99 protein-coding genes, 12 pseudogenes and 1 other annotated feature (1 of these 112 running past the window's edge) are annotated in these 115,343 nt (G+C 60.6%); of the genes and pseudogenes, 68 read left to right on the top strand and 43 right to left on the bottom strand.

Annotated elements, in window-relative coordinates:
* The 7 genes and pseudogenes from LB555_RS00540 to LB555_RS00510 form a co-directional block, all read right to left on the bottom strand.
* Positions 1-454: the 5' portion of an Lrp/AsnC family transcriptional regulator gene (locus tag LB555_RS00540; RefSeq protein ID WP_140876882.1), read on the bottom strand. It extends 23 nt beyond the left edge of the window; the window shows 454 of its 477 coding nt (coding positions 1-454); the start codon lies at positions 452-454; its stop codon lies beyond the left edge, outside the window.
* Between the two features lie 10 nt (positions 455-464).
* Positions 465-1,538 (bottom strand): tartrate dehydrogenase, encoded by a 1,074-nt coding sequence (locus LB555_RS00535; RefSeq protein WP_140876884.1) that lies wholly within the window; start codon positions 1,536-1,538, stop codon positions 465-467.
* A 76-nt stretch (positions 1,539-1,614) separates the two neighbouring features.
* Positions 1,615-2,940: pseudogene (locus LB555_RS00530) on the bottom strand (NAD(P)/FAD-dependent oxidoreductase).
* A 208-nt stretch (positions 2,941-3,148) separates the two neighbouring features.
* Entirely contained in the window at positions 3,149-3,310 is a 162-nt protein-coding gene (locus tag LB555_RS29440; protein WP_224682232.1) for a cupin domain-containing protein, read from the bottom strand.
* Positions 3,311-3,815: 505 nt separating this feature from the next.
* Positions 3,816-4,532: a hypothetical protein gene (locus LB555_RS00520; RefSeq protein ID WP_224682090.1), complete on the bottom strand. Its 717-nt coding sequence runs from the start codon at positions 4,530-4,532 to the stop codon at positions 3,816-3,818.
* 20 nt (positions 4,533-4,552) lie between these two features.
* Positions 4,553-5,545, bottom strand: a complete 993-nt coding sequence (gene pdxA, locus LB555_RS00515) for a 4-hydroxythreonine-4-phosphate dehydrogenase PdxA (RefSeq protein ID WP_140876886.1) — start codon at positions 5,543-5,545, stop codon at positions 4,553-4,555.
* Entirely contained in the window at positions 5,542-6,591 is a 1,050-nt protein-coding gene (locus LB555_RS00510; RefSeq protein ID WP_140876888.1) for a four-carbon acid sugar kinase family protein, read from the bottom strand. Before LB555_RS00510 ends, pdxA begins: the two co-directional genes overlap by 4 nt.
* On the opposite strand from LB555_RS00510, the gene LB555_RS00505 reads away from it, so the two are divergent.
* From LB555_RS00505 to tdh, 12 genes and pseudogenes are all read left to right on the top strand, one after another.
* Entirely contained in the window at positions 6,590-7,552 is a 963-nt protein-coding gene (locus LB555_RS00505; protein ID WP_224682089.1) for a LysR family transcriptional regulator, read from the top strand. The two genes, LB555_RS00510 and LB555_RS00505, sit on opposite strands and share 2 nt — an antisense overlap.
* Positions 7,553-7,644: 92 nt before the next feature.
* Positions 7,645-8,196, top strand: coding sequence for a hypothetical protein (locus LB555_RS00500; RefSeq protein ID WP_140876890.1), 552 nt, complete (start codon positions 7,645-7,647; stop codon positions 8,194-8,196).
* 145 nt (positions 8,197-8,341) lie between these two features.
* Positions 8,342-10,006, top strand: a complete 1,665-nt coding sequence (locus tag LB555_RS00495) for an ABC transporter ATP-binding protein (protein WP_140877679.1) — start codon at positions 8,342-8,344, stop codon at positions 10,004-10,006.
* A gap of 36 nt (positions 10,007-10,042) precedes the next feature.
* On the top strand, positions 10,043-11,713 hold the full coding sequence (locus LB555_RS00490; protein ID WP_140876892.1) for a peptide ABC transporter substrate-binding protein: 1,671 nt from the start codon (positions 10,043-10,045) through the stop codon (positions 11,711-11,713).
* A gap of 76 nt (positions 11,714-11,789) precedes the next feature.
* Positions 11,790-12,740 carry an ABC transporter permease gene (locus LB555_RS00485; RefSeq protein WP_140876894.1) on the top strand — a complete coding sequence of 317 codons (951 nt, stop codon included), beginning with the start codon at positions 11,790-11,792 and terminating at the stop codon, positions 12,738-12,740.
* A 32-nt stretch (positions 12,741-12,772) separates the two neighbouring features.
* On the top strand, positions 12,773-13,651 hold the full coding sequence (locus LB555_RS00480) for an ABC transporter permease (RefSeq protein ID WP_140876895.1): 879 nt from the start codon (positions 12,773-12,775) through the stop codon (positions 13,649-13,651).
* 115 nt (positions 13,652-13,766) lie between these two features.
* Positions 13,767-15,020 (top strand): NAD(P)/FAD-dependent oxidoreductase, encoded by a 1,254-nt coding sequence (locus LB555_RS00475; RefSeq protein ID WP_263488860.1) that lies wholly within the window; start codon positions 13,767-13,769, stop codon positions 15,018-15,020.
* 358 nt (positions 15,021-15,378) lie between these two features.
* The gene (locus LB555_RS00470) at positions 15,379-16,701 is read left to right on the top strand and encodes an NAD(P)/FAD-dependent oxidoreductase (protein ID WP_140876899.1); all 1,323 of its coding nucleotides are present in this window, start codon (positions 15,379-15,381) and stop codon (positions 16,699-16,701) included.
* A 168-nt stretch (positions 16,702-16,869) separates the two neighbouring features.
* Complete coding sequence (gene thrC / locus LB555_RS00465) at positions 16,870-18,297, top strand: threonine synthase (RefSeq protein ID WP_224682087.1); 1,428 nt, start codon at positions 16,870-16,872, stop codon at positions 18,295-18,297.
* A gap of 37 nt (positions 18,298-18,334) precedes the next feature.
* Positions 18,335-18,844, top strand: coding sequence for a phosphotransferase (locus LB555_RS29435; protein ID WP_210243710.1), 510 nt, complete (start codon positions 18,335-18,337; stop codon positions 18,842-18,844).
* Positions 18,845-19,346: 502 nt separating this feature from the next.
* A pseudogene (locus LB555_RS00455) lies at positions 19,347-20,498 on the top strand (glycine C-acetyltransferase).
* Positions 20,498-21,531 (top strand): annotated as a pseudogene (gene tdh, locus LB555_RS00450) (L-threonine 3-dehydrogenase). The pseudogenes LB555_RS00455 and tdh overlap by 1 nt, the downstream one beginning before the upstream one ends.
* Positions 21,532-21,748: 217 nt before the next feature.
* On the opposite strand, the gene LB555_RS00445 reads toward tdh, so the two are convergent.
* Positions 21,749-22,687 carry an ornithine cyclodeaminase family protein gene (locus tag LB555_RS00445; RefSeq protein ID WP_140876901.1) on the bottom strand — a complete coding sequence of 313 codons (939 nt, stop codon included), beginning with the start codon at positions 22,685-22,687 and terminating at the stop codon, positions 21,749-21,751.
* A 305-nt stretch (positions 22,688-22,992) separates the two neighbouring features.
* On the opposite strand from LB555_RS00445, the gene LB555_RS00440 reads away from it, so the two are divergent.
* From LB555_RS00440 to LB555_RS29425, 7 genes and pseudogenes are all read left to right on the top strand, one after another.
* On the top strand, positions 22,993-23,856 hold the full coding sequence (locus LB555_RS00440; protein ID WP_224682086.1) for a GNAT family N-acetyltransferase: 864 nt from the start codon (positions 22,993-22,995) through the stop codon (positions 23,854-23,856).
* 9 nt (positions 23,857-23,865) lie between these two features.
* Positions 23,866-25,044, top strand: a complete 1,179-nt coding sequence (locus LB555_RS00435) for an alanine racemase (protein ID WP_224682085.1) — start codon at positions 23,866-23,868, stop codon at positions 25,042-25,044.
* 56 nt (positions 25,045-25,100) lie between these two features.
* Entirely contained in the window at positions 25,101-25,292 is a 192-nt protein-coding gene (locus LB555_RS00430) for a hypothetical protein (protein ID WP_181174031.1), read from the top strand.
* Complete coding sequence (locus tag LB555_RS00425; RefSeq protein WP_140876905.1) at positions 25,289-26,743, top strand: aldehyde dehydrogenase family protein; 1,455 nt, start codon at positions 25,289-25,291, stop codon at positions 26,741-26,743. The genes LB555_RS00430 and LB555_RS00425 overlap by 4 nt, the downstream gene beginning before the upstream one ends.
* Positions 26,744-26,883: 140 nt before the next feature.
* Positions 26,884-27,684 (top strand): annotated as a pseudogene (locus LB555_RS00420) (phosphotransferase enzyme family protein); the annotation flags it as partial.
* A complete protein-coding gene (locus LB555_RS29430; RefSeq protein ID WP_411970734.1) occupies positions 27,675-28,193 on the top strand; it encodes an aminotransferase class III-fold pyridoxal phosphate-dependent enzyme in 519 nt (172 codons plus the stop codon). The pseudogene LB555_RS00420 and the gene LB555_RS29430, both read left to right, overlap by 10 nt.
* A 28-nt stretch (positions 28,194-28,221) precedes the next feature.
* Entirely contained in the window at positions 28,222-28,389 is a 168-nt protein-coding gene (locus LB555_RS29425; protein WP_411970733.1) for a hypothetical protein, read from the top strand.
* Positions 28,390-28,622: 233 nt separating this feature from the next.
* Here LB555_RS29425 and LB555_RS00410 read toward each other — a convergent pair whose 3' ends face one another.
* Positions 28,623-29,099, bottom strand: coding sequence for an Lrp/AsnC family transcriptional regulator (locus tag LB555_RS00410; RefSeq protein ID WP_140876909.1), 477 nt, complete (start codon positions 29,097-29,099; stop codon positions 28,623-28,625).
* A gap of 930 nt (positions 29,100-30,029) precedes the next feature.
* Between LB555_RS00410 and LB555_RS00405 the strand changes: the two genes are divergently transcribed.
* The 11 genes and pseudogenes from LB555_RS00405 to LB555_RS00355 all read left to right on the top strand — a co-directional run bounded on the left by LB555_RS00405 (position 30,030) and on the right by LB555_RS00355 (position 38,007).
* Positions 30,030-31,430 carry an aspartate aminotransferase family protein gene (locus LB555_RS00405; protein WP_140876911.1) on the top strand — a complete coding sequence of 467 codons (1,401 nt, stop codon included), beginning with the start codon at positions 30,030-30,032 and terminating at the stop codon, positions 31,428-31,430.
* 1 nt (position 31,431) lies between these two features.
* Positions 31,432-32,232, top strand: coding sequence for an amino acid ABC transporter ATP-binding protein (locus LB555_RS00400; RefSeq protein WP_140876913.1), 801 nt, complete (start codon positions 31,432-31,434; stop codon positions 32,230-32,232).
* A gap of 44 nt (positions 32,233-32,276) precedes the next feature.
* Complete coding sequence (locus LB555_RS00395; protein WP_140876915.1) at positions 32,277-33,095, top strand: transporter substrate-binding domain-containing protein; 819 nt, start codon at positions 32,277-32,279, stop codon at positions 33,093-33,095.
* Between the two features lie 59 nt (positions 33,096-33,154).
* The gene (locus LB555_RS00390) at positions 33,155-33,865 is read left to right on the top strand and encodes an ABC transporter permease subunit (protein WP_224682084.1); all 711 of its coding nucleotides are present in this window, start codon (positions 33,155-33,157) and stop codon (positions 33,863-33,865) included.
* A 1-nt stretch (position 33,866) separates the two neighbouring features.
* The gene (locus LB555_RS00385; RefSeq protein ID WP_224682083.1) at positions 33,867-34,547 is read left to right on the top strand and encodes an ABC transporter permease; all 681 of its coding nucleotides are present in this window, start codon (positions 33,867-33,869) and stop codon (positions 34,545-34,547) included.
* Positions 34,548-34,569: 22 nt separating this feature from the next.
* Positions 34,570-34,923, top strand: coding sequence for a cupin domain-containing protein (locus tag LB555_RS00380; protein WP_140876921.1), 354 nt, complete (start codon positions 34,570-34,572; stop codon positions 34,921-34,923).
* 146 nt (positions 34,924-35,069) lie between these two features.
* Positions 35,070-36,287: an NAD(P)/FAD-dependent oxidoreductase gene (locus tag LB555_RS00375; RefSeq protein ID WP_246678848.1), complete on the top strand. Its 1,218-nt coding sequence runs from the start codon at positions 35,070-35,072 to the stop codon at positions 36,285-36,287.
* 6 nt (positions 36,288-36,293) lie between these two features.
* Positions 36,294-36,506: a hypothetical protein gene (locus LB555_RS00370; protein ID WP_140876925.1), complete on the top strand. Its 213-nt coding sequence runs from the start codon at positions 36,294-36,296 to the stop codon at positions 36,504-36,506.
* A gap of 31 nt (positions 36,507-36,537) precedes the next feature.
* Positions 36,538-36,717: pseudogene (locus tag LB555_RS00365) on the top strand (Tn3 family transposase); the annotation flags it as partial.
* Positions 36,718-36,775: 58 nt separating this feature from the next.
* Positions 36,776-37,538: pseudogene (locus tag LB555_RS00360) on the top strand (IS1595 family transposase); the annotation flags it as partial.
* A 22-nt stretch (positions 37,539-37,560) separates the two neighbouring features.
* Positions 37,561-38,007, top strand: a complete 447-nt coding sequence (locus tag LB555_RS00355; protein WP_181174032.1) for a hypothetical protein — start codon at positions 37,561-37,563, stop codon at positions 38,005-38,007.
* A 183-nt stretch (positions 38,008-38,190) separates the two neighbouring features.
* Here LB555_RS00355 and LB555_RS00350 read toward each other — a convergent pair whose 3' ends face one another.
* Positions 38,191-39,168: a zinc-binding alcohol dehydrogenase family protein gene (locus tag LB555_RS00350; protein ID WP_181174033.1), complete on the bottom strand. Its 978-nt coding sequence runs from the start codon at positions 39,166-39,168 to the stop codon at positions 38,191-38,193.
* A gap of 30 nt (positions 39,169-39,198) precedes the next feature.
* Positions 39,199-40,848, bottom strand: coding sequence for an ABC transporter substrate-binding protein (locus LB555_RS00345; RefSeq protein WP_140876931.1), 1,650 nt, complete (start codon positions 40,846-40,848; stop codon positions 39,199-39,201).
* Between the two features lie 161 nt (positions 40,849-41,009).
* Here LB555_RS00345 and LB555_RS00340 point away from each other — a divergent pair, with 161 nt between their 5' ends.
* From LB555_RS00340 to LB555_RS00320, 5 genes are all read left to right on the top strand, one after another.
* The gene (locus LB555_RS00340) at positions 41,010-41,894 is read left to right on the top strand and encodes a LysR family transcriptional regulator (RefSeq protein WP_224682082.1); all 885 of its coding nucleotides are present in this window, start codon (positions 41,010-41,012) and stop codon (positions 41,892-41,894) included.
* 161 nt (positions 41,895-42,055) lie between these two features.
* Positions 42,056-42,469 (top strand): ester cyclase, encoded by a 414-nt coding sequence (locus tag LB555_RS00335; protein ID WP_140876935.1) that lies wholly within the window; start codon positions 42,056-42,058, stop codon positions 42,467-42,469.
* A 308-nt stretch (positions 42,470-42,777) separates the two neighbouring features.
* Positions 42,778-42,930 (top strand): hypothetical protein, encoded by a 153-nt coding sequence (locus LB555_RS00330; protein ID WP_181174034.1) that lies wholly within the window; start codon positions 42,778-42,780, stop codon positions 42,928-42,930.
* 339 nt (positions 42,931-43,269) lie between these two features.
* Complete coding sequence (locus LB555_RS00325) at positions 43,270-44,718, top strand: aldehyde dehydrogenase (protein ID WP_140876937.1); 1,449 nt, start codon at positions 43,270-43,272, stop codon at positions 44,716-44,718.
* Positions 44,719-44,908: 190 nt separating this feature from the next.
* Positions 44,909-46,627, top strand: a complete 1,719-nt coding sequence (locus LB555_RS00320; protein ID WP_224682081.1) for a GMC family oxidoreductase — start codon at positions 44,909-44,911, stop codon at positions 46,625-46,627.
* A gap of 122 nt (positions 46,628-46,749) precedes the next feature.
* Here LB555_RS00320 and LB555_RS00315 read toward each other — a convergent pair whose 3' ends face one another.
* The 5 genes from LB555_RS00315 to LB555_RS00295 form a co-directional block, all read right to left on the bottom strand.
* Positions 46,750-47,319, bottom strand: a complete 570-nt coding sequence (locus LB555_RS00315) for a maleylpyruvate isomerase N-terminal domain-containing protein (protein WP_140876941.1) — start codon at positions 47,317-47,319, stop codon at positions 46,750-46,752.
* On the bottom strand, positions 47,316-48,419 hold the full coding sequence (locus tag LB555_RS00310; RefSeq protein WP_140876943.1) for a cupin domain-containing protein: 1,104 nt from the start codon (positions 48,417-48,419) through the stop codon (positions 47,316-47,318). Before LB555_RS00310 ends, LB555_RS00315 begins: the two co-directional genes overlap by 4 nt.
* A 29-nt stretch (positions 48,420-48,448) precedes the next feature.
* Positions 48,449-49,093, bottom strand: coding sequence for a maleylacetoacetate isomerase (gene maiA, locus LB555_RS00305; protein ID WP_140876945.1), 645 nt, complete (start codon positions 49,091-49,093; stop codon positions 48,449-48,451).
* A 32-nt stretch (positions 49,094-49,125) separates the two neighbouring features.
* Positions 49,126-49,824 carry a fumarylacetoacetate hydrolase family protein gene (locus tag LB555_RS00300; protein WP_140876947.1) on the bottom strand — a complete coding sequence of 233 codons (699 nt, stop codon included), beginning with the start codon at positions 49,822-49,824 and terminating at the stop codon, positions 49,126-49,128.
* A 64-nt stretch (positions 49,825-49,888) separates the two neighbouring features.
* Complete coding sequence (locus tag LB555_RS00295; protein WP_224682080.1) at positions 49,889-52,630, bottom strand: benzoate-CoA ligase family protein; 2,742 nt, start codon at positions 52,628-52,630, stop codon at positions 49,889-49,891.
* A 95-nt stretch (positions 52,631-52,725) separates the two neighbouring features.
* Here LB555_RS00295 and LB555_RS00290 point away from each other — a divergent pair, with 95 nt between their 5' ends.
* Together LB555_RS00290 and LB555_RS00285 are read left to right on the top strand one after the other, a co-directional pair.
* On the top strand, positions 52,726-53,136 hold the full coding sequence (locus LB555_RS00290) for an acyl-CoA thioesterase (RefSeq protein WP_181174035.1): 411 nt from the start codon (positions 52,726-52,728) through the stop codon (positions 53,134-53,136).
* Positions 53,123-53,920 (top strand): IclR family transcriptional regulator, encoded by a 798-nt coding sequence (locus LB555_RS00285; RefSeq protein ID WP_224682079.1) that lies wholly within the window; start codon positions 53,123-53,125, stop codon positions 53,918-53,920. Before LB555_RS00290 ends, LB555_RS00285 begins: the two co-directional genes overlap by 14 nt.
* Positions 53,921-54,151: 231 nt before the next feature.
* Here the strand turns inward: LB555_RS00285 and LB555_RS00280 are convergent, their stop codons facing one another.
* The 3 genes from LB555_RS00280 to LB555_RS00270 all read right to left on the bottom strand — a co-directional run bounded on the left by LB555_RS00280 (position 54,152) and on the right by LB555_RS00270 (position 56,038).
* Positions 54,152-54,616 (bottom strand): LysR substrate-binding domain-containing protein, encoded by a 465-nt coding sequence (locus LB555_RS00280; protein WP_224682078.1) that lies wholly within the window; start codon positions 54,614-54,616, stop codon positions 54,152-54,154.
* 303 nt (positions 54,617-54,919) lie between these two features.
* Positions 54,920-55,378 (bottom strand): hypothetical protein, encoded by a 459-nt coding sequence (locus LB555_RS00275; RefSeq protein WP_140876957.1) that lies wholly within the window; start codon positions 55,376-55,378, stop codon positions 54,920-54,922.
* Positions 55,379-55,435: 57 nt separating this feature from the next.
* Positions 55,436-56,038: a hypothetical protein gene (locus LB555_RS00270; protein WP_140876959.1), complete on the bottom strand. Its 603-nt coding sequence runs from the start codon at positions 56,036-56,038 to the stop codon at positions 55,436-55,438.
* Positions 56,039-56,134: 96 nt separating this feature from the next.
* On the opposite strand from LB555_RS00270, the gene LB555_RS00265 reads away from it, so the two are divergent.
* A complete protein-coding gene (locus LB555_RS00265) occupies positions 56,135-56,707 on the top strand; it encodes a helix-turn-helix domain-containing protein (RefSeq protein WP_140876961.1) in 573 nt (190 codons plus the stop codon).
* A gap of 139 nt (positions 56,708-56,846) precedes the next feature.
* Here LB555_RS00265 and LB555_RS00260 read toward each other — a convergent pair whose 3' ends face one another.
* The gene (locus tag LB555_RS00260; protein WP_140876963.1) at positions 56,847-57,488 is read right to left on the bottom strand and encodes a sensor histidine kinase; all 642 of its coding nucleotides are present in this window, start codon (positions 57,486-57,488) and stop codon (positions 56,847-56,849) included.
* A gap of 165 nt (positions 57,489-57,653) precedes the next feature.
* On the opposite strand from LB555_RS00260, the gene LB555_RS00255 reads away from it, so the two are divergent.
* Positions 57,654-58,508: a hypothetical protein gene (locus LB555_RS00255; RefSeq protein WP_140876965.1), complete on the top strand. Its 855-nt coding sequence runs from the start codon at positions 57,654-57,656 to the stop codon at positions 58,506-58,508.
* On the opposite strand, the gene LB555_RS00250 is transcribed toward LB555_RS00255, so the two are convergent.
* From LB555_RS00250 to LB555_RS00240, 3 genes are all read right to left on the bottom strand, one after another.
* Complete coding sequence (locus LB555_RS00250; protein ID WP_181174036.1) at positions 58,500-58,871, bottom strand: hypothetical protein; 372 nt, start codon at positions 58,869-58,871, stop codon at positions 58,500-58,502. The two genes, LB555_RS00255 and LB555_RS00250, sit on opposite strands and share 9 nt — an antisense overlap.
* 188 nt (positions 58,872-59,059) lie before the next feature.
* Positions 59,060-59,356, bottom strand: a complete 297-nt coding sequence (locus tag LB555_RS00245; protein ID WP_140876967.1) for a hypothetical protein — start codon at positions 59,354-59,356, stop codon at positions 59,060-59,062.
* A gap of 578 nt (positions 59,357-59,934) precedes the next feature.
* Positions 59,935-60,492 (bottom strand): dihydrofolate reductase family protein, encoded by a 558-nt coding sequence (locus LB555_RS00240; protein WP_140876969.1) that lies wholly within the window; start codon positions 60,490-60,492, stop codon positions 59,935-59,937.
* 434 nt (positions 60,493-60,926) lie between these two features.
* Between LB555_RS00240 and LB555_RS00235 the strand changes: the two genes are divergently transcribed.
* A complete protein-coding gene (locus LB555_RS00235) occupies positions 60,927-61,145 on the top strand; it encodes a hypothetical protein (RefSeq protein WP_140876971.1) in 219 nt (72 codons plus the stop codon).
* A 109-nt stretch (positions 61,146-61,254) separates the two neighbouring features.
* Here LB555_RS00235 and LB555_RS29420 read toward each other — a convergent pair whose 3' ends face one another.
* Complete coding sequence (locus LB555_RS29420; protein WP_140876973.1) at positions 61,255-61,569, bottom strand: helix-turn-helix domain-containing protein; 315 nt, start codon at positions 61,567-61,569, stop codon at positions 61,255-61,257.
* A gap of 57 nt (positions 61,570-61,626) precedes the next feature.
* Here LB555_RS29420 and LB555_RS00225 point away from each other — a divergent pair.
* Positions 61,627-62,821: pseudogene (locus tag LB555_RS00225) on the top strand (IS3 family transposase).
* Positions 61,910-62,026: a sequence feature (AL1L pseudoknot), on the top strand. Its footprint overlaps the pseudogene before it by 117 nt.
* Before the next feature lie 1,015 nt (positions 62,822-63,836).
* Here the strand turns inward: LB555_RS00225 and LB555_RS29235 are convergent.
* The 7 genes from LB555_RS29235 to LB555_RS00195 all read right to left on the bottom strand — a co-directional run bounded on the left by LB555_RS29235 (position 63,837) and on the right by LB555_RS00195 (position 70,592).
* The gene (locus tag LB555_RS29235; RefSeq protein ID WP_263488819.1) at positions 63,837-64,313 is read right to left on the bottom strand and encodes an autotransporter outer membrane beta-barrel domain-containing protein; all 477 of its coding nucleotides are present in this window, start codon (positions 64,311-64,313) and stop codon (positions 63,837-63,839) included.
* On the bottom strand, positions 64,210-65,640 hold the full coding sequence (locus tag LB555_RS00220; RefSeq protein WP_140876977.1) for an autotransporter outer membrane beta-barrel domain-containing protein: 1,431 nt from the start codon (positions 65,638-65,640) through the stop codon (positions 64,210-64,212). Before LB555_RS00220 ends, LB555_RS29235 begins: the two co-directional genes overlap by 104 nt.
* Positions 65,641-65,669: 29 nt before the next feature.
* Positions 65,670-66,506: a hypothetical protein gene (locus LB555_RS00215; RefSeq protein WP_140876979.1), complete on the bottom strand. Its 837-nt coding sequence runs from the start codon at positions 66,504-66,506 to the stop codon at positions 65,670-65,672.
* Positions 66,507-66,553: 47 nt separating this feature from the next.
* On the bottom strand, positions 66,554-66,820 hold the full coding sequence (locus LB555_RS00210; RefSeq protein WP_140876980.1) for a hypothetical protein: 267 nt from the start codon (positions 66,818-66,820) through the stop codon (positions 66,554-66,556).
* A gap of 356 nt (positions 66,821-67,176) precedes the next feature.
* Positions 67,177-67,785, bottom strand: a complete 609-nt coding sequence (locus LB555_RS00205) for a hypothetical protein (protein ID WP_224682077.1) — start codon at positions 67,783-67,785, stop codon at positions 67,177-67,179.
* Between the two features lie 44 nt (positions 67,786-67,829).
* Complete coding sequence (locus LB555_RS00200) at positions 67,830-69,104, bottom strand: YadA-like family protein (RefSeq protein ID WP_140876982.1); 1,275 nt, start codon at positions 69,102-69,104, stop codon at positions 67,830-67,832.
* A gap of 375 nt (positions 69,105-69,479) precedes the next feature.
* Positions 69,480-70,592: a helix-turn-helix transcriptional regulator gene (locus tag LB555_RS00195; RefSeq protein WP_140876984.1), complete on the bottom strand. Its 1,113-nt coding sequence runs from the start codon at positions 70,590-70,592 to the stop codon at positions 69,480-69,482.
* A gap of 331 nt (positions 70,593-70,923) precedes the next feature.
* Here LB555_RS00195 and LB555_RS00190 point away from each other — a divergent pair.
* A pseudogene (locus LB555_RS00190) lies at positions 70,924-71,049 on the top strand (IS110 family transposase); the annotation flags it as partial.
* Positions 71,050-72,380: 1,331 nt separating this feature from the next.
* On the opposite strand, the gene LB555_RS00185 reads toward LB555_RS00190, so the two are convergent.
* Complete coding sequence (locus LB555_RS00185) at positions 72,381-73,004, bottom strand: TetR/AcrR family transcriptional regulator (RefSeq protein WP_140876988.1); 624 nt, start codon at positions 73,002-73,004, stop codon at positions 72,381-72,383.
* 90 nt (positions 73,005-73,094) lie between these two features.
* Here LB555_RS00185 and LB555_RS00180 point away from each other — a divergent pair, with 90 nt between their 5' ends.
* Positions 73,095-73,550: a hypothetical protein gene (locus LB555_RS00180; RefSeq protein ID WP_140876990.1), complete on the top strand. Its 456-nt coding sequence runs from the start codon at positions 73,095-73,097 to the stop codon at positions 73,548-73,550.
* A gap of 69 nt (positions 73,551-73,619) precedes the next feature.
* Positions 73,620-74,573: an alpha/beta fold hydrolase gene (locus tag LB555_RS00175; protein ID WP_140876992.1), complete on the top strand. Its 954-nt coding sequence runs from the start codon at positions 73,620-73,622 to the stop codon at positions 74,571-74,573.
* Between the two features lie 145 nt (positions 74,574-74,718).
* On the opposite strand, the gene LB555_RS00170 is transcribed toward LB555_RS00175, so the two are convergent.
* Entirely contained in the window at positions 74,719-75,171 is a 453-nt protein-coding gene (locus LB555_RS00170; RefSeq protein ID WP_140876994.1) for a GNAT family N-acetyltransferase, read from the bottom strand.
* A gap of 379 nt (positions 75,172-75,550) precedes the next feature.
* Between LB555_RS00170 and LB555_RS00165 the strand changes: the two genes are divergently transcribed.
* The 4 genes from LB555_RS00165 to LB555_RS00150 all read left to right on the top strand — a co-directional run bounded on the left by LB555_RS00165 (position 75,551) and on the right by LB555_RS00150 (position 79,127).
* Positions 75,551-76,024 (top strand): carboxymuconolactone decarboxylase family protein, encoded by a 474-nt coding sequence (locus tag LB555_RS00165; protein WP_140876996.1) that lies wholly within the window; start codon positions 75,551-75,553, stop codon positions 76,022-76,024.
* The gene (locus LB555_RS00160; protein ID WP_140876998.1) at positions 76,024-76,881 is read left to right on the top strand and encodes a sigma-70 family RNA polymerase sigma factor; all 858 of its coding nucleotides are present in this window, start codon (positions 76,024-76,026) and stop codon (positions 76,879-76,881) included. The genes LB555_RS00165 and LB555_RS00160 overlap by 1 nt, the downstream gene beginning before the upstream one ends.
* Before the next feature lie 210 nt (positions 76,882-77,091).
* Positions 77,092-78,570, top strand: a complete 1,479-nt coding sequence (locus tag LB555_RS00155; protein ID WP_224682229.1) for an FAD-dependent monooxygenase — start codon at positions 77,092-77,094, stop codon at positions 78,568-78,570.
* A gap of 170 nt (positions 78,571-78,740) precedes the next feature.
* A complete protein-coding gene (locus LB555_RS00150) occupies positions 78,741-79,127 on the top strand; it encodes a recombinase family protein (protein ID WP_224682228.1) in 387 nt (128 codons plus the stop codon).
* A 181-nt stretch (positions 79,128-79,308) separates the two neighbouring features.
* Here the strand turns inward: LB555_RS00150 and LB555_RS00145 are convergent, their stop codons facing one another.
* Positions 79,309-80,034 (bottom strand): GNAT family N-acetyltransferase, encoded by a 726-nt coding sequence (locus LB555_RS00145; RefSeq protein ID WP_210243711.1) that lies wholly within the window; start codon positions 80,032-80,034, stop codon positions 79,309-79,311.
* A 701-nt stretch (positions 80,035-80,735) separates the two neighbouring features.
* Between LB555_RS00145 and LB555_RS00140 the strand changes: the two genes are divergently transcribed.
* The 10 genes and pseudogenes from LB555_RS00140 to LB555_RS00100 all read left to right on the top strand — a co-directional run bounded on the left by LB555_RS00140 (position 80,736) and on the right by LB555_RS00100 (position 88,175).
* Positions 80,736-81,062 (top strand): DUF736 domain-containing protein, encoded by a 327-nt coding sequence (locus LB555_RS00140; protein WP_140877000.1) that lies wholly within the window; start codon positions 80,736-80,738, stop codon positions 81,060-81,062.
* A 292-nt stretch (positions 81,063-81,354) separates the two neighbouring features.
* On the top strand, positions 81,355-81,636 hold the full coding sequence (locus LB555_RS00135) for a helix-turn-helix transcriptional regulator (protein ID WP_140877002.1): 282 nt from the start codon (positions 81,355-81,357) through the stop codon (positions 81,634-81,636).
* Positions 81,637-81,653: 17 nt separating this feature from the next.
* A pseudogene (locus LB555_RS00130) lies at positions 81,654-82,193 on the top strand (replication initiator protein A); the annotation flags it as partial.
* Positions 82,191-82,475 carry a TrbG/VirB9 family P-type conjugative transfer protein gene (locus LB555_RS29230; RefSeq protein WP_318012979.1) on the top strand — a complete coding sequence of 95 codons (285 nt, stop codon included), beginning with the start codon at positions 82,191-82,193 and terminating at the stop codon, positions 82,473-82,475. The pseudogene LB555_RS00130 and the gene LB555_RS29230, both read left to right, overlap by 3 nt.
* Complete coding sequence (locus tag LB555_RS00125; RefSeq protein ID WP_140877004.1) at positions 82,472-83,605, top strand: TrbI/VirB10 family protein; 1,134 nt, start codon at positions 82,472-82,474, stop codon at positions 83,603-83,605. Before LB555_RS29230 ends, LB555_RS00125 begins: the two co-directional genes overlap by 4 nt.
* 1 nt (position 83,606) lies before the next feature.
* Complete coding sequence (locus LB555_RS00120) at positions 83,607-83,828, top strand: DUF2274 domain-containing protein (RefSeq protein ID WP_140877006.1); 222 nt, start codon at positions 83,607-83,609, stop codon at positions 83,826-83,828.
* A gap of 815 nt (positions 83,829-84,643) precedes the next feature.
* Positions 84,644-84,787 carry a DUF982 domain-containing protein gene (locus LB555_RS00115; protein WP_224682076.1) on the top strand — a complete coding sequence of 48 codons (144 nt, stop codon included), beginning with the start codon at positions 84,644-84,646 and terminating at the stop codon, positions 84,785-84,787.
* A 276-nt stretch (positions 84,788-85,063) separates the two neighbouring features.
* Positions 85,064-85,665 (top strand): annotated as a pseudogene (locus LB555_RS00110) (amino acid ABC transporter substrate-binding protein); the annotation flags it as partial.
* 768 nt (positions 85,666-86,433) lie between these two features.
* Positions 86,434-86,713: pseudogene (locus LB555_RS00105) on the top strand (DNA -binding domain-containing protein).
* A gap of 594 nt (positions 86,714-87,307) precedes the next feature.
* A pseudogene (locus LB555_RS00100) lies at positions 87,308-88,175 on the top strand (SDR family oxidoreductase).
* Positions 88,176-88,902: 727 nt separating this feature from the next.
* Here the strand turns inward: LB555_RS00100 and LB555_RS00095 are convergent.
* Positions 88,903-89,967, bottom strand: a complete 1,065-nt coding sequence (locus tag LB555_RS00095; RefSeq protein WP_140877008.1) for a TadE/TadG family type IV pilus assembly protein — start codon at positions 89,965-89,967, stop codon at positions 88,903-88,905.
* A 437-nt stretch (positions 89,968-90,404) separates the two neighbouring features.
* On the opposite strand from LB555_RS00095, the gene LB555_RS29415 reads away from it, so the two are divergent.
* Positions 90,405-90,770: an ArsR/SmtB family transcription factor gene (locus tag LB555_RS29415; RefSeq protein WP_140877010.1), complete on the top strand. Its 366-nt coding sequence runs from the start codon at positions 90,405-90,407 to the stop codon at positions 90,768-90,770.
* Between the two features lie 977 nt (positions 90,771-91,747).
* Here LB555_RS29415 and LB555_RS00085 read toward each other — a convergent pair.
* The 4 genes from LB555_RS00085 to LB555_RS00070 form a co-directional block, all read right to left on the bottom strand.
* The gene (locus LB555_RS00085) at positions 91,748-92,815 is read right to left on the bottom strand and encodes an NAD-dependent epimerase/dehydratase family protein (RefSeq protein ID WP_140877012.1); all 1,068 of its coding nucleotides are present in this window, start codon (positions 92,813-92,815) and stop codon (positions 91,748-91,750) included.
* A 69-nt stretch (positions 92,816-92,884) separates the two neighbouring features.
* Positions 92,885-93,988 carry a DegT/DnrJ/EryC1/StrS family aminotransferase gene (locus LB555_RS00080; protein ID WP_140877014.1) on the bottom strand — a complete coding sequence of 368 codons (1,104 nt, stop codon included), beginning with the start codon at positions 93,986-93,988 and terminating at the stop codon, positions 92,885-92,887.
* A gap of 1 nt (position 93,989) precedes the next feature.
* Positions 93,990-95,015 (bottom strand): Gfo/Idh/MocA family protein, encoded by a 1,026-nt coding sequence (locus LB555_RS00075; RefSeq protein ID WP_140793325.1) that lies wholly within the window; start codon positions 95,013-95,015, stop codon positions 93,990-93,992.
* A gap of 295 nt (positions 95,016-95,310) precedes the next feature.
* Positions 95,311-95,796 carry an acyltransferase gene (locus LB555_RS00070; protein WP_140793327.1) on the bottom strand — a complete coding sequence of 162 codons (486 nt, stop codon included), beginning with the start codon at positions 95,794-95,796 and terminating at the stop codon, positions 95,311-95,313.
* A gap of 239 nt (positions 95,797-96,035) precedes the next feature.
* Between LB555_RS00070 and LB555_RS00065 the strand changes: the two genes are divergently transcribed.
* The 4 genes from LB555_RS00065 (at position 96,036) to LB555_RS00050 (ending at position 100,760) form a co-directional block, all read left to right on the top strand.
* Positions 96,036-97,607: a glycosyltransferase family 4 protein gene (locus tag LB555_RS00065; RefSeq protein ID WP_140877016.1), complete on the top strand. Its 1,572-nt coding sequence runs from the start codon at positions 96,036-96,038 to the stop codon at positions 97,605-97,607.
* Between the two features lie 481 nt (positions 97,608-98,088).
* Positions 98,089-98,820 (top strand): polysaccharide deacetylase family protein, encoded by a 732-nt coding sequence (locus LB555_RS00060; protein WP_224682075.1) that lies wholly within the window; start codon positions 98,089-98,091, stop codon positions 98,818-98,820.
* Entirely contained in the window at positions 98,817-99,788 is a 972-nt protein-coding gene (locus LB555_RS00055) for a glycosyltransferase family 2 protein (protein ID WP_181174040.1), read from the top strand. The genes LB555_RS00060 and LB555_RS00055 overlap by 4 nt, the downstream gene beginning before the upstream one ends.
* Positions 99,789-100,760: a glycosyltransferase family 2 protein gene (locus LB555_RS00050; RefSeq protein WP_140877020.1), complete on the top strand. Its 972-nt coding sequence runs from the start codon at positions 99,789-99,791 to the stop codon at positions 100,758-100,760.
* A 5-nt stretch (positions 100,761-100,765) separates the two neighbouring features.
* On the opposite strand, the gene LB555_RS00045 is transcribed toward LB555_RS00050, so the two are convergent.
* Both LB555_RS00045 and LB555_RS00040 read right to left on the bottom strand, forming a co-directional pair.
* Positions 100,766-101,854, bottom strand: coding sequence for an acyltransferase family protein (locus LB555_RS00045; RefSeq protein WP_140877022.1), 1,089 nt, complete (start codon positions 101,852-101,854; stop codon positions 100,766-100,768).
* Between the two features lie 21 nt (positions 101,855-101,875).
* Positions 101,876-103,063 carry an acyltransferase family protein gene (locus tag LB555_RS00040; protein WP_140877024.1) on the bottom strand — a complete coding sequence of 396 codons (1,188 nt, stop codon included), beginning with the start codon at positions 103,061-103,063 and terminating at the stop codon, positions 101,876-101,878.
* Between the two features lie 1,365 nt (positions 103,064-104,428).
* On the opposite strand from LB555_RS00040, the gene LB555_RS00035 reads away from it, so the two are divergent.
* The 3 genes from LB555_RS00035 (at position 104,429) to LB555_RS00025 (ending at position 108,418) form a co-directional block, all read left to right on the top strand.
* Positions 104,429-105,568, top strand: a complete 1,140-nt coding sequence (locus tag LB555_RS00035) for a DegT/DnrJ/EryC1/StrS family aminotransferase (protein WP_140793339.1) — start codon at positions 104,429-104,431, stop codon at positions 105,566-105,568.
* 59 nt (positions 105,569-105,627) lie between these two features.
* Positions 105,628-107,172 carry an oligosaccharide flippase family protein gene (locus tag LB555_RS00030; protein ID WP_140793341.1) on the top strand — a complete coding sequence of 515 codons (1,545 nt, stop codon included), beginning with the start codon at positions 105,628-105,630 and terminating at the stop codon, positions 107,170-107,172.
* Between the two features lie 193 nt (positions 107,173-107,365).
* Positions 107,366-108,418, top strand: a complete 1,053-nt coding sequence (locus LB555_RS00025; protein ID WP_140877026.1) for a GNAT family N-acetyltransferase — start codon at positions 107,366-107,368, stop codon at positions 108,416-108,418.
* Positions 108,419-108,985: 567 nt separating this feature from the next.
* On the opposite strand, the gene LB555_RS00020 is transcribed toward LB555_RS00025, so the two are convergent.
* Both LB555_RS00020 and LB555_RS00015 read right to left on the bottom strand, forming a co-directional pair.
* Positions 108,986-109,837: a hypothetical protein gene (locus LB555_RS00020; protein WP_224682074.1), complete on the bottom strand. Its 852-nt coding sequence runs from the start codon at positions 109,835-109,837 to the stop codon at positions 108,986-108,988.
* A 156-nt stretch (positions 109,838-109,993) separates the two neighbouring features.
* Complete coding sequence (locus LB555_RS00015; RefSeq protein ID WP_224682073.1) at positions 109,994-112,018, bottom strand: tetratricopeptide repeat protein; 2,025 nt, start codon at positions 112,016-112,018, stop codon at positions 109,994-109,996.
* A gap of 888 nt (positions 112,019-112,906) precedes the next feature.
* Between LB555_RS00015 and LB555_RS00010 the strand changes: the two genes are divergently transcribed.
* A complete protein-coding gene (locus LB555_RS00010) occupies positions 112,907-113,767 on the top strand; it encodes a DUF4347 domain-containing protein (RefSeq protein ID WP_224682072.1) in 861 nt (286 codons plus the stop codon).
* A gap of 92 nt (positions 113,768-113,859) precedes the next feature.
* Positions 113,860-115,343 (top strand): DUF4347 domain-containing protein (locus LB555_RS00005; RefSeq protein WP_224682071.1); only part of this gene is annotated, 1,484 nt, incomplete at its 3' end.

Raw genomic sequence — 115,343 nt, 5'->3', positions numbered from 1 at the left:
GAGGCAAATGGGATTTTACGATCGGTGACTTCAGCACGACGAAGCTGAAATATTTGTCGATCCCGATATCCAACTCGAGCATGCGCTCCATGATCGTTTGATACTCGCTTATGCCCGCTGTCACGAATTTCACAAGGTAATCGTAGCCGCCCGAAATCAGATGGCATTCGATGACGGAATCTACTTTCTGAATGGCGGTGAGAAATCTCGCGAAGTCGTTCTGTTGATGGTGCTTGAGCGTAACTTCGGTGAAGATCGTTAGGGTCTGTCCGAGCTTGGACACATCGATCTGGGCGGAATAGCCGGTAATGAAGCCTTCCGCCTGAAGCTTTTTCACCCGCATCAGGCAAGGGCTTGGCGATAGATTGACCAGGTCGGCAAGCTCGACGTTGGTGACCCGCCCGTTCTTTTGCAGTTGGGATAAGATCTTGATGTCGATCTTGTCGAGCTTCATTGCATACCCGTCACACGTTAGAACCGCGGATCGTGCGGCAGACGGCGTCCGTCACGTCCTGCGTGGTCGCTGTGCCACCCACGTCCGGCGTCAGCACGCCCTCACTCGTCACTGTTTCCACAGCGCTCATCAACCGGACGGCGGCTGCGCTTTCGCCCAGATGTTCGAGCATCTGGGCAGCGGTCCAGAAGGTGGCGACTGGGTTGGCGATACCCTTGCCGGCGATGTCGAAGGCCGAGCCGTGAATTGGCTCGAACATAGAGGGATAGCGCCGCTCGGGATCGATGTTGGCGGTCGGTGCAACGCCGAGACTGCCCGCGAGCGCGCCTGCAAGGTCCGACAATATGTCGGCGTGAAGATTGGTGGCGACGATCGTGTCGAGGCTGCGAGGTTTGAGTGTCATGCGCACCGTCATAGCATCAACCAGCATCTTGTCCCACGCGACGTCAGGGAAGTCCTGCGCTACTTCGGCTGCGATTTCATCCCACATTACCATGCCGTGACGCTGCGCGTTGGATTTCGTAACAACAGTCAGTAGCTTTCGCGGCCGTGACCGCGCCAGCCGGAATGCATAGCGCATGATGCGGGTGACGCCGACGCGCGTAAAGATCGCGACTTCGGTTCCGACCTCCTCGGGGAGACCGCGGTGAGCACGGCCGCCATGGCCGGAATACTCGCCCTCGGAATTCTCGCGCACGATCACCCAATCCAGGTCGCCGGGGCCAACGCCCGCCAGCGGCGAAACGATGCCGGGCAATATCCTGGTCGGCCGCACGTTCGCGTACTGATCAAAGCCTTGGCAGATCGGCAGCCGGAGACCCCAGAGCGTGATGTCGTCAGGCAGATCGGGGGAGCCTACCGCGCCAAAGAAGATGGCATCGAAGCGCTTCAGTTGCGACACTCCATCTTCGGGCATCATCAGGCCATTGGCCTTGTAGTAGTCCGAGCCCCAGGCGAAGTGCTGGACGCGCAGCTTGAAGTCGCCGCAACGCTGCTGCAGCGCCTCAAGTGCCTGGAGACCGGCTGCGATCACCTCTGGGCCAATCCCGTCGGCAGGAATGGCGGCAATCTCGTATTCTCGCATCGTCTCTTCCCTGTTTCAGCACCGGCTGCTCGGGCCTCAATCTCGTCTGCGACCGATTGTACCTTGGCTGATCTTCTCAGAATTCAGCGACCTTGCCCCACGCACCGGTCTTCAGGCGTTCTGGCCTATAAGGACGCGGATCGACGATAGGCTCGCTGCCAGTGATGATGTCTGCGATCATATGCCCCGCGCCGAGGCCAATGCCGAAGCCGTGACCACTGAATCCCGCCGCCAGGATGAAACCCGGAATCCCTTCCACTTCGCCGATCGCTGGAATGCCGTCGGGTGTGCTGTCGATATAACCCGCCCAGGCATCGGAGATCGCGACGCGATTGAGTTCGGGGATCAATTCGCAGGCTCTTCGATATGTCAGCCGGATCTGTCCCATGTCGGGCTTCGGGTCGAGAATCCGGTTCCGTTACATTGGCGTAATATCGTCAAGGCCCCATTTGCGCAGGCTTTCATGTCCCTGACGCCAGCCCTCGAAGGCGCCCGGGGCGAGATTGCGCCAGCGGCGGGCGAACATCGGCAAAAACTCGCGGCTGAACCTGAATTGCTGCGGCGTCGGGTCGACGCGAGCCCGTCCGCTGATCGCCAGCGTGTATGCACCGTTGCTGCGCCGCGTCAGCGAGACGCTCGCTGTGTGCAGGGCATCGGGCAGGCCGATTGCGCCTGGCGCCACGGCTAGAATGGATTGACGCACGGCAGCTTGCGGGAAGCGCATACCAAGCTGGTTGCAAAAGGAGGAGGCCCACGCGCCTCCGGCCATGACCACGATCTTCGTACGGATGGTTCCCGCTTCCGTCACGACGCCGCTGACCCTGCCGGCGCTCAACTCCAGTCCACGCGCCGCGCAATGCTGATGCACGGTACCGCCCGCCGCCAAGATGCCGCGCGCGGCAACCGGCACTGCCTTGGAGGGATCCGCCGTTCCGTCAGTCGGTGAGAAAACGCCGCCCTTCCATTTGCGTCCGGTCGCCTTGCCCTTCTCGGTGGCTTCCTCAGCGCTCAGAACATGCGTCGTAACGCCTACCGTCCTGGCGAAGTCACGCCATTTCGCCCAGCCCGCGAGTTCATTTTCGTCCTGTGAGAGATAGAGGAGCCCGCAACGGCGAAATCCGGTATCCCCGCCAGTCTCCTGTGCCACCTTCTCCCAGAGATCGAGGCTCTTGGTTGCCATAGGCAACTCGCGCGCATCGCGGTTCTGCTGGCGGCACCAGCCCCAGTTTCGGCTGGACTGCTCGGCGGCCACGCGCCCTTTCTCTACCAGGGCGACGCTGACGCCGCGGCGCGCGAGATAATACGCCGTGAACACGCCCACGACGCCGCCGCCGATGACGACGACGTCCGCCTCGCGGGGGAGGGAAGGGCTGCACTCGATGTGCATTAGCGGCGCGGGCATCTGCGGAACTCCGGAAACTCTGAAGCATTCTAACTCGCGCCGAGAATAGGCAGGCTGCGGAGTTGTGTGCCTGGACGGAATGTCCTGCGGTTAGTGACCCTTAGGACGTGCAATTATTGCGTGAAAAGCTCGCTGGCGTCCCACCTCACAGAGGGAGGTAGGCTGAAGCCTAAAAGCCGCCAGGGGACATGATGGATCTCGCTCTACGTCAGGCCTGGACGCTTTGGACCACGAAAAACTTCGCCACGCGATCGTTGCTTTCCCATCCGATAGATGCGCCCTGGGGCACGAAAAGCGCATCTCCGGTGCCCGCCGACAGTACGCTGCCATCGAGCGCGGCGAATCGTACACTCCCGGCCAGCAGATGCATGAACTCGTTCTGGCGATGCGGGCGAAAGGCCAAGCAAAGCCTCGGCCGGTAGCGAAGCAGACGGCTTGAAGTCGGCGTCGGCGCGCAATGGGACAAGGCCGGGCTTCGTCGGTTTGTCGCAAGCGGCCGCGCAGAACGAAAACCGCACGCCTGATTCAGTCTGGATGCGAAGCGTGGTGCCGCATCCGATGACAGCACCCGCTTGCGGACCGAGCACCAGCGGGGCCGCGCCGGCCGCCGTCAGGATCAGCTCTCCTTCCACCACGACGATGGTTTCGATGTGGGGGAAGCTTGCGACTTCGAGCTCACCAACAAAGCTGGTTCGGCCCACGATCATCGAGTCCGGTCCTTCCCAGGCGATTTCGCGATCTCCCACAAAGGGATCATCCGTGCCGAACGCTGTCCTGCGGAAAGGGGTTGCAACGGGGGCGCCGTCGGCGCGATGCAGCACTATAGCCACGGTCATGATTGCTCCTGCGAATTGCGCCATGATGTCACTGAAAACTTAGCAGACGGCACCGTCGTGAATTGGCGAAAGGTGCTTGTTCAGGACAGCGACGTCGCGAATGATTGCGGTGAGTTGGCTTGTTAGGTCATTCCCATTGGCCGGGTATTTGCCATCCAAAGCCGCAGTCCCAATCGTAAAGCCAGCTGCGCCGGCGCTTTGCACAACTGCAATTCGTTCAGGGGTGTCGATCGAACCTGCAACGTAGACAGGCTTGGTGACTGCAGCGCAGACAGCCTTCATCAGCTCAGGCACGTTCTCCGCCGAACGGTATGCCAGCAGGTCCAGGCCATGCACTCCATCGTGCTCTGCAACCGTCTTGGCACTTTCGACAATTTCGTCGATGGCGCCTTCAAGCACGCTCGGATGACCTGCGATCCGACCCGGAAACGGGAAGTACTGGATGCCGGTGTCCTTGATGATCGGCAGCACATCGTCGACCCGCGTGCCACCAAGAAGAACGTTAACGCCGATTTCGGCAGCTGCCCTTGCCGAAGCAATTTCGCTTTTGCGGTCCAGTGACACGACTTCCAGATAGGAAGTTGCACCGCCCGCCCTGATGGCTGCACTGAGGCCTTTCAGCTGCTCGATCGGCAAGCCGATATCCTTGAACCCGATGTGCCGCACGCCGAGGCTGAGCGCAGTTTTTAGCTGCTGTGAGGCGTCCGGAACCGTTCGGTCGTTGCGCGTGAGCATGAAGATGAAGCGTAACCCCATTGGTGTGATTCCTTTCGTATCTAGTTCTTCTTGGTTTGCGCCAACACGAGGCGCTTGGCGTAGGCAAGTGCTGTTTCCAAGCTGGCGTGGTCTGCAATTCCACGGCCCGCGATATCGAACGCCGTGCCGTGATCTGGGCTGGTGCGGACGAACGGCAGGCCAAGCGTGATGTTCACGCCTTTTTCCAGCCCGAGATACTTCACAGGGATCAGCCCCTGATCGTGGTATTGTGCCACCACAAGATCGAATCGACCTTGACGTGCTTGCATGAAGACAGTGTCGCCAGGATAAGGGCCAGTGGCATCGATGCCCTCGGCTCGGGCCGCGTCGATTGCAGGTCGTATGATCCGGATCTCCTCGTCGCCGAAGAGGCCACCTTCACCTGCGTGCGGGTTGAGACCTGCTACGGCGATACGCGGGGTCGCGAAGCCGAGAGCTTTTCCACCCTCATGGGCAAGCCGGATAGCGGATAGCTGAGCGTCGAAATCGCCTTGTTCGATCGCCTTGCTCAGCGACGTGTGGATCGTGACGAGCACTGTGCGGATGTCATCGTTGGCAAGCATCATCGCCACGCGCTTGGCACCGCCGTAGTCGGCCAGAATTTCGGTATGGCCGGGGTATCTGATACCCGCGCTGGCCATCGCCTCTTTATTGATCGGCGCCGTGACGATGCCGCTTACCTCGCCGGACTTCGCTGCTGCGATCGCTGCAACGAGGGCGTCGAAGGCCGCCTGCCCGGAGATCGCGCTGATACTCCCGATTGGAGGAGGCTCAGTAATCCGGGTGGTGTCGATGACTTCAATTGCCTGCGGCGGGAACTGGGCTGCATCGGCCGCATTGATGCGTCGCACCTCGACGTTCAACCCGAGCCGCCGCACGATGTCCTGCATGACAACATAGCTGCCGAACACGACGACGCGTTCGCCGCCCTTCGCAAGCACCTTCGCCACGATCTCCGGCCCAATGCCGGAGGCGTCGCCCATTGTGAGAGCAAGCGGGGGAATGTTCTTCATTGGGTTGCTCCACGTATCCGCGCGACGGCGCGCTCCAGAGCGTCGTCACCGCCAAAGCCACCCGCCTTCATAGCGAGCAAGAGCGAGCGCCCATCGCCAAGCCTGGCGAGACCAAGCGGGAATCCGGGATCGAGTTCTTGCAGGATCTCGAACTCACGGACGTTGAGAAGGTCCAGGATCGCTTCCATCGTGTCGCCGCCGGTGGCGATCAAAGCGCCGAAGCGTAGGCTTTGAAGCTCTCGCGCTGCGTCTTGTGCGATACGGCGCAGCACCGCTGCCGAGTCCCCTTCGCGCGTTCTTGGTCCGCGCAGCAGCATAACGCCGCTAGCCTCCTGGAGTTGATCTGCCTGCTGATGACTGCGCAAATTTGCGCTCCCAATGACGACCAAGACATCGCTGCTGATGCCATCGAGCAATGGCAGTGGTAGGGTCTTCGCCGGCACAAAACGCCGCGATAGCGCTGTAGCCATTCCAGGAGAGCCAACCCAAAGGATCGACGCTGGATCCTCGATGGCAGCAATCTGTGAGTCGAGTTCTTCCTGCGTTTCAGCATCAAGCAGCGTGACATTCTTGATGCAGCTTGGGACCAGGTCGACTAGCGCGGAATGCCGCACGGGATGCACAGGGTCATGGCCATACGAACTTTCCGAGACCGGAATGCCGTCAACAAGCTGAATGCCCCTCACCGTCGTACGACCGGCCTGCGGGAACGCCGGTGCAAACACCAGTGCTTTGCGGCCGCTCGCCGCAAAACATGCTTCAAGCTCAGCCGTTATGTGACCGCGAAGTGTGGAGTCTACCGTTTTATACAGCACGGTATGGCTGGCAAGTCGGGCGGTCAATCGAGCGACCGCCTCGAACGCTTGCGATGGAGTAGCAGACCGCGAACCGCTATCGACTGCCATTACCGCTGCCGCTCGGCTCGGAAGCTGGCCCCTGCCGATCGACGCAGTCAAGCCGCGGGCGACGAAAGGTGCTGCGCCATCTGCCGCGCTGGTGAGGTCGTCGGCGAGGACCGCTATACTGGGTTGATGATTGGTGCGCATGCATCAATTAACAAAACTCCACCAACCACGAATAGCGATAGTTTCTGACGGGATCGGTGATATATTGTCACCGATGGATCGCTCAGACATACCATCGCTCGACGACCTGCGAGCGTTCGAAGCAACAGCGCGGCTGGGCTCGGTCCGGCTTGCAGCAGACTCGCTTGCACTCACGCACGGCGCCGTCAGTCGCCGTATCACCAAACTCGCCAATGACATCGGGGTCAGGTTGTTTGAAAAGAATGGGCGAGGCCTGCGGCTCACCCCGGCCGGCGAGACGCTCAACCTTACCCTCAGCAGGTTTTTCGGCGAGTTGGCCGCCACAGTGCAAAGCCTGCGTGCTGCCAATGCCGGGAGGAGTGCCCTGGTGCTCTCCTGCGAGCCTTCAGTTGCCATGCGTTGGCTCATTCCGCGGCTTGGGGCGCTTCAAGTGGCGCATCCGAACATGGCCCTCCACCTCTCCGTTGGTGGAGGGCTTGTGGACTTTCATAAGAAACAGGTCGATCTCGCTATTCGACGGCTGGACTTCGCTGTGCCTGAGACGTGGAACGTCCGGCCCCTTTTTCCCGAAAGGGTTGGGCCTGTCATGAGGCCGGAACTCGTGCCAGAGTTCGAACATGGCGACTATCTCGCTCTCGGGTCGAAGACCCGACCTGAGGCGTGGGCGCAATGGCTGAAGACCCATCCGTCGGCGCTTCGACCCACAGAAATCCGTTACTTCGACAATCACGCCCTGATTGTCGAAGCTGCATCTGCAGGCCTGGGTGTAGCCCTCAGTCCGCTCGTACTCGCGATTGACGATGTGGAACGAGGAAGCCTGGAGGCACCTGCTGGCTTTGATCCTGACGGCAGTCAGTACGGGTTGATATGGTTGGGCTCGACTGAACTACAAGGTGTGGAGTTTGAACTCGCAGAGTGGCTCCAGGCGCAGTTCAGCCGCCTGGGCCCAAATCACCTTTGAAAGAGCGCCCTGCGAGCTTCGCCCAGCTAAATGTGGTCGACCGGCATCGAAAAGCAGCAACCGAGCATCGATGGGCCGGGTAGAGTTTCCCGATGAGCGGCACAGTTTGCCGTGCTTGGTTCTGCACTACCTTTTATTGGTATCCAGATGAGGCATCGCATCGGCGCATCACGGGCTTCGTGCAGGTGGCGCCGGTTGTTGCCTGCCTTCAACGCCTGGATGGTCGCCAATCTATTTCAAATGCGGAAAATTCCGGCGCGGCGGATCCTTCAAATTTCCTGGGCAAGGAATGCCGTGCCCGCCTTGGACAGGTCGGCACGGCCGCTGGCGTCATTGCTCATTCATTTTCGGGCAATCACACTCAGACTCTCACCTATGCCACGCTACCATCATCCATGCCAAACAGAGTGAAATGCCAATTCGGACGTTTTTTTCAGAAGTTCATGCCGCCCGAGCGCCAACTTTCGAAGACTCTGCGGAAACAGAACAGTCACACTGGCTGGAACAACGGGGTACCCTTCCTTACGGCAGGCAAGCTCCCGAGGACCTCCGATAGGCAGAGCTGCCCGATTGGAGAGTTCTCCAAGAAAAGGGAACAATGTCCGGTACACGGCCGGATTTTCATAAGGGAGCCGCCAGGGTGAGCAGAATCCGTCTCTCGCAGCCTCAGGGCGCGAAGCGCCGAGATGGCCAGGCTACGGCTGCTACGGTGACGTGTTGCTGCTCAAGGGGCGATGATGCGGTCCGCAACAGGGTGGATACGCTTCGATGGAATGGGAGGTGATCCAGATGGTCGCAAGTATCCAGGCTGTAGCCTCTCACGATGTGGCGCTTTCGGTGCGCGACCTCACGGTGAATTTGCCGAAAGGCATGGAACGAACCTATGCGGTCGAGAACATTTCCTTCGATCTGAAACGTGGCCAGATCCTCTGCATCATAGGCGAGTCAGGATCAGGCAAGTCGGTCACGGCGAACGCGATCATGGGGCTCCTGCCCAAGGTGATCCGCGTCTCATCGGGTTCAATACAGTTGGAGGGGATGAACATCATCGGCATGTCGCCCGACAAGCTGCGCAATCTGCGTGGTCGGGTCGTGTCGATGATCTTTCAGGACCCGCTCTCGGCGCTCAACCCCTTGATGACGGTGGGTGCACAAATTGACGAGGTCATGGCCGCGCATGGCTTCGGCACATCACAAGCCTGTCGAAACCGCGCCATCGAACTGCTCACCGAAGTGGGCTTGCCAGATCCCGAACTCATGTATCACCAGTACCCTTTCCGGCTTTCGGGCGGGCAGCGGCAGCGCGTCATGATCGCCATGGCCCTGGCGCTCGAGCCGACGGTTCTGATCGCGGATGAACCGACGACAGCGCTCGACGTGACCACCCAGGCACAGATTCTGGAGCTGATCCGCGAAATTCAGCGCCGCAAGGGCATGAGCGTGATGTTCATCACCCACGATTTCGGTGTGGTGGCCGAGATCGCCGACAGTGTCGTGGTGATGGAAAAGGGTCACATCGTAGAGCAGGGCAGCGCCGAACAGGTGTTGAAGGCACCCAAGCATCCTTACACCCAGCGCCTGATCGCGGCCGTACCTCATCTGATCGGCGAGGATCGCCCTCGTGCGGAGCCTGCCAGCAAGGTGCCGATCCTGAAGGTCGAGGGTCTGGTGAAGACCTATCGTGGTGGCGGTGCGTTGTTCGGCGCGCAGCGAATTGTGAAAGCTGTGAACGAGGTTTCGTTCGAACTGGCGCCTGGCCGAACGCTGGGGGTCGTAGGCGAGAGCGGTTCAGGAAAATCCTCGCTGGGCCGGCTTCTGATCAAATTGCTGGACAGCGACGGCGGCGAGATTTTGTTCGAGGGATCTGACATAGCCAAGCTTTCCGAAGCGAAGTTCCGCCCACTTCGACCGCGGATCCAGATGATCTTCCAAGATCCCTTCGCTTCTCTGAACCCACGCTCGACGGTCGGCCACATCATCACGGTAGGCCCGGTGGCACACGGGATGCCTTATGCCCAGGCGCGCGAAGAAGCGCGGGTGCTTCTGGCCCATGTCGGTCTCGATGCCGGCGCCTTTGGCCGCTATCCGCACGAGTTTTCTGGTGGGCAACGCCAGCGCATCGGCATCGCCCGGGCTTTGATGTTCAAGCCGAAGCTTTTGATTGCTGACGAAGCGGTCTCCGCGCTCGACGTGTCGATCCAGGCGCAGATCCTGCAGCTTCTGGATCAGATCCAGCGCGAGACCGGCGTGTCGATGGTCTTCATCACGCACGACCTGCGTGTCGCCAGCCAGATCTGCGACGAAATCGCGGTGATGCAGAAGGGCCGGATCGTCGAGCGCGGACCGCCCTCGCAGATATTCCTGAACCCGCAAGCAGCCTACACGCGCCAACTCGTGGCGGCGATTCCAGGGGAGAGACCGGGCAATGCCCATCCAATTGCAGCAAACGCATGAAAAGTACGCGAAAATCGCCACAAGAGAGGAACTGCTATGACCAAGAATTCAACGACTCAATCCAACTACTCAAGACGCCAGGCGCTGCGACTGATGGCGCTAGGTGGAGCTGCAGGCTTGATCGCGCCCAATTTGTTTGGCAAGCCCGCTTTCGCCAAGACCCCTGCCGGAGGTCCGGCCGGCCGCGTCGTCGTCGGACTCTCGCAAGAGCCGACCGTGTTCAATCCGTTGATGGCGCATATCGAAGTCGATGACGCGGTCCATTTTTCGATTTTCGACGCTTTGGTCAGGATGGATGCCAAGGGAGTCTTTCAGCCGAATCTAGCGGCCGAGGTGCCAAGCCAGAAGAACGGCGGTATCTCAGCGGACGGCCTCAACTGGCGCATCCGGTTGCGTGACAATGCACGGTGGCACGACGGTGAGCCCTTCACGGCCGAGGACGTGAAATACACCCTTGAGCTCATCACGAACCCGAAGTTTCGCGCCTGGCGTACAAGCGGCCATTCGCTCGTGCAGGACATTACGGTGGTTTCGCCCACCGAGATCACATGGCGGATGAAGGAGCCTTTTGCACCCTATCTGTCGTTCCTGGCCGAGACCTTCATCGTGCCCAAGCATATTCTGGAGAAAGAGGCCGATCCGAATGCAGCCGCGTTCAACCAGGCGCCGGTCGGCACCGGCGCATTCAAATGGAGCCAGCGCGTCGCGGGCGATCATATCGAACTCGTCGCCAATCCAGACTACGCCGGCGAAGGTCCGTATATCGAACAGCTCATCTTCAAATACATTCCCGATATGACGGTGCTCTACACTCAGTTCAAGAGCGGCGACGTGGACCTTGTCGATCAGTCATACATCACTCCCGACCACTACACTGAAGCCCAGGAACTGCCAGACCGTCTGGTGACACTGGAGACCGGCGCATCGCTCGAGTCGTTCTACCTGAATATGGGCCGCCCGCAGTTCAAGGACCTGGCAGTGCGCCAGGCGCTCTACGCCGCCTTAGACAGGAAGGCGATTGTCGACACGATCTATTACGGCGTCGGCACCCTCACCGAGACCTTCATGCCGAAGGAGTCCTTCTACTACGACCCGAACCTGCCGGTTCAGGAGTTCAATCTGGACCGGGCGCGCCAAATCCTGGATGAGGCCGGCTGGAAGCCGGGGCCGGATGGAATCCGCGCCAAGGATGGAGTGCGGCTGGCCTTCTCCAACTCGACAACTTCTGGCAACAACCTGCGCGAGCAGACGCAGCAGTTCATGCAGCAGACGTTTGCGGAGATCGGCGTTGAGATGACGATCTCAAACTTGCCGGCTGCTGTCATGTGGGGGGATTTCTGGCTGAAGTCGCAATTTGACACCGCCATGTCCGGCGTCACCTATCTGATTGCCTCGGACCCCGACGCCACAAACCGGCTGCATACGAAGGCAATCGCCGCACAAGGCGGACACGGTTCGAACACCGCGCAATATTCCAACCCTGAGGTCGATGCCCTGCTCGACAAGGGGGCTCGCAGCTTCGATCCGGACGAGCGGCGTGGGATCTACAATCGCGTGCAGGAAATGGTGCGCCATGATCTGCCCTTCCTGCCGCTGTTCGCGTACACAACCGTCCTCGGGCGCAAGAAGGGCCTGGATGGCTTCGAGCCCAATGCCAACACGCGCACCGCGTCGTGGCATGCCGCAGCCTGGCAGTGGAAGGCCTGATCCACTCAGTTGCCGCCGCCCGATTTCAACGCGGCGGCAACAAACAAAAATCGCCAACCCACAACGGAGGACACGAATGCGCGGCTTCCTGCTCAATCGCCTCTCGCAGAGCCTGGTGATGCTTGTGATCGTTTCGATCATCGGCTTCGGGATTCTGAACCTTCTGCCGGGGGGCCCGCTGGCGCAATTCGGGCTCGACCCCGGCATGACCCAGCAGGATATCGAGCGCCTCAAGGGGCTGCTGGGCCTTGATCGCCCCATATGGATCCAATATCTGGACTGGGCTTGGCGGCTGCTGCAGGGCGACTGGGGTCACTCCTTCCGCGACGGAGCGCCGGTGTTGCAGATCATTGGCAGCCATCTCTTTGCCACCCTGCTGCTGATGGGATCCTCAACGGCGATTGCGATCTCCCTTGGCGCCTGGATTGGAATCCGGGGCGCCACGCGCCGCTACTCGCTATTCGACTATCTCGCAACTGTCGGTGCCATGGTTGCATTGTCGGTCCCTACCTTCTGGTTCGGCCTCGTCGGCATCTACATCTTTACCTTGAAGCTGGGCTGGCTGCCCGCGGGCAATATGTCCGAGATCGGCGATAGCTCGATCCTGGGCTATCTCCACCATCTGATCCTGCCAAGTGTCGTGCTGTCGCTGGTCCATGTCGCGATCTGGAGCCGCTACATGCGGACGGCGACCCTCGATGCCATCAGCCAGGACTTCGTCAAGACGGCTCGGGCCAAGGGGTTGAGTGAACGCCGGATTTTAATGAAGCACGTCGTCGGCAACGCGCTTTTGCCGATGATTACGTTGGCCGGGATGCAGCTTCCCAGCGTCCTGACCGGCGCGCTGGTGACCGAAACTGTCTTTACCTGGCCAGGAATGGGACGGTTGTTCCTCGATAGCCTTGGTTACAGCGACTATCCGGTTGTGATGGGGCTGCTGATGTTCTCCGCTATCCTCGTTCTGCTTGGAAACCTGATCGCCGACATTGTCGTCGCTATCGTCGATCCGCGCATTCGACTGGCTTGAGCGCGCAACTTCCCCGACAGGAGACAGCCGATATGACCGCTCTCACCGCAAATGCAGCTCCAAGCCGATGGACAAACAACCGGGCGGCCCTTCGTTTCATGCGGCATCGCCTGGCGCTGCTCGGCTTGGCGATGATCATCCTTCTCAGCCTCGCTTGCGCCGTCGGCCCGCATCTCTTGCCTTATGATTCATTGTATATCGATCTGCGGGCCCGCTTTGCTCCCCCGCTTACGGGGCACCACTTTCTGGGTACTGATCCACTCGGCCGTGACTTGGCGGCAAGGCTCTTGATGGCGGGACGAATCTCGTTGCTGGTGGGCTTCTTCGCCATGCTGTTGTCAACGCTGATCGGCACGCTCGTTGGGGTAATTGCTGGATACCGCGGCGGCTGGATAGGAGCCTCACTGATGCGCTTGGTAGACGGCTTTCTGGCCTTTCCGTCTATCTTCCTTGTGCTGGCCCTTGCCGCAGCCCTGAAACCCAGCCCAATAATGATTACCGTCGTCATCGCTGCGACCAGCTGGATGGAAGTAGCCCGAATTGTAGAGGCCGAGGTCCGCTCGCTCCGCGAGCGCGAATTCGTCCAGGCCGGGCGAATGCTGGGGCTGAGCGGCACACATATCATGTTCCGCGAGATACTGCCCAACGCGATGGGACCGATTATCGTTGCTTCCACTTTGACCGTCGCGCGCGCCATTCTCATGGAAGCTTACATCAGCTTCCTCGGCTACGGCATCCAGCCGCCACTGCCAAGCTGGGGCAACATGCTCAATGGCGCCCAGCAATATCTGGGCAGCGCACCTTGGTTGGCGATCATTCCCGGAGCGGCAATCACCATCGCGGTGACCAGTTTCAATTTCATTGGTGACGGACTGCGTGATGCTCTGGACGTGCGAGATGACCATATTTGAATACCGCGACCGGTAACGTTCCTAACCCCTGAAAGCGCCAAGAGAAGTCAGTCACGTGCAAGAGCCAAAAGTCGCCGAAAAGAACACGCCCTACTGGTGGGAAGCGGCGCCCGTCATGCCGCTGCCGCCGCTGCCCGTTGCAAAGAAGCTCGACGTGGTGATTGTCGGCGCGGGCTATGCCGGGCTTTCTGCCGGGCTTGTGCTGGCGCGCGAGGGGCGCTCCGTAGCCGCTTTTGATGCGATGCATCCGGGCGAGGGTGCTTCCACGCGCAACGGTGGAATTACCAGCGGGAGCATCCGGCCCAACTATGCCACGATCACACGGCGCTTCGGTGAACAGAAGGCCATGGCGATTGAAACCGAGGGCAAGGTCGCGCGCGAATTTCTCTATGAATTGATTAAGACGGAAGGGCTTGACTGCGATTTCCAGCTGGTCGGCCGGTTCATGGGTGCTCTCGGATACGACCAGTACGAGAAGATGGCACGCGGCGCCGAGGCGCTGGCGAAGAGGCTGGGGATCGAATCCTACGCTGTTCCGCGTGCCGAGCAGTGCAACTACATCGGCACCGACTTCTACCGCGGCGGCACGGTTCGGATGGACATCGGTGGGCTGCACCCGGCCAAGTTCCACGCCGAGCTCTTGCGGGTGGCGCTCGCCTCGGGTCTGACGGTGCATTCAAAAACGCCTGTGACCTCGATCGAGAGGGATGGGTCGGGGTTCCGCGTCGCCACTTCGGCCGGAACGGTGCAGGCGCGGCAGGTCCTGGTCTGCACGAACGGCTATACCGATGGGGCCAGTCCCTTCCTGCGCCGCCGCCTGGTTCCCGTCCGCAGCCGAATTATCGCCACCGAGGAACTTCCGCATGAATTGATGGCGCGGCTGATGCCGAAGCTGATGATGATGGGCGAGAACCGGGAGCTAGGCTTCTACTATCGTCCTTCGCCCGACGGCACGCGCATTCTGCTCGGTGGGCGAGACAGTTCCCGCGGCAACAGCGATCCGGCAGCCCCGACGCTCCGCCTGCGTAACGGTCTGGTAGAGCTTTTCCCGGAGCTGGAGAAGGTTCGCTTTTCGCACAGCTGGTTCGGCAACGTGGCCATGAACCGCGACATGTTGCCCCGCATCTTCGAAAAGGATGGCATCGTCTATGCCACGGGCTTTTGCGGTTCGGGTGTGGTCTGGGCACCGTGGGTCGGTACGCGTGCCGCCTCCAAGCTGATGGGTCGCGCGACGGAAGCCAGCACGGCTTTCGACTTCCGACCGCCGGCTTCCATCCCTTTCTATAGGGGCGACCCCTGGTTCTTGCCGGCGATCATCAAAGGCTATGGTCTGCAGGACAAGATCGCTTGGTGGCGCGCCCGCCGCTGACGGCCAAAGGTGACGGCCTTTTGACCGTTCGTCGCTGCGGACCGGCTGTAGGCACCGCGAAGCTTGAGGGCGCTGGCGAAGCGGTATGGAATCAACCAGAAGACGTTGCCGCCCATAACTTCGCATGCAGGCTCAAGACCCTCAAGCGCGAACCAACGGACTCGCGACCAGGCTGCGCCGCCCTGCGCCGAACTGGAACTCGGTCGGGCTTGAGCAGTTCGTATCGATCGGGGATCAAAAACCCGCACATCTGGCGAAGTCCTGGATGATTTCGGCACATTCTTTCGAGCGCACGATGCGATGAAGGGCTGATCGGAACTTTGCTTCCGCATTCTTGGCAGCCGAGGTTGGTTGGAACATGTCGCCCCGAGTCGAACGTATTCACAGCGATGAGCGTCTCCCGGCCGAAGTCGACGTCGTCATCGTCGGCGGCGGCATCCTCGGCTCTACGGCCGCCTATTTCCTGGCGAAGCGTGGCCTCTCTGTGGCTCTGCTCGAGAAGGGCCACGTCGCCTGTGAACAATCGAGCCGAAACTGGGGTTGGTGCCGCCAGCAGAACCGCGATCGGCGCGAACTGGCGCTCTCGGTGATCTCCATGCGACTGTGGGACGAACTGACGCGCGATATCAATCGCGACCTTGGATTTCGACGCTGCGGTCTGGTCTCTGCGACTCACGACGAGGCTGTACTCGCCGGCTGGGAAAGGTGGCGCGAGGTCGCCAGGGAATACGAGGTCGACACCCGCATGCTGAGCCGGGCGGAGGTGGCCGAGCGCGTCCCCGAAGCGCGCGACAAATGGGTCGGCGGGACCTATTCGGGCCGGGATGGCAAGGCCGAACCTGCGCTTGCCGCGCCGGCTATCGCCGAAGGGGCCAGAGCTCTGGGCGCCACCATCCATCAGGAATGCGCCGCGCGCGCGCTCGACTTGGCCAATGGCAAGATTGCGGGCGTGCACACGGAGAAGGGCTACATCAGAACCAGCGCGGTGCTGTGCGCCGCTGGCGCCTGGTCCTCGCGCTTCCTTAGGCCGCTCGGGATCAGTTTCCCCCAAGCGAGCATCCGGCAGACCGCGCTGCGTTCCACCCCGACAATCAACATAGGCGAGGCAATCTCCACACCCTACTGCACGATCACGCGCCGACTGGACGGCAGCTATACGCTTGCGATCAGCGGCAAGGCAAACCTCGAAATCACGCCCCAGGCTATCCGGTATAGCCGGGAATTCATGCCACAATTCTTGCGTCGCCTGAAGAACGTCAGGCTCGGCATCGGCCAATCGTTCGTTTCGGGGCCGGATTCAATGCCGGCGCTGCTGACCAACAACGATCGGATTTTCGAACAGAATCGCGTGCTGGATCCTCCGCCCTTGAAATGGCTGGTGAGCCAAGTTGTGGAGAGTGTCCGGAAAACCTTTCCCCAACTCGGCGATATAAAGATCGATAGCGCCTGGGGAGGCTTCGTCGATTGCACGCCGGACGCAGTGCCTGTGGTGTCGCAGGTGGACGGGGTGAAGGGCCTCGTCCTCGCGGCGGGCTGCTCGGGCCACGGCTTCGGTTTGGGTCCGGGGCTGGGCTATCTGGCTGCAGAGCTTGTCGTAAACGACACGCCTTGCGTCGATCCTACACCGCTCCGCCTGTCGCGTCTGGTCGACGGCTCGAAGCTGGACATCGCCGCTATCTGAAGATCAGCCGGAAGTCACGCCTGACGCGCACCAACAATCGTCGCTATGGCCTGCAGGACAAGATTGCCTGGTGGCGGGCCCGACGCTGACGGCTAGAGCTGGCGGCCCATCGACCATGGAGCACTGCGGCCCCGGCTGAACGATCGCGTCTACAAGGAAGAGCATCACATGCACTACATCTCGACGCGCGGCCACCCCGAACGCAGGAAGTTTTGCGAGATACTGCTTGAAGGTCTGGCCCCGGATGGCGGGCTCTATGTGCCCGAGACCTACCCGCGTGTGGATGACGCAATGCTGGATCGGTGGCGGAGGTTGTCCTATCCGGACCTCGCCTTCGAGATCCTGTCGCTCTACATCGACGATATTCCGCCCGCCGATCTGAAGGCTATCTGCGCGAAGACCTATACGTCCGAAATTTTCGGGACCGCCAGGATCGCGCCGGTGCGCGCGCTTGAGACTTGTCTCCACGTTGCGGAACTGTCGAACGGCCCCACGCTGGCGTTCAAGGACATGGCGATGCAGTTGCTTGGCAATCTGCTCGAGTATGAACTGGCGCGACGGGGTGAGGAGTTGAACATCCTCGGGGCGACCAGTGGCGACACGGGCAGCGCGGCGGAATATGCCATGCGCGGCAAGAAGGAGGTGCGGGTCTTCATGATGTCGCCGCACGGACGCATGAGCACCTTTCAGCAAGCCCAGATGTTCAGCCTGCAGGACGAAAACATCCATAACATCGCCATTGAAGGGGTGTTTGACGATTGCCAGGATATTGTGAAAGCCGTGTCCGGCGATGGTGATTTCAAGAGGCGCCACCGGATAGGCGCCGTCAATTCGATCAACTGGGCCCGGCTGGTGGCTCAGGTCGTCTACTATTTCTCCGCCTACTTCCAGGTCACTGCGGGGAACGCATCAGAGGTCGACTTCACTGTTCCTTCGGGCAACTTCGGAAACATCTGTGCTGGTCACGTTGCGCGCACGATGGGACTTCCCGTATCCCGTCTCGTCATTGCAACCAACGAGAACGATGTGCTCGATGAGTTTTTCCGCACCGGCGTATATCGCGTGCGGGGCCGGGCGGACACGTACGAAACATCAAGCCCATCGATGGACATTTCCAAGGCCTCCAATCTCGAGCGTTTCGTCTTCGACCTGCTCGGTCGCGATGCGAGCCGGACGAAATCAATCTTCGACGACCAACTCAGGGGACGAGGCTCGTTCGATCTCAGTGGGGATTCCGCCCTCGCGCAGGTGGCCGCTCGTTTTGGCTTCTGCAGCGGCAAGAGCACGCACGCCGACCGGTTGGAAACGATCCGTGACACTTGGCGCCGCTTCAACACGCTGGTCGACCCACACACAGCTGACGGCATCACGGTCGCACGCAGGCACTCCGTCCCGGAGGTGCCGATGATCGTGCTCGAGACGGCCCTGCCGGTCAAATTTGCGGAGATCATCAGGGAGGCTTTGGGCCACGAGCCAAGCCGTCCAAAACGGTTCGACGGAATAGAAGATTTGCCGAGGCGATTTAAGGTCCTTCCCGCCGATGGACAGACCGTAAAGACCTACGTCGCCGAAATTTTGCACGGTGCGGCCCGTTGAAGACCGGCTTGAGCAATCGGAGACCGCTATTTCCGCCATGGCTGTATATACGGAGCTATCAGTCGACGAAGTCGCAGCGTTCTTTGGGGCGCTGGGTCTAGGCTGGCCGCGTTCTGTTCGCGGCATCACGACCGGAATTGAGAACACGAACTACTTCGTAGATACCGAATCCGGAGAGTATGTGCTCACCTTGTTTGAGCGCCTCACATTCGAACAATTCCCTTTCTACCTCCATCTCATAAAACACCTTGCGGCGCGGCGAATGCCGGTCCCGAATCCGGTTGCCAACGCGAGGGGCGAAATCCTTCACTCGCTGAAAGGCCGGCCTGCTGTGGTCGTCAACAGGCTTCCTGGCGAAAGCTTGACAGCACCGACAGTATCGCATTGTCGCTCTATTGGGGACATCCTGGCGCAAATACACCTGGCGGAACCGATTACCCACGACACCAGGTCAATCTGCGGGGGCTCGAATGGTGGAACGAAGTGGTGCCGGTGGTCGGCCAATACGTGTCCGATGAACAACGGTCGCTGCTCACCAGCGAGTTGACCTTTCAAAACCGAATTGCTGTGTCCTCCGCCTACGAGCAACTCCCCAAGGGGCCGGTGCACGCTGATCTCTTCGTGACAACGTGTTGTTTGACGGTGGTCAGCTAACCGGCGTTTTGATTTCTACTTCGCCGGATGCGACGCCTTCCTATTCGATATTGCCGTGTGCCTCAACGACTGGTGTGTCGATGACTGCACCGGCCGCCAAGACGGTGAGCGGGCAGCCGCTTTCTTAGGCGCTTATGAATCCGTTCGAGCGCTTACTCCAGCCGAGCGCATATTGCTTCCCGCGATGCAACGCGCTGGAGCATTTCGCTTTTGGCTTTCGCGTCTCTGGGATCTTTACCAGCCCCGGGAAGCTGCAACCCTCAAAGCACACGATCCAAGCCACTTCGAGCGCATGTTACGCGTGCACAGGGAAGAAATCGTATGAGCAAGGCCGCGAAGATCACCAGTGGAAGCGAAGGCAGTATGGCACCACTCTCAAAGACCGCGTTCTCGAGCTGCTTTCGCAGATCGAGGCGGAGGGCCTGTACAAGCGCGAGGCGCGTCATCACTTCGCCCCAGTCGTCCCAGATCGAGGTTGGATGCCGCAAGCTGCTCAATTTCTGTGCCAACAACTATCTCGGCCTTGCCGACAGCGAAGAGCTGCGCGAGGCGGCGAAGGCGGCGCTCGACCAATACGGCTACGGCATGGCCTCGGTGCGCTTCATCTGCGGCACACAAGAGGAACACAAGCAGCTCGAGGCAAAGATATCGAGCTTCCTGGGTATGGAAGACGCGATCCTCTACGGTTCCAGCTTCGACGCCAACGGCGGCCTCTTCGAGACGCTGCTTTCCGAAGAGGATGCGATCATCTCCGACGCACTCAACCATGCCTCGATCATCGACGGCGTGCGGCTCTCCAAAGCGAAACGCTTCCGCTATGCCAACAACAATATGGAGAGCCTCGAGGAAGAACTGAAAAAGACTGAAGGCAGCCGCTTCAAGCTCATCGCAACCGACGGCGTCTTCTCGATGGACGGCATCATCGCGAATTTGGCGGGCGTCTGCGACCTCGCGGAAAAATATGATGCAATGGTGATGGTGGACGACAGCCACGCTGTCGGCTTCGTCGGTGAGCATGGCCGTGGCACGCCGGAATATTGCGGCGTCGAGGGCAGGGTGGACATCATCACCGGTACGCTGGGCAAGGCGTTGGGGGGTGCCTCCGGTGGCTATACGGCGGCGAGCACGCCGGTGGTTGACTGGCTGCGCCAGCGATCGCCTTACCTCTTCTCCAACACACTGATGCCAGCGATCGCGGCAGCATCGCTCAAGGTTTCGACATCATCGAGAGGGGCGACCGGCTGCGTGAAAGTCTCTACGAGAACGCGCAGCGCTTCCGCTCCGGCATGGAAAAGCTCGGCTTCACATTGGCCGGAGCTGATCACCCGATCATTCCGGTGATGATCGGCGATGCTGCGCTGGCTTCGCAGATGGCCGATATGCTGCTTGAGCGCGGCATCTATGTGATCGGCTTTTCCTTCCCGGTCGTGCCCAAGGGCCAAGCCCGGATCAGGACGCAGATGTCGGCGGCCCATTCGGCAGCCGATATCGACCGGGCAGTTGCAGCGTTCGGTGAGGTCGGCCGCGAACTCGGAGTGATTGGCTGATATCCAACATGATGCGCGCACTCGTCAAAACTCGCGCCGAACCGGGCATCTGGTTGGAAGAGGTGCCGGTGCCGGAGATCGGCCCCAACGATGTGCTGATCAAGGTCAGGAAAACCGCGATCTGCGGCACCGACGTGCACATCTACAATTGGGATCAGTGGGCACAGAAGACCGTGCCCGTGCCGATGGTGACCGGCCATGAATTCGTCGGCACGGTCGCCGATTTCGGCGCCGCGGTCACCGAATACAAGATCGGCCAGCGCGTCTCCGGCGAGGACCACATCGTCTGCGGTCATTGCCGCAACTGCCGCGCCGGGCGAGGGCATCTCTGCCGCAACACGCTGGGCGTCGGCGCCCATCGCCCCGGCGCCTTCGGCGAGTACCTGGCGATCCCGCAGCACAATGTGGTGCCGATCCCTGACGACGTCCCCGACGAGATCGCCGCCATCTTCGATCCCCTGGGCAATGCGGTCCACACGGCGCTGTCGTTTGATCTCGTCGGCGAGGACGTGCTGGTCACCGGCGCCGGGCCGATCGGCATCATGGGCGCGCTGGTGGCGCAATGCGTCGGAGCGCGCAAGGTCGTCATTACCGACATCAACCCGGTGCGGCTGTCGCTGGCCAAAAAACTCGGCGTCCAGCATGTCGTCGACGCCTCGAAGGAAAAGCTGCGCGATATCATGCCGGCGCTCGGCATGACCGAAGGTTTTGACGTCGGTCTCGAAACGTCTGGCGCCGCACCCGCCTTCCGCGACATGATCGACGCCATGAACAATGGCGGCAAGATCGCCATTCTAGGCATCGCGCCGACCGGCTTCGAGATCGACTGGGACAAGGTCATCTTCAAGATGCTGCATCTCAAGGGCATCTATGGCCGCGAGATGTTCGAGCCTGGTACAAGATGATCGCACTGGTGCAAGGCCCGCTCGACGTCACCGGCCTCATCACCCACCGCATCGGCATCGACGATTTCCAGACGGGGTTTGACGCGATGCGGAGCGGCAGTTCGGGCAAGGTGGTGATGGATTGGTAGCCGGCGGTCGGGACTAGCCTCGAGAGGCGCGATCTACCCATGAAATTCCGGAGCCCCGCGATTTCCGATTCCTGAGGTGTTCCACTCAGGGCTGCCTTGTGTGGTTGGCGGTAGGCCGGCGGATTTGCGCTCGCACCGGGCCGCGGAGCTCCGTCGTAAGGCTCTTTGTTCCAGTGCAGCCGCACCATCGAGGCGGGACTTGTCGGTGCGAAGCTGATCAGCGGCGGGGCGTCTTGGCGCTGATCAGCGCGTCAGCCATGTAGAGGTCCTGCAGGGAGATACCGGAGCTGTCGAAGACAGTGATTTCGGTGTCGGAGAGGCGTCCGGACACACGCTTGGCAATGACGTCGCCGACTGGTGCTACTGCAAGCACGCCGGCGTCGATCTCGTCGCGCACGTGTTGGAACTCGCCGATCTGAACGGACTGGGAAAGCAGATCGCAAAACAGACGCGCGTTGGGAAATAGTTCGCTCGGCAATTCGCGCTTGCCTGGGGCATCCGACCCCATGCTGACGATATGGGTTCCGGGTCCCACCCAGGCGGCATCGAACAGCGGTTCGCGTGAGGGGGTCGCAGTGACCACGATGTCGGCCGCGCGCACGGCTTCTTCGGGCAAGACGGCGCGCGCATCCAGGCCTTTTTCGCCGATCTGATCGACAAAAGCGTCGAGCCGCGGCGAAGGCCGCGCCACGACCAGCACGGTTTCGATTGGGCGGATGCGAGCCAGCGCCATCACTTCGAAGCCTGCCTGGTTGCCGGCACCGAATATCGCCAGGACCTTGGCTTGCTTGCGCGCAAGGAAATCCGCAGCAACCGCGTCGGCGGCGGCCGTCCTGTAGGCGTTGACCTTTCCGGCCTCGATTACAGCGCGGAGCCGTCCTGTATTCTGATCGAGCAGCACGATGGTGGAGTTGTGCCGGGGAAGGCCACGTGCGGGGTTGCCCGACCAGAAGGAGCCGATTTTCACTCCGGTCAGGTCGTCCGACGAGCCGGATTTGATAGAGAAGGTATTGCTCGCCTCCTGCGTGCGCCCGATGACAGCAGGGAAGACCCAACTCTGCCCCGAGGCTGCTGCCTCGAGAGCCTCCCGCGCCGCCTCGAAGGCAAGTTCATGCGTGACAAGGGCGGCTGACTCGTCTTCGCTGATGTAGATCATCCGAAATTCCTTCTGAGCATCAAGCGCTCATCGCTGAGACGTGTCCCGGCTATGCCATCGTGGAGGCTGAGAACACATCCGTTTTGGATGGGTGCGGAGGACACGCCGAGCGAGGGTAATCACAAACGGGGACTCAAGCTGCCCGATATTGTTCGCCCGATTTGTGCAACTTGGCGTGCCGAGGAACTGCCGAAAACGAATGATCTCGCTTATTTGAAAGGGCAAAACAGCAGAGAAATCTGCTGTTGGGGCGCAATTCTAAGGTCCGACTTCAATTCGACAGCGATCAAGAGACTGCACCTCCCATGGCCCCCCAACTCGAGCGAGACATCGTCATCCCTAGCGAGCTGATGAAATTGGAAACCCGTCATTTGCCGGGCGCACTGAAGCTGTCGCAGGAGATGGGCTGGCCCTATCGCCTGGAGGATTGGGAATTCGCCGCCGCTGTCGGCAGGGGCCTGGTTCTCGAGCAGGCAGGGCAGGTGATTGGCACCGCCATGTCGTGGATTTACGGCAAGGCTTTTGCCACCGTCGGCATGATCATCGTCACTGGCCCCGCGCAAGGCGGTGGCAACGGTTCGCGGCTGTTTGATGGATTGCTTGAGGCGGCGCAGGGTCGCAACGTGCTGCTCACGTCCACCGAAGAGGGGCTCGCGCTTTACAAGCGCCGCGGCTTCACTGCCTGGGGCACGGTGCTCCAGCACCAAGGCCTGCTGACCACTGCGGTGACGCGGGGGGGCGGTGACGGTGTGCGTCAGGCGACGCTCTCCGACCTCGCCGCGATCCAGGCGTTCGATGAACGGGCCACGGGCATGCCGCGACCATCGATGGGCGCGGCACTCGCCGATGTGGGCAAGGTCGTCGTAGTCGAACGCGACGGGCGGATTGCCGGCTACGCCATCAGCAGGAGGTTCGGCCGTGGCTATGTCATCGGCCCCTGTGCGGCCGAGTGTGACCAGGATGCGCGGCTTTTGATCTTGGCGCAGCTTTCTAAGCTTCATGATCAATTCGTTCGCATCGATATCTATGCCGAAGATAGATTGGGCGATTGGCTCGAGAGCCTCGGCCTCCAGCAGGTCAGCTCGGCGACCGCCATGGTCAAGGGCCAACGGCCTGTCTCCGAGGGCTCAGCCCATATGTACGCGCTGGCAAACCAGTCGTTCACCTAGGAAACGAGAATGAACAAGATGGCGGCAAACCTGGCAGCGAGCGAGACGACCGAGACGTTCGACGCCTTGATTACCCCAGCGCTGCTTTTGGATCGCGGACGGGTCGAACGCAACATTCAACGGCTGGCTGAGCGTGCCAAGAAGCTTGGCGTGGTGCTGCGCCCCCATATGAAGACGGCCAAAAGCATCGACGTCGCCCGATACGCGTTCCCTCGCGAGCCCGGTCCGATCACGGTCTCGACCATCGCCGAGACGGAATATTTCGCGGACCACGGCTTTCGCGACATCACTTATGCGGTTGGCATCTCGCCGGCTTCGGCCAGGCGCGCCATGGAGCTTTGTCGCCGTACCGGCGCTGATGTGAAGCTGTTGCTCGATACTGTGGAGCAGGCCGATGTCTTGGCCGACGCGCGCCAAGCCACCGGCATGGCGCCATCGGTGTTCATCGAACTGGACTGCGATGACCATCGCGGCGGATTGAAGCCGGACGACCCGAGATTGCCCGACGTGGCCAGCAGCGTCGTCGCTGCCGGTGCCAAGCTCGTCGGGGTGCTCGCTCATGCGGGCGAATCCTACGGCTTGAACACACCCGATGCACTGGTCAGGGCAGCAGAGAATGAGCGTTCAGCCACCGTGCGCGCAGCTGAAGTCTTGCGCGCCCATGGCCATGCCTGTCCGATCGTCAGCGTCGGCTCGACGCCAACCGCGCATTTCGCCCAGAATCTCGAGGGTGTCACGGAATTGCGCGCCGGGGTCTACATGTTCTTCGATCTCGTTCAGCACGGGGTTGGCGTCTGCGACCGCGACGATATCGCGATGTCCGTATTGGCCACGGTGATCGGCTCCAAGCCGGAAAAGGGATGGGTGCTGGTTGATGCCGGGTGGATGGCACTTTCGCGCGACCGGGGAACCGCAAACCAGCAGATCGACCAGGGTTACGGTGTGGTCTGCGACGAGAAGGGGCGGGTGCTTGAAGATGTGATCGTGGCCCAGGCCAGCCAAGAACACGGTATCCTCGCCATTCGTGCCGGCTCTCGAAAGTCCATGCCGGAGTTGCCGCTCGGGGCTCGGATCCGAATTCTGCCCAACCACGCATGTGCGATGGCCGCCCAGCATGATTTCTACAGCGTCGTTAACGGGGACAGCACCAGGATTGAAGCGCGTTGGGAGCGGATGCGCGGCTGGTAGGCGCGCAACTATGCCTCGGATTTCGCCCAATCAAATCAGCATTGGTGGTCAAGAAAATGAAGTTTACCTCTTACTGGCTGGATATGTCGACGCTGATAGGCAGCACCACGGCTGATGTTATGGATGGGCGCCCCGACTTGAATCCCTGGAAGGATTTCAACTGGCCGGCGATCCCCGGCTATTTGGGGCGTACCTTGTTCCTGCCGGTTCTCGGTGCCTATTACCGCATGAAGGACCTTATCGGGTGATGACGCCCCTCGAACACCTGTCGCGCAACGGCCACCTGGACAAGTTCTTCATCGAAGGTCGATGGGCCGAGCCGCGCGGCACCGCGCCGGGAGTCGTCATCAATCCCGCCACAGAAGAGGTCGTTAGCCAGTTTCCGCTCGGCAATAGCGAGGACGTGGACGCAGCCGTGTCAGCGGCTCGAAGGGCATTCGCCACCTGGAGCCGGACCACGCCAGAATACCGCGCGGGTCTGCTCGATAGCCTGCAAGAGTTGCTGGAGGCCCGCGGCGAACTGTTGGCTCAATGTCTCACCCTCGAAATGGGCGCGGCGATCGGCTATGCGCGCAGCGCTCAGGTGCCGCTGGCTATCGCGCATGTTAAGGTTGCGCGTGATGTGCTGACAGCCTTTCCCTTCGTCAAGCAGCGGGGGCAAACCGCCATCACCCACGAACCGATCGGTGTCTGCGCCTTGATCACTCCATGGAACTGGCCACTTTACCAGATCACCGCCAAGGTTTCGCCGGCTCTCGCTGCAGGCTGCACGGTCGTGTTGAAGCCGAGCGAGCTTTCCCCCCTGGACGCTCTTCTGTTCGCCGAGGCGATCGAGGAGGCCGGCTTCCCTGCCGGAGTTTTCAATCTGGTGCAAGGTGATGGTGCATGCGTGGGTGCTGGTCTGGCATCCCATCCGGATGTCGACATGATCTCCATTACCGGGTCCACCCGCGCGGGCATTGCGGTGGCCCAGGCGGCAGCGCCGACCGTCAAGCGTGTCGCGCAGGAACTGGGTGGCAAGTCCCCCAACGTGATCCTGCCTGACGCCGATCTCGACCGCGCCGTTTCCGTGGGCATAGCCGCCGCCTTCCGCAATCTCGGCCAGTCATGCAGCGCCCCGACGCGCATGATCGTGCCACGCGAGCGGCTGTCCGAGATCGAGGCAATCGCCAAGAGGGCCGCGGCCCAGGTCGTCGTCGGAGATCCTCTTTCGGAAGCCACAACTCATGGGGCAATTGCCAACCGTGCCCAATTCGAACGCATCCAAACCATGATCGGCGTCGGCATATCGGAAGGAGCCAAGCTCGTCATCGGCGGGCCGGGTCGTGCACACGATCTGAACGTCGGCCTCTTTGTGAAGCCGACGATCTTTTCGGACGTGCGCACTAGAATGCGCATTGCACAGGAAGAGGTTTTCGGTCCAGTTCTCTGCATCATCCCCTACGACACAGTCGAGGAGGCCGTAAGTATCGCCAACGATACGGTGTACGGCTTGGGAGCCCATGTGCAGGGCGAGGACTTGGATGTCGTCAGGGACGTCGCGTCGCGCATTCGCTCCGGCCAGGTTCATCTCAATTACCCGGCCTGGGATCCGCACGCCCCGTTTGGCGGTTTCAAGCAGTCCGGAAACGGACGTGAATATGGGATCGAGGGCATGTTGGAATATCTCGAGGTAAAATCCATCCTCGGATATTTCTAGGCGACAGCTTTGCCCGGTGCAGAGGCGCGCCGGCTGCGCCATCCATGCCAACAGGCGCCTTCAATGGGCACCCCGCATCCAGGGGCACTATCTTCGCATTCTTCCGTTGGCAGTGGTGGCGCTAAGGGACGGACGGCCGCCGATTAATCATGAGGACGTCGATGCGACCAGAGGCGGTCGACAGCTGTCGTTTTCAATCCGGCACCATAGCCGGATTGGAAGGGGCAAGAGGCTTTGTCGCACCCCAAGTGGTCCGCACGACCAACGGCGCATTGATGTTCGAGCAAGGGGGAGTATGCGGCTATCTGCAGACCCGAATTGAAGGGATGCCACTGCATCAGGCGATGCCCACCCGCGACCTGCTTTTTCGAACCGGCAGCGCTCTGGCCCAACTGGACCTAGCTCTTGATCGGGTCAGCGTGCCCGCGGCCCACCGTCCCGCTCTATGGCATGTCGGTTGCTGGTCGAGATTGAAGGAACTGCAGGAGTACCTGCCCTCCGGGACGGTCGCCGGCTGCGTTCGCGTCGCGATGGGCGAGTATACCGAGTTTGTTCAGCCGCAAATCTCGGATGTGGCGTGGCAGGTAACGCATAATGATCGCAGCCCGTCCAATATGATGGTGACCAAGCGGGGAATGGGTTTTATCGATTTCGGCGATGGCTGCTGGAGCCCCAGGATCCAGGATCTGGCGATCGCTGCAAGTCATGTTGTAAAGGATGCGACACTTCCTTTGGGTGGCGCCGAACATCTCATTGCTGGCTATGCCTCTGTCATTACCCTTTCGGCGCTGGAAGCAAGGCTGCTCGTCGGACTGATGCGGGCGCGACAAAGCGCACTGATCTTGATCAACTACTGGCGATCTCATCTCTTTCCGGTGTGCCGGAATCGCAGGCAGCGGACTTTTTCGAGGCGCAGATCCGTTCGGCCATTGTGGATCTGAACCCTCGCAGCATTGGCGTCGCGGCCCTGCTCATCGACAGTATTTTTTCCAGTGATGGCGTTTGGGTGGATCCTCCCCGCTTCATTGCCAGTGGCGTTGAGGCGGTGCGGGAGGCAGGTGGTCTCATCATCGCCGACGAGGTTCAACCGGGCTTCGGACGAACCGGGGCTCATATGTGGGGCTTCGAGCGGCACGAGATCGCTCCGGATCTGGTTACCCTCGGCAAGCCGATGGGCAATGGATTTCCAATTGGCGCTGTTGTTGGTCGCAGAGCACCGATGGAGCAATTTGGTGCCACATCTCGCTACTCGAACACTTTCGCCGGAAATACAGTTGGCATAGCGACGGCGGACGCCGTGCTGACAATCCTGCAGCGTGATCAGATCCCCAGAAAGCGCATGCCATGGGTCAGCGCCTTCGAGCCGGGCTGGAGAAAGTCGCGCAGCAGCCTTGCGGGGTTCGCGGAATCCGAAACGCTGGGCTTTTTTGGGCGTCGACATTGGGCCTGAGAGCGCGCCCTCGGCGGACCGGCGTGCAATGGCTTTGGATGTCGTGAACGCACTGCGCGACGACGGGGTGCTTGTCAGCACGACAGGCGCCAACGAGGATTCACTCAAAGTGCGGCCTCCGCTCGTCTGCGAAGCCGAGCATGTTGACCTTTTCCTTGCATCCATGAAACGCGCGCTGCTCAAGGTCACAGGCTAGAGGCGGGCGAGCCGTTAGGCATTCCCTGTCTGCCCGCCGTTCAGAAACCGGCCAGCGTGTGCTCGTACACCGTGACGACGGAGCTGCCGAAAACGGGCAGCTAGCGGGTGTCGATCAGCTTACGCGAGCCAGTCTTGATTACACAATGAGCGAAGCGTCCCCAGGCCGGTTCGGCGTCGTAAGCAAAATCCAGCACAAATTTCCTCAAGCCAAACAGCGCCCTTCATCCAAGATCATGAGAAATCATCGGGGTCGATCGGAACGGAAAAGCCGACTTTGACACGGTCCATGATCACCATTGTTTTAAACCCCTTAATATCTGGGTTCTCATAAAAAAACTTGCGGGTAAAACTCTCATAGTCTTCCATGCTTTTGGCCGTGACGATCAGCACGAAATCCGCATCGCCGGTTATATAATAGCCATTCATGACCTCCGGCGTGTGTCGAATGGACTGCTTGAAACGGTCGACTATATCCACACGCTCACGTTCGAGAGACACCAAAACCAGCATTGCGATCGGACGGCCGACGGCCTTGGGTTTTACGACGGAGATGTCGGCCTCGATCACTCCCTCATCCCGCAAGCGCTTGACGCGCCTTTGCACCGCAGTGGCGGAAAGGCCCACCATATCGCCGAGTTCCTCGCTCGTGTGGCGATTGTGTGTCTGCACCATTCTCAGCAGGCGTGCGTCAAGTTGGTCAAGCCGCATAAACATTCCCGCACATTTGATTTGTTGATCGCGATCACATGACCCCGAGAAAGCTGCAGATTGTCGTCCTCAGAATGCGAATCGCGGTGCCTTGGATGCGGGGTCGCTTCAGAACGAGGTCGAATAGATCCTTGGCAGTTACCGCCATTTGGAAATCGACAAGCGCGCCGCAGCACTCAAAGTCAGCGAGTTCGGCCTACGCGATCGATGTCCTTCGTTCCCATCAAACTGCCTTGTAGATCAAAGGTAGGCCCAACAGCATGGCAGAATGTGCCGCAATGCGTGCTCATTCCGCAGGACCTCGATCTGCCGGTCGCAAAAACCAGCACGAACTGCCGTCTCATTCGCCTCTTGAGCGAACCGGCCGAAAGTCGCTGTCCCTCTGTCTAGCTACAAAACGCCGTCGACATGGGGTCTGTTGAACCTGCCAGTTCGAGTGCTCTTTCACGTTTGGGTAAAATTCCAAGCCATGAGATATGTCGCTTGTGATTGGGCCGCCCCGTCGACGAAACCCAGCCTGCCCGAAGTCGGCGATTCATGGAGCTCTCCCAGAGAGCCCGCAACCATGACAGCGGGCGGACCGCAGACGGTCTTCGGCTTGCGAGGGTGATGTCCGCCGCGCTCGCCCCTGAGTCACGAGTGCTTGAGGCGCCTTAGCACCCCAGTGCCGGAAAGGCGTATCATGTGGCCGAGGCTTCGGTTGTGTGATGGTTGGGCGTCTGCGGGCGCCCATCAAACGGTCAATCCGCGTGACTGTCCTGCTGCGTGATTTCTGCATCCTGCGCAAAACAAGGCAGGAATCCTGCGTCATTGTTCCGGTTTCATCGCAAAATCAGCGCACTCGTTCCATTAGCCTTCACTCAACGAGTCGATATGTCGGAAGACGTGCCTCACGGCAGGCGCGGCGTGGCTGCGTAGGGACAATGGCGAATGGTAAATGTTGCTGAAATTGCGGAGATGGACCGCAGGACGGTGCTCCATCCCTTCACTTATCTGAAGGATTATGCATCCGGCGGGGTCGATCCTACGATCGTCGAGACAGGAAAGGGCGTCACGATTCAAGACGCCACCGGTCGGGAATATATCGACGGCTTTGCCGGCCTATATTGCGTCAACATCGGCTATGGCCGCACTGAGGTCGCGGAGGCGATTTCCCGGCAGGCCTACAAGCTCGCCTACTATCATTCCTATGCGGCGCACACGACGGAAGAACTTGCGCGGCTTTCGGACCGGCTGGTCAGGATGGCACCGGGCAACATGTCCAAAGTCTTCTACGGCCTGTCCGGCTCGGATGCGAATGAGACCCAGGCGAAGATCGTTTGGTATTACAATAACCTGCGGGGAAAAACGAAGAAGAAGAAAATCATCGCGCGGGAACGCGGATATCATGGATGTTCCGTCGTCTCTGGCTCGATGACGGGAATGAGTTTCTATCACGACCACATGGATCTGCCGGTCTCCGGCATTCTCCGCACCGGCGTCCCGCATTTCTATCGCGGTGCGCATCCGGGAGAAACCGAGCAGGACTTTTCGGCGCGGCGCGCCGATGAACTGGAGGCGCTCATCCTGGGTGAAGGCCCGGATACCGTGGGCGCGTTTATCGCCGAACCGGTGCTGGGGACCGGTGGCATCACGCCGCCGCCGATCGGATACTGGCCGAAAATCCAGGCTGTGCTACGCAAATACGACGTTCTGTTGATCGCCGACGAGGTGATCTGCGGCTTCGGGCGCACCGGTGCCATGTTCGGATCGGACCTCTACGGCATCGAGCCCGACCTGGTAACCGTCGCCAAGGGCCTGACATCGGGTTACGCGCCTCTTTCGGCGTCCATCGTGTCACAGAAAGTCTATGAGGTCATGGAGGAGGCAACGCCGCGCGTCGGCGCCTTCTCGCATGGCTATACCTATTCCGGACATCCCATCAGCGCTGCTGCGGCGAACGCCGTCCTCGACATCGTTGAACGCGAGGATCTTGCCGGTCAGTCGGCTCGGAAAGGTGCTTATCTTCTTGCCCGGTTGAAGGCGGAGTTCGTACAGAATCCTATCGTCGGCGAGGTTCGGGGCATTGGCATGCTGGCAGCCTTGGAGTTCGTCGCCGACCGCGGAACAAAAGCCACTTTCGATCCGGGGCTGAAGGTTGGCGCACGCATCTCGCAGGCAGCCCGCGACCGAGGCCTCATTGCTCGCGCCATGCCGCATGGAGACATCCTAGGCTTTGCGCCGCCGCTGGTCATGACGGAGGCGGAGATCGATGAGATGGTCAGTATTGCCAAGGCGGCTGTGGACAGCGTGCTCATAGACATGGATGCGCAAGGCGCGGTGGCCGGTTAACATGCTGCACCGCAAGATCTCACGTGCGGCCGAAGTCCTCAAGGTCAAAGATCTCGCTAAGGTATTCGGCGCCACGAAGGTGCTGGACGGAGTTAGCTTCACCGTAAGGCAGGGCGAGGTCGTCTCGCTGATCGGGTCGTCGGGGTGTGGGAAAAGCACCGCGCTTCGCTGCACCAATTTTTTGGAGACGCCGACTTCTGGGCAGATCGAATTCCTGGGAGAGGCCATCTCTGTGACCACCGACGCGCGCGGAGAGCCGAAGATTGTCAACGCAGCTGCGGTCAGAGGGCTTCGACGCCACGTGGGAATGGTTTTCCAGAACTTTAATCTCTGGCCGCACCGCACCGTTCTCGGCAACGTGACCGAGGCGCTCGTATGCGTACTCAGGCTGTCGCGGAAGGAAGCAGAAGAGACTGCGCTGTGGGCGTTGTCGAAGGTCGGCATGGAAACCTTCCGCGACCGCTACCCGCAACAGCTTTCGGGCGGCCAGCAACAGCGCGTCGCTTTCGCGCGCGTCCTGGCGATGCGCCCGAAATTGATGCTGTGCGATGAACCGACATCCGCGCTCGATCCGGAACTGGTCGGAGAGGTCTTGAAGATCATACGCAGGCTCGCGGAGGAGGGTGCGACAATTCTCCTCGTGACGCACGAAATGCGGTTCGCAAGGGAGCTGTCGAACCGAATGCTATTCCTGCAAAAGGGCCGCCTCGAGCAGGATGACACGCCGGAAGAACTGTTTCGAAACCCCGCGAGCGAAGCGGTGAAGCGGTTTCTTTCGAGCGTTATGCCGGCCAATGCCTGAAGACAGGCGCTGGGACAATCAAGAATCAAACAAGGGGAACTGAGATGAACATCAGCAAACTAATCAAGTCCGCATTCGCATCCGGCCTGCTGGTCGCCGGGGCGGCGACCATGGCCTCGGCCGAGGAAGGTGTTTTGCGAATCGGCACCGAAGGCGACGCGCCAAAGTTCAGCATGGCCGACCCAAGCGGCAACGTCACCGGCTTCGACGCTGACATCGCCAATGGGATCTGCGCCGAAATGAAGGTCCAGTGTAAGTTCGTCGTCCAGACGTTCAGTTCGCTTGTGCCCTCAATGGACAGCGACCGATTTGACGTCATCATCTCAGGTCTTGGCATTACGGCCGAGCGAGAAAAAAAGATCGACTATTCGATCCCCTACGCAACGACACCTCTTTACTTCGTCGTTGCGAAGGATTCGCCGCTGGCCGGCCTGAAAAGCCTTGATGAAATCAAGAAGGCGATCGTTGGCAAAAGTGTCGGTGTCCCCACAGGCACTACTTATGCCAGGTTCATAGAAAAGCGGATGACGGGCGTCGACCTGAAAACGTACGACGCCGTCACCCAGTTGACGGCCGACCTCGCTAGCGGTCGCATCGACGTAGCTTTCGGAGATTCACCGACCTGGGTCGACTTCCTGGCAACGCCGGACGGCGCGAACTTCGCGAAAGTCGACGTCAAGATAATTTCCACGGATGATCCGGAAGTCCTCGGCCGAGGCATGGGCGTCGGGATACGCAAAGGCAACACCGACCTCAAGGCGAAGATCGACGTGGCCCTGTGCAAGATGATTAACGACGGCACGGTCAAAAAAGCTTCCATGCAGTGGTTCCAGGACGACTACACCATTCCCTGCAAGCAGTGATCCTTCGATAGTAGCGGCCTGCCTTGGCGTCGCCCAAGGCAGGCGGATGGGGGGCCTCTATGCAGGATTTCTGGGTTCTGATGGTGGAGCATGGCTGGGCGCTGGCTCTCCTGCGGGGCAGTGCAGTGACCATAGCGATCGGGCTGCTCGGCATGCTTCTCGGTTTCGTGGTGGCGACTCCACTGGCCATCCTGCGCTGGCAGAAGGTCATGGTCGTCTCACAGATGGTGGATGCCTACAGCATCCTGATCCGCGGTATCCCAGGACTGCTGGTGATCTACCTGTTGTTCTACGGCTCCTTGGGCTGGGTGAGAACCGTCGCGGGGACGTTCGGCTACGAGCAGGCCGCCGAGAATGCCTATCCGATGATCGTCGGCGTCATAGCGATTGCCTCGATCTCCTGTGCCTACTCGATCGAGGTCATCCGCGGCGCTCTACAGGCCGTGCCCTCCGGCATGCTGGAAGCCGCTCGCTCCCTGGCGCTTCCGCCAATGGTGACCTTCTTTCGCGTTACGTTTCCGCTCGCCTTGCGGCTCGCGCTCGGCGGAATCAACAATGTGTGGCAGATGACGATCAAGGATACGTCGCTGATCTCGGTCGTCGGCCTGCAGGAATTGATGCGGACCGCTGCAATCGCCGCCGGCATCACCCGGTCGCCGCTATTTTTCTACTGCATTGCCGCAGCGCTGTTCTTCGCCATGACGCTCGCCAGCCAAACCGCATTCTCGAGGATCGAACGGGGCCTCAACCGCGGCTTCGGAGGGATGTGACATGGACTTGGGCATCATGGCCTACGCGTTCCCGTTTCTGCTCGAGGGCGTCAAGATAACGCTTATCATCTCAGTCTTCGGCATTGTTCTGGGTCTGCCGCTGGGAGTGCTGGTCGGCGTTGCGCGCGGATCGAAAAACCGGATGCTTCGCGGTTTTTGCGACGCCTATTGCGCGATATTTCGCGGCACGCCAATGCTGGTGCAGATCTTCGTGATCTACTACGGCTTGGCCCAGGTAAGTTTCATCCGGCACAACCCGGTTCTGTGGTGGATGATCGGCGATGGGCTCCATGCAGCCATCCTGGCCGTCGTCCTGAACTCGGGCGCTTACACCGCCGAGACCTTCCGCTCAGCCTTCAACTCGCTTCCCAAGGGGCTGATCGAAGCGGCGGAAGCTTGCGGCATGAAGCCATGGCACATTTTCCTTCGTATCAAGTTCCCGCTGGCGCTGCGACAGGCACTTCCCGCCTACAGCAGCGAGGTGGCCATCATTGTCAAGGAATCGAGCTTGGCTTCCGCGATCACGGTCCTGGAGATCACCGGCTACGCCAAGCGACTGATGAGCGAAACCTTCGCGGTGATGGATATCTTCGTCATAACCGCCGCCTTCTACCTCGTGATCAGCGTCATTGCGCTGATGGCGATGAAACTTCTTGAACGCCGTTTAGCCATCCCTGGCTAGAACAGTCCTGAAAGGAAAGACCATGTCCAACCTCACTTTCATCGACCAGAATAACCTGCCCAAACCCCGCGAAGGCAAGCCTGCTCCGGACAGGCTGATCGAAGGCGATCCGCGCTTTCTTAGTTGGGACATCGCACAGACCGCCGACGGAATAGTTCAGTCCGGAGTGTGGGAGGCGACGCCTGGAGCCTATCGCTCGATAAAGGGCAAGACTTTCGAGGTCTGCGTTATCCTGTCAGGCGTATCCGAACTGACAGAGGACGGGAAGGAGCCGCGTCGCATCACGGCCGGCGACGCCTTTGTCATGCATCCGGGTTTCACCGGCGTCTGGAAGGTCATCGAAACCACGCGCAAGCTCTGGGTTAGTCGCGACTAGTCGGCTCCCGAGCTTTCCTTTGCAACCAGCAGCAGTACCGGTTCATGACACAGACGCTTTCCAAAACGATTAAATCGACGCCATACTGGTGGGACGATTGTGCCTTTCCGCCTTTGCCTAGGCGCGAACTCGATCGGAGCTGCGACGTGGCGATCGTCGGCGGCGGTTATACTGGTCTCTCCGCCGCAATCGAGTTGGCGCGGGCAGGCAAGCACGTCCAGCTTTTCGATCGCCAGTCGCTCGGCCAGGCGGCTTCCAGCCGTAACGGTGGCATGGCAAGCGGCAGCATCAGGCCTAGCCGCAAGGAACTGATCCGTCGCTTCGGTTTGGATAGGGCGAACGGCATCCTGCTGGAAGGCCAGACCGCGCGGCAGGACCTTTGGCGGTTTCTCACCCCGGAGTGTATCGAGGCCAACTTCACGCTGTCCGGCTTATTCGAAGGGGCGATGACCGCCGAAGAGACAGAAGAGCTCCGGCGCCATGCGGGCTTTCTCCACGACAGCCTTGGCATCGAGACCTTCGCCGTCAAAGGATCGGACGTGCGGCAGTATATCGGAACCGACCTCTATGTTGGTGGCATGGTCCGCATGGACATCGGCGGCCTTCAGCCCGCGAAGTTGCTCGCCGGGATGATCCGGGTCGCGCGCGAGGCCGATGCCATACTGCACGAGAACACCGCTGTCCTGGGATCGGTCAGCGATACGGCAGGCGTGCGGGTCACCACCGAACGCGGCGATGTACTGGCAAAGAAGCTGCTTGTATGCACCGACGGATACACCGACGGGTTCGATCCATGGCTACGCCGCCGCTTGGTGCCGGTTCGCAGCCGAATCGTAGCCACCGAACCGCTAGACAAGCAGGTCATGGACCGGCTGATGCCCGCGCGCATGATGTACAGCGACATGCGCAAGCTGAGTTACTACTACCGCCCGTCGCCCGATGGGTCTCGCATCTTGTTCGGCGGACGCGACGGCACGACCGCAGGCGATCCGCTCACGCCGACCGTCAATCTGCGGACGGAGCTCGCCAGACTTTTCCCGGAACTAAAGAATATCGGCATTACGCATAGCTGGTTCGGGAATGTCGCCATGCACCGGGATATGATCCCCCGCATCTTTTCACGCGGCAACACCATTTACGCGACTGGCTATTGCGGTTCCGGCATCGTGTGGGCGCGGTGGCTCGGCAAGAAGGCGGCGCTCAAGATCCTCGAAGACGCCGAGCAGCCGCGCTCGGCTTTCGATTTCGATCAGGCTCCCAAGGCCGTACCGTTTTACCGCGGCCGACCATGGTTCATTCCGCTTGTGTACTGGATGTATGAGCGCCACGACCGGAAGACGCTACGTCGTCGCAAGGATGCGTGAGGCGGTATGGCGTTCCTGTTCCTCTGTGATGCAACCCGAGGGGCCGTGTTTGCCGAGGTGTTCTCGGAGCACCTGCCGGATGTTCGGTTCTGCATGGGCCCTGACGCCATCGGCGACGAGGACATCCGTTTCATCATGACCTGGAAAGTGCCGGAAAACCTTCGGCGGTATCCCAACCTTAAGGGGTCGGAACAAGAGCAGTGCGAAATCGTACGTTAACGGCGAACGAAGCGGGAACTCTAGGCAGCCCGCCGCAACCCACCTACGCAACGTGCGCCGCGAGATTCCGGATCACCTGCTCAAGCACATCTCGCCGCTGAGCTGGGAGCATATCAATCTGACAGGCATTTACACCTGGGATAGCGAGCAGCATCTGCCGGAAGGTTTCCGGTCGCTTCGCCTTCCAGTTGGGTTGCAGCGGGCTGCCTAGAGTTCCCGCCTAACGGCTGTTTAGTGCGATTCGTTGGCCTTATTCGAAGGAGGCCTGAATGCATGAGACCATGACCGAAATGCTTGCCAGGATCCGAACAATCGAAGAGATGGTCATGGCTTTCCGCGATGAGGAACATTGTCGGAGATTGTTGGAAGGCATGGTGTGGCCGGAAGGTCGAATTTGTCCCTCCTGCGGATATAAGCGCTCAATCGCCATAGCCGGTCGTGACATGGGCAAGCGGCGGGCTCGACCGGGACTATATCAGTGTTCGAGCGGTGACTGCCGGTTCCAGTTCACGGTTACAACGCACACGCCGCTGCACTCCACGAAGCTTCCCTTGCGTGTCTGGCTGAAGGCGATGTGGCTGATCCTGCAATCGGACAAGGGCTTGTCCTCGGTTCGGCTCGCTGAGAGCCTTGGAGTGAGCCAGCCGACGGCTTGGCGGATGGGACATGCTCTGCGTTTGATGATGGCGCGAGAACACATGCTCGATGGGACAGTCGAGATTGATCATTTCCATCTCGGTGGCCGCCAAAAGAAGCATCCAGACGATCCGCCGCCCGGGCGAGGCTCGGAAAGGTCAGGCGAATACGGAGAAAGCGCCGGTCCTGGCAATGGTGCAGCGGCCAAATGACATCACCCCTGGCATGTCTGCAGGTGACGCGCGCGCCACGATCGTGGCCGACCTCTCTTCGCGAGCAAGCGAACGCGTCATTGAAACGCGGATCGAATTGGGGGCTCATTTGATGAGTGACGAGTGGAAAGCATTCATGTCCATTGGCGAGAGCTTCGCCGAGCACGAGACCGTGAAGCAAGCACCGGCAGATGCTGCCGGAGGTCATGGCGCTCGCCCGCTCAATGGGCGTTGACAGGCAGGTCGACTATTGGGGCGACCTGAAGACGGAGGCAGACCTCTCCTGGATCCGCAAGGAGGTGGAACCACACGGCGTTCTTTTCATGGCCAAGGCCCGCCTCGACCATCCGGACGCCGACAGGCAACTCGACCTGTTGTTCAAGCTTTGCCCTGCCTTGTGCGAGATCTATTTCGATCGCCTGGACCAAGTAGCGGCACTCAAGGATAGATGCAGCGATGCCGGCATCGCCCTCTGGTACAATACGCGCGATCCGGTTTCCTGCGCCGGGTTCACCGACACGGCGGCGCTCAAGGATCCGGAAGCAATATGGGGCCGCCTTATCGATGCGGTCATCTCCGCCATTCAGACTGATCATGCAGAGCTCCTGAAGGCCTTTGTCGCCCACCGTGCGAAGAACACCGAAAGTCCTTGAGCGGCCCACCAGGATCGCAACCCTGTCAGCAGATGGTGGTCACTCGGCGATCAAAGTGGACCAGCGGCTCCGCTACTCCCTCCGTGACCGCGACATCGATTGCTTCGCCAACTAAGCGTCAAGACCAACGATCTCTCGCGCGAAAGTTAACCGGCGGGATCGCCGCGTCGGTATCGGCAGCCTTTAAGGGACCAGCAAAATACGCCCCTTGATCCCCCCCTGTTCGAGCGCGGCATGGGCACGGGAAGCATCAGAGAGTGGCATCGTTGTCCATTTGGGCGTCTGCATAGCTCGTTTGGCGGCGAGGCGTGCCAGCGTTGCGACGGCAACTTCAAGTGCCGTCCCGTCAAGGCTCTCTGATGAGTACCCAGTCAGCGATACCGGCCGGATCAGGTTCCAGAGATCGAACCGGACATCACTACCTCCTACCGCGCCAACAAGGGACAACGTCGCGCCAGGTTTCAGGGCGGAGAGCGATGTCTCAAAGACGGCAGCTCCCACCGTATCGAAAACGCCATCGACGCTTTCCGGCTCGACCAGAGACAGTTCACCGGCTTTTGAAGCCAGGACGCGTCCCGCCCCCAGCGAGCGAACATAATCAGCCTGCTCCGGCCGCGACACGATGGCCAGAACATGTGCGCCCAGTGCGGTGGCAAGTGAAACCGCCGCCGAGCCCACGCCGCCCGCCGCGCCGGTGACCATGACTTGCCGTCCCTTTAGAGGTCCAAGAGGGCGCAAACCCTCGTGCGCGGTGACGCCGGCCAGCCCAATCGCTGCCATAACCACCGGATCCGTGCCAACGGGCAGTTGAGCTGCCGCGTTGGCTTCGACTGTGACGAACTCGGCATAGCCCCCGGGCCGATCGGCCCGGACCCCGCCGAGGCCCTGCATCATCGTGATCACCTTTTGGCCGATAAGTGCGCGCGCCACCAGGCCTCCGGTCTCAACGACCTCGCCGACGACTTCAACGCCCGGCACGTATGGAAAGGGGTCTGGCTTGCGGATAGGCCAATTGCCCGCCCTTACCTCAAGGTCCGTGTGATTGACCGCGGCGGCGATGGTCCTGATCCTGATCTCCGACGCGCCTAGCGGAAGGACCGGAACGGCCTTCCACTCAAGGACGTCCGGACCGCCGTAGCGGCTGACGACGATCGATCGCATTTCGCTTTGCATAACGGGTGGTTCTCAGGTTCAGGTTTCGTCGAGCCAGACGTCGAAGTATTCATGTTCTTGCGTTGGATGGACCCGCACACCCTTGAGGGCGGGAACCCAGTGCTTGTAGAGTTTCCGCCAGTAGGGCTGGATCAGAATTCCAGCATCCTGCAGCATGGCCTCGATTTCTTTCATCGAACCTTTGCGCTTCTCGGCATCCGGAATGGCCAGTGCGGCATTGAGCTTGGAGTCGAATTCAGGATTTGACCACGCACTTTCGTTCCACGCCTCGCCCGTCCGGTACGCGACGGCAAGGACCTGTACGCCGAGTGGCCGCATGTTCCAAGTCGTCATTGAAAACGGGTACTTCGTCCAGTCGTTCCAGAAGGTTGAACCCGGCAGGACGGTCCGCTTGATCTTGATCTTCGCTTCACGCAATTGGGCCGCGATAGCGTCGCCTGTGTTGCGGTGAAAGTCCTCGTCGGCCGTGATCAGCTCGAACTCAAAGTCCGTGCAACCGGCCTCTTGAAGCAAGCGGGCGGCCTTGTCGATGTCACGGCCGACTGCGGGCAGTTCGACGTACTCGGGATGAATCGGCGAGACATGATAGTTGTGGGCCACGTCGCCGGCGCCGCCATAGCCAAGATCGAGCACAACCTTGTTGTCAACCGCCAACTGCAGCGCATTGCGTACCCGCTGATCGTCAAAAGGTTTATTGGTGACATTCATGCGAGCCAGCAGAGTCCCCGCGGTCGCCGCCTCACCTTTGACCAGCCCAAGTCCATCCAAGCCTGCCAGCTGGTCTATCGGGGACTCGTAATTCGTGTGAATCTCGTGCGCTTCGAACGCCCCAAAGGTTGCGTTCGGATCCGTCCCATAATCAATGAACTCGATGCCATCGAGGTGAGGCTCTCCACCCCACCAGTTTCCATGTGTACGACGTTTCAAGACAACGCGAACGCCGACGTCGTAGGAAATCAACTCAAACGGTCCGGTTCCGATCGGGCATGCGCTGAAAGTTGCCCCTTTTTCGTCGAAACTTTTGTGAACCAGCAATGCCGGGTAGTCGGCTAGGTTGGGAATGAATGTAATGTCCGGCCGCTGAAGCGTAATGCGCAGGGTCATGTCGTCGAGGCGTTCGATCGCTGTTTCGCGCAATTTGCCGGTCGACTGGTCGACGAGCGTGCCCATCCGCCCGGCCATGGAGTTGCCTGCGGCATCCCGCTCGCACCAACGCCGCAAATTGAAGATAACGTCATCGACCGTGAACGGGTCGCCATTGTTCCAGATCGCGCCGCGCCGGCAATGCAACACAAACTGCGTCGCATCGGCGTTGACCTCCCAGGATTCGAGCAGACGGCCTTCAAACGTGTAGTCGGCAGTGTATTTGACGAGCGGCTCGAGCGTCTGGCGCTGTGCATTGGCAATCTCCGACCAGTCCGCGGTCCTCGGGTCCTTCGGATCCTTTACGAACATCGCGACCTTTAAGGTGCCACCGCGTTTGGGCTCCGCCGCCAGGGCCGGCGTCAGCGACGCACCGATAAGCCCGTAAGCCATAGGCGCCGATGCGCCGAACGCACTAGCCAGTGCCAGGAATTCGCGACGATCCAACTGGCCATTCAGACAAGATGCCGCCGAGGCGAAGATGTGTTCAGGAACCTTGTCGGAATTGCTCGTAAACATTGGCATTTTGCTTCCTTAAAGCCACAGTCCCGCGCGCAACCGTCATGCGCCCGCGCGCGAACCGTCATGCGGGATCTCAAACCGAGTCCGGCCGCGACACTTCCATATGAAACGTATTCGAGATAAGTGGGCGTAAGAGAGCAACACTTGAAACGAATTGTGTTGAAATGGACCGCTTCGCCGGCATGACCGTCTTCGTTAAGGCTGTGGAGCTCGGCTCCTTTTCAGCCGCGGCGGAAGCCATGTCGACCTCGCCGCAGCTCGTCGGAAAATACGTTCGCGCGTTGGAAGACCATCTTGGTGTCCGCCTTCTAAACCGAACCACACGCCGGCAAAGCGTAACGGACTTCGGCCGCGGCTATTATGAGCGAGCCAAGCACATCCTCGCCGAAGTTGAGATGGCAGAGGGGTTAGCCGAGGAGACAAAGTCGGTTCCAACAGGCAGGCTGAGGATAAACGCACCGGTAAGCTTCGGGATACGCAGCCTAAGTCCTAGTCTGCCGGAATACCTGAAGGCCCATCCACAGATTTCTGTGGAATTGACGCTTTCCAATAGAGCGGTCGATGTTATCGACGAGGGATATGATGCGGTGTTTCGAACCGGCGAACTTGGCGATAGCGGCCTCATCGCCAGACCTTTGGCTGCTTACCGACTGGTTCTGTGCGCCTCTCCTGCATACCTTAAGACACATCCACCCATCAGGCACCCACTCGATCTCCAACAGCATGAGTGTCTTGGCTTTTCCTTCACCGAGTTGAGGACGCACTGGACGTTCGACGGCCCGGAGGGAAGGGTTGTGGTTCCGGTATCTGGCCGTGTGATGGCCGATCACGGCGAGCCCCTGCTATGCGCGGCTGTGGCGGGGATAGGCGTCTTGCTACAACCGAGCGAAATCGTGAGTGAGGCCCTGGCAAGCGGCGACCTAGTCGGGATTTTGCCGGACTATCGCCCGCCGACCCGACCGCTCAATGTGATCTACGCTCCCGATCGCCGCACAACCGCCAAGCTTCGGAGCTTTCTGGATTTCGCCGTAGCCAAATTTGGACGATAGTGCCTCGATCGCAAAACCCCTGCCTAAGGCCGCGCGGGGTGTAATTGGAGCGAATCTGTTGTAGGTCAGCAACCATTGGCGCGATTTATCCCGCCCTGTTTCAACCATACATCTCTCAGTATCGCCGCTACCGCGGCTGCAGCCAAATTGGGACGTTTGTTATGAGCAGCACCGCTACCTCTTTTATGGCCAGGTTCGTCGAATTCATCAACTCGGCGGATGAAAACCTGGCGAGCGAGCTCGTCTCACCGAATGCCATCTTCCATGTCCCTGGTAGGCCAGAGCCGATGACCGGCCCTGCCGGCTACATAGCGATCGTCGCAATGATGCGAGGAGGCTTTTCCGACATCCAATGGACCTTGGAAGAGGCGATCGCCGAGGAGAACAAGATCGCGGCCCGCTTTACGATGAGCGGCACCCATACCGGACCATTCATGGGCGTGCCGCCAACTCAAAAGACGATCCGCGTCCAGGCTCTGAACATTTATCACCTTGAGAATGGCAAGATCGTCAAAGAATACGGTCAGCCCGACATCCTCGGCCTCTTAATGCAGCTAGGCGCGTTTCCCTCCTAGCTTCAAGGGGAGACCAGACCATAGGCAGGCCGCGTTTTCGCCCTCCACCGTCGCGCGGTTGAAGGTAATAAAATCCTGGATTCGCGGCGCGATAAGCGGGGAGTCCCCAGTCGACTGCGGGTCGCCATCGCGACCTGTGCACCAACACGCCGCTCTCTCCTCGGGGAGGGCCGTTGGGTAAGCGCGTCTCGGCGCGCGTGGCGCTTGCTTTTCATTCCAGCTTCTGGATGCGCCCCTAGGCGGAACACGCCATCATTGCCGCCCTGGCGCTCCAAGTCGGTCAACTCCGCAACCTGGGCCAGTCGATCATGGTGATCGACAAGAACGTGAAGCGCCTCGCGACATTCGTCGACCAGTTCTACGTGGTGGAGAAGGGCTGCGTTGCGTGGAGCGGCAATGCACAGGAGGTCGTCGATGAAGAGGCGACGATCAATCCTTCATCAGCATGTGAGTGCTTGTAGCGCATCGCTTGCCGATAGGGGCGGGCGTTGCGTCAGCGCGCCGATGGCACGGTGGGAACGCCGGACCGGGACAGCTGCTTGCATTTTACGCGCAAAGGCACGAATACCTATAAAATGTTGCCATATCAGGTTGTTACAGAGCTTTCTATATGCCAGACGAGCTCACAATGTTTTCCGTATTATAAAAATCATTGCACAAAACAAAAAAAGATGTAGCGTATATGGAACGAGGGGGAGAGGTTTGGCGTCGGGAATTTGCACAGGACGCAAAGCGCCGGAAAGTGATCGTGCCTGGACACGGCCGCCTTGACCCAATGAACAAATGATTGGGAGGAAAAGTTGGATACTCATCTTTATATCGGGAATGAAGAACGGGGTTCGGAAACTGGTGCGACGTTCGAACGGCTGGGTCCGGCGTCTGATACGGTCGTCACGCGTGGCGCCGCCGCCAGCGTGAGGGATGCCAATGCCGCTGCGGATTCGGCTCAGGAAGCCTTTGTCGAATGGTCGAAGTCCGGTCCGTTTCAAAGGCGGATGCTGCTGCTCAAAGCCGCGGACGAGATCGAGAAGCGTGGTGATGATTTTGTCAACGCGATGAAGCTCGAAGTCGGCGCGAACGAACTTTGGGCCCGCTTCAACGTCTACCTTGCCGCCAACCTCTTCCGGGAGGCTGCGGGGCTTGCAACACAGCTGCAGGGCGAGACGATCCCAACGGATAAGCCCGGCACGCTGTCCATGACCATTCGCCAGCCGGTCGGTGTCATCCTCAGCATCGTGCCGTGGAACGGCGCCGTGGTTCTGGCGGCACGCGCTATCGCCTATCCCCTGGTCTGCGGCAACACCGTCGTCTTCCGCGCATCCGAGACCAGTCCCCGGACGCATGAAATCATGGCTCAGGCCGTGCATGCCGCAGGCTTCCCTGTCGGCGCGCTCAACTTCGTCACCAACGATCCCAAGGACGCGCCTGAGATCATCGACGCGCTCATCGCCCATCCGGCGGTGCGTCGTATCAATTTCACCGGATCCACGCATGTGGGCCGCATCATCGCGGAGAAGTCGGCAAAGCATCTCAAGCGCTGCATCCTTGAGCTCGGCGACAAGTCGCCGCTCGTCGTCCTGGACGACGCCAATGTCGATGATGCCGTATCCGCCGGCGTGTTCGGTGCTTTCCTCTATCAGGGTCAGATTTGCATGACCACGGAACGCATCATCGTCGACGAAAAAATTGCCGACGAGTATGTCGCCAAGTTCACCGAGCGGGCCAAGGTTCTGCCGGCGGGAGATCCGGCCCAGGGTGCCTGCGTTCTCGGCCCGGTCATCAGCAAGGACGCGGCCAAGCGTCTCAACGGCCTCTTGGATGATGCGCTGTCGAAGGGCGCGATCCTGCTTGCCGGCGGACGGTCCTCAGGCAACCTGATGCAGGCCACCGTGTTGGACGCCGTGACGCCCGCCATGCGCATCTATGGCGAGGAGACCTTCGGCCCCATCGTGTCGATCATCCGCGCCAAGGATACCGACGATGCCGTGCGGATTGCCAACGACACCGAATTCGGCCTGTCCGCCGGTGTGTTCGGCACCAACATCAGCCGCGCGATCGACGTGGCGCGCCGTATCGATACCGGCTCGGTCCACATCAATGGTTCGACCGTGCAGAACGAGGCGCAGGCGCCTTATGGCGGCACCAAGTCCAGTGGATTCGGCCGGTTCGACGGCCGCGCCGTGATCGACGAATTCACCGAGCTGAAGTGGCTGACGATTGAAAGCAGCGGTCAGGGCTATCCGTTCTGATCCTGTCATGTCTCCCCGGATGACCTCCGCGGGGATTTCAATGCAGGGCAATTTCAGGTCGATCGGGGCACGGGCTGATGCCCGTGTTCAGGCGAAGCGTGGTTGAGTCCGGCGATGCGAAGGGCTGCGCCCATCGCTGGGGAGTTGTCGTGCGCTCGCGCGCGCAGTGCGCCATATTGGGAGGACATAAATGGCAAATCAGAAAGACCGGCAGCTCGAGGCATTCGAGCACTCGCTCATCACGGGGCGAATCGGCCGCCGCACGTTCGTAAGGGGAGCGCTTGCAACAGGCGTGCTTGCGATTTCTGGGGTTCAGGCGCTCGCCGATGAACTCGACGCGATCCGCGCCAACCAGGACAAGCGGCGTGCTTCGTTGGGGAAAAGCTATGATTACATCGTGGTCGGCACGGGCAGCAGCGGTTGCTCGCTTGTCGGCGCGCTAGCCAAGAACAGTTCCGCCAAGATTCTGGTGATCGAAGCAGGCGATTGGGATACTGCGCCGTCCGTGCAGGATCCTCGCGTCTGGTTTACGAATCTCGGCACCGAGCGCGACTGGGGCGATGCTGCCATTCCGAGCGCTGGCGTCAACAGCCGGTCGATCCCGGAACACACGGGCAGGGTCGTTGGCGGCGGCAGCAGCATCAACGCGACGATCTGGGCGCGTCCATTCAAGGCTGACCTCGACCATTGGGCCTCGGAGAGCGGCGACGACAAATGGAGCTATGACCATGGTCTCGAAATCTTTAAGAGGGTCGAGAACTGGCAGGGCACACCGAACGAGAAGTTCCGTGGCAAGGGCGGTCCTGTCTGGGTGCAGCCGGCCGCCGACCCGCTGCCGCTCGCATCGAGCGTGCTCGAGGGTTGCCGCGAGGTAAACCTGCCCGTGGTCGACGACCTGAACGGCGATCGCGAGATCACCGGCAACGGCTTCGGCTACATGAACCAGATCATCAAGGATGGCCGCCGCCAGAACATGGCCCGAGCATTCCTCTACCCGGTGCTCGGCCAGGAGAATGTGACGCTTCTCATCAATACCCAGGTCAACAGGATCGTGCTCGATGGTGACCGCGCGGTCGCGGTCGAATGCGTCCATCAGGGCCAGCCGCTGACTGTCGCCGCGGATCGCGAGATCATTTTGGCTGCGGGTGGCTTCAACACGCCGAAGCTGCTGATGCTGAGTGGCATCGGCGATGAGGCCGATCTGAAAGCCGTCGATCTGAAGACCCTGGTGAGTTCGCCGGAGGTCGGCAAGAACGTTCAGGACCACATCCTCCACGGCGGCTGCCTGTATGAAGCGCCGGCGGCGTTCGAATACAAGAACAGCGCCGCCAATATCTCCGGCTATTACAAGACGGACTCATCGCTGGAACTGCCCGATGTCAGCATCGTGCAGATCGAAATCCCCTATGCTAGTGAGGTCATCGCCAAGCAATATGCCCCACCGCCGACCAGCTGGGCGCTCTGCGCGGGTCTCGTGACACCGAAGAGCCGCGGAACGGTCAAACTCAAGTCCAGCAATTCCGACGATCGCCCTGTTGTGGATATGCAGTTCCTGAGCCACCCCGACGACGTCAAGACGTTGTCCAACAGCATCGAGATCGCACGCTCGATCGCCAATTCCAGCGCCATGAAACCCTTCGTGGTCCGTGAAGTCGCGCCCGGCAAGAAGCTCGAAGGCGAAGCCCTTGCGACCTTCGTCAGAGACGGCGCCACGACGTATTTCCATTCATCCGGTGCCTGCCGCATGGGCAAGGACGACAAGGCGGTGGTGGACAGCCAACTGCGTGTAAACGGTGTCCGCAACCTGCGGATTGCCGACAGCACGATCATGCCGCGCATTGTCGCCGTACCGACGATGCCGGCCTGTGTGCTGATCGGCCAGCGCATGGCCGAAATCCTCGCGGCCTGATCGTCAACGATGCTGGCGCCTGTACCGTAGGCGCCAGCCGGAGATTCCACGGGTTCTCTCGAAAATTGTACGACAGGTTCAGGCATGCGGATAGAGCATCGCTGCCTTGGGAAGCCTATCAGTCAGGCGCTCGGAGCATCCCGCAACAAGGCCGGAATATCGGCAAGCCGTCCGCCGGCATCGAGCTCCAATGCGGTTCGCCAGAGCGCACGCGCTCGCAGCAGCGGCGTATCCGTAATGAGCATGGAGTTGCCCACTGCGTCGCGCACCTGCAACTGCCAACCATCATCGGTCAGGTCACGCCATTCGACGTTGAGGTGAACCTCGGAGTGCGCAAGGAGATTTCGCAATGCCTGGGCCGGCAGCGTGGCGGCGAGATCGATCTCGGCCGGGTCAACCGTCAGATGGAAGGGCAGGATGTCCAACGCCGTATTCGAGCGCGCCCAGCCGACGCTTTCGGCAAGCATGCGAGCCTGCAATCCGATCGAGGCAATGAGCCAGCGCCGGTTCTTCTCATCGATGCGGGACGAGCCACTAAGCGCCTCGTCGTCGAGATTGTTGACCAGCCGCGCGAAATAGGCCGTGCCGCGCCTGGCCAGGTCGAGTGACCTGGCGGGAGCACCCGGTGCATCATAGCGCGCGCCTGCGCCCTGGCGGGCACGCAGTTCCGCGCGTGCCTCCGCCTCGTTCACGGCCGCGCTCCCTCGACCAGCGTCCGCCCGAAATTCAGGCGCTCGACGATCGGCGCATCCGAGAAGCGGAACAGGTCGAATTGCGTTTCGGCCTGAAGCGACCACTGTACCCAGGATGGGATAACGAAAATGTCGCCGATGTCGAGTCCATGCTCGGTACCGTCGATCACCACGCCGCCGCGTCCCTCGAAAACCTGGAAGATCGTCGATCCGACTTCGCGGCGGGGCGCGGTTTGGGCGCCGGCGCGCAGGCGGTGGAACTCGCAACGGATCGTCGACATGACGTCACCGCCGGTGGTCGGATTGACGTAGCGTATCGCGGCATGGCCCTGTTCGACCGTTGCGGGCTGCCCCTCTTCCTCAAGCAGAAGCTGCTCGGTCAGTGCGCGGTCCGTGTGCTCCCAGCGATAGGCGCCGATGGGGGTATTGGCGGTATCCTGAAGCTTTGAAAGCGGGCGCAAACCGGGATGACACCAAAGGCGCTCGGAACGGGAAAAGCGCGGTGTTGCATAATCCGTCACGCGTTCGGCGCCGAATTCGAAGAAGCCGACATCGTTCTGGAATGAGAACGGGATGTCCAGGCCATCGATCCAGGCCATCGGATGATCGGTGTCGTTATGATGGCCATGGAAGTACCAGCCAGGCGTAAGAAGCAGATCGCCGCGGCTCATACGTACGGAATCGCCGTTGACCACGGTCCAGACGCCATCGCCCTCGACGACGAACCGGAAGGCGTTCTGCGAATGTCGATGTTCGGGTGCGGTCTCGCGCGGGCCAAGGTACTGGATCGCGCACCACAGGGTCGGGCTGATATAGGCGTGGCCGCCAAGGCCGGGATTGGCGAGGCCGAGCGCCCGCCGTTCGCCGCCACGCCCGACAGGAACGAGATCGCCCGAGCGCTGCGCCAGTGGCAAGAGGTTTGCCCATTTCCAGATATGGGGAACGGCCCGTGGCCTGGGATGCTTCGGCATCAGGTTGCCGATCTGCGTCCAGAGCGGCTTGATGTTTTCCCGCTCGAAGCCGGCATAAAGTTCGCGCAGTTCGGGCGTATCCTCAGGCTGCATGGAATGTGCCTTGGGCTTCGCTGCCGTGTCATCCATGAAAGTTCTCCTTCGTCGGGCTTGGCGGCCTATCTGGCATCCGGCTGAACCAACGGCGCGGCGTCTCTGAAAGCCGGAATCGCATCGAGCCGGGTGAAAATGCCGGCGATCGTGGGCCAGGCCTGGAGATCGATGTCGAAACGCTTGTTGTTCCAGACCTGTGCATAGAGGCAGATGTCGGCCAAGGTGGGCACCTCGCCGTGGCAAAAAATGCCGGTGGCCGCATCTTTCGACAAGGACGCCTCGAGCGCGTCGAAAGTCAACGTGACCCAACGCACGAACCAGGCCTTCTGGGCATCGTCGCCGGCGCCGAACGCGTCGCCCAGATATTGCAGTACACGCAGGTTGTTCAGCGGGTGCACCTCGCATGCGATCATGAAGGCAAGGGCACGGACCCTTGCCCGGGCATCTGGATCGGCGGGAAGCAGCGGCTTGTCGGGATATGTCTCGTCCAGCCATTCGATGATGGCAAGGGACTGGGTCATGAACGATCCGTCTTCGCGCTCCAGCACGGGAACAAGGCCGGCGGGGTTCATGGCGAGATAGTCGGCCGTACGGGTATCTCCACGCCTCAGCACATAGGGAATGTAGTCGTAGTCGAGACCCTTGAACTTCAGCGCCGCCCTGAGCCGGGTGGACGTCGAGGACCTGAAGAAATTGTGCAGCTTGAACATATCACGCCGCCTTGGGGCCGATCGTGAACATATCACGCCGCCTTGGAGCCGATCGTGGTGGAAATGCTGCCGAGACCATAGATCGCCACCACGCAGGTATCGCCCGGAGAAAGGGCGCCGACGCCGGCGGGCGTGCCCGTCATGATCAGGTCGCCTGGCTTGAGGGTGAAGGACTGCGACAGGATCGAGATGATCTCGGGAACCGACCAGATAAGCTCCTGGAGATCGGCGTCCTGCTTCGTCTCGCCATTGACGGTCAGCTTGATCGAGCCCGAGGACGGGTGACCGGCGGTCGCGACAGAATGGATCGGGCCGATGACGGCGGAATTGTCGAAGCCCTTGCCTTCATCCCAGGGCCGGCCCTTATCGCGGGCCTCGAGCTGGATGTCCCGGCGCGTCAGGTCGTTTCCGACCGCATAGCCCCATACGTGCTTGAGGGAATCTTCCACGTCGACATTGGTAGCCTCAACGCCGATCGCCACGACCAGCTCGGCCTCGTAATGGAAGTTGGATGTTCTCGGGGGATACGCCACGCTTACGCCGCTATCCACGGCGGCATCGGCCGGCTTGGCAAAGAAGAATGGCGCTTCCCGGTCTGGATCCTTTCCCATCTCTCTTGCATGCGCGGCATAATTCCTGCCGACGCAGAAAATCCTCCGCACCGGAAAGCGATCTTCTGAGCCCTGCACGGCAACGGACGGTTGGCGAGGAGGGGCAATAACGAATTTCACTGGATACTCCTTTAATCAGGCCGGGCGCGGGCGGGCATCGCGGCGTGGCCCCACATTCTGGTTTTCAGGCGGCCGAAGCATCCTGAAGCAGCGCTTGACGGTCGATCTTTCCCGTTCCTGTCTTGGGAATTTCCCGCACATACTCGATGATGCGGGGATATTTGTGCGGTTGCAGCCGGGCCTTGACGAAGTCGGCAAGCTCCCGGGAGCGTGTATCACCGGCAGCCAGCCCGGAACGGAGCTGGACGACTGCACGAAGTGTCATGCGCTGATCGGGAAGCTTATGCGCCATGACGGCGCACTCCTGCACATCCGGATGCTCGCTCAGGCACCGTTCCACCTCCAGTGGCCAGACCCATTGACCGGAGACCTTGATGAGATCATCGGCACGTCCCTGGAAGTAGTAGTAGCCGTCGGTCTCGATGAAGCGGTCGCCGGTATAGATCCAGTCCCCCCGCATCGTTTCACGGGTCTTGTCCGGCCTGTTCCAGTAGCAGGGCGTCGATGAATGGCCGCGCACGAACATCAGGCCCTCTTCGCCGGGCTGGGCCGGTTGGCCGTCCGGCGTTTGGAGCCGGATTTCGTAACCCGGCACCCGGCAGCCTGCCGAACCGATGCGATGATCGTCCTTCTTGTTGGAAAGATAGATATGCAGCATTTCGGTGGAGCCGAGCCCTTCCGTCGGCCCATGACCGGTCAGCTGTTTCCATGAAGTGTAGACTTCCTGAGACAGGATCTCGGCCGCGGACATAGACAGGCGAAGCGAGGACAGGTCGCGCTTCTCGACCTCCTTGCTGTGGACAAGTGCCGTGTAGAGTGTGGGGAGGCCGAAAATGACCGTCGGCCGGTATTTCTCAACTGCGTCGAGGACAGCTTCCGGCCGGGGCTGGCCCGCTAGCAGCAGGCTCGTCGCGCCCACCGCGAACGGAAACAGCAGCGAGTTGCCGAAGCCATAGGCAAAATAGGCCTTGGGCACGGAGAACCCGATGTCATCGACCTGCAGATCGAGCACGCGGGCGCCGAAGGTCTGCTGGCTATAGGCCATGTCATGATGAAGATGCACGATGCCCTTCGGACGTCCCGTCGAACCGGACGAATACATCCAGAACGCCATGTCGTCAGGCGTCGTCGGCGTGCATTCCAGTGTTTCCGAATGCCCCGCGAGAAAGGCGTCGGACCTTATCAGCCCAGGACCGTCGCATTCGCCGTTGACGATGACCGTCTGCTTCAGCAGCGAGCCCTCGACAGCCTGATCCGCGAACATTGTGGCGAAGGCCGCTTCGCAAACCGCGATCGTCGCCGATGTGTCCTTCAGGAAGAAGTTCAGGACATCCGGACGGGTCTGGATGTTGAGAAGCACGGGAACGAAGCCCGCACGCACGGCGCCGAAGAATGCCTCGGGGAAGGATGGTGTGTCGTCGAGGAAGAACGGTATTCTGTCGCCCTGCGCCAGGCCGGCCGCCTTGAATGCGTTGCCCCATCGTGCCGCTTCCGCGATGAGCTCCCGATAGGTCCGCGACCCCGCCGGTCCGATGACCGCGAGTTTTTCCGGATTGCGTTCGAGATTGTCCCAGAGGAACGAGGAGCAATTCGGATGGTCTGCCTTGCGGAAACCGATCTCCTCGGCACCCGACGTTCCGTCGCCGACGGGATCGATGATCGCGGCCGGCGTCGCCGCCTTTTCGCGCTCGTAACGCGCCACGAATTCCGGCGCGAGTCGCCGCATCCGATCCAAATCCATGCGGCCCGAACGCGACATGTAATCGAATGCGAAGTCGAGCGGCGGAAGCTCCATCTTCGATGCGAAATCTTCGTACCAGCGCGCGGATGTGTTGGCTGCATTGACGATTTTCTTGGCGATCGGCGGCCGCTCGGCCTGATAGGCGGCGAGAGCCTCATCGACATCGTCAATGGTCGACAGCTTGTCGACGAGAGCGATCGCGTCCTCCAGCGCCAGCCGGGTCCCCGATCCGATCGAGAAATGCGCGGTATGTGCAGCATCCCCCAGGAGGACGTGCCGGCCCGCGACCCACTTTTCGCACCATAGTTTCGGGAACTGGCGCCACATGGACTTATTGGTAACGAGTTGAGCGCCTTCCAGCACTTCCGAGAACAGACGCTCGCACATCTGTGCGCTCTCCTGCTCGCTCTTGGAAGCGAAACCATACCGCTGGAACGTTGCATCGTCACATTCCACGATGAACGTGCTTCTGTTCTTCTCGAACCGATAATGGTGGGCATTCAAGGCGCCGAGCTCAGCGTCTATGAAGGTCTGCGTGAGCGTTTCGAACGGCCGGTTCGTGCCGAACCACGCGAAGTGGTTGGTGAAGTGCTCGAGATTGGTCCCGAACTCGGTTTCGGAGCTTCGACGGATGAGGGAGTTCAGTCCATCTGCGCCGACGATCAACTCAGCATCGAGCTCGTCAAGGGTCATGACCTGATGCGAGAAACGGAGTTCGACGCCCATGGATTGCGCCTGTCGCCGCAGGATTTCGATAATCTCCAATCGCCCGATTGCCGAGAACCCTACTCCATCCAGGGTCACGTTGCCCTTCGGCAGATTGAGCGTCATGTTCTTCCAACGCTCCATATGTGGCGTGATCAGATCATATATCGCAGGATCGGAAGCCTTGAGGAAATCCAGAGCCTGGTCGGAGAAAACGACGCCGAAGCCAAAGGTCGCGCCCGAGGGATTTTGTTCGGTCACGCGCAACTTCACGTGCGGCATGAACCGGCGCATTAGGATGGCCGTGTAGAGACCCGCGGGACCTGCCCCAAGAATTTCGACGTTAGCAAGCCGTGCCATCTCTCCTCCTCTAAGATCGCTCGACAATCATTGCCGGCCAGATTAGTCTCATTTCCAGAATGTGCAATGAGTTTTTAATCGTGGAAAAATTGGACATGGAGCATCTGACCCGGGTCGAGGTGACATTCGGCGATTGCGATCCCGCTGGCATCGTATTTTATCCCAATATTTTCAGATGGTTGGACAAAACCTTCCATGATTGGCTGAAGACTGCGGGGGGGCATGCCGCCATCTGTGAACAACTGGATGCGATAGGTCTTGGCCTATTCGACACCAAGACCCAATTTCACAGGCCGCTGACTGATGGCGATATCCTCGAAGTGACGCTGGCCTTAAAAATATGGAACCGCAAGGCCATCGTCCTGGCCTATGAGGGAAAGGTCGACGGACAGTTGAGGTTCGCCGCACAGGAGACCAGGGGGCTTTTCAAGCGCAGCAGCGATGCTATGTTCGCGGCCGAAGTCGCACCATTCAGGGAGGTTATGGAAGCAGTTGGCCAAGGATGAGGGAGCCGCGAGGCAAAGCGCTGGAATTCAGTCCCTCGATGCAGCGCTGCGCGTTCTCAACACGGTCGTGGCCTTTCGTGAGCCTGTAACTCTTTCTGAGTTGGCTCGCACGTGCCGAATGCCGGTTAGCAAGGTGCATCGCTACTTGTCTTCCTTCATGAAGGTTGGGCTGGTCGCGCAAACTGGGAGGTCCGGAAAATATCTGCTTGGGCCCGGCGCACTTCAGCTTGGTCTGGCTGCCATTGGCCGGCATGATTTCGTCAACTTCGCGGCAGACGGTGTCGCCGAACTTTGCGCCGAAACGGGCATGACGGCGCTTCTTTCCGTGTGGGGCAACGGTGGTGCAACCGTTGTTCGCTGGGAGCGCGCAGAGTCCCCCACCGTTACGTCGATGGGACTCGGCACTACGCTGCCATTGTTGAATTCGGCCACGGGAAGAGCCTTTCTCGCCTGGGCTCCACCGGCGGCCATAAAGGCATCTTGTGACGCGGAACTGCGCCGCATCAAGAAGAACCCCTCTATAGCGCCCGATCTCGAACCCACCGTCAATGGGATCGAAAAGTTGAACAGGCTTACAAGGGAAAGGGGCTACGCCTTCGTTGAGGGTAAATTTATTCCGGGTCTGGTCGCCATTGCCGCGCCTATCTTAGACTGGCAGCATGAAGCCCAAGCAGTTATCACCCTGATCGGGACAGATACGGAAGCGATCAAGCCGGGCTCCTCGGAAGTTATAAGCCTCGTGGCATTCTGCGCGGAGAAATCCGTCGTGCCGCCGTCAATCTGAAATGATAGGTACGACAATCTTCGCGCGCGATGCAGGCACTGTTATTGGTCAATCAATTGATCTTTCACACTTAGCGACAATCAAGTAATCCGATAGTTACAGTCGGTTCCTGCCATTCACAATTACTATTGCATTTGCCCGGAAACGAAACGCGGGCACGAGGAAGTTTTATACTTCGTCGATTGGCTGATCGCCGAGGCCTCACTGATTCTGGGCTATCGTCACAACACGCTATTTCCTTAAAGTCCGAAAGTAGCTTCGCGGCATGGAATAGATAGGAGGGGTTACCAACCGCCCCTCGTCAAGATCTCGCGCGGAGATGATCTCATCGCTGAGGGCGACACCGAAACCGTCTCGAGCTGCCTGAAGAACGATTCCGAAGTCGTCGAAATAGACGTCGGTCAGGCCGACATGGCCGCCTCCAACCGCTCCCTGATAGCGCCGCCACTGCGAACCATCATCTTCATGCAGCAACCGGTGATAAGCTAGGTCGCTTGGCTGCCGAATAGCGGTCGGACCGCGCAGAAGTTGCGGGCTGCATACAGGGGTCATGTGGATTCCGTGAAGAAGCCGCCACCAAAATCCCGGCCATGGCGGGATGCCATATACAACCGCGACATCGGTTTTCTTCCAGTCCACGCCCTGAAACTGGCCGGACGTCGTCACGGTAAGCCTGAAGCGTGGGTTGTCGGCCATGAAGTTGAACAAGCGGCGTTAAGCTATTGAATTTCTAGTTCCATAAGATGATTATGCGACTTTCATCAGTAAAAGATAATACTTCTTAACATTTCAACGTATTTATAGCACCTTATTCCGCCTTGCCGATTGTAATCTACAGCATTACTATCAGTTTCCCTCAGATCGACAGATCGATGTTAAACGGCCCCCATCTCACCCTCAGATTAAAACTTGGTGGGCGACTATGGACTCTTCTTAACCGCCCGCGTCCCAAGTGGGACCCTATCGGCCTTCGCTCGCTCGCCTCCCCTCTCGGTGCACTCACTTGTGTGGCATGCAATAGACCCCCTTGGATTCCATCAGAACCGCGCCCCCCTTCAACTCGCTCAGTGCGCCGACCCACGCTTGCGAATAAGTGCGTCTGGCATCCACGGCCGTCAGCCAAAGAACGCGATTGTCGGACAGTTCAACTTTAACTTCCTGCTGCAAAGGGCTCCCCTGCACGGTCTGTTGATAGTGGCGTTTGATCCTGACATTGCCGGCCGGAAACTCGGCTTCGTTGCTGCCGTAGTTCAGCACAAATCCAGTGCGGTCCTCAGCCGCCGAGCAACTGCCATCACGCTCGCACACGATTTTGGTAGCTGTGTTGCAGTCCCATTTTAGTGAAGCGGGCCACATAGGATTGTCCACGTTTGATCGCGGCTTGTCGCTCTGACCAGCCGCTGTCAACACAGCGCCTGTGTTCAAAATCACAGTGGACAGGAGAAGCACCTTGAACACTACAAACCTCGCTGAATTGTGACCCCCATAGCGACCCGTCCTGAGTGATCGCCTTGCCTATGGCATGTTGAGGTTAAACCAGCTTTTCTGGCGTATGCCGTTCGCATCGTCATACTCGATGAACCAGGGTTTTTCTCGCATCGGTCGATAGATGGTGAAGTAGGTGGGACCATTTCCAGCGGAATGCCCACTATCGTTGCCCGTGCTCTGGATTTCTGCCGTCACCAACTTACCGTTGATTTCGATTTGGACCGGACGTGATCCGTCTCCATGATGCCCGCCGAGGGCGTTGTTTTTGAAATCAACGGGCCGGGAGAGCCTATCGGCAGCGATGCGGCAGATATTTCGTTCTTGACCTAAGCCCGGCCGATCGGATTCGGAGCTGCCAACTGCTTGCCAGCCAGACGGACAATCCTCATACTTCTCGAATCTCGCCGCGCTGGAGTTGGCTTGCGGACAGGTCGGCCAATTAAAACCCGGGGCTTCCATCGCTGCGATCAACTTGTAAATTGGAGGGTGGCACGAGGGGGTGCCTTGCCAGTCGCCGGAAAGACATAGGAGGACCTGACATCCCCATTCCGACGCTTTTGATTGGGATGGAAGAGCCGCTGTGCCCGCCAGCGCGACGGCACTCGCCAGAAGGAATTTGAGTATGGTCATAGCCTTTTCCTCGCTGCGGATTTGACAGTTTACTATGGATGATCCGCGCGAAAAAGGACAGATCGAAAAGGCAGGTTTGTGCGAGTACACCGATTTATGAAACGAGACGACGCGGGCGCGGTCAACAACCCGTTGCGCGCCAACATAGCCCTGGCGCTTGAGCGGGAGAGAGCCAAACGTGTCCTTTCCCATATGCACATGGCCGAGCTGTTTCGGACCGCCGAGGGCGAAAAACTGGCCTATCGAACCTACATCCAGACCGTGCGTCAGAAAAATAATGTCACATTAACGACGCTGCAGATCATGGCAAACGGCTTGCAAGTTTCTTTTGCAGGGCTGCTCGCCGGCGGCAAGAAAGTTCCGGAATGGGCGCATCGGTTAGACGACAATGCGATCCGCAAGAGGCTGGCACACATCATCGATTTTGAGCGACAACGACGTACTTTGCACCGCTATGAAATGGCCGAGCTCATCGGCGTGGCGGAGGCGACATACATGAAATTGGAACGCGCGAGCGGCAATATCAGCGTCGACACGATTGCCGCGATCGCCAAAGCGTTGAGGCTTGATCCAGCGACCTTCCTCTTTTCTGATAAAATTCCGCCAACAACTGATCCACCCGTTATTAATCCAGCCGGGCGCGCAGGTAGTCCTCTCAGTGAGACATGAGACACCTGCACAACCAATATCCGTCCCTGAGGCAACGACGGTAATGATCTAATCTTTGTTCTCGCGAACGGGTTCAGTTGACAAATGGAAACTGACCCTCGTCAGATGCAAAAGCAGTGTTGGTTCGGATCGGGCCACTCTACCCACGAGCTTCTTTTCGCCCGCGCCTGAGGAGCGACTGCCATGAAGTGGCGGCAGTCGAGTGCACTGGAATCCTGATTCCTACGGTTGTGCCGGCACCGGGTGCGCTGTTGATAATAAGTCTTCCTTTCAGCGTCGAGACCATCTGGGAACATGCGGTCAGTCCAAGGCCAGTATGATTTCCAGCCCGCGTTGAAAAGAATGGGGTCGTCGCTTTTGCAACGATTTCAGGTGGCATGCCTGTGCCTTTATCCGTCACTTCTAGCATGAGATAACTGCACGGGAGGAATGGGTGCCGCTTGAGTGTCGCGGAGATGAGAACTCGTTCGTTTTTGACGCTGAATAACGCGGCCAGAGCGTTTTCTATCAGCTCGTTGACCACCAACCGGAACGGCGCCGCCGGTACAGGGTGCAGGCGCGCTTTGGGATCGACCAAGACTTGCACCAAACTGCCGCGATCGCGCGTGATATCCTCGAGCAGTCGGCCGAGCGCCATGGTGCTTGAATCTTGTGGTGCATAGGCGATCTGAAGCACACCGTTGGTGATCGATTCCAGTTCGGCAGCAGCACTGCGCGCAGCCTCAAGCATTTCGCCGCTCGGCTGCTTGTCTGGTTGTGCGTGCTCAAGAAACAGCCTCAAGGCGCCACTCGAAATCGGTCAGGTCATATCGGCTCATGTCGAGCTTGAATCAGAATCCAGTGCAATATGAAAGACGTCAGTTGGAAAACGACGCATTGCAGACGTTGCGACAATTCAGTGGCAGCCGCTAACTCTTCCGCAATCGGCATCATGTAGAGGCGGGGAATGATACGACGCCCCTTGTCTTCGTTCGTTTTGGTCACTTGCCTCGTGATGGTTAGCAACAATTTGGCATCGTGCTCGCCCTCGCCAAAACATGTCTCGGATGCTGATATCGATTTTCTCGCCTCCGATGCTCATGTCGTTGTCGGCGACGTGCCTCTCGTCTTGCCCTTTATTGCGCTCACCGGTTATGTCGCCGCGAAACCGTCATTCTCGCTAAACAGACAGCAAGATCGCCATGCGGCGACAGATCGCTTGGAGGCGTTTCGCAAGGCTGCCACCAACCCCCAAGGCGCGGCGAAGATGGATCAGCTTGAGATTGAGGTATATGCGTATGGATGGAATGACCTCGACCCGCAGCCGTTCAAAAGGATCTGTGCTCGGCTTAGCCGGCAATGGTCCAAGTCCGTTTGCGATGACCCATGGGCGGCGCTTAAGCAGGCGATGCCGGAAAATCGCTTTTATGTCGTCGACGACAGGAAATTTGATGCGTTCGACAACCATTTCACCGTTGGCGGCGAACGCGTCTCCGACCAACTTCATTCGATGCAACTGAGGGTTAACGAAGCTTCTGTCGTTTGTGATCGGAACCTCAAGTCTTCCAAAACCAATTTTTGCACGGCAGCAATACCAATCAAACAGCATCTTGCTGCAGTATGGACGGTTTGGGATAGCACTGGTGAGAGCCATTCTCGGCAAGCTGAGCGCGAAGGCAAAGCCATCACGGCATTTGTGCGCCACGCTATTGGACCGTCCGAGGACTTCCCGGCTCTTTTCGCAGAGGCATGCCGACTGAGGAACCCCAAGAGCAGTATCGGGCCGGGTGGCAGCCTTTGCGGTGGTCCTATTTCAAAATAGCGCTAACTCCGCTTCAACCCCATCTCGGTCAATCCCATTTATGAGTTCACGGCCTAGCACTCTGGCGCGCTCGCGCGGCACGGGCGTTATGCCGTCGGGAAGCCTGATTGGTTCGTCGTTCATCTGCGGAAAGATGCCATGAGACCGCTTGACGGGCAAGGAATTTGTTCCTTTTCTGTTCTCATGGCGCAAGATCCGATCGACATGCTGGGGAAGGCGACTCGGCACAATATGCTTGTGAAGGTGGAATGCAGTTGCGGCAACGTCCGCTACTGCAGATCGGCCGATCTCATAATGGTCTATGGCGGCGGCGTTGATCCTTGAAGCTGAAATTCGACTGCAACCGGTGCAGCCATCGGTCAAGATCACGCTCCTCGAGGTCCACCCAAACACCTTCCCAAGAAGCTGATGATCCACAAGCCGATGAAGATGGACGGCAAGATCACCTGGTACACCGAAAGGTTTCGGGGATGAGCGGCCTTTCTCGGCGGCCCGAAGATGCCTGCCGCGTATCTCTACAACTAGCGATTTGGTTTCGCTTCCCCTTCGGGCTACCTCTGGTCGTTTGTCTGGCCCACCTGCCGGGCCAATTCCGAGAAGGGCGGCACCCCGGTCTCGTCCTGCGAAAGATTGGCGAGCTGCAGCAGCCTCAACGGGAAACAGATCGCATCCCTGTTGGCCGGCGACATGTCCTCGTAGACCCGCTCTTCCCCTATAACTGAAGCTTCAGCCTTGCGTAGCGCATCGTCGATTGCATCGATCGACAATATCCCATTGTGGACGAGCGCGTTGTTGATGGCCGCTACTGCCATCATCAGCCCCTCTAGTTGCAGGTTTGCGACGTTCATCGTTGCTCCGTTTGACGATGTAATCAACTCGATGCGCGTCAGGAGGTTCCTGCATGCGAACACTTGGCGCCAGGTGCTCCGGCAGAAGTGTCCGGAGCTGCCCGCTTCACATTGGCTCACCTCAGGGGCTCGCATCGATACGTGGCACGAGCAGCCGACGATGGAGAGGCAAAGCCTGAAGTCGTCAAAGGGCGCGAACGCTAGCAGCTCAGGTGGACGCATTGGCGACGCTGCCGGCCCTTGCCGGCCGCCAAAGTAAGGCCCTGAAGCTACACGCGTTGGCACGGTCCATCCATGACCAGGATCGCCAGTTGCCGCACTCGGTTTGAGCAACCAAAGCACGGCGCGCTGGGGCCTGGAAGCCCGCGCCCCTCGGCAGAAGAGCGCGGGCCGACCAAGTTTGCCCTTGGCCAGCAATGCGAAGGGATGCGCGACGTTGACCCTCGGATGAGAAGCCGCGATCGCCGACAACATCTCCAGCATCACCCTAGCTCCCATCAAAAGGAGGGACATGTCCCTGTGGAGAGGCGGCGTCCTGCGGCGCGCTGATCCGAGATCCAGCGCGACAAGCCGCTAGGTCAGCGCGCACGCCGGTAATGCATGGCGACCGCGCCGCTACGGAGCGGCTTGGCCGAGATCAGTTCGAGTCGTCGTGTGCTGGGCAGCCCGCCCTGGTAGAGGGTCGGTCCGTGGCCGGCGATCCTCGGGTGGACAAGGAATTTGTACTCGTCGATCAGGTCCAGTCGGCCCAACTCGGCCGCTAACTTGCCGCTGCCGAGGAGCACACCAGCAGGGGTTGCGTCCTTGAGCCCCTGGACCACCGTGCAAAGGTCGCCAGCGATACGGTGGCTGTTCGTCCAGGGGAAAGCCTCTCGCTTCGAGGACACTACGTACTTCGGCTTGGCCTCCAACTTAACCGCCCATTCCCATATCGCCGACGGCGCCTCCACCTCGCCGCGGGCGACCGCGGGCCAGTAGCTTTCCATCATTTCGTAGGTGACGCGACCCCACAGCATCGCCCCGGCCTCGTCCAGAAGGCGTGTGAAGAAGGCATGGGTCTCATCATCGGCTATACCCTCCTGATGGTCGACGCAGCCATCCAAGGTAACGTTTATGCTGAAGGTCAATACTCCCATGCAGCGACCCTAGCCAATACCATGCAGAACACCTACGCCCATTGCTTACGGCTCATGTTGAATTCGTCAAATGAGGTCGAAAGCCGTCGCTGAAATCGGAGCCCTTTAACGGCCGCATTTGATCCTCGACATCCGATAGCGGACCGGAGACCGCCCGTTGTAGCCATCCAATAAAGATGCTTGCGGGAAGAAACTGTCGCGTTCACTAGGCAGCGAGGCAGCGGGGCAGCAAGGTAGGCATCTTGTGAAGCAACGAGGCTGTGACAGTAGATTTTGAGAGACCGGACTGTAAGTGGCGGTGCTGTCACAGAGCTTAGCCAGCCCGTCGAGCCTCGATCACGCCAAAATTGATTGCGGAATTCACACTCTTGTCGCACTCTCCGAGCTTCGTAGCCTTTTGGAGGAAGGCTATGTTGTACCCCGGTCATGTTGTCATGGACGACGAGCTCGCCATGCTGACCCGCGTCTACAAGGCCATCTGCCTAGAGCGTGGGATTCCGTTTGACAGCCCGCGCCGGGAGAAAGTCGCGGCCCACATTTTCATGCTCTTCATGAACGGGTTCACCGACGAGGATGAACTGCTGTTCACCATGCGGAATCGCGGTCCGCTTGTGCCGCCTTACCAGACAGCCGACCTGGCGCAGGTTCGTTAGACAGCAATCAGCTTGCCGAGCATCTTGCGCTCTTCCACGTTGTGGCCGACAGCCAGACGCACAATTCGCGTCAAGGCCGCAAAGAGAAATATTAAAAACAACAGGCTATCTATCGGATCGCTCCCAGCCATTGACTTGCGCCCGCACCTCGGAACGATCGTCTCCATTGCGAAGGGCTGACGCCGAACCGATCTAGGAACTGCGTACGGAAAGTCACGGCACTACCGAACCCCGCGTCGAGTGCAATTTGCTCAAGGGAGCGGTTACTCGCCTCCAGATGATGCTGTGCCAGTGTTAGGCGCTGGTCACTCAGCCAAGAAATGAAGCTTGTTCCCATCGTCTCATGGAAATTTCTAGTGAAACTACGGCGGCTCATACCCAATCTACCGGCCACTGCACGCCGCGGTAAGGTGATTGCTATCATATCTCGATCTGAACCGCACCGGGTGGATCGGAGGCTCTAACTCCTGAAGGTGGAGCCATGACAAGCAAGACGACCAACAAGTTCTCTCCCGAGGTCCGAGCCCGTGCGGTGCGGCTGGTCCTGGATCACGGAGGCGAGGATGCCTCGCAGTGGGCGGCGGTGTCATCGATCGCCGCCACAATCGGCTGCACGGCGCAGACGCTGCATGAGTGGGTGAAGAAGGCCGAGCGCGACAGTGGCGTGCGAGCCGGTGTGCCACGGATGTGGCGACGAAACTCAAAGCTTTGGAGCGCGAGAACCGCGAGCTTCGCTAGGCCAACGAGATCCTTCGCAAGGCTTCCGCGTATTTGCCCAGGCGGAGCTCGACCGCCGGTTCAAGCCAATGATCGCGTTCATCGACGATCACCGCGAGGCGCATGGGGTCGAGCTGATCTGCAAGGTGCTGCCGATCGCCTCGTCGACCTACCACGACAATGTCGCCAAGCGCATCGATCCCTCCCGGTTCGGCTCGGGCGAAGCGGGACGAAGCTTTGAAGGATGAGGTCCGACGCGTGTTCGAGGCTAACGTCCGCGTCTACGGCCTTTGCAAGGTCTGGCGGCAGTGCAGCGCGAAGGCTTCGATGTCGCCCGCTGCACGGTTGCCCGCCTGATGAAAGCCATGGGCCTCGAAGGCATCATCCACGGCAGGCCGATCCGCACCACGGTGAGCGACAAGGCGGAACCTTGCCCTCTCGATCACGTCAATCGCCAGTTCCATGCCCCGGCGCCGAACATGCTGTGGGGCTCCGACTTCACCTACGTCGCGACTTGGACCGGCTTCGTCAATGTTGCCTTTGTCATTGACACTTATGCCCGTCGGGTCGTTGGCTGGCGGGCGAGCCGGACGGCGCATGCGAGCTTCGTCCTGGACGCTCTGGAACAGGCTCTCCACGATCGGCGGCCAATCAATTGCGGTGGGCTCGTGCACCATAGCGATAGAGGCAGCCAATACGTCAGCTTCGATACACCGAGCGTTGGCGGAGGCCGGCGTTGAGCCCCTCTGTGGGTAGCGTCGGCGACAGCTACGACAATGCTCTCGTCGAAACGATCAACGGTCTCTACAAGGCCGAGGTCATTCACCGACGCGGACCCCTGGCGCTCATTCGAGGCGGTTGAGTTCGCGACGCTCGAATGGGTCGACTGGTTCAACAATCGCCGGCTGCTGGAGCCCATCAGCAACATCCCGCCGGCCGAAGCCGAGGAGCGCTACTAGCCAGGGGGAGCTGTCGTTCTGGAAGAGCGGCGACCTCATGGCGACTGAAAAGTCTGCAATCTCGAAAGCGGTTCCGTGAGCGGCCGCCTCTCGGCGGGAAAGATGACCGCCGCCTACTGAAACTCTCGGTGTTGCGAGGCGACAGATTGCGGACGTTTGGACCTTGCATCTGTTAAGGGCTTGTCGGAGTTCGCAGTGTTCAACCTTAACCGAGTTAGAAAGGGGGTGATCCCAGATCGCTCAACTTTTGCGACGGCAAGTCTGCAAGCGTCAACGTTTACCCGCTGTCACAGCCGAAACCTCTTCCTTGATGACGGTCACAGAGCTCACCGGCTAATTGAAAATGTCTATCGTTACCACCCGCCCAATGCCGAATGGTGGCGGGCTTTTTATTGACACTCGTCCCGCAACTCGAACTGCTCGGTAGGGCAAGCTGGCGTACTGGATACTCGCCAGCTCCGGTAGTCTGTCACTTCAAGGAAATGATCAACTCATCTGGGAAGCGTCAGTGGGCGCCCTGTAGCTTGCTCGGCGGCTCTGAAAGAGGTGCTGGCCTCTATGTGATACTCGGCAAGCATTCGCCCCGACATCTCGCTGCTCGGGGACGAGGGCAAATCCTTCCAGGCGATCATGAAGGAGGGGGTTTTCTATAAGAACGAACTTTCCCACTAAGGGCGTTCGACAAGATGGAGGCTGTGGCGAGGGCGACGGGTCCTCGCGGTTTATGCCGGAGGCCGCGAGCGCCGCGCTGACGGCGGCTTCGTTATCGTACATGGCTGCCATATCGATAAGGCGGAAGCCGAGGGGGCAAGCCCGCTTTCGACCAACGAACGGGCGGCGTCGCCCGGCATCCGGAATGTACCGAGCCCCAAACGGGGAATACGACGCCTCGAGTTAATCCGACTCCATGATCGTTCCTTTGAATTGCGTGGGACGCGGCGGCAGACCCTCCCTGCTCAGCTGTTCGCGAACAGTTGCAAATGGAGGCGCTGAGAACATGCCTCGCAACGCCAGACTAGAATTTTACAATTAAATCGATCTTTGTCCCTTGATCAGCCACAGCCTCGCCAAACTGCCTGGAATAGGAAAGTCCGAGGGTGGCATTACGGGCGAGCCACAGGTCAAGACCAACTTCCAGCAGCGCTGCATCTTTGAGTATCTGCACGCCGGCAACGCCGAAGGGATCGCCACCAGCGAAGGCCACGGTCGACAGCGGCGTGATATCGCGAAAGGCGTGACGCCAGCCGAGCATGCCGCGCGCGGTGGCGTCAAGTGTGCCGAGCGCCAGGCCGGTCGTGCCGCGCAGGCCGAGCGTGGTGAAGGTGGCATCGGTGGTCGAGCCTGTGCTGGTCAGGGCCGCCGGACCACCCCTTTCGGTGAAGCCATAGCTATGTACTCTGACATAAGCGAGGTTGGCGAACGGCTCGAACTTGACGCCGCTTCCGGCATCGATCTTGTTCGAGTTCGCCAAAGACCTGCGCGGTGCCGGCATCGTAGTCGGCCGACAGGCCATCGGCAAAACCGGTGAAGGCAACGGAACGATGCGCCGAAAGACTGTTCCAGCTATAGGCGGCACCGCTGCGGATGGCGAGGGCACCCCAGTTGGTGCCGCCGTACAGGCCGAGATGATAGCTGTCGGCCTTGGCGGAAGAATTGCGATCGGCGGCATCGAGGGAGGAATGGCTGTAGCCACCGAGCAAACCGAGACGCCAGCCGCCCACCAGCGTGTCGGCGCCCGCCAGCACGCCGCCGCTTGAGCGATCGAGTGCGGCGGCGTTGCCGTCGGAATCCGCATTCCCCCACGCACCGAAGGTCTGGCCCCAGACGGCGAACCGGTCAGTGTCAGCGGCGGCCATTTCGGGACCACCTTCGCCATAGGCCATCACCGACAGCTCGGTTGCGTCGGGGTCACCGAAAGCGGCACGAATGCGGCTGGTCGCGGCATCGCGCAGGAAGCGGCTGTCCTCGACCAGCATGCCCTTGACCGATGAATGGATTTCGCCCGAAAGCTGGTCGAAGGCTGCCTGGGCCTGGGTATCGGTGGCGAGATCGGCGAGGGCGGTGAACAGCGGACCGGATTGCGGCATGCTGTCCAGCCCTTCGCCGGTGGCGATCTGATTGGGCGTCCGGCCCGCATCGCCGAAATCGCGCACCTTGGTCACGTCGAGATAGGCGTTGTTGATGTCATAACTGTCCGTCACCGACACGAATGCTGTGTTGGTGACCCCGGTAACGGAAGCGAACTCCGTTCCGCCAAGCCCGCTATCGGCGGTCAGCACCTTGAACTGACCAATGGCGAGGCCGTTTGTGCTGACCGCCAGCGTGGCCCCGCTCAGATCGGCGCTGCCGGTCACGCTGGCGAACGACGACGTGACAGGATCAACGAACACCTGGTAAGTGCCGTCGTTACAGCTGAGATTGCCGGCAACCGTGAGGGAGCTTCCCGGCCCGCCGGACCCTGGCGCCAACACACCACCGTCAACGATGGTGTCGCCGACCGCTCCCTTCCCCTTCAGTGTGCCGCCCGGCTTAATTGTGATCAGAGACGATGATGCGAGCGAGCCATTTACGACGAGTGTGCCGCCATCCACATTGGTCGCCCCCGTGAAGCCCGAACTGTCGGCGGTCAGGAAGGTCGTCCCGCTGTCATGGTTCAGAGTGTGAGTACCGGTACCGGTGCTGGCGAGGGCCGCGGAGAATTCGTAGGCCGTGCCAGTATGGTTGAAGACCAGGGTGCCGATGCCGTCGCCAAAATTCAGCTGCGCGGCATCCAGAGTTCCCGGCGCGGCGGCCGTAATGGTCGCCGCTGCACCGATCACAAGCGTGCCGGTGCTGGTAGCCTGGTCGCCTATCGAGACAGCGCCCGCGCCGCTGGTGCCGACGCAATCGTGCCGTCATCGGCGATAGCCAGTGCGCCGGTGCCGCCATCACCGACATGGAGCTCGACAGAATTCTCCCACAGCGCGCCAGCCCCGGAGACCGTTCCCGCACCATTGCCGGTACTGCTGTTGCCGATATAGCCATACTTGTTCGTGACGGTACCGCCCGCCCCGACATTGAGCGCGCCCGTTCCTGAAACGCCAACGATGAGGATATTGGAATTCTGCCACAGCGCGCCTGTTCCCGCGACCGTCACGGTGCCATTGCCGGTGATGGCCTGAGCAATATTGCCAAACGTACTCTTGACCGTGCCGCCCGCCCCGATATTGAGGGCGCCGTTGCCGGAATAGCCGACACGAAGGCCCAGGGAGTTGTCCCACAGCGCGCCTGCCCCCTCGATCGTCGCGGTGCCATTGCCGGCGCTGCTGGTGCCGATATAGCCGTCCGTGCTCTTGACCACGCCGCCGGCCCCGACACCAAGCACGCCGGCGCCGTTATTGCCAACGTTGAGAGCGAGAGAATTTTCCCATAACGCGCCTGTCCCGGCAACTGTTACCGTGCCATTGCCGGTCGAGCCCCAGCCGAGGTAGCCAGAAGTATTCTTGACGGTCCCACCCGCTCCGACATTGAGCCAGCCGGTGCCAGAATTGCCGATACTGAGTTCCTGCGAACTCTGCCAAAGCGCGCCAGCCCCTAAGACCGTCACGATACCATGGCCGGCGGTGCCCCAGCCGCTATAGCCATAGGTGTTCTTGACCGTGCCTTCGGCGTCCACATTGAGCGCACCGGTGCCGGAAATACCCACACTGAGTTCTTGGGAATTTTCCCACAGGGCGCCAGCCCCCGATACCGCTACGGTGCCGTTGCGGTGCTGCTGGTGCCGATATTGCCATACCCGTTCGTGACCGTGCCGCCAGCCACGACGGTGAGAGCCCCGACGCCTTGGGTGCCGACGAAAAGATCACCGGCGACGTGCAAGTCGGGTGGAACCGTCCGCGTCGTGCCGTCGATGATCATCTGGGCGATGGTGGGTGTTGGTGCGAGAGCCGCCCATGGTGCGGCCAACGTCAGCGCCAGAAGGAGGTTGCGATGGTGACGATTTCGGTCGCTGAAATTCATGTCCCGCCCTTGCCCAAATCCCGACAGCCGGCCTTCGGCACGATGCCGAGGTGGCCGTCGGTGCGTCCGATGCAATGGCTGATTGAATGCGGCCAACTTTCATAGTCGTCATATGACGAGGGTTGGTGCGTTTGTGGCGCGGCTACTGCCTTGCTGGAACCAATGGTTGCCGCCGGGATATACATTCATTTGCGCTAATCTTCAGCGACGCAGGATTGGGCAGCATCGCTGGATTCAGCAAAGGATTCTCGCCGGCTGCTCCGGGCGCGGTACATCGTGGATCTGTCAAAACGCTCCAATATCGACGCGCGGTTTCGGCTCGGTGAAGGCACGACCGCGTCGACCTACGCCACTCGCTATGGCTGGACCTTTTTCGGCTGGACGGCGATCGACGGCCCATCCGGTGGCGGGCCGCCAGCGGCTGGCTTCGACTGATCGGCAACAGGCGTCTCCGGTGCCTGCGGGCCGCCCGATGTGAGGTTGACCGATACGCCGTAGATTTTCCACTGCCTGTTCACAGCCTCGAATAGAAGCTCAAAATTGACCTGCAGCGGCACCGACGGAAAGAAGCCCGCCATGTGCAGCATGCCGCTTGGCTCAATCTGGGGCAGGAGCGTCAGTTGTGGCTCCAGCACAGCAATCGCACTGAAGTCGAGCCCCTGCTTGCGCTGGCTCGCAAAGATGTCGCCGAGCCCTGCCGCGCTGTTGGCCTGGAAGTTCGGCGAGCCAAGATCGCGCAGCACGGTATAATTGCCGGTCTTGTTGGCCTGGTCGAGTGCCAGCAAGGCACTCCGTGCCAAGATCAGCACGCCATTACGATCGATGTTGGCGGGATGAGCCGTCTTCTGTCCGACCCTCTTCTCTTTGGCCTGGGCATGAGCCGCGGACGGCGGCCCGACGATCGTCACCAGCGCCAGAATAGCACCGGCAACGATCGCCCCCCGCCGAAGACAGCCTTCCCGCACGCCGGTCCGCCGTGTGCCTGCGGTTACCGCTGTCCTTGCCCAGATCAATTAAGCGTCCATGAGGCGCCGAGGCTGACCCCGACATCGCCATGGTTGGTGGTTGCCGAAATAGCGCCGTTGAGGCGGAAATCCAGGCTGGGATTGTAGCCGAGTCCCAACGCGAGGCCCGATTGTCCCTTGAAATTGCCGAACCCGCCGGCGAGCGAAAGCTTGCCGGGACGATCATCGTAACGCAACCCCGCCGCGGCGAGGGCCAGCGCCGTGCCGGCACGCGCTTCAGTGCGGTTCTCGCTGATCTGCTCGCCGAGATCCTGGAAGCCGGATTCCAACGCACCGATGCGGCCGTCGAGTGCGGCGATGTTGGTGGTGTTGCTCGTCACTCTGGTATCGAGGTCGATGATCTGAGTGGTGTGCTCATTCAGCGTGTTGGTGTTACTGGTGATCCGGGTTTCTTGATCGGCGAGTTCGGTCGTGTTGGCCGCGATCTGCGTCGTGTTGTTGGTGATGCGTCTCTCGTGGTTGGCCAATTCGGTGGTGTTGGCCGTGATCTGCGTCGTATGATTGTTGACATTGGTGCTCAGGTTGGTGATGTCGGCGCTGTTCTGTGCGACCTGTGCTGGCAGGTTCTCAAGAGTCGCCAGATCGAAGGTGGAGGTGGCCATATTCCCGGCGTCATCGGAGGTCACCAGATAGGTTGTCCCGGATTGCGCGTCTTTGCTAGCCTGACGGTTGATGCCGGACATTGTATATGTCTGATTACCGTTGCCGATCCTGATCTGGTTGTCGCGATCCGTGACAACGCCGTTACCGATTGCGATTGATGCTTGGAAGTTTGCTTGCGCTCCATTGCCAAGTGCGACAGCGCTGCTTCCCCCCGCCTTGGACTGGTAACCCAGCGAGATTGCGGCATAGCCGTCTGCACCAGCCTGATTTCCCACCGCGATTGAGCCGTCCCCGGACGCCTGAGTTCCCGGCTGCAGCGCTTCAGGGAGGCTACCACCTATAGCGACCGAGCCTTCCCCCAGCGCTTTAGATCTGGATCCGATCGCGACATTGGCATACTTGCCAGACAAACCGGCTTGGGCATTGTATCCGACGGCAGTTCCTTCATGTCCCGCCTGGCTGGAACCGCCGATGCCAGTGCTCGCTCCTCCCGCCGCGTTCGAGGAGGATCCACAGGCGAAATCGCCTTGGTCATCTCCATCGCACCCGTCTTCGTCGCCTATTACCGCCTGGGCAAACGCCGGGCCTAAGGTCGCCAACGCCGACACCAGTACCGCGGCAACTACGTAGACGCCTCGAACTCTCCAATAGCTCATGTGCCGCTCCAAACCATCGTCTGCCTGCCCCCAGTTCCTGGTGTCCCCCGCCACGATTTTGGTCGGCCAGGACACGTGGGGCGAAATTGAAGGTCAGATGAGTGTTCGGACAGTCGGCAAATGACGACTGTCCGGCCATTTGTGATGCAGCTGGTGCCTTGTTGAGCGAGGCTGTTGCCGTCAGGTTACACATGCATTTTTGCTAATGATCGACGAAGCTGGCTTTATTCCAGCTCGTGCACGTTTCGATCTCGGCCAACCTTGAGAAGCAGACGGCCGGCGCCGATTTTGGGCAAATCGATTTGCAGGGAGGAGCCCGGCGGCGCTCAGCCCGCCGCATTTGGGCGTCAAGCGACAGCTGTATTGTTCTTGCCGTCATCCGCGGCTGGGCAGCTCCGCATTCCTCAGCAATGCCACAAGCTGGCTTTGCTGACGGGTTCCGGTCTTGGCGAAAATCCGCTCGAGATATGTGCGGCCGGTCTTTACCGTGATGCTCAAGTCGAACGCGGCGTCCTTCAAAGGCTGCCCCCGCGAAAGGGCTGCGGCAAGGCGCGCTTCGGCAGGCGTCAGGTCGAACAACCCCGCAAGCAGAGTCGGGGACGGCACGACCGAACTCGCACCGACGGCAGTGGCGGCAATCAGAATGTCGCCTCCCGAAAAGATCTCGTGCGCCGCGCGGCGCAGCGGCAAAAGATGAATGACCAACGCCGGTTGATCCTCTTTCGCAGGAATGGGAATCGAACGTACGACACGACTGTGCTGGTTTTGGATGACTGCTTCCTGGAAAAGCGCATTGGCGGATGCGTTGCCGAGTGCCAGGCCGCCGCGAGCGATCGCGATAAAAAGGGACGGCATGCTTTCCAGCAGGACATTGGCCGTCACCACACGTCCCGACGCGGTCAACACCGCGGCTGGCAACCCGATGGTCTCTAGCGCAGAGACGGTGGCTCTGGCTTGCTCCACTCCCAATCGCGCCGATATCAGGCCCGCGCGTGCGAGATGGGGACGAAGCTGGTCGAGCCGGTCGACCGACGGCTGATCGTAAAAGCCGTCCTTGGTCCATCGCTGAAAGACGAACGTGACGAGTTCGCCGCTTGGCATGGCAACCGCGGAACAGAGGTGAGCGCCGATCCCTGCTGCCCTCAGCCGCAGCCGCACCAAGTCGCGCTCGATCTCTTCTTCGCTCATGAAAGCTTCGACATGGACGAAACTGGCCGGATGCATGTCGTACATCCGCATGACGCCAGGAGATAGCTTCCAGTTCTCGCCGGTGAGGAATTCTTCGAATACAGGCCGGACGCTTTCGAGCGCGTTGCCGTGACCCATGGAATTGTCACTGATCCTGCCGCGAGTCGGAGAATTGTCGTTCATAACGAAGATGGAACCGCTGGCCGAGCCCGAAAGCTCGCTGGCCGCCTCGAGCGCAGCCGCCCACATGTCCGGGACAAAGGCGGCCTCGTAAATCTTATCCGTGAGATCATCGAACATGGGTGTGACGCTTCGTTGAGCTGTGGTGAAACAGGGAAGCGGCATGCCAGCTCCTGCGCCAACATGCCACGCCTAAAACTCCGGTCAAGCGACGGATGTCTTTGAGGCGAGTTGATTGGAGCTCAACGAGACGCGTGCCAATCTCCCCAGTGCTTAACGTCGCTTTGCAAAGCTTTGAGCCCCAGCTTGCGTATGCCTGAAGCGAGCGGCTACGGAACGGCTGCTTCTGACCAAATCTCCCTGTAAGCCGACGGTCCGCTTCTGATGCAGTGGACGGCTCTCCTCCCGCCCTGCGGTATGATCGTGGGGCCAGAACTGGAGGAGCTCTATGATGGGCAACGTTACGACAATTTGTCTGGATATTGCGAAGTCTGTGTTTCAAGTCCACGGGGTGGATGCGGCGAGTGAGGTTGTCGTTCGCAGGAAGCTGACGCATGGGCGCGTGCTGGCATTCTTCGAGGGAGCCGGTCATCGTATAGAACAAGATAAGGCGAGCGATCGCTGACGAGGTTGGAAAGGCGGACAGGAGCTAATGTCGGTTGTTACCGCCGGATCAGGAAAACCCACTGGGGCCGTGCACCTCGAGTGCGAGCTTACGATCGGGACCTGAGACGCGCGAATGGTATTATGGCCAGCGGCACATGATAGGCCGCACCTACAGGTCGGATACATGGCCGCACCAACCAGCAAAGGCAAAGCTCAAGCAATCCCTTGCCAACGGAGAGCCAACGATGGAGGCACCCGAGCGGGCCGGGACCTGCACGCCATGACCCGGCATGGAATGGTTCAGCCTTCAGCTGGAGGCACTCAGCCTGCGGCGACGGATCGACGCAGGTCTATGGTGATTGTCGACTCCGACAGCGCCGCGCCCAGCCGCCCACCGTCCCGACAATACCGCGCGGAGGCGCAACGAAGCTGTCTGTCCGCATTCACCCCAGAGCTTCCCGGCGGCGGTCGCGCCATCGCCGACATCAGCCGCAAATCGAAATCCCCATAGTCAGCGCCTGTTGCCCGCGGGTTTCTGCATGAGAGGCTTTCGTACGCCTGACGGCACCCGAAACCCTTCCCAATGTAAAATTTCGAAGCAAATTCCACCAGCTGACTTTCAGCTTTTATGGCGATGACGCCTGGTAGGACGTGGGTTCACTGCTGCCCGACGCGGCTACCGTCAATTGCTTCGCGCGCGACGGCGCCTTTCCTGAAGGGGTTCGACGCCGCCTGGTTCACTTGATGCGTGGTCTCCAAGCCGGGCCTACGATCCTGAAGTGAACGGCGTTTTTGCGCCTCCATGCGGTCGTTTCAGGCGCAAGCGATACTCCCTAATAGCAGACATAAATCACGACTAGCCCTAGGCAATGTGGAGAGTGAGGCTTAGGCGTGGCTCGAGCCGAATTTCGATCCCGAGGCGGCGGAAAGACCGCAGTGGCGTCCACTTCCGCAAGAGCTTCTCAACGAACTCAGGGTCGAAATTTCGCGTCTCGAAAGGATAGGGGCAAAGCGCCCATTTCTTCGTCGCGACGCTTCGAAGAAGTTCAACTCCGCCTACGGTCCTCGAACTGTACGATTTGTCCTGATGCCACGCTCCAAATCCTTACTGTCCGCACTGCCCAGGTTGAGGCTGATCTGTTACCCGGCGGCATAGCTCGGAAACCTGACGGGGTCGATCATGGTACGGATGCGCGCACGATGACATGTGCGCTGGGGACCTTCGCATTGAAGGTAGGACACGAAAATCGACTTCGGTCGGGGCGGGCAGTGCAGCGGCCAATGGGGTAGGTTGCGCCGCGACTATTGCAGATATCCGACCACTAGGCGGGTGGTTTCGTCGATGAGCGTTCCGATCGCTTCATTCGAGAGCCTTTTGGAGCTGTGCAACACCGCAGTGTGCGCCAGCGCCTCGATCGAAGTCACGCACACGAAGGCTGCAAGCCCTAGATCGGCCACGCGCAGCTCGTTGCTGTGATCTTCTAGATAGGTCTTGAATAGGGCATGGGCTTCGCGATTGAAGGCTTCGACGTTTTCAAGGCGCCCTGTACGCGGGATCTGCTCGGCAAGGACACGATGCAGCTTGGGGTCGATGCGATGCGCCTCGATCGCCACGGCGACAAGCCTGCGCACCGCTCGATCGACCGGCAGCGACGCGACCTCGGCAAACGCCCCACGCACGACCTGCATGATCTCCCGGTTGTGACGATCGATGACGGCGGCGACTAGCGCCTCCTTGCCGGGGTAATATTGATAAAGCGAGCCGACGCTCACGCCTGCTTCTTCTGCGATCCGGTTGGTGCTTGCCTTGTCGAAACCTTCCCTGATCAAAATGCGAGCGGTCGCTTCAACAAGCGCGTCAACCGTCGCGCGTGATCTCTCCTGAGACGCGTCCTTCCTTGGATTCGTGAGCAGCTTGGGTGCCATGTTCCTGTCGTTTCCAATGCGAGTAGACAATTGTGAGCTATCGCTCGCATTATGTCCACCAATGCTTTCGATCGATGTGGACGATGACAAATGCTTTATGGAATTGTTTTGGGAATCCATACGTGCACCCTGTGCGCCGCCTTGCTGCTGTTCGCCGTGAATGAACTGCTGCTGATTCCTGCCCGAAGAGGGCAACGGGGACCGGCCAGAATGGCCTTTTTCGCCAGTCGCTTTGCGGGGCTTCTGATAACTGCCGGTGTGCTCGCCGGCATCGTCCTTGTCTTTATTGGCGGCTGGTCCTTATTGACACCCTGGCTGGTGCTGTCGTTTGCGCTTATCGCCGCCTTGATGGCGGTCGAGCACAAGTTCGTTCGTCCATGGGCGACGCAGGCCCAGGCGGCGCTTCGCGGTGCCGTCTCGGCCGTCGAGGTTAAGGCAATCGCTAGCGACAAACGCGCACTGGCTGGACGCATGGCCATGATCACGCTGTTTGCGCTCATTGTCGCATTGATGACCACGAAGCCCGAACTGAACCGGTTTGCGTGATCTCGGACTTTGGCGGTCTCCGGACGACGCCGACGCTGAAAACGGAATGCATGTGAAAGCGAGCCCAAAATGACACAACAGTTTCGAGACGGCAAAAGAACGTCGCGACGACTGGCGTCGAACAACGACGGGCCAAGCTTACAAAGCCGAATCATCGTTGGTTTGCTGAGGCTGCTTCCGATCAAGAAGCGGATGGCATCCGCGGCCGTCGTGCAAGAGCAGGTGCGCCGATTGGCATTATGGCCCGCGTCCTACGGACCAACGGGCCTAGGGCGTGGCGTGGAGGTGACGAGAAAAGACGTGGCTGGGTGGCCCGTCTACCATACGGCCCCGTCAGCGCATCACGACGTCAGCAAGATCGTGGTGTTCCTGCATGGCGGCGGCTATATCAACGAGATCGTTCGCGCTCACTGGCGCATCGTCGGCATGCTGACCCGCGAGGCTGGCGTCCGCTGCGTCGTCCCCATCTATCCGCTGGCTCCCCATGCCACCGCCAGGGATGTCGTGCCGGCCATGGGCGAATTGCTGCGCAGGTTTGTCGAAGATGCGGGGCCTGCGAAGATCACGGTGGTCGGCAATTCGGCGGGCGCCGCACTGGGGCTGGCGGCAACCCAATGGCTGCGGGATCACGGATATCGGCAACCGCACGGACTCGTGCTGATCTCACCTGGCGGAGATTTTTCGATCGGCCGCCCGCAGCAGGTGGCGATCGCCGAGCGCGATCCGATCAACGATATTCCCGGCGCGCGCGAAGCGGGACGCCTCTATGCCGGCGACCTCGATGTCACCCACCCCTATGTCAGTCCGCTGAATGGCGATTTCCGTCGGCTGCCTCCGATGATCCTTTTCTCGGGCACGCTCGATCTTTTCTATCCCGACTGCATTGATCTTGCCGCAAAGGCGCGAGCCGCGGGTGTGTCGGTGGAGCTTCACCTGGAACAGGATCAGCCGCACAACTATGCGGGAATGCCGACGCCAGAAGGCCGGCAGGCGCGGGCGATCATCCTGCGCGCAGTTGCTTGAGGACCGGCGTGAACGGTGATGCGACTTTCTCCTCGTGATCGCACAGCCGTTCCCAATTCTCCGCCTGCGACGAACCGCTTAGTGGCAGGGCAAGGTCATCAACAACTCGTCATAATACCGAGTGCCGCTCTTCAATGCCCGTCGTTCAAGTCCGTTCCTTGAACCCAAAACGGGAGTAGATGCGAACTGCGGCTTCATTGGATGTAACGACCCGCAGTTGGATTTCTTCAACAACGCCCTGAGCCTCGCCTATCATACGCTGGACCAACTCTGCTGCCAAACCAGTCCCTCGCGCCTCCGGGCGGACATACATACCCCAAAGCATGCCCTTATGGCTTTGCTTCGGGGCTTGTTGGATACCCAGGCCAGCGGTGCCCAAGAGCGGTAAGTCGTCAGCGAAACCAGCTATCACGATATTACGCTCCAGCCGGTCAGAGAACCAATCCAATGGCATGATTGCTTCTTCCTCCCATGATCCGCCAAAGGCCTCAGGATGATTTTGAAGCCCTTCGAGGCGCAAGTCGCGATAGGCATCGGCATCGGCAGCGCTGAGGCGGCGAAGCAGGTACGGAGACGATGTGGAAGATGTCTGGTTCATCTATTTTTGAGCGTATCGCGGCGGCCGGACGGCAGCAACGGGTCACGGGGGGAATTCGGCCGAGAGGGACGAGCGTCTGCTCAGGGTCGACTCCATCCTCGCGATGAGAACAATAGAGCGGAGGGAGCGTTCACGCGGCGGCCCGCCGTCCTGTCCACGCCTCAGCCTCATACAGATAGGCCGGGGCGTGGACACGCAACGCCTTTCTATACGGCTCTGCAATGCTGGCCGACAGGATATCTGCAACGCTCAAGCATAGCCACCTGACCCTCGGGCAGGGCCTGATCGCTGCTGCGCCGACCAGAGATTCTTTGTGTGTGTGTCACATTGACGGATCCTGACTCGTCATGATGTCGACACCAACAGAAGGAAGCCAATCATGACTGCAAAACTTGACCTTTTCGCCGCCGCCCCTTCGCTGATGAAAGACTGGCAGCGCGCATCCATTGCCATTTCCTCCAGCCTCGAGCCCAGCCTGGCCGAGCTTGTGAAGATCCGTGCGTCCCAGATCAACGGCTGCGCCAACTGCCTCAACATGCACACTGTGTTTGCACGCGAGGACGGCGAAACCGAGCAGCGCATCTATCTGCTGTCGGCCTGGCGCGAGGCGCCTTGCTACACCGATCGTGAACGCGCCGCGCTCGGCTGGACCGAGGCGCTGACGCGGATTAGTGAAGGCCACACGCACGAAACTGCCTATGGCGCCCTGAAGGCCGAATTCACGCCCGAGGAGCAGGTCAAGCTCACCCTGATGATCAATGTCATCAACGGCTACAACCGCCTTGCGGTTGGGTTCGGCGGCTGGGCTGATCCGGCGGCCATACGGTCTGCTGCCAAGGCGGCGGCTGCCTGATGACGAACGCGGGATCCGAGCATGCGGGAGCGGAGTTCGACCCGCTGCGCCCGACGCTGATGCGGGTCGCCTATCGCATGCTTGGCTCCGTGGCCGATGCCGAGGACGTCGTGCAGGAGGCCTTCATCCGCTGGATGAGGGCCGACCGCGGCACGGTGCGCGAGCCCGAGGCATTCCTGCGCCGCACGGTAACGCGGCTCTGTCTCGACCAGCTCAAAGCCGCGCGACACAAACGCGAGACCTATGTTGGCCCGTGGCTTCCCGATCCCGTCGTCGAAGAGGACGAGGTGGACGATGTCACCTTGCCGCTTATGCTGGTGCTGGAACGCCTGTCGCCGCTCGAGCGCGCGGCCTTTCTGCTGCACGATGTGTTCGGGCTTGGATTCGACGAGGTGGCGGCCGCCATCGAGCGCGACCCGGCGGCCTGTCGCCAGCTCGCCGCCCGAGCACGCGGCCATGTCCGCGAGGCGCGACCGCGTTTCAAGGTGGAAAGGCAACGTGGCCTCGAAATCGCCGAGGCTTTCTTCGCCGCCTCGCGCAGCGGCAACATGAAGGAGCTTGGTGCAATGTTGACGGCCGACGTCAGCGCCCATGCCGATGGCGGCGGGAAGCGTCCGGCAGCCACGGAAGTGATCCTGGGCTTCGATGCCGTCATGGCGCAATACGAGCGTGTAGCGGCCTGGCTCCAGAAGAACGGCTCCACACTTGTCCGTATTGGTTTCGTCAACGGATTGCCCGGGTTCGTTACGCTGGAAGCCGATGGCGAACTGCAGACGACCGCACTCGACGTCGAGGACGGGAAGATCGCGGCGATCTATGTGGTGCGGAATCCCGAAAAGTTGAGGCATCTGCACTAGACTGGCAGACTGTAAAATCCCGGGATATTGCGGCGCGGGGTTCGAGGTCGGCATTTGGGGTTGCTTTGCCTGGTCGACAACGGTGGCCCCGCACGTCTGCGCCGATTTAAAGCAATGAAGCGCTTATCGTTCAGAACCTGCAGGAGGACCTTAGATTTGCGCTCTAGCTCAGAAGATATTGCTGGTGAAAGGCGCGCCAAAGGCTCCGCGGTGACTGGCCATGCTGTGGTGATCGCGGGAGGAGGTCCGACGGGGCTGATGTTGGCAGGCGAGTTGGCTTTGGCAGGGGTCGACGTTGCCATCGTCGAGCGGCGCTCCAGCACTATCCTGAAGGGCTCGCGCGCAGGCGGCCTGCACTCACGCACCATCGAGGTTTTCGATCAGCGTGGCATCGCGGATCGGTTCCTTTCGGAGGGAAAGGTTGCCCAAGTCGCCGGATTCGCCGGCGTTTCTTTCGACATTAGCGACTTTCCCACCCGGCACCCTTACAGTCTCGGACTGTGGCAGAATCACATCGAACGCATACTCGCCGGCTGGGTCGCCGAATTGGCGGTGCCAGTCTATCGCGGAATTGAGGTGACGGGCTTCGTTCAGGACGATGCCCGCGTCGACGTCGCATTATCCGATGGTCAGTCGTTGCGGGCGCAATATCTCATCGGATGCGACGGCGGACGCAGCCTGATCCGCAAGGCAGCCGGCATCGCATTTCCGGGATCGGATCCGGCCGAGCTGGCCGAGAGGCCACCAGAATGGGGGATCCGCCGTGACGCCCTCGGCATCCACTCCCTCGGCAGGGTTGATTATGAGATCCGCAATGGCGAGATCGTCTATCCCGACGAGGGGCCGGTCCGCGTTCTGGTGACTGAGCGGGGCGTCGGAGGAACGACCGAACCCACCCTGCGCGATCTCAGCGATGCGCTCATCGCCGCCTACGGGACCGACTACGGCATTCACTCTCCCACCTGGATCTCCCGGTTCACCGACGCGGCCCGGCAGGCTGCGTCATATCGCAAGGGGCGCGTGCTGCTGGCCGGCGACGCCGCGCATGTGCATGCCCCCGATGGTGGCCAGGGCCTCCAGACTGGTGTGCAGGATGCGGTGAACCTGGGATGGAAGCTGGCCCAGGTGGTCAAGGGGACGTCGCCGGAAAGCCTGTTGGATACATACCACGCCGAGCGCCACCCGGTTGGTGCGCGCGTGTTGCGCAACACGATGGCGTCGGTCGCCCTTCGCCGCGAGGACGACCGCACGAAGGCGCTGCGCGACACCGTGGCCGAGCTCCTGGGCATGGCAGAGCCGCGCAACCATTTCGCCGCAATGATGTCAGGTCTCGATATTCACTACGACCTCGGCGAGGGACATCCGCTGCTCGGACGCCGTGTGCCCGATCTCGGCGTGCTTGCCGCCAATGGCCCGCTGCGGGTCTTCACCCTGCTGCATGGTGGCCGGCCGGTGCTGCTGAACCTCGGCAAGTCCGGCGGCCACGACATCGCATCGTGGGCGGATCGGGTCCAGCTGGTCGATGCCAGATACGATGGCGTGTGGGAGCTTCCGGCTCTTGGCGCGGTCGCCGCGCCCACCGCCGTGTTGATCAGACCCGACGGCTATGTGGCTTGGGTGGCAGACTCGACCGGGATGGGCCTAGCCGAAGCGCTAACCATTTGGTTCGGACCGCCTACCACGGCGTAGCGCACCGGCTTCCACGTTCATTCTGTGAAACCTATAACGTCGTCGGTCGCAGATTCGGCATTGTCCGCTGGTGGCTGCATTGTGGAGAAACGGCGCGGCGCCATTGGCGCGAACACAATAGTGTGGCGATCGCCTTTTTGCGTGCTGCTGCACAGCGGCTTTCCAGGCTGATGGACAAGCTCGAGGCTGGAGACATTTTGATTGTAACCAACCTCGACAGGCTCAGCCGCGACACGATCCAAGTCTGCATCACGGTCAAGACGCTGGCCGAGATCGCGGTCCGGGCCTGCTTCCTCGCCCTTGGGGGCGCTGACCTCACGAGTTCGACCTGCACGATGACGATGAACGCGTTCAATACCGTCGCACAGTTCGAGCGGGACTTGCTGATCGCGCGGACGCAATCCGGCCTCACGCGCGCCAACTCGGAAAGGTCCCCGGTCGCCCTTCGACGGTCAGCGAAAAACAGAAGCAGAATGTCCGCAGACTTAGCGGTAGGCGCCGGCATTTCGGCTACTGCCGGGAAGTTTGCGTTAAGCCGTCCGACGATATGCGTTTAAGAGATACACGCCGATAGAGAGGAGCTTCGATTGAGGACAGCAAACGTGGGAGCTTCCCATCCTTGGCGTGGTCGCCTCGCCTACCGCCGTGTCGGCCAGACCCGACGGATATGTGGCTTGCGCAGGTACTCGACCCAGATGAATCGCCGACTGGCGCATGCGTCACCGGTTAAAGTCAAGTTCACTTTGATCCTTGCGCCCGTTCTCGGATTTCGGCGAGTGTTGAGCGAGCAGTGCCAGTAGCATCGAAATTGTTATCGTCCAGCCATGCCAAAAGCGCGGCCTTATGCGATGGCCACTCGTCGGCGAGCATCGAGTGCCAAGCAACGTCGCGCTGCCAACCTTTGACGACGGCCGCCGCGCGCCATATACCCTCAGCTTTGAACCCGTAGCGCCCCGCCGCGCGACCTGAAGCTGTATTCAAAGCTTGGCAGCGCCATACCAGTCTCGTGTATCCGAGTTCGTCAAAAGCATGCTGCATGAGGAGGAAAATCGCCTCCGTTGCTGCGCGTGTTCGCTGTAGTCTCGGCGAAAACCAGATACTGCCAATTTCAATCGCCGCATCGGCCGGATAGATATCACAGAAGGACAACCATCCCTCAACCTTGCGGTTGGAGCGAGGACGTACAGCCCAGAACGGCTGATCAGCCCGTCCAGCCAAATTCCGGACATGGCTGGCCAGTGCGTCGGCTGAGGAAAACGGCCCATACCGCAGATAGGTCCAGGATTGTTCTGCGTTTTTGGCAGCGTCCCAGAGCTCGTGGATATGATTTTCCGCAAGAGGCTCCAAAGACACCGAGACTCCGTGGTGAACCTCGCGCTTGGGAAACGGGCGAGGCGTAGGATCCACGGCTATGCCGAGAACAGGCTCATTCATCGAAATATCTACTCCGCATTCGTCGTCCAAGCGAAAGTCCGACTTTCGGGTCAGCTTCGGACTTTGATCTGGCTGGGCTGAACGTCCGCTATCTTTTCTTCAGGCGACAAGAGCCGCAATTCCGCTTCCGGCCCCTAATGAGACATTCAGACAATGCCGGCGACGAAAAAAGGTAGCATCAAAACGTCTTTCGCCGCCGATTCCCAAAGTGTCCAGCAAACGTCATCATAGATCTGCGGGAAGCGCGATCCAAATGGCGTTGCACCCGTAGCACGACCCGTCGACGCTGCCGCGCGGGCGAACGCATCTCGATTCGAGCAGTAAGCCGCTCGAAGGTAGCGTGCGATTGGCACTGGAGGAAATGAGGCTTCGATACAGTACTTGCCGAGTCCGTGTCAGGAAATCCGCTGGCGAAACAATCCGCTTAATCTTTGTTGATCCCGCATGCCGCCATTGCCTCCGTGGGCCGTTTCGCGGAGCGCACCAGCGACCTCTCGAACGGGCTGATCTGGCCGAAGGACGGCTGAAGCCTCGACCGCCTATGCCGCAATGGCGCCGCGCGAGTTTCTTCCCCTGGGCAAGCCCATTCCTCGCGGAACCAAGAAACGCGCGCCTGCGCCATCCTGCGCTGTGCTGCGGTCGCAAGCGATGCGGCGGCGGTCGCCTCCGGCCTCACGATCGCCATCGAGGCCGCATGGTGCGGGCTCGGAAAGGAAGAACGGAGACTGAAAATGGCTACCATCGGCATCTTCAAGAAGACCAGTGCGAACGAGTTCGCCGGCGAGATCGTCACCCTCAGCGTCCAGGCCAAAGGCGTGCGCATCGTCCCCGACACCCGGGCCAGCGGCGAGAACGCACCAAGCCACCGCGTCGTGGTCGGCAAGGCCGAGATCGGCGCCGCCTGGTCCAAGCGCTCCAACGAGGGTCGCGATTATCTCGGCCTCAAGCTGGATGATCCGAGCTTCACCGCTCCGATCTACGCCAACCTCTTCGCCGACGAGGAAGGCGAGGGCCACAGCCTGATCTGGTCTCGCCCCAGCCGCCGCAACGGCGAGTGAATTGGCAGACGCCTCGCCCGGTACCGGGCGAGGCGTCTCCTGATGAGGCGAAAGCTTTCCGCGGGCTGCCATGCCCGGGCCTCCTGTCATCAGCTACGGTGCTGATGCGCGACGGCGTGAAGATGGTCGCGCGCCGCGCCAGCCAATTGCAGCACGCGTCGGCGGCACTGCCGAAGGCCTCTTAGCGGTGCGAAATAGCGCCCCTCAATTGCGCACCTGATCATGGTGCCCTTGCTCCTCCATCCTGGCCATCGATCGCCGTTCAACCTCGACGGCCGGAAGGAGACACCTCATGAACACCGACGCCGCGCCATTGCCGCCGCGCTACCTGCGCACTTCGGAAGCCGCGCATTTCCTCAGTCTCTCGGCGCGCACACTTGAGAGACATCGCACCTACGGCACAGGGCCCGCCTATCGCAAACTCGGCGGCCGCGTCGTCTACGCCGTCGACGACCTCCAGGCCTGGGTTCAGCGCGGCGCGATGACATCGACATCCGATCCGTATGGCTCGCTGCTGCCCGCCAAGCCTCAGGCCGCCCGCCTGATCCCCTATGCCGGACGCGAACGGCGCTGAGCCCGCCGATTTCCCCCATGTCGGCACGGCCACGCCCACCATTGGAGCGCGAACAGCTCGATCTGTTTCAGGCGGTGCCCGGTGTCGTGGCGCCACGCGATGCGCAGGACCTCATGGCATATCCCTTCTTCTCCCTCGCCAAATCCAGGCGCATCGCGCCGATCGACTTTCACGCCGGCGATGTGGCGATCCGCGTCGAAGCGATGCCCGATCACGGCATGGCGACGATCTGGGATGCCGATATCCGGATCTGGGCAGCGAGCCAGATCGTCAACGCTCGGGACGCCGGATTGCGCACATCCCGCCTGATGGCCGCGACGCCATATGAGATGCTTACCTTCATCGGCCGCGGCGTCTCGAAGCGAGACTACCTGCGCCTCAAGGCGTCGCTCGACCGCCTGCAGTCGACAAGCGTTGTCACCTCCATTCGCCAGCCGGCCGAGGGCCGCCGTCACCGCTTCTCTTGGATCAATGAATGGCAGGAGCGCTGCGGTCGAAACGGTCGCCCGCTTGGCGTCGAAATGATCCTGCCCGATTGGTTCTATCGCGCCGTCATGGTCCAGTTTCCGCGCGGCATCGTGCAAGGCGAGATGCCGCCGATTTTCGTCATCGGTCCGGACGGCGAGGCTGAAATCATCAACAGTCGCGTCTATCAAAACGTCCTCATCATCGACCGCCTTTTTGGTGCGGCCGAACTGCGTCTTGGCGCAGGCAAGCGGCAGCAGACGGTCAGGATAGTGCGCGTCGACAGAAGAAGCGGTGGATTGGGGCGGGGCCCAAGCGACAGCGCCGCGTCGGAGCTGCCGAACGCAATGCACAGGGGAGCGCGGCAGCCATGAACGGGAAGAATATGGCTGAACCCATGCGGCTTCGCGCCGACCCGCCGCGTGTGACGCGTCTGTCGCGCAAGATGCTCGCAGCGATCGGCTTCGTCGCCTCGCTCGGTGTCGGCGGCGCGCTGGTTTACGCTCTGCAGGACGCCAGCACATTCAAGCAGGGCGAGGAGCTCTACCCTACCTCCAATCGGCCGCCCGCCGACGGGTTGGCAAGACTGCCGTGCGACTATGCCGGCCCGATCCTTGGGGCGCCGCTGCCTGGCGATCTCGGCAGGCCGATTCTCGATGCACAGAACAAAGGGCAAGCCGTGGTGCCCCCATCAATCGCAAGTCCCGCGATCAACGAAGGCGAGCAGCGACGCCAAGCCGAAGAGGAAGCGGCCAGAACCTCGCGCGTGTTCTTCCAGACAGCGCAAGGAGATTCCAGGACCGCCGAAGCGTCCGCTCCTGCTATCAGCGATCTTGCCAGTCAGTACGCTCAGCCAAATGGGCAGGATCGCCAGCTTTCCTTCCTGTCCGCCGCCGCTGACCGGCGTACCGTGGCCTCGGATCACATCACCCCTCCCGCGTCACCCTATGTGCTTCAAGCCGGTGCCGTGATCCCGGCCGCGCTCATTACGGGTATCCGGTCGGACCTTCCAGGGCAGATCAGCGCTCAGGTGACCGAAAATGTTTATGACAGCCCCACCGGCCGCTCGCTGCTCATCCCGCAAGGCACTCGAATTGTTGGGCAGTACGATAGCGCAATTGGTTCCGGGCAGCGCCGCGTGCTGCTTGTCTGGAACAGGCTGATCTTTCCCGACGGACGCTCCATGGTGCTGGAGCGGCAGCCTGGTGCAGACACTCAGGGCTATGCCGGCCTAGAGGATGCGGTCGATTATCACTGGCGCGAGTTGTTCAAGGCCGCGGCGTTGTCGACCGTTCTGAGCGTTGGCGCGCAGGCCGGTTCTTCTGATCAAGACAGCGATATCGTGCGGGCTTTGCGTAGCGGCGCTTCCGATAGCGTCAGCCAGGTAGGCCAACAGGTCGTTCAGCGGCAACTCGCTATCGCCCCGACCCTCACGATCCGGCCGGGGTTTCCCGTTCGCGTCCTCGTCACCCGCGACCTTGCCCTTGAACCATACGGAGGTTGACATGGCCAAGTTGAAACTTGCAACGATCGCCGACGACAAGCCGGTGAAGATTACGGTGGAACTGCCGGCGCCTCTGCATCGCGACTTGGTGAAATACGCAGAGATCCTTGGCCGCGAGACCGGGCGGCCATCTGCCGATCCATCACGCTTGGTTGCGCCGATGCTTGAACGGTTCATCGCAACCGACCGCGGCTTTGCGAGAGCAAAGAAGGAAGAGGTTTAGACCGAGCTTTCCTACGGCCGACGAGCGGCGGGCGTGTTGAGCCGGGAGGCCGATAGGATGCGCTCCTGTCGATGGCTTACGGCCACTTAGGCCTGAACGGCCAAATCGTTCGCTATAGCTTTGATTAACTTCAAAGCGACGCAGCTCGATCCGGCTTTACCTGCTGGCAGTGGCAATGAACGATCGGACGGCTCCGCAGCGCTCGGCTGGTCCGGCTTCGGAGAAACAAATGATCCTGAATAACGGCACACCGGACTGTGAGGGACATGGATCAAGAAGAATGACAGCTCTGCCATCCAAAGGTGTATGTTGCCAATCTATTTTAGATAGAGCTAAATGAAGGTTCGAACCGGGTGGACTGGTCCCCTCCAAGTCCCCCGCGAAGATGGAGGTCGATTGGGCTCCTGGCCTAGTCGGCCTTCTTCGCTGGTCAGTTGCGTGAGGGTCCTTGCCACAATTTTGATTATTTCGGAACGATTGGCCGGCCGCGGATATTGTGGGACAAATCCGACATCAACTATCGTGAGAATGCCAACAGGCCGACGGCTCTAGCTGCGTCTGTCATGCGTCAGATGGCTCAAAGGCATTGAAGCACTACACGGCGACCTTGCCCATCTTCCGCGTTGACGAAACCCTCCCGAATAGGGTCAAAGAACTCCTTGAACGGCTGGACCATGCAGAAGAAGCCAGCCTCTACGAGGAACCTCCCCGATGGCACTCAGCTGGTTTAGCCCTGCCGTCCCTGTGACAACGGGTGAGATGGGCCCCACGTATCACTGCTCCAACGTTGAGGGCGCCGCTGCCGAATTACTGAAATGGAACAAACGCGGCCCCACTGGGAGAAAGCAGTCCGCGCCTGCATGGCCTGTCTTGCCGATCAAGCGACGCCGCAAGAGGCCCGGCGGCTGTTCCGTCTCGCAGCCAAGGAGGCGGGTGCGCTTTGGGAGAATGTCCACTGAGACGGCTAGGGAAATGCGGCAGACCGTGGAAGCGATGTCGCAAGTCCTTTATCTTACCAGCACATTTCGCAATGCGGATTGAGAGTGCTGTGATCTCGCAAACGGCGATTGGTTTGAGTGGACAATCTCAAGCGCCTGGCCTCTGGTCGTTGACCACCTTTGCGGTACGCTGGATGCTGAGCACCTAATCGGCGAATGTATCCAGTAGCTATGGATCGTTCTGTTGCGTTCTGGCCTAAGATCATTGTGAATTTCATTGAGCTCGTCTTGCACTACCTCAAACCAAGCAGCGCCGCCGTGTGCGTGCAGAGCGGCACGACCACCGAGCTCAACCTCGCCGACTACTTCAAGGCGAACAAGATGGAGTACAATCCGGTCGTCTTCGAGAAGCTCGAAGAGGTCAATGCCGCTTATGATGCCGGCCGTTGCGACGTCTACACAACTGACCAGTCGGGCCTTTACGGCATTCGCTTGACGCTCGGCTCGCCGGCCGATCACGTCGTACTGCCCGAGATCATCTCGAAAGAGCCGCTCGGACCCGCCGTTCGCCAGGGCGACGACCAGTGGTACCACATCGTCAAGTGGAGTTCGCTCTGCTCGACGCCGAGGAGCTCGGCATCACCAAGGCCAATGTCGACGAGATGAAAAACTGCGCCAGCCCGGAGATCAAGCGTGTGCTCGGCCAGGAAGCAGACACCAAGATCGGCACCGACCTCGGCGTCTCCAACGACTGGGTCGTCAACATCGTCAAGGCCACCGGCAATTACGGCGAAATGTTCGACCGCAATGTCGGCTCCGGCAGCCCGCTCAAGATTGCCCGTGGCATCAATGCGCTATGGACCAAGGGCGGCCTGCAATACGCGCCGCCGATCCGCTGATCGAAATGTGATCCGGAAGGCAGGCTCCTGCCTTCCGGTTTCTCTTTCACAGGGGACGCTCTCGAACAGCCGCTCGTCAGAAATTTTCCACCCTCAGCAAGCTGTCGGTCGGTGGCTGCGGATTTCACATCGCTCGATGCGCCGCGCTCTTGGCGAGCACCACTTCACGGCTCCGCACTTCTACAAAGTCCATGAAATCCACGTGCCTTCTGGAAAGTCTGAGGTTGATCCGGGATGGAAGGGCTGGATGGATTAAGCGGCAATAGAGGTTACGGCCTGCAAATCGGGCGGGGAGGAAGTTTCTGGCGCTCGGGGGTCGTAGCGGCCGGGGGCTACCGCCAATACAGCGCTGGCGATCTTGCATGACATCTCGATCTCGCGGGAGAAAGGGCGGTGGTCTCGTGGGCAAGGTCGCTGCCCGAGCTTTTGTACATCCAGAGGAGAGAAATCGATGTTGCGTTATCTCACTCTCACCGTTGCGTGCGCCTGCATTGGCGTACCGATTCACGCCTGCGCGCAACAGGCAGTCCGATGCCATTCGGTAAACCGCCAATACAATGAATGCTGGGCAGGACCGATGCGGCGACCAGTAGTCGTTCAACAGACGTCAGGAGCGCCTGCATTCCGGATCGCTCGTGGGGCTACAATCCTTAGGGACCAGAAAGGGAACTATCGTTCTAGGAATGATCGTTTCTATTTGTTATGATCATAACTCGACCTGAATAATAGTTCCTTCGGGATCGCCGCCAAACATTAGCGATTCGATACATGCTTAAGCCGCTTCTCGATCCCGATGTTGCCGACGTCGCGCCGAATGCCTCGGTCCTGACCGGCTATGATGAGGAGCGGCTGCTCACCTACATCCGCCTGCTCGACGCGGCGGCTGAAGATGCGGATTGGCGCGAAGGTGGCCAGGATCGTCCTCCACATAGATCCTGACCAGCAACCGGAGCGGGCCTTCCGGTCGTGGGAGACGCATCTGGCCCGCGCCCGCTGGATGACGACGAACGGCTACCGATATCTTCTGGCCGGCGGTGCGCCACACTGAGAGCCCCAGGCCATGGTTTGCTGAATCAGCACAGCCATTTGCCGACGGTTTGCCGACTCTCCAACTACCCGATTGCGTATCGGCAGGAATGCTCATTCCCAAGTCCGCTGCCTGGTGCGGGTACCGGGAGAGGACTTTGCACATTGCTATCTACCTGGTCTGCGAGCGGGCCTCGTCCCTCTCGCAAGCGAGCCACTGGCACCCAGATGGTCGACCGTGCCCGCTGCCCGTCGAACTGCAAGCGCCGACTTATGTTCCGGATGATCGGGAAGAATCTCGCTGTTCTCAGCCCGAGTCCGGCGCGTCCGTCATGAGTCACGCTGGCGAAAGCAGCGCTCACTACGGTCGCGGCAGCTGTGAGTTGATCCTATTGATGTTCTTCCTGGGGTTGGAGTTTCATCTCCAGATAGCCACCTCCTCCTCGTGCCGGGCTTAGGGCAACTCGCGGTGATCCTGCCAGTCGCCAAGTCAATCATTGCGAGGTGCTCAACGAGGGGTCAGCCGGCCCAACCGGCTCGAGTCGACGTGTATGAAGTGTGGGGAACATCCTCACGTCAGCGTCGTTCGGGATTGGTTTCAAAGGAGACAATGCACATGACCTCTGGCGTGGACACCCGGGACCTGGAAGAGAAACTGCCGAAGCAGCAGCAGGACATTCCGGGCGAAACGAACGAAATGTCTCCTCGACCCGATCACGGAGAGTATAGTTACAAGGGGAGTGGCAAGCTCGAAGGGCGAACGGCGATCATCACTGGTGGAGACTCCGGTATCGGTCGCGCCGTGGCGGTCGCTTTTGCCAGAGAAGGTGCCGATATTGTTCTGGCGTATTTGAACGAACACGATGATGCGCGCGAGACGGCTGGTTGGGTCGAGCGCCCGGGACGACGTGCAATCCTCGTTCCCGGCGACGTAGGGGACGAAAGCCATGACATTGAGATATCGAGACGGCCATGCGCCAGTTTGGGCGAGTTGACATTTTGGTCAACAACGCTGCCCACCAGACCGCCGTCGATGATATTGCCGATCTCACAGCAGAAGAACTGGACCGGACATTCCGGACGAACATCTACAGTCAGTTCTTTTTGTCGAAAGCCGCATTACAACACATGGGGGAAGGTGCCAGCATATCAACACGGCATCCATCCAGGCAGCTGACCCATCTCCACAGTTGCTGGCTTACGCGGCCACCAAGGGCGCCATCGTGAACCTGACCAAAGGGCTAGCCAAGATGGTCGCCAAGCGCGGCGTCCGCGTCAACGCCGTTGCTCCCGGACCCGTCTGGACACCGCTTATCCCTTCGACCATGCCGCCGGAGAAAGTTGCCGAGTTTGGCCGAAACACGCCTATCGGCCGGCCCGCTCATCCGGCGGAGTTGGTAGCGGCCTATGTTCTGCTTGCCTCGGCAGATGCAAGTTACGTCACTGGCGCGGTCATAGCCGTCACCGGCGGCCGCGCCATGTAGCGGTCTGATGAAGCTCCTCCGCCAAACTGCCATTGTCCGAAGCGGGGGCGCCGAGTCATTGTTCGGTGAAGAAGGACCCCAATCCGCAATGTCATCTTCCGGCGCCGCCGCAAACGTCAGCGGTAAGGTCAGGGTCAATGTCGATCCCTGGTTCGCGCGTATGGTGCTGACGCCGAATCGTGGCGGCTATCGTTGCTGTCGCTTGACCTGATCGCCAGCAACCACGGCGAGGAGACGGTAGCGGGTGTCCACGTAGCGGTGCGCTTCGGCCTGGCCGACGGCGCATCGCTCGTCGCGCGCAAGATACTGGAGACAAGGGCGCGGAGGGCAGACGCTGACCACGGATGACCGCTTTCTCGGGAGATCAGCTTGGAAGCTGACCGGTAGCCAGCGGCCTCAATCCCGGCCTTACTGGTAATCGGGACCTTCCAAGCGCGTGACCTATCATCGGCGCGTCACATCAGGTTTTAAGCCCAGCACGACGTTGTAATAAATGGCTGACCTTGGCTCAAAAGTTACGCCGAGAAGGGGAGTTCGAGGACGTCACGTAGGAGTATACCCTACGCTGTCGCGCCTCTTCCGACCAACCTAACCGTACATTCAACAGACTCAAGGTTTGCTCCGGTAGCCCTTGTCGGGCGCCCATTTGGTACGTTGCAGCCGCCGCAGGCGAGACACTGACGCCACCGCACCACATCCAATCTCCCCTTGTGGGGGATCGTCCACGTCACTGCGTCAGTGCCGTCTGCGAGGGCCGCTTGTTGAAGTCGCATTTGCCGGTCACGTTGTAGAAGAAGTCGGCATTGCTGACTGGGGCCGGGACCGAGTTGCCGCCGTCTTCCCAGGCCTGATAGGCTGTCGCGCCACAAGGCACGACGCTGAAGATATCGACAGGCTGACCGGTGGCCGTTTCGGTCAGGGTGGTCGCACTCAACCCGCTATAGAGCCGGTTGGACGTCGTCGGATCATTCGAGATCAGCTTTTTCGGGTTGCCCGACGGTACGTCCATCTGCAAATAGAGGCCGCCCATCGCGCTGACGTCGATCGCCGCGCCGGCGCTGTTGGCCGGATACATCGTATCGACGCAGTAGTATTTCGTGCCGCTCGCATCGGTCTTGAGGGTCACGCCGCTTGGCGGATTGTTGCCTACGGTGCAGACCTGCTTCTGGACCAGCGTGGTGACGGTCTTGCCGGCTGAATCGGTGGTGAGGACGTTGACATTGGTCGTGCCATAGCCCTTGGGATCCTTGGTGTTCCCATAGGTATAATCGATCGTCATCAGCGGCTTGGCCACCGTCGCGCCGAATTGCGTGCCGTAAAGCGTCATTGTCTTGTTCCAGTAACCCGAAACCCCGGAGACCTTGAAGGTAGCCGCAACCAGCGCCGGCGGCTTGCTGACCGCCGCGCCGACGGCGATCGGTACGGTGTTGATCCTGGCAATCGACATGAAAACGGTCGGCATGGCGAAGCTTGCCGTGGCCTGCGCCGTGGTGGCGGTGGTGGTGTTGCCAGCCGCGAAGTTGGTCAGCGTCGCGGTGCCCTGCCCGCCATTGGCGGTAAAGGAATCCTGGAGCAGCGTCTGGCGCTGCGCCAGCGTCGACGTGGTGTCCATGGTGGTGATCGTCAGGATCGCGGCATCCAGCGCCTGCTGCTGGTTGGATTTGGTCTGGACGGCGCCGGTATAATCGACCGAGAAGCCGATCACGGCGATCAGGGGCATCAGGCTCACCAGGAAGAGCGGCATCATCGACCCGCTGCTGGAGCGGGCAAAGCCGCGCAAAATCCTGAACATTCCAAACCCCCGACAGACATTAGCGAGCGTGCAATTACCACGAGCCGGCGAACCAAGCTCTAATGTGACCCATCAAAGTTTATGTATTCCTTCCCCGCGGGCCGGTTTTTTCAATTCTTTTGCCGATCTCACTGTCCGCTGTTACGGCCGGAACCTCTTCGTCGATCACGGTCACAGGCCCGACCAGCTAACCGAAAGATCTGCCGTTACCACCGCCCGCTGGCTTCCGCCGGCGGGATTTTTTGCTTCCGGCCGGGAACCGATCCTGTCGGCCCAAGTTCACTACTCGACGCCCCCGACAGAGGCGCCCGAGAGTTGTTCGGACAGTTTTCAAACAAGGCCCGCCACCGTTCCCTCAGTGGCGGGCTTTAGTGTGTTTAGCCGCGGCGAGGTGGATTTGAGTACCTACGTGAGACAGCGTATGGCTGAAATCAAAGATGATCCCTCCGCGAGCTAAGGGCCGGCCTTCGCTAAGGCAGCTCTCCGCTGCCTCGCGGCTACTCGCGGTCCTGGGTTTCAGCAAGCGGTTGCTGATCCTTGTTCATCTGATGGATGGTGAGAGATCGGTGTCGGAGCTGGTCTCTTTGGTCGGTGGGACACAGTCCGCCCTTTCACAGCATTTGATCGATATGGCCAAACTCGGAATTGTCAAATCGCGAACCGAAGCCCAACGGCGGTTATATTCCTGCACGTCCGAGCAGGCGAAGATGCTCGTCGGCTTCCTCAGCAACCTCGCCGACAATGACAAACTCCCGGTGGGAAAAGGATCGGGAAAGAAGTCGTCTTCCTGGCGCCTCGGGTAAGCCGCAGACTGGCCGGCCTGAACAATCGCATACTCGTGGCCGACGCAGATCCAAGGGGGCGTGATGCCGGAACTTGCCTCATGCGACATCGTGTTGGCGTTGGCCTGCCTTTCTGAATGCTCGCACCCTATTTTCTCGGCGGCGCTGTTCGAGGCCGTGCCGTGATCGTTGGAGGCAATGCCGGAGATGGCGGCTGCCTGGGATCGGCCAAGGTGTTGCTAATATACAGCACCCCGGCTGCTTCTCGAGCGGCCTCGCTCGGACCGGCTTCCATCGGCGACCCGCTAGCGTCAAAATGACAGCGAACAATGCGAGACGGCGAAGATGGACAAGCAGCAAGATACCAGAACCATCGAGATGTGCTGCCTTCTAGCCGTGCCAGTGTCACTGCTTCTCACTGTGGTATTCGCTGGAATGGTCCTTGGCTGAACTGATACGCTCCAGGCAGCCTACGTCGGCTTGTCGACCAGTGTCGTCTTCCCCACCGATCACATGAACGAGAGGCGGGTAGCTGCCCCCCTGGTCGCCGTGCCCCCGGGGAGTTTACGATCCAGAATTGCTTCAAAATTTTGTACTTGGCTCTCGGAGCGCCAGCCGATTTGCAGGCGCTGCAAATCTGCAAATTAGAGCCCAGTGGACGAACGCACTCGACACGTTGTTTCAGACGATGGTCGCTATCAGTGGCCGCGTGCAATGTGAAAACAATTGGCATCACGGTCGGAGGCAACGGCTGATCCTTAATGTGGCGCGTGATCAGCCGCCCCGAAGTACGCGCCAGATGTCGGGCCAGTCGGCGGTAATCAGGAAGGCAGAGCCGCCGCCATTCCAGTTACGCCGAGGGACCCAACCCCACGAGCTGCAGCACGTCACTTCTGCAGTGACTTCCTTGACGCTGGTCCGCTTGCCAAGATTGTGTGCTGGTCCGATCGCACCCAGGTGAAGTGCATGGCGCTAGCCGGAGCGGCAAGCTTGTGGCGCTATCTGGCCCGCGCAATCCCTATCAGGGAAAACTCAGCGTCGCGCGCAGGCGGCGTGCGAAGCCTATCAGGAGAGCTTCGCCGCCCGAGTGGGCCGTCAGTCACCTGCTCGCGATTGGCGCGCCACCATTCGACCAGGCGGGTGAGGCCCTGGTCCAGGTCAATGGTCGCCTTGAAGCCCAGCATCTTCTCTGCCTTCGACGTGTCGGCCAGGCGCCGTGAGACGGGGTTCACCTTGCGCTCGGGCCCGTACTCCGGCTGGAGTTTGGAGCCCATCACGCGCAGGAGCGAGGCGGCCAGGTCGTTCAGGCTAGTCTCCACGCCGCTGGCGATGTTGAACACGTCGTCCTCCACGTCCGACAGCAGGGAAAGGATGTTGGCTCGGGCGATGTCCTCGATATAGACGAAGTCCATGGTGGCGGACCCGTCGCCGAGGATCAGCGGCGGCTGGCCGGCGTCGATGCGGTCCATCCAGCGGATCAGAACCTCGGTATACTTACCGTGCAGGTCCATGCGCGGGCCGTACACGTTGAAATAGCGCAAGGCCACGTAGGGCAGGCCGTACATGTCGTTGAACGAGCGCAACAGGCCTTCCAGCATGATCTTGCTGGCGCCGTACCAGGTGCGGTTGTTGTAGGGATGGTGGCTCTCATCGGTCGGGAAGAGGTCGGCCAAGCCGTAGACCGAGGCCGAGGAGGCCGCGCAGATCTTTTTCACGCCTTTGGCCTGGGCGGCCTCAATGACGTTGTAGCTGCCATCGCACATGACGCCGAGGGCTTCGCGAGGCTCGGCGGCGCAGGCGATGACCCTCAAGGTTGCCATGTGGATGACGGCGTCCATCCCGTCAGTGGCCTTGTGGACAGCCGCCACGTCGCGAATGTCACCTTCGACGAGTTCGACGCGCGGGTCTTGCAGGGCGTCCTGGACGTTTTGCAGGCTGCCACGGACCAGGTTGTCGAGGATCACGATCTTTTCCGGCGCGTGCTCCTTCAGTAGCAGGTCGATGGTGGTCGAGCCGATCAGACCGCAGCCGCCGGTCACCAGGATGCGAGAGCCTTCAAGTTTCATCGTATTTCCTTGTCATCGGTTTGGAGGCGCCTTAGTAGGCCTGTTTCCGGCTGAGCGGGGACCCGCTCGTCAAACGCTTGCTTGCAATTCCTTGACGGCGGCCACCACCACGTCCTGCTGCTGCTCCGTGAACTCCGGAAACATCGGTAGGGACAGAACCTCGGCGGCGGCCTTTTCGGAGTGCGGGAACTGGCTCTGCTTGTAGCCGAGGTCGGCGTAGGCGGGCAGCAGGTGCACCGGAATGGGATAGTGGATGCCTGACTGGATCCCCTGGGCGTTCAGCGCCTCCTGCCAGCCGGCGCGGTCGGGCGTGCGGATGGCGTAGATGTGGTAGACGTGGCGCACATCATCGCGCACGAAGGGGGTCGGCAGCCCGGTGCCGGCGAACATGGCGTCATAGCGGGCGGCAGTGGCGCGGCGCTGCTCGGTCCACCGGTCCAGGTACTTGAGCTTCACGCGCAGGATAGAGCCCTGAAGGCCTTCCAGTCGGTAGTTGTAGCCCTTGACTTCGTGGTGGTACTTCCGCTCGGCGCCCCAGTCGCGCAGCATGCGTACGGCGCGGTTGTGGTCGGCGTTGTCGGTCGTCAGCATACCGCCTTCGCCATAGGCGCCAAGGTTCTTGCCGGGATAGAAGCTGAAAGCTGCCATGTCGCCGATGGCGCCGACGCGCTTGCCTTTGTATTCCGCGCCGTGAGCCTGGCAGGCGTCTTCCAGCACCATCAGGCCGTGCTTCCGGGCGATGGCCATGATCGGGTCCATGTCGGCCGGCTGGCCGTAGAGGTGGACCGGGATAATCGCCTTGGTGGCCGGCGTGACCGCGGCCTCGATCTGAGCCGGGTCGATGGTGTAGGTTGCAGGATCGATATCGACGAGCACGGGGGTCGCGCCTGTGTAGTAAATGGCCGCCACTGTCGCCACGAAGGTGAAGGGGGAGGTGATCACCTCGTCGCCGGGCCCAATCCCGGCGGCCAGCAGGCCCAGGTGCAGGGCGCTGGTGCCGGTGTTGACGCCGGCGCCGAAGGCCGCTTGCGAATAGGCGGCGAATTCCTTTTCGAATTCAGCGACATCGGCGCCCAGGATGAACTGAGAGGTCTCCAGGGTGCGCTGAATGGCGGCATCTACCTCGGACTTGATCGAGACATACTGGGTAGTGAGATCGACGAACGGGATCATATCAGGCGGCGTCTTTGCGTCGCAGGTGAACGGTTTCGCCACGCCCGCGCATGGAACTGGTGGCGGCTTCGATGATTTCCACCACGCGCAGGCCAAGCCGGCCATCAGCGGTCGGAACCTTCTTTTCGATGATGCAGTCGATCCACTCCTGGCCAGCGATGCGCAGGGCCTCCGTGGAGTCGAGCTTGGGCGCCCACATGTCGCCCGTCCGGTAGCCCACGCGCATCTCGTGGATCTTGGCCGGGTCGTCGGTGAAGGACACGCCCTTGTCGTAGACCTTGACCTTCTCGGAGGGCTCCAGATCGTCATAGGTGATCATCTTGTTGGAGCCGCCCACCAGGATGTTGCGCACCTTCACCGGAGCCAGCCAACTCACATTAATGTGCGCCATCATGCCGGAGTCGTAAAACAGCGAGATATAGGCCAGATTTTCCGGCGTGCCGGGGAAATGGTTGATGCCGCTGGCCGAAACCGCGGTCGGATGCTCTTCAAACAGACGGTCGATGATCGCGAAATCGTGGACCGCCAGGTCGGAGATGACGTTCACGTCCTTCTGGAAGAGGCCCAGGTTCACCCGGGTTGCGTCGTAATAATAAATCTGGCCGAGGTCGCCGGCGGCGACGATCTCGCGCATCTTCCGGACCGCACCGGTATAAATGAACGTGTGGTCGACGATCAGGGTCAATCCGCGCTTGTCGGCCTCATTGACCAGCATCCTGGCCTGTAGCGAGGTTTCGGTCATCGGCTTCTCGAGCCAGAGATGCTTGCCGGCCTTCAGCGCCGACATGCCCAGTTCGAAGTGGCTATTGACCGGCGTCGCCACGGCGATGGCGTCGATCTCGGGATCGCGGAATAGCGCCTGGACGTCCCTGGTGGTCTGGACACCCGGATAGCGACGCTCCACCAACTCGCGCTTCTTGGGATCCAGGTCGGCGACTATGCGGACCCGGGCATCGGGAAACTCCATGAAGTTGCGCAGGAGGTTCGGCCCCCAGTAGCCGTAACCGATGATGCCGATATTGATCATTTTGACCTACCCTTCACTCCACCCCCGGCCCGCCGGAGTCTTGGAGGCCCGTTGAAGCCTGTCGTCGGTTGAGAAAGGAAGTCGCCAATTGATCGTCCAATGTCGTGCCATCTCGACCTCTTCAACTCGTAGTTTGAAGCGGCAAAGCCGTGCGGTCACTATGGCCGTTGGGTCATCAAGACCTAACCAGCATCATCCAGCCAGGCGAGGGCGGGCCCTGGAAGTACCTCAAACGATCTCTCTAAATCCACCAAAGATCGCAATTCGGTGTATAGAAACCCTGCCGACAGGGGAGTCAGCCAGGCTTTGCGGTCCTTACGTCTCCGACCACGCGGGCTGGAACGCCGGCGGCAATGGCGAAGGCGGGGATATCACGGGTGACGACGGCGCCGGCGCCGATCAGTGCCCGCTCTCCGATGGTCACGCCCGGGGTGATAGTGGCGTTGGAGCCGATGGAGGCGCCCTTCTTGACCAGGGTCGGCTCGACCTTCCAGTCGGCATCACTCTGGGCGCTCCCGTCCAGGTTGGTGGCTCGGGGAAGGCGGTCGTTGGTGAACATCACCCCATGACCGATGAAGACCTCGTCCTCGATGGTCACGCCCTCGCAGATGAATGTGTGCGAAGAGATCTTGCAGCGCTCGCCGATGCAGGAATTTTTCTGAATCTCGACGAAGGCGCCGATGCGCGAGCCGTTACCGACCTCGCAGCCGTAGAGGTTCACCAGATTGGGGTGATGGACGACGACCTCGCCACGCAGAACCACACTGTCGGAAATCGGCATCGCTTCCCCCCTGGAGCTGTCTGTCTCGCGCCATCTCCTGCAAATCGGATGCGAGCCTTGGCGCGCGCTCAAAGATCGGATTGGCAGCGTCGGTGACCATTTCTATGTAACCTGCCTTGTCGCTTGGCAAGCCTTGGCCACTCGGTATAACAAGTTTTAAGGCAGGCTGCGACCTTGGGGGAAGGATGCCGGAAACGATGCGATCTGAAAGCGTGCCCTGCGAGCCAGAGGTGGTGCGTATGCGTCACAACTACGCAGAGTTCCAAAGCCTTCGGGGTGAGGCTGAGCGCTGCCTGGAGGCTGATGACCTCAACTCCGCGGCGGCCTATGTAGAGGCGGCCGTCACGCTTGCACGGAAGCGGCACTGCGGCTTCTATCGGTCAGAGCCGCTTGAGCAAATACTGATCGAGATCGCGCGACGGACGCTCTCCGCAAACGCCGAAGCTGCGCGACCGGCGCGGACGCAGGTCGGCCGCGTGCTGCATGTGGCCACCGCTCTGAACGAGGTCGGCGGCCTCACCCGGATGATGCGCCGTTGGATCGCCGCCGATGAGGCGCGTCATCACTCCTTGGCCCTGTTGCGCCATCCCGGGGAGCCGCCGCCGTCGGTGCGCGAGGCCGTGGAGGCTCGTGGCGGACACGTCCATATGATCGGCGCGACGCGCGGCGGACCGGTGGAATGGGCCCGTGCGCTCCGCAAGTTGTCGCTCGATTTCGACCTCGTCGTCCTGCACGTCAGCAACGAGGACCCGACGCCGGGCATAGCCTTTGCTGACGAGCGCAACCGACCGCCCGTGGTCTTGATCAACCACGCCGACCACGCGTTCTGGGTCGGGCTATCGGTGTGCGACCTGATCGCCAGTTCGCGGGTGTCGGGCGAGCGGCTGGTGGTGGAACGGCGTGCGATCCCAGCGGAGCGTCACGCCATCCTGCCGATCCAGATCGATTTGCCGGTACGCAAGCACAGCCGGGCCGAGGCGCGGCAGAGGCTCGGCATTCCGGCCGGCGGACCGCTTCTGGTGTCCGTGGCGCGAGGCGTGAAATACCGCACGATGGGCGGGGTCTCGTTCGCCGATATGCATGTCGAGGCGCTCCTGGCTCGTCCCGATGCGCGATTGTTGGTCATAGGGCCGGGGGAGCCGGTCGACTGGCAACAGGCCACAGCGGCGACTGGCGGGCGGATCATGGGACGGCCGGAGACGCCCGATCCGTCGCTCGCCTTCGAGGCGGCGGACATCTACCTTGACTCGTACCCCTTTGTTTCGATTACCTCGATGCTGGAAGCCGGCGGGCTGGGCGCGCCCTGCGTGACGCTGTTTCCCTATCCGTCGGATGCGAACGTCATGAGCACCGATATGCCCGGGCTGGCGCCAACCATTGGCTTTGCCACCTCCATGGCGGACTACAACCGCATCCTGGCGGACTGGCTCGCTGCCCCAGAGGCCCTGCGTCAGCGGGGCGATGAGACGGCGTCCAACGTCAAGCGGCTGCACACCGCGCCCAATTGGCTGGCAAGCCTGGAGGCGCTCTACGCCAAGGCCCTGGCGATCCCGCCAGTCACGCCGCTTCGTGGGCAGGGCGCGCCCGCGGACGAGGAATTCTATGACGGTTATCCCGACATCCTGCTCAATGGGGTGTTCGGCGAGTTCGACACGGTCGAGGCGATCCTGAAACGTTCTGTGCGCCTGATGTCGCTGCCCGAACGGCTACGGGTATGGGGGCGCCTGGCGCGGACCAGGACCTTCGACGGGCCCTGGGACGCCATCCGAAACCTGCTGCCTGAATGGCTGCCCCGGTTGGTGGCCGGCTAAGGAGCGGCAGTTAATTTTTGGGTTCAATTGTAAAGTTTGCCGGCCGGCACTTCGGCGGCCGCGTGTGCGATGCCAGGACGCAGACTGACCGGCCTTCAGGAGCGACCCGCACGAAGGGGGCTTCCAGTTCCGGCAGCCATCGTGATTTACACTTTTGATTTAGCAGGCTGCCCAAAAAGTGGCGGAGATACCCTTTTTGACTCTGGTCTGTGCATGGTTTGAATCTGATACGCTCCTCGACCAAAACAGTTTCGACAGCCTGTCAGAGCCTTGCTCTTTCTCCCGATAGAGGGGTGCCGTTCGACGGGATGGGGCTTTAGGCGCCTCGGGTTCGTCAGAAGCCATAGCTGGCTCAGGCTTGCTATTCGACTCGGGTAAAGGAAAGAGGGCGAAAGTGGGTATGCTTGGGCGAGCACCGAAGGTTCTGAAGCGCGCTGTGCGCGCGTTCGGTGTCGAAAGGCGTCATGTGGTCGGGCCACGTATGGCCATCGAACGTCAAGGTTTGTCCATTCTAGGCCGACGCGTACCCCGTTCAGGAGGCCGGATCCTGGCCTACCACTCGGTCGGCCAGCCGCTGATGGACCACAACGATGTGCCGCCGAAGCTGTTCCGTCGCCAGTTGGAGTGGGCTGCGGCGCGGGGCTACCGGTTCGTGCCAGCCTCGGAGATCGCGCGGACGGGGGGCGACCCAATGGACCTCGCCATCACGTTCGATGACGGCCTCCGCAGCGTGATGACCGTGGCTGCGCCGATCCTGAAAGACTTCGCGGTACCATGGAGCCTTTTCGTGGTCACCGACTGGAGCGAAGGTGGCTCGCCCTGGGCGACCGACGAGGTTCTGGGCTGGCGCGATCTGGAGCGCCTCGTCGCCGACGGCGCCGAAATCGGCAGCCACTCCGCGACCCATCCCGATTTTGGGCAACTGGACGGCCCCGCCGCGCGCGAGGAATTGGACCGCTCGCGCGCTATGATTGAGGCTCGGCTCGGCTTTGCGCCGACGTCGTTCGCAATCCCGCTTGGCCAGTCGGCCAACTGGACGGCGGTTGCTATGCGGGAGGCCAAGGCAGCTGGCTATGATCTGGTCTACGCGCAGGCCGAGGAGACGCGTTCGGCCGGCACCATCGCGCGGACCTTCATCACGCGCTTCGACAGCATCCGAGTATTTTCGGCCGCCCTGTCGGGCGTCTTCGATCGGTGGGAGGAGTGGGGGTGAATAAGGTGCGCATCGTTTCTGTGGTCGTCCCGACCCGCGACCGTCCGCAGTTCCTGGACCCGGCGCTGGCGAGCATCCGCGCGCTGGAAGGCCCCGACCTGACGTTCGAGATTCTGGTTGGCGACAACGGCTCCAACCACGACGCCACCGCCAAGGTGACGCAAGCCCACGGCGCGCAGCACCTCATCGTGACAACTGCTGGCGCCGGGGCCGCGCGTAACGCGGCGATGCGGGCGGCCACAGGCGAGTTTCTAGCCTTTCTGGACGACGACGACGTCTGGACCGAGCAACATGTACGGTCGCATTTGCAAATCTTCGACTGCCAGCCGGAAGTCGAGGCGGTCTTCGGTCAGGTCGTGATGACCGATCCTAATCTGCGGCCCATAGCCGCCCCAATTCCCTATGACGTCCGCCTCGACGGCGACCATCTGAAGATGATGCTCGACGGCTATTTCCCGCAGATCGGCGCCACGATGGCGCGTGTCGGGGTACGCGACGTGTACGGTTATTTTGACGAGACCCTGCTGGCCGACCAGGACTGGGACTGGCAATTGCGCCTCGCCCGAGGAGGGCATATGGAGCATGTGACCGTGCCTTGCGTCTTGTTCCGCCAGCGTCCGTCGGGATCTTATGATGCCTTGGTCCTGAGCCGGATTCCCTATACGCGCAAGGTGTTCATGCGGCATGCCATGCCGGTGTGGCGCAAGTGGCGCTCGCCGAAAGAGTGGCTGCATTCCTATTTCGCCACGCTCTTGGGGTTCTACACCTATTTCGCCGATGCAGCGGTGGAGCGGGCGGCCAGGGGGGATGCCAAAGGCGTGCGATTCGCGGTGCGTCATGCGCTGCTGGTATTTCCGTTCCGGGCGGTAAGGCAGCTCGTGACGCCGACGCCGTTGCGCGCCGCATTCTTTTGGTCGATCGGCCTGGGTGCGCGCCCGGCGGCCGCCCAGGACGCGGCGTTGGACTGAATGGGGATGGAATTTAACCGTCGAATTGGCACTAGGGACGCCAACGACGCGCCGAATATCAGCGCCGGTGCCCCGGTCATCAGCATCGTCATCGCCACGCACAATCGCAGCCACGACGTTCTGGAGAACGTCAATGCCCTGCTGCCGCAGTGCGCGGGCCAGCCGGTGGAGGTCATCGTCATCGACAGCGCCTCGGCGCCGGCGCATGCCGAGGTGCTGGAGGACCTGAGGGGACGCGATGGACTGAGCCTCATCCGGCTCGACAAGCCCGGCGTTGCCCTGGCCCGCAACGCGGGTTTCGAGGCCGGTAGGGGCGAATGGATTGCGCTGCTGGACGACGACGCTGTGCCGCGCGCAGGCTGGGTAGAGGCGGCGATCACCTGCGCGGCCCGCTGTGACGTCCACACCGCCATCCTGGCTGGGCGGGTGATCCCACACTGGCCCGACAACGCCGGCAGCCTTGAAATGCCCCCGAGCAGCCTCGGGCCGCGGGCGCGCCTGTTATTGTCGGTGGTCGATGAGGACGGCTTCGTGGACACGACCCATCATCCCATTGGCGTCGGCGCCAACATGTTGTTCCGCCGCAGCGCGCTGGACGCGCTCGGCGGGTTCGACGTCACGACGGGTCGGGTCGGCTCGAACCTCGCCAGCGGGGAAGAGGCCCAGATGATGACCGACCTGATTGCGGCCGGCTATCGCTGCTGGTACTCGGACGCCTTCGTGGTGGACCACAAGGTCCATGCTGGCCGTCTTACGCGCGCATGGCTCACCGAGCGTGCCCGCAAGGAAGGCGAGGTGGAACTGAGGAGCTTGAAAACGCGGAGCCAGAGAATCGCGCGCGCGCTCAAAATGCTGATCGCAACCCCGCCACTGGCCGTGCTCCAGATCCGCGACCGGCCGGAACGCGAGTATTACCTTCGCCTGAACCACAACCTTGGCCTGCTGCGAAGGGTGCTCGGCTGGGCGAGCTGAGGGGCTCAGGCAGCGGCAGGCGCCGCTTTCTGCGTCGGCCGATGGGCCCAGGCCATGATGGGTCGTTCAAAGAATTGCCAGGAAAAGGTCGCCAGGCCTATGGTCAAAACAAGCTCGATGGGAGCCGAGATCCAATCCGACGCTTGGAATACGACGCCGAACTTCCGGGCCGCTGCCTCGACGTTGTAGAAATGAATAAACTCGTGGAAAACGTAACAACCGTAGCTGATGCGTCCCAGGTTGCGCAGGGGCCAGGTCTCCAAAAGGGCGACGAAACGCGAGGCCTGGTTCCCCGCTATCTGGAGGACCAGAAGCGCGGCTGTAGCTGCGACTGCCGGCGCATAGACGCGCCAGATGATCTCGTCCTTAAGGATAGTGAGGGGCACGATGAGAAGGGTGAGCGCGGCGATGGCCTGGGCCGGCGTGGAAACCAGCCATGCCGGCACTCGCCGGTCGAGGTTCAGTCCTGCCAGACCGCCCAAAGCAAGATAACCAAAGCCGGTCATGGGATTCAGGCCGATGACCTTCGCTGACACTCCGGCCCATTCGAGGCCCGCCTGAGTGAAGAGACCCACAACTACGAATGCAACGCAGATGTGTCCGGCGGCCTTGCTGTGGGTGAACAGCAGCAACGGTGCAAACAATAGATAAAATTGCTCTTCGATCGCCAGCGTCCAGAAGTGGTTGAAGTGGCCCACCCAGTGGCCGGTCGTCAACACATAGATGTTCGTGGCGTAGAGCAGCATGGCCAGGCGCGCGCCGCCTTCGAAGCCGTCGAAATGAACGAACAGCGACGCGATCAGGAAGAAGCCGATCGTCGCGTAGTAGACGGGGAATATCCTGGCCGAACGCCGAAGATAGAAGCGGCCAAGACCTGCCAGCTTCGTCGTCTCGCCCGCCTCGACCGCCACCCGCGTGCGAGTCAGGATACGGGTGATCAAGAGGCCGCTGAGTGCGAAGAAGAGCATTACCCCGTCGCCGCCAAGGGATGCATACGTCCCTTGATGGAACTTGTGGCTTATGAACACGAAGATGAAGGCGATCGCGCGCAGGCCATCGAAACCCCTGATGCGGCGTTCGTTGTCGAGTCGCATTGGCCGAAGCTCCGCCCGCCTCTACCGCGTGGCCGCTTGCCGTCCCGGGGACAAGGCGGCGGCTGCGCTGCTGGCCTCGGCGCCCTCCCGCGCGGTCAATCTAGCCCCCAACCGTAGGAGCGGCCGTTCGAAGAAATGCCAGGAGAGCGTCGCCAGCGCGACCGTGATGAACAGCTCCACGGCCAGTTGCACGATAGGCGGCCCGTCAATGTTCATGTGCAGCTTATGGAACACCGCTTGGACTTCGTAGAAATGGACGAACTGGTGCAGGATGTAGAAGGCATAGCTCACCCGGCCGAGCGAGCGCAGAGGCCATAAGTTGAGGAAAGCCACGACTGGAGTCTGCTGGTTGCGGGCGATCTGGAACAGAAACAGGCCGGCAACCGTGCAGGTCAATGGTCCCCAGACGTTCCATGTGTCTCGGTAATAGCCGAACACCAGCGGGATCGCGATCAGGGTCAGGCCAGCCGCCGCCTGGGCTTGCGCACTCACCAGCCAGGCGCGCGGTTTGAGGTTTTTCAAGGAGGCGACGAAGCCGCCGACGCCGAGCATGCCGAAAGCGATCAGCGGATCGACGTGGATGGCGTTCGGGTGGGTCCGCACGGACACTAGCCAAGCCAGCATGGCCGCGCCGGCGAGCATGAATCCGACGCAAATCCGAAGCAGGTATTTGCGCGGGGTGAACAGCAGGATCGGCGCGAAGAGCAGATAGAACTGTTCTTCCGCCGACAGCGACCAGAGGTGACCGAAATGGCCGTGGTCCCCAGTCGGCGTCATCGCGATATAGATGTTGGTGCCGTAGAGGGCGTAGATCGTCGCTTCCATGCGCGAGAATCCAACGAATGAGGTGAACAGCGAAGCCAGCGCGAAAACACCCAGACAGGCATAATAGAGCGGGAAAATGCGCAGGCTGCGGCGCAGATAGAAGTCACCCATCGAGCGCCATTTCGACTGCGTCCCGGCTTCGACCTTTCCGCGCATCTCCGACAGGATTGAGGAGATGAGCATGCCGCTGAGCACGAGAAAGAGCCAGACGCCGACGGAGCCATAGGAATCGTGATGGGGCAGCGTCGTCTTGTGGCTGATGAAGACCATCAGTACCGCGATCGCGCGCACGCCGTCGAAGCCGGCGATACGGTCTTCCGCCGGCCGGACCATGGTCCGCGACGGCTGAACGGCGAAAATCGCACCCTGATATATCGTTGCCATAGATCAATACTCGAGCCGATGCTCCGCAACCCAGCCATGCCCACGCCTGGGGCGGTCGGACTTTCGCGATTATAGACGCCTAACTGTTCGTCACATCAATTCGACTAGAAGGCGTAGGCTTTGAACGCGCTACCTTCCAGGGCTCCATCGCGCCAACTTTAGATTGATGATCTTCTTTAGGCGGCCGCCCCTGATCGGGCCGACGTGGCGAGCCCTTCTAGCACCGGGCGCTGCCGGGCACGTGTTGTCCAGCGGCCAAAGCGCGCGTTAGAGTCTGCCGAACTAGCGCCCCAGCAAGGGGCAAGGCCACAACGAAGGCCCGCTGACGTCATAGCGGCAGCGCCTAGTTAGGCTTCATTGATGATGCCGCGCCGTCCCAAAATGGAGCAGCGGGGCCTGTGCCACATTGGCAGCGCCGCCGGCTCCGGCGTATCAGTCGGCCCGTCCGTGGATCCGTATCTGCAGACGGCGAGTCACCGCGTAGCAGCGTTAAGAATGCCGACTTCTTCGTCGGTCAATATTATCTCGTAGCGCTGCTTTGAGTTCTTCGTATAAATATCATCGGCCGTTATGGAGATTATAACGTCTCCATTTTGGTTGGTCTGCACATCCCTGACATGGATTGGCTCGCAAAATATGCATTTTGACAAGCCTGCTCTTCGGCTTGGCTGAGTGTTTACCCGCATTTGGAAAATCCCCAATTATTGCCTAGTAAGCTGGTTTAAGCAGTATTCATGCCAGATCCCTGTGGAGCCACTCACGGCTAGGTCATATTGCTGAACCCCTCGCTGTCAGCGTTAACCTATACGTCTAAAGGACGGTGCTCTGGCCATACATTGAGCTACCGGGAGGCCCTACACATTTGGGGTCACCCGTCAAAGCGTTGGGTCCAATATTGCCTGCCCCAGCGCAATGGTGCCGGACTCGGCAGATCCAGCTCCAATGTCGCGCGAGGCGGCGGGCGTTCAGCGTTTCACCGCAACGGCGAAAAGCTCTATCTCTCTGTTTTTGCGAAACTCCCAGAGGGCACCGGGACCTCGTCTCCTACAGCTCTGCCTCGAGGTGATCGGCCCGGCTTAGACCCCTCTGCGGGCGTCGTGCCGTCGACCCCCTGCAGTTAAGTGTCCTCATGTTCGGCCTGGTAGTCAGGAAGGGCGCGTTCCTTACAGTTCCTGCGCTCTGCACGACAGATTCAGGCGGAGCTGCCGAGTTAGAACGGCGACGTCACTTATTCCACTACGCCCGGCTCGTTGGCCGTTCCTGCCGTATCCCACAATAGGAGAAGGTGAGCGACCGGCTTTATCGTGATACGACGACTGCAACTTCTCACGCCGAGATACAACTTCGTTCAGCTGAGGTCCTCACATGATTCCGATCATCAAGCCCACGATGGATGGGGCCGAGGCCGAGGCGGCGCGCCGCGTCATCCTGTCCGGCTGGGTCACGCAGGGCCCGGAGGTCGCGGCCTTCGAGACGGAGTTCGCCACCTTCACCGGCGCGCCGCACGCTGCGGCCGTCTCGAACTGCACCACAGCGCTGCATCTGGCCCTGCTGGCCGCCGGGGTGATGCCCGGCCATGAGGTGGTCACGGTTAGCCACTCCTACATCGCCACGGCTAATTCCGTTGCCTATTGCGGCGCGATCCCGGTCTTCGTCGACATCGATCCGGCCACTTACAACATCGACCCGGCCCTGATCGAGCGAGCGCTTTCGGCCAAGACTAGGGCGATCCTGATCGTCCACCAGATGGGCTTGCCCTGCGACATGGCCGCGGTCGTCGATATCGCCAAGTCCAAGGGCTTGCCCGTGATCGAGGATGCGGCCTGCGCCAGCGGCAGCGAGATCTTCTGGAACGGGCGGTGGGAGAAGGTCGGCAAAGTGCACGGCGACGTGGCGTGCTTCTCCTTCCATCCGCGCAAGATCATGAGCACCGGCGACGGCGGTATGTTGACCACGAAGCACGCTGACTGGGCCGCCAAATTCAAGCTGTTGCGCCAGCACGGAATGAGCGTGCCCGACACAGTCCGCCACGGCTCGGCCCAGGTGATCTTCGAGAGCCACCCAGTGCTCGGCTACAACTATCGCATGACCGACATCCAGGCCGCTGTCGGCCGCGAGCAACTTAAGCGCCTGCCCGGAATCGTGGTCCGCCGCCGCGCGCTGGCCGCTCGCTACGCCGAATTGCTTGGCGAGGCGCAATGGCTGGGCCTGGTGCGCGAACCCTCCTACGTGCGAACCAATTGGCAGAGCTTCTGCGTCCGTCTGCCGGAGTCCGCCGACCAGCACACCGTCATGCAGGCTATGCTGGATGCCGGTATCGCCACACGGCGCGGCATCATGTGTGCCCACCGCGAGGACGTCTATGCCTCCCGACCGTTGCGCATGTCTCTGCAGGAGTCGGAGGCAGCCCAGGATCATGCCATCGTCCTTCCGCTTTACCCCCAGATGACCGACGAGGATCAACAGAAGGTCGCCTCGACCCTGATCGAGGCCACACGGTTTTAAGGGCGCGATATGGTGGCGATCCTGCATCGGGCCAGTCTCATCGAAGGTGAGCGATAGAAATGGCAAACGTTCGGCGCGCGGTGGTCGCGGTCTATTTCGAGAAGTACGCCACCCTCATCCTCAATTTCGCGACGCTCTACGTCTCGTCGCGGCTTTTGACCCCCAACGACATCGGCGCTGCCTTCCTTGGCGCCAGCATCCTCGCGCTCGCCGAGGGTCTTCGTGACTTCGGCGTGACCAATTACATCGTCAACGCCGAAACGCTTTCCAAGGAGGAAATACGCACCTCCTTCACCATGATGCTGGTGGTCGCCATCGTCCTTACGACGGCCTTCGTCGTGACGGCGGGCTTCTACGCCGACTTCGCGCACGAACCGCGTCTGGAGAATTTTGTCCGCACTGTGGCCTTTGGGTATCTGTTCTCCAGCATCGGTTCGCCGATCGTGGCTCTGCTTCGCCGCGACCTGAAATTCTGGAGTATCGCGGCCATAAACCTCGGCTCGGCCCTGGTCGGCAACATCACCACCACCGCTCTGGTGATGACGGGTGTCGGCTATATGAGCTTCGCCTGGGGCTCGCTGAGCTATCCGCTCTCCACCTTCGTCTTCGCCGTTCTCATACGTCCGGACCTGTCCATCTTTCGCATCCAGTTCACCAAATGGCGCGACATTCTGGCGTTCGGTGGATTCAACACCGCGACCGGCCTCCTGACCGGCCTCGGCGAGGTCATTCCGACCTTCATGCTGGGTCGGGCCAGCGGCACCACGGATGTCGGCCTCTACAGCCGAGGCCAGCAGGTCACGGAAATGCCCAGCCGTCTCGTCATATCGGCGATCTCGGCGGTGGCACTGCCGGGGTTCGCCGCCCTTGCGCGCACGGGTCATCCCCTCAAGGGGCCCTATCTCAGAGCCGCGGCCAGCCTGACGGCGTTCCACTGGCCGGGCCTGGCGATGGTCATCCTCTTCGCTCATCCCCTGGTGCACACCATACTGGGACCGCAATGGTACACCTCCATCCCGCTGGTGCAGGTGATGGCCGCGGCCACGATGCTCTACTTCCCCGTCCCATTGATGTTCCCGGCCTTGGTCGCCGCCGGCGGGATCCGCGACACGGCCAAGGCCTGGATCATTTCCCTGCCGATGACCAGCCTGATCATGATCCTGGCGGCCCAGCATGGCCCCTTCGCGCTGGCGCTCTCGATCTTCGCCACCACGCCGATCCAGGTGGGCGCTGGCCTTTGGTTCCTGATGCGGCGACTGAAGTTGAGCGTTGGCGAATATCTGTGGGCTCTGGTGCCGAGCGCCACCGCCACACTGGCCACGGCGCTGGGCCCGCTCGTCGTCATCGTGCTGAATGGCTTCGACATGAACATATCGGTCTTGCAGGCGGTTCTGGGCGGCGGGCTTGGCGCAATGTTCTGGTTCCTGGCGATGGGCTTGACCCGTCATCCCTTCGCCGCCGAACTGGCCTACCTGCTGAATAAGACCCAGGCCTTGGTGCCTGTGCACCTACACGTCCCCCTCCTCCTCATCCGGGGCTTCCTGGGCGAAGAAGCCGAACAGGGACGGGCGGCCGCGCCAGGCCCCGCGGTCGGCGAAACGTGATCCGCCCGGCCACGTCAACAAGGTCGCGCCCGCTACATTTTGGCACGCAATGGTTGAAACATAAGGACGCAATATTGCGGGCCGTCCGGGCGGGGTGCAAGCTGTGTAATCTGCCGCCAACGGGGGACGGGCCGCCCTCTTTCAACAATTGCTTGGATGGCCGACAGGCAAGGACGGCACAGGGAAATCGGGGATGAGTCGCTCTGACGCCACAGATACCGCCCGGGCGAACCCCGCCGGCTCGGGCTTGAAGCGCGCGATGGCCCATGTCGCCGCGCCCGCTGTGATCGCCACTGCCCGCATAGTCACCCGCTTCACGACGCGGGGCGTTCATATCGCCTGGTTCGACGCCTGGAACTCGACCCTCGACCAGGCCCTGGGCTTCTTGCCGGCCATTCCCGGCTGCGACCGCGACCTTTATCGCGAGCTCACCCGACCCACGAGCGCCCGCAAGCGCCACGCCCTGGCGACGGAGAATGGCCACCCGACCGCGCTCATTTCCCTGCGTCGCCGTCGTCGATACTGGGAGCCCGTCGCCTATCAATCGCTTTCCGGCGTGATCGCGCCTGCGTCCTCTCCCGCCGCCCTTGCTCGGGCGCTGCACGCCTTGGGCGTCGAGGTGCGGGTTGAGGCGGGGCTCGACAAGAGCGTCGTGGAGCTAAATCCGCGATCCTACTGGTCCCCGGACAACTACAGCGTCAATCTGCGGGGCGACTATGAGGCGCGCTGGAGCCGCAATCATCGCAAGAATGTGCGCCGGGCCCGCCAGCGCTGCGACGAATTCATGCGGCTTCGCATCGACGACGAGACCGACCTGGAATGGTGCTGCGCTCAATGGGGCCGCATGTGGGAAGGCAACGATGCCGAGGAGACGGTCGCTGCCGAGGATCGTCTGCGGTTCTGGCGCGCCTTCATGAAGCGGCAGACCGCCGGCAGCCCAATCCAGTTCCACACCTTGCACCTGCTCGATGGTGATCGGCGCACAGCCGGCGTCGTCCTGATGTGTCAGGACGGCGTCGTGCTCGGCCAATGCATCGTCCGCGATCCCGAATACGACCGCTTTTGGGTCGGTGTCCGCATAATGGAGGCTTCGATCGAATGGGCCGCACGCGTTGGGCATCGCCAGTTCGATCTCGGCTCCGGGCAAGACTACAAGCAGAGTTGGGGTGAGCCGGTGGCCGGTCGTTACGGTGCCATCTTTCGCCCGCGTGCGGTTAGCGCGCTGTATCGGCTCGGACTCCTGTGACTTCGCTGGGTGAATTCTTTTTTGTTTGATAGCGCAGCGACATTTACCCAATCGAGCGAACCGGTTCGAACTCTGCAAGACCGGGGACGACGGCCGACCCACCGCGGTGATCGCCTGGGCGAGAGCAGTCACTTCGCCGCTGAGGCACAAAGCCGGGGAAAACGGCTTTGTGAGGTATTAATTCGAAGATGCTAATATTATTGTTGCGTCCAGCCGGCAACGCCACCCACGGAGCCGGTCAGGCCCGACGGTCGGACAAATTGTACCCCAACAGGCTGTCGGGCCGCTTGCGCAGACTGCCTTATGTGAGTGCGCGCGGCCCGGCGCCTGCGGGGTTGGGGGTTATGGCGCCGGGCCTTGACCGGCAGGATCCTCAAATTTGCGCGCCGGCGACGTCGACATATATGCTATTGATTATATGAGTAGAATTCATCCAAACGAATAACGAAGGAGTAGAAGGCGAAGCGTGATTGGCACCTGGCCTACCCGAATTAAAAACAGGAAAGGTCGGACATGCAGGCCATATTGCCAACCAACCGGGCTGATGGCGGTTTGTGCTCCATCTATTTACCAGGGCGTAATAACCCCCAATAGCTCGCCTAAGCGGAGCGGTAAATGCGGAGAGGTTTGCAATTCCGCGCAGCTCTCTTTCCATCGCTGCAGATATTCAGCGACGGGAATTCCGCTGCGGCCACGCCAGCGGTTGAGAGCGCCGAGCGCTTCTATGCAATCGGGGTTCTGGTCGTATTCGGCGAGGATCGTCACGCTCATTGCCTGCGCGAACGGATTAAGACCGGGAATTTCGATCGCCCCCCGGTTGTCGGCGAACCAAGCGGCGGCGTCACGGGTGAGATCCTGACCATCGGCAAGGGTCGCGTAGGCGCGAACAATGTTCTGGCAATATTGGGCGATGGCGTCACCGAAAGCGTTATCGCCGACGAACGGGGGATGTTTTCTCCAGTCCTCCGCCAGACGTCCGAGGCCGCGCAATGAGAATGCTTCGACCATGGCTTCCTCAAGCCATTGACAGGGTGCGGCGGGCTTGGCGTCGGCTTGCCAACTGTTGGCAAACACATGGCCGAGTTCATGGCCAAACTGATACGCGAGCTTCGACCAGTCTCGCTCGCCGATATCGACGATGATCCATGCCACGCTGCTTCCGTCCGGGTGCAGCCAGATCGCGGGTTGGCCGGAGGTATGCGAGTCGACGCGCACGCGCGCTGGCTGTCGATCGGAGACAAGCCGGACGTCAGTCAGGCAGGAGCGCCGCATACGTTTGATGACCTGAGTGGCCGCGCCCTCCAACATGCGGCCCCAGTCACCGGCAAGCTCGATCGGAGCGTTAAGAAGGGTCGCAGAAGAGGCGTTTGGGTTTATCGGCATGGCGGCGTGACTGGTCTCCGAGTTGATCCTGAGCATCGCCGCGATTGATCCCGCCACAACGGTGCCAAGTACCAATTGCCGCCGCGTAATAAAGTTGGCCCTTTGCCGGGTTCATGATCCAACCTTGGCGCCGATCGTCAGAGACACTTTGACCCCTTCCGGCATATCGCTTCTACCGTTGGCGGTACTTGATCAGATCTGGGGCAAGTCGGTGACGCCGGACCGCAGCATATTTACGTCCTCCAGCACAAATCGTACTTCCGCCTCATCGACGGTTGCCAGCCAGGCCTCTCTGTCGGTTACGCCGTACGAAATCAACAAACGACTTTCATCAGGATGCCAGGCCAGGCCGGCTGCGAATTCGATGCCCTTTTTGTTGAAGAAAAACGGGCGGGTCACTTTCTGTAGAGAGTTCTGTTTGTCAAACCATACGAAGCGGTGAAGATAGTAACGTCGATTTTCCGGTTGCCTCCATTGCACCTCGTGGATCAGGCACAGCCATCCTCCGTCGAACGCTATGAGCTGGCTGCCACCTCTGAATCGTTGCGCCGCAATCGGGGGCAAGGTTTCGCTGAGAGTGCGGGCCTGATCGTCGATGGTTCGGGTTGGGTCGCATAGGTACATAAAGCGAAGCTCGTCTCCGCCTATATCCGACGGATTGGCCACCACTTGCGGCATCCAGTTTTTCTGATGAATCCGCTGCCCCGCCGGATGTAGAATGCGCCAGTCAGTAAGGTGGCAGGAACCACTTTCCTCGATCCGCGCTATAATCTGTTGGCACAGCGCGTCTTGCGAAAACTCGCGCACACACGCCGAGCCCCAGAGTTCACCATTTATCGCGAACAGACGCAGGTCCTCGAAACCAAGTACGCCTTTGTAGACAGGGTCCGGCATGTCGACCGGCGGCAAAATCTCGCTTGCTGATTGAATGTCCAAATCGTCGCTCAATCGGAGCAGAAAATTCCGGGTGCGGATTGCATCGCCGTTTGTTTCATACTGCAGCTCATCTTCCGTCATCGTGTAGTTCACGGTCCGCTGGGCGAGCACAATTTGCTTGCCTATTCTCGCCACCGACGGATTAGTTGGCCGGTAGCCGTCCGGCGCCGTGAAGCCCAGCGGACGGGCACTGAAGGACGGCATCAGGGCCAGGGCGGGCTGCACATAAAAGAAGGTGTTGGACCACGCCTGGTCTCTGGGACCGTCGCCAGCCCCTCTGTTCAGAGCAAGCCAGTTGCAGGCCGCGCGGCCGCGATCCTTCCGAGCGGGATCGCGGGCGTAATTCGCGACGATCGAATATTCCTCCTGGAGGCCGGTGGCATAGACAGAATCCTCTATGAAAAGGATATCCTGTTCGGGCCGCGCGATTGCCAGCCCGGCCTCACAGAAAAGCACGCTGGCATCGTTCATACCCTTTTCGCGATAATGACGGGCAAGGTCGTAAAGGGGCTCGGCGCGATGCGGTCGCTGGTTGAACGCGGCGAGTGCCTGTCGAACGAAGCCGGCATCGTCGCCCATCTTCTTCAGGCAGCGAGCCTCCTGCAGCCTGGCGTTCCAGGCCTCCTCATCCCAGCCACCCATCGCGGCACGCTTGGCATAGGCGACCGCAGCCTCGGCTGTACGCCCGGCGTCGCGGTAGGATTGCGCCAAATAGAACCAGGAGCGATGGTTCTCTGGATCCTTTTCGAGGGCGCCCAGCAGGAGTTTGATGTCCCGCTCGAACTTGTCGACCCGGTTCGAGCCTGTGGCGTGATCTTTATACCAAACCCCCCGAAGCTCCTTCGCGCCACCGGGTATGTCGATATATTCGTGGGTTACGCCATGGTAGCGCGCGCCGACATCGCGCTTGACCAAGCGCGTGTTCCAATAGGTAAGGCCCGAATCTGCCCGTTGCAGGAACCGATAGCCCGGTGCATCGAGCCGCTCGCGAAATGCCTTGTTTTCAACAACAAGCTGCATGTCCGCATCGTCGAACAGGAGATAGTCGTACGCAAGTGGCGAGGCATAGGCGTGGTCGAGTGCTGCATTGCGCGCTTGCCCGAAATTGTAGAAAGGAAACTCATGCAGTTCGCCCGGCAGATTGCGTGCGGCGAAGAAGTTGCGGATGAAATCCTGGGTTCCATCGGTCGAGCCGGTATCGCCAATGACCCAGCAATTGATGTGCTCCGCAACCGCGCCAAGACAGCGCTCGAGATTAGCCATCTCATTCTTGACGATCATGTTCAGACAAATTCGCCCGCCGTTTGTCATTTTCCGACTGCCCGCTCCTTGGATAATTGCGCACAGAGGCCGCCATATTTGCATTGCGGCTGTATAAGGGACCCTCGATTGTCCCGGTGGCCATGGACTAGCAGCTGTTGAATCTAGCTAGCCGCAGGCGCAATCGGATGCGGACCATGCCCCGCCAAGCTTTGGGTGTCTCAGCTTCTTGCATGATCACTCATTTCATCGCCTGCTCTTCTACTTCGGTCGCAATCGACTCCTTGGAAAATGCCGGCGCGTGCCGTGTTAGCCAATGTTTGCGCCGGCGTAGAGGGATACTCTTTTTGGAGGAGCTTGCTCATACCAGCCATCGTCGGCATCAAACTTTTGGAGTATACGAGATTGCCGTGGTGTCAACGTAAGGTGTCTAAGTCACGGATTCCAATTGGATTTCGTAATAAATTAAATCTACCACTCGCAGTTACCATTATAAATTGATCCATTTACAACCAGATTATTTCCAATTTACTAGACGTTTAGGTAACGAGAGTGGGCCACTGACTAGCCGAAGGGCGGCCGGGTCGTGGAGATCTGCAAAGCTAGGAGAATGTCGGGAGGGAGGCCACTTTGTGCGTCAGAGGCACAGGGTGTTTGCTTGCCACCATGGCGTCGTGCCGACTTCACCCGGGCGACGTCTTTCCGAAATTGATGTTCCTCGCATGCAGTTCGGGTCCCTCGCAAGTTGTCGCTGGCAAAGCAGTGCCACCGGGATGGGGGGGCGTTTTGTATCGCATCGGATCTCACGAGAGTCAGGGCAATGAAACCCGCGGCTCGGACAAGCGTCGGGTCAACCGGCGGTCCGGCGCTGGAGAGAGTTCTTCCACTGCATTGGAGCTTGGGCGCCAGGTGCCTCAACAGGCCACTGCCTCGATCAAGGCCGGACTGCCTCCTGTTCGAGACCCCGGCGTCGCCCTCCACGGCGTCTCCGAAATCCTCTTCGTTGATCCCAACGTATCCGATGTCGGCGCAATCATCCGGCATCTGAGGCCGGAGATCGGGGCGATCGTTCTCGACGCCTGGCGGCCAGCGGCGCGTCAGATGGCGGCGGCGCTGGTAGACCGTTCGGAACTGCGCGCGATCCACATCATCGCGCACGGCGCGCCTGGCCGGGTCGCCTTTGCTGCTGGCGACTGGTCGTCCCAGACGCCGGCAGATGAGGCGGGCGACCTCGCCACGATCGGCGGCTCGCTCGACGAAGGCGGCGCTCTCGGGCTGTGGAGCTGCCGGGCGGGCGCCGGCGCTGAGGGATCTGATTTCATCGTTTCGCTGTCTCGGGCGGCCGGCAGGCCGGTCGCGGCAGCGTCGCACAACGTCGGTGCGCATGTGCTCGGCGGATTCTGGGAACTGAACGTGCGGACGGAGGGCGCCGAGGCGCAGCCGCCGCTAACGGAGGTGGGCATGGGAATCTATGCGGGAATTCTGATCGCCGAGGTGATGGTTACTGGTACCTTGCCGGTCGGCAATATGGCCGGGTCGGTCACCTACTACATCGTCGACATGAACCAGAAGGCCATCGTCGGTCAGGTCATGTTGCCCAGTGCGATGCCGAAGGCAATGCCCGTGTCCATGGCGGTCAAGGTGCCGAACGCAACAGCCTCGCTAGCCATCGGCACATTCGACGCCGCCGGCGACTTCCAGCGTTCCAGCATCCTGAGCGTGAGCGCCTCCGCGGAGCCAACCGGAGCGCTTGGACCGTCTGCTAGATGATCGCTGGATCCTCCAGACTCCCATTTCGCAGTGCCGGCACTGCCGGCCTTTGTCGTTCTCGTGAGCTGACTTCGAGTCAAAAGGACCTCGCCATGGCCCGCGTTTCTGAAATTCTCTTTGTCGACCCCTCCGCGCCGGATCTGGGGACAATCCTGACCAACCTGCGGCCGGAGGTAGAAGCGATCATGCTGGACGGCCACCGACAGGCGGCGCGCCAGATTGCCGAGACACTGGACGGGCGCAGCGGGTTGGTCGCCGTGCACGTGGTCGCCCACGGCTCGCCAGGCCGAGTGCATTTCAGCTCGGGCGACTGGTCAGTCGACATGTTGGAGGATGCGGCGGATGACTTCGCGGCGATCGGCAGGGCGCTGAGCGTCGACGGCGATTTCAGGCTATGGAGCTGCGAGACGGGCAAGGGCCAGACAGGCGAGACGTTTGTCGAGGCGCTGCATGATGCGACCGGCGCGGAGGCCATGGCCGCGGCAGGGCTCGTGGGCGCCGAGGCGCTGAACGGAGCGTGGAACCTTGTGTCTGATGGCGAACGGGTGATGCCGCCTTTAACTGAAATGGGGGTGAGAAGGTTCGCCGCCATTCTAAGTCTTGAGGTCACCCTTACCGGTTCGCTTGACACATCCATGGGGGTGTCAGGCCTGTTCCCTGTGCAATATTATATAACAAATTCATCTGACGTTATTATAGGCAGTTTTACGTTGCCTTCTAGAACATCAACAGGTAACTTTTCTTCTGTTCAGATGATTGGAGACGTGCCGGTAAGCGGGAGTTATAATATTATAGCTCTGGTTCCCACCAGCAGCGATGACAATAATTCGAGCTATACCGTTGTAGACGCGGGCACCTTCACAATTGCATCCTCAGGGGCGGGAACGATTGCGAGCCCAGACACCAGTAATTCAAATGGTGTCTTCAGGCTGACAGCTGTTTCTTCTAGCAGCAACGCAGGCGCCACCGGTGCGACTGGAGCTACAGGTTCGACTGGCGCCACAGGCGCCACAGGTTCGAGTGGAGCCACGGGTCCTACTGGTGCGACCGGCCCGGTGGGTTCGACTGGAGCGACCGGCGCCGCTGGCGTCACCGGTGATACTGGTGCAACCGGAGCCACGGGTGCAACTGGTGATACCGGAGCCACGGGTGCAACCGGCGATACCGGAGCCACCGGTGCTCCTGGCTCAACGGGTGCCAGCGGCGCTACGGGTGCCACCGGCGCTACGGGCGACACCGGTGCGACTGGGGACACCGGCGCCACAGGTTCAACGGGTGCGACTGGCGCGACCGGCGACACTGGAGCGACTGGCGCGACCGGCGACAACGGAGCAACTGGCGCAACGGGCGATACCGGAGCCACGGGTGCAACCGGCGATACCGGAGCCACGGGTGCGACCGGGGATCCTGGCTCAACAGGTGCCACCGGCGCTACGGGCGACACCGGTGCGACTGGCGCAACGGGTGACACCGGTTCAACCGGTGGGACTGGCGCGACCGGCGACAACGGAGCAACTGGCGCAACGGGTGATACCGGAGCCACGGGTGCAACCGGCGATACCGGAGCCACGGGTGC

It is taken from the genome of Mesorhizobium sp. BR-1-1-10 (assembly GCF_020165595.1).
Lineage (GTDB): Bacteria > Pseudomonadota > Alphaproteobacteria > Rhizobiales > Rhizobiaceae > Mesorhizobium > Mesorhizobium australicum.
Note: the sequence above shows the minus strand (reverse complement) of the source record. Positions and strands in the feature narration are given on the sequence as shown.

What these genes read in the sequence shown, in the direction of transcription:
- LB555_RS00160 (WP_140876998.1), top strand. Translation starts at nt 76,024, where the DNA reads ATGACGAACGCGGGATCCGAGCATGCGGGAGCGGAGTTCGACCCGCTG.
- LB555_RS00255 (WP_140876965.1), top strand. Translation starts at nt 57,654, where the DNA reads ATGATACGACGCCCCTTGTCTTCGTTCGTTTTGGTCACTTGCCTCGTG.
- LB555_RS00405 (WP_140876911.1), top strand. Translation starts at nt 30,030, where the DNA reads ATGGTAAATGTTGCTGAAATTGCGGAGATGGACCGCAGGACGGTGCTC.
- LB555_RS00075 (WP_140793325.1), bottom strand. Translation starts at nt 95,015, where the DNA reads ATGATCAATATCGGCATCATCGGTTACGGCTACTGGGGGCCGAACCTC.
- LB555_RS00265 (WP_140876961.1), top strand. Translation starts at nt 56,135, where the DNA reads ATGAAACGAGACGACGCGGGCGCGGTCAACAACCCGTTGCGCGCCAAC.
- LB555_RS00310 (WP_140876943.1), bottom strand. Translation starts at nt 48,419, where the DNA reads ATGGATGACACGGCAGCGAAGCCCAAGGCACATTCCATGCAGCCTGAG.
- LB555_RS00475 (WP_263488860.1), top strand. Translation starts at nt 13,767, where the DNA reads ATGCCGCTGCCGCCGCTGCCCGTTGCAAAGAAGCTCGACGTGGTGATT.
- LB555_RS00430 (WP_181174031.1), top strand. Translation starts at nt 25,101, where the DNA reads ATGAAGTTTACCTCTTACTGGCTGGATATGTCGACGCTGATAGGCAGC.
- LB555_RS00135 (WP_140877002.1), top strand. Translation starts at nt 81,355, where the DNA reads ATGAACACCGACGCCGCGCCATTGCCGCCGCGCTACCTGCGCACTTCG.
- LB555_RS29415 (WP_140877010.1), top strand. Translation starts at nt 90,405, where the DNA reads ATGATCCCTCCGCGAGCTAAGGGCCGGCCTTCGCTAAGGCAGCTCTCC.
- LB555_RS00395 (WP_140876915.1), top strand. Translation starts at nt 32,277, where the DNA reads ATGAACATCAGCAAACTAATCAAGTCCGCATTCGCATCCGGCCTGCTG.
- LB555_RS00280 (WP_224682078.1), bottom strand. Translation starts at nt 54,616, where the DNA reads ATGGCCGACAACCCACGCTTCAGGCTTACCGTGACGACGTCCGGCCAG.
- LB555_RS00035 (WP_140793339.1), top strand. Translation starts at nt 104,429, where the DNA reads ATGATTCCGATCATCAAGCCCACGATGGATGGGGCCGAGGCCGAGGCG.
- LB555_RS00345 (WP_140876931.1), bottom strand. Translation starts at nt 40,848, where the DNA reads ATGCCAATGTTTACGAGCAATTCCGACAAGGTTCCTGAACACATCTTC.
- LB555_RS00140 (WP_140877000.1), top strand. Translation starts at nt 80,736, where the DNA reads ATGGCTACCATCGGCATCTTCAAGAAGACCAGTGCGAACGAGTTCGCC.
- LB555_RS00470 (WP_140876899.1), top strand. Translation starts at nt 15,379, where the DNA reads ATGTCGCCCCGAGTCGAACGTATTCACAGCGATGAGCGTCTCCCGGCC.
- LB555_RS00270 (WP_140876959.1), bottom strand. Translation starts at nt 56,038, where the DNA reads ATGACCATACTCAAATTCCTTCTGGCGAGTGCCGTCGCGCTGGCGGGC.
- LB555_RS00330 (WP_181174034.1), top strand. Translation starts at nt 42,778, where the DNA reads ATGGTGATCGACAAGAACGTGAAGCGCCTCGCGACATTCGTCGACCAG.
- LB555_RS00340 (WP_224682082.1), top strand. Translation starts at nt 41,010, where the DNA reads ATGGACCGCTTCGCCGGCATGACCGTCTTCGTTAAGGCTGTGGAGCTC.
- LB555_RS00080 (WP_140877014.1), bottom strand. Translation starts at nt 93,988, where the DNA reads ATGATCCCGTTCGTCGATCTCACTACCCAGTATGTCTCGATCAAGTCC.
- LB555_RS00410 (WP_140876909.1), bottom strand. Translation starts at nt 29,099, where the DNA reads ATGCGGCTTGACCAACTTGACGCACGCCTGCTGAGAATGGTGCAGACA.
- LB555_RS00320 (WP_224682081.1), top strand. Translation starts at nt 44,909, where the DNA reads ATGGCAAATCAGAAAGACCGGCAGCTCGAGGCATTCGAGCACTCGCTC.
- LB555_RS00195 (WP_140876984.1), bottom strand. Translation starts at nt 70,592, where the DNA reads ATGTTCGATGATCTCACGGATAAGATTTACGAGGCCGCCTTTGTCCCG.
- LB555_RS00370 (WP_140876925.1), top strand. Translation starts at nt 36,294, where the DNA reads ATGGCGTTCCTGTTCCTCTGTGATGCAACCCGAGGGGCCGTGTTTGCC.
- LB555_RS00355 (WP_181174032.1), top strand. Translation starts at nt 37,561, where the DNA reads ATGGCGCTCGCCCGCTCAATGGGCGTTGACAGGCAGGTCGACTATTGG.
- LB555_RS00030 (WP_140793341.1), top strand. Translation starts at nt 105,628, where the DNA reads ATGGCAAACGTTCGGCGCGCGGTGGTCGCGGTCTATTTCGAGAAGTAC.
- LB555_RS00400 (WP_140876913.1), top strand. Translation starts at nt 31,432, where the DNA reads ATGCTGCACCGCAAGATCTCACGTGCGGCCGAAGTCCTCAAGGTCAAA.
- LB555_RS00480 (WP_140876895.1), top strand. Translation starts at nt 12,773, where the DNA reads ATGACCGCTCTCACCGCAAATGCAGCTCCAAGCCGATGGACAAACAAC.
- LB555_RS00065 (WP_140877016.1), top strand. Translation starts at nt 96,036, where the DNA reads ATGCGTCACAACTACGCAGAGTTCCAAAGCCTTCGGGGTGAGGCTGAG.
- LB555_RS00170 (WP_140876994.1), bottom strand. Translation starts at nt 75,171, where the DNA reads ATGAACCAGACATCTTCCACATCGTCTCCGTACCTGCTTCGCCGCCTC.
- LB555_RS29425 (WP_411970733.1), top strand. Translation starts at nt 28,222, where the DNA reads ATGGCTTTGGATGTCGTGAACGCACTGCGCGACGACGGGGTGCTTGTC.
- LB555_RS00115 (WP_224682076.1), top strand. Translation starts at nt 84,644, where the DNA reads ATGGAACAAACGCGGCCCCACTGGGAGAAAGCAGTCCGCGCCTGCATG.
- LB555_RS00070 (WP_140793327.1), bottom strand. Translation starts at nt 95,796, where the DNA reads ATGCCGATTTCCGACAGTGTGGTTCTGCGTGGCGAGGTCGTCGTCCAT.
- LB555_RS29420 (WP_140876973.1), bottom strand. Translation starts at nt 61,569, where the DNA reads ATGATAGCAATCACCTTACCGCGGCGTGCAGTGGCCGGTAGATTGGGT.
- LB555_RS00510 (WP_140876888.1), bottom strand. Translation starts at nt 6,591, where the DNA reads ATGCGCACCAATCATCAACCCAGTATAGCGGTCCTCGCCGACGACCTC.
- LB555_RS00125 (WP_140877004.1), top strand. Translation starts at nt 82,472, where the DNA reads ATGAACGGGAAGAATATGGCTGAACCCATGCGGCTTCGCGCCGACCCG.
- LB555_RS00390 (WP_224682084.1), top strand. Translation starts at nt 33,155, where the DNA reads ATGCAGGATTTCTGGGTTCTGATGGTGGAGCATGGCTGGGCGCTGGCT.
- LB555_RS00060 (WP_224682075.1), top strand. Translation starts at nt 98,089, where the DNA reads ATGGCCATCGAACGTCAAGGTTTGTCCATTCTAGGCCGACGCGTACCC.
- thrC (WP_224682087.1), top strand. Translation starts at nt 16,870, where the DNA reads ATGCACTACATCTCGACGCGCGGCCACCCCGAACGCAGGAAGTTTTGC.
- LB555_RS00180 (WP_140876990.1), top strand. Translation starts at nt 73,095, where the DNA reads ATGCTTTATGGAATTGTTTTGGGAATCCATACGTGCACCCTGTGCGCC.
- LB555_RS29440 (WP_224682232.1), bottom strand. Translation starts at nt 3,310, where the DNA reads ATGCATCTGCTGGCCGGGAGTGTACGATTCGCCGCGCTCGATGGCAGC.
- LB555_RS00050 (WP_140877020.1), top strand. Translation starts at nt 99,789, where the DNA reads ATGGGGATGGAATTTAACCGTCGAATTGGCACTAGGGACGCCAACGAC.
- maiA (WP_140876945.1), bottom strand. Translation starts at nt 49,093, where the DNA reads ATGTTCAAGCTGCACAATTTCTTCAGGTCCTCGACGTCCACCCGGCTC.
- LB555_RS00385 (WP_224682083.1), top strand. Translation starts at nt 33,867, where the DNA reads ATGGACTTGGGCATCATGGCCTACGCGTTCCCGTTTCTGCTCGAGGGC.
- LB555_RS00025 (WP_140877026.1), top strand. Translation starts at nt 107,366, where the DNA reads ATGAGTCGCTCTGACGCCACAGATACCGCCCGGGCGAACCCCGCCGGC.
- LB555_RS00015 (WP_224682073.1), bottom strand. Translation starts at nt 112,018, where the DNA reads ATGATCGTCAAGAATGAGATGGCTAATCTCGAGCGCTGTCTTGGCGCG.
- LB555_RS00210 (WP_140876980.1), bottom strand. Translation starts at nt 66,820, where the DNA reads ATGAATTTCAGCGACCGAAATCGTCACCATCGCAACCTCCTTCTGGCG.
- LB555_RS00150 (WP_224682228.1), top strand. Translation starts at nt 78,741, where the DNA reads ATGGACAAGCTCGAGGCTGGAGACATTTTGATTGTAACCAACCTCGAC.
- LB555_RS00175 (WP_140876992.1), top strand. Translation starts at nt 73,620, where the DNA reads ATGACACAACAGTTTCGAGACGGCAAAAGAACGTCGCGACGACTGGCG.
- LB555_RS00235 (WP_140876971.1), top strand. Translation starts at nt 60,927, where the DNA reads ATGGACGACGAGCTCGCCATGCTGACCCGCGTCTACAAGGCCATCTGC.
- LB555_RS00200 (WP_140876982.1), bottom strand. Translation starts at nt 69,104, where the DNA reads ATGAGCTATTGGAGAGTTCGAGGCGTCTACGTAGTTGCCGCGGTACTG.
- LB555_RS00040 (WP_140877024.1), bottom strand. Translation starts at nt 103,063, where the DNA reads ATGGCAACGATATATCAGGGTGCGATTTTCGCCGTTCAGCCGTCGCGG.
- LB555_RS00295 (WP_224682080.1), bottom strand. Translation starts at nt 52,630, where the DNA reads ATGGCACGGCTTGCTAACGTCGAAATTCTTGGGGCAGGTCCCGCGGGT.
- LB555_RS29435 (WP_210243710.1), top strand. Translation starts at nt 18,335, where the DNA reads ATGGCTGTATATACGGAGCTATCAGTCGACGAAGTCGCAGCGTTCTTT.
- LB555_RS00165 (WP_140876996.1), top strand. Translation starts at nt 75,551, where the DNA reads ATGACTGCAAAACTTGACCTTTTCGCCGCCGCCCCTTCGCTGATGAAA.
- LB555_RS00085 (WP_140877012.1), bottom strand. Translation starts at nt 92,815, where the DNA reads ATGAAACTTGAAGGCTCTCGCATCCTGGTGACCGGCGGCTGCGGTCTG.
- LB555_RS00240 (WP_140876969.1), bottom strand. Translation starts at nt 60,492, where the DNA reads ATGGGAGTATTGACCTTCAGCATAAACGTTACCTTGGATGGCTGCGTC.
- LB555_RS00490 (WP_140876892.1), top strand. Translation starts at nt 10,043, where the DNA reads ATGACCAAGAATTCAACGACTCAATCCAACTACTCAAGACGCCAGGCG.
- LB555_RS00185 (WP_140876988.1), bottom strand. Translation starts at nt 73,004, where the DNA reads ATGGCACCCAAGCTGCTCACGAATCCAAGGAAGGACGCGTCTCAGGAG.
- LB555_RS00245 (WP_140876967.1), bottom strand. Translation starts at nt 59,356, where the DNA reads ATGAACGTCGCAAACCTGCAACTAGAGGGGCTGATGATGGCAGTAGCG.
- LB555_RS29235 (WP_263488819.1), bottom strand. Translation starts at nt 64,313, where the DNA reads ATGCCGGCACCGCGCAGGTCTTTGGCGAACTCGAACAAGATCGATGCC.
- LB555_RS00505 (WP_224682089.1), top strand. Translation starts at nt 6,590, where the DNA reads ATGCATCAATTAACAAAACTCCACCAACCACGAATAGCGATAGTTTCT.
- LB555_RS00485 (WP_140876894.1), top strand. Translation starts at nt 11,790, where the DNA reads ATGCGCGGCTTCCTGCTCAATCGCCTCTCGCAGAGCCTGGTGATGCTT.
- LB555_RS00290 (WP_181174035.1), top strand. Translation starts at nt 52,726, where the DNA reads ATGGAGCATCTGACCCGGGTCGAGGTGACATTCGGCGATTGCGATCCC.
- LB555_RS00350 (WP_181174033.1), bottom strand. Translation starts at nt 39,168, where the DNA reads ATGCGATCGATCGTCGTCAGCCGCTACGGCGGTCCGGACGTCCTTGAG.
- LB555_RS00440 (WP_224682086.1), top strand. Translation starts at nt 22,993, where the DNA reads ATGGCCCCCCAACTCGAGCGAGACATCGTCATCCCTAGCGAGCTGATG.
- LB555_RS00435 (WP_224682085.1), top strand. Translation starts at nt 23,866, where the DNA reads ATGAACAAGATGGCGGCAAACCTGGCAGCGAGCGAGACGACCGAGACG.
- LB555_RS00380 (WP_140876921.1), top strand. Translation starts at nt 34,570, where the DNA reads ATGTCCAACCTCACTTTCATCGACCAGAATAACCTGCCCAAACCCCGC.
- LB555_RS00335 (WP_140876935.1), top strand. Translation starts at nt 42,056, where the DNA reads ATGAGCAGCACCGCTACCTCTTTTATGGCCAGGTTCGTCGAATTCATC.
- LB555_RS00020 (WP_224682074.1), bottom strand. Translation starts at nt 109,837, where the DNA reads ATGCTCAGGATCAACTCGGAGACCAGTCACGCCGCCATGCCGATAAAC.
- LB555_RS00535 (WP_140876884.1), bottom strand. Translation starts at nt 1,538, where the DNA reads ATGCGAGAATACGAGATTGCCGCCATTCCTGCCGACGGGATTGGCCCA.
- LB555_RS00500 (WP_140876890.1), top strand. Translation starts at nt 7,645, where the DNA reads ATGAGCGGCACAGTTTGCCGTGCTTGGTTCTGCACTACCTTTTATTGG.
- LB555_RS00095 (WP_140877008.1), bottom strand. Translation starts at nt 89,967, where the DNA reads ATGTTCAGGATTTTGCGCGGCTTTGCCCGCTCCAGCAGCGGGTCGATG.
- LB555_RS00045 (WP_140877022.1), bottom strand. Translation starts at nt 101,854, where the DNA reads ATGCGACTCGACAACGAACGCCGCATCAGGGGTTTCGATGGCCTGCGC.
- LB555_RS29230 (WP_318012979.1), top strand. Translation starts at nt 82,191, where the DNA reads ATGGTCCAGTTTCCGCGCGGCATCGTGCAAGGCGAGATGCCGCCGATT.
- LB555_RS00520 (WP_224682090.1), bottom strand. Translation starts at nt 4,532, where the DNA reads ATGGGGTTACGCTTCATCTTCATGCTCACGCGCAACGACCGAACGGTT.
- pdxA (WP_140876886.1), bottom strand. Translation starts at nt 5,545, where the DNA reads ATGAAGAACATTCCCCCGCTTGCTCTCACAATGGGCGACGCCTCCGGC.
- LB555_RS00445 (WP_140876901.1), bottom strand. Translation starts at nt 22,687, where the DNA reads ATGATCTACATCAGCGAAGACGAGTCAGCCGCCCTTGTCACGCATGAA.
- LB555_RS00495 (WP_140877679.1), top strand. Translation starts at nt 8,342, where the DNA reads ATGGTCGCAAGTATCCAGGCTGTAGCCTCTCACGATGTGGCGCTTTCG.
- LB555_RS00120 (WP_140877006.1), top strand. Translation starts at nt 83,607, where the DNA reads ATGGCCAAGTTGAAACTTGCAACGATCGCCGACGACAAGCCGGTGAAG.